Genomic DNA, 115,343 nt, shown 5'->3' with positions numbered 1-115,343 from the left:
GATGCAACAATCAAGCGCTCATTTATCTACTATGAGGATGTAAAACGAGAAGCAACAAGACAACAGATTCCACTTGCTTTGGTTTTTGCCATTATACATTCAGAGAGTAGTTTCAATCCGATGGCACGCTCTTACGTACCTGCATACGGGTTGATGCAAATCGTACCCCGTACTGCCGGAATTGACGCTTACTATCATCTTTATAAAAAGAAACGTCTTGTAGGGAGTTCCTATCTCTACAACTCCAAGAACAACATAAAAATGGGCTCTGCATATTTGCATGTTCTTTATTATAAATATCTTCATCACATCAAAAACCCGACAAGCCGTCTCTACTGTACTATAGCAGCGTATAATACCGGTGCAGGAAACGTAGCTCGTGCATTTGTAGGGACAAATGATACCTACAGAGCAGCACAAATGATAAACAGACTTACACCTGAGGAAGTCTATACAAGACTACTGAAGGATTTACGTTACAGTGAAGCGAAAAGATATTTGATGAAAGTAAGAAAAAGAATGAAGCTCTATAAGAAGATTTATGAGAGTTAGAGAGTTATCTCTCTAACTACAACAAGCATCGATCTCACCAAGATCGATATTACTGCCACCGCCACTGATAACTTTCTCATTTTCGCGAATCATCTTACCATTGTGTTTTACAGAGTAACTGATTTCTGTTGTATCACGAATAGTATTGATAGTTGAACAGTATGTCTCAATTGAAGCCGCAACCCAACGAGCTGCCTGAACATCATCACCATCAGAGTTAAATGAATAATCAAGATGGAGTTTCACGAACTTTCTTGGATGATCTTCTGCACGTGTTGCATCACCCTCTACTACCAAATCAGTTACACTGAAACCTTGATTTTTTGGAAGTAGTACAATATCTGTAGCACTACAGGTAATGATTCCTGAGAGAAAATACTCTACCGGTGAAATGGTAGGACAGTCAATAATAAAACTTGACTTTTCCGTCTTTGCCTCAAATTTCATCGCATCTTTATGTGTAATCGTTACTTTCATATCACTTACTCCTTGTTTTGTAGATAATTTTTAAAATATTGTAGCTGTTCTTTTGTTCTCTCTTGTGCCGTTCCACCCTGTGATGTTCTTGCATTCATAGAGTGGCGAAGTCCAAGATACTCCATAACATCTTCATTGATACGTTCATCTATCTCTTTTAAATATTTAAATTCTATTTTTGAGAGATCCACACCAAGCTCTTCACCTTTTGCTACTGCACGACCTGTAATAAAGTGTGCCTCACGGAAAGGAATGTTGCATTTCTCAACCAGATAATCAGCCAGGTCTGTAGCACTCAAATGCCCTATTGCACAGGCATTTTCCATATTATCTGCTTTTACCTGCATGGTCTTGATTGCTTCTTTTAAAATCTCCAAGGAAATCTCAGCAGTCTCCACTGCATCAAAGACACCCTCTTTATCCTCTTGCGTATCTTTATTGTATGCCAGTGGCAGACCTTTCATAACCGTTAAAAGCCCTACAAGTGCGCCATAGACACGACCAGTTTTCCCACGTAAAAGTTCCGGTACATCCGGGTTTTTCTTTTGTGGCATGATTGAGCTTCCTGTTGAGTACTCATCTGAGAGCTCAATAAAACCAAACTCATAACTGCTCCACATTACAAGCTCTTCTGATAATCGTGAGATATGCATCATCATTGTAGAGATGTTAAAGAGAATTTCCAGAGCGAAATCTCTGTCACTAACCGTATCCAAACAGTTCACACTGACACTATCAAAACCTAAAAGCTCTGCAGTATACTCACGGTCAACATTATGCGGTGTTCCTGCAAGTGCTGCACATCCAAGCGGAGAGACATTATTTCTCTCACGTGAGCTCTCAAATCGCTCGATATCACGTTTGAACATTGACAGATATGCACCTAAATGGAAACCAAAGTTAATCGGTTGCGCATGTTGGAGATGTGTCATTCCAGGGATGAGAGTATCTGTATGTTTCTCTGCCACAACCAATATCTCTTGCATAAGTGCTTTGATAGCCTCTGCAATTTCACTGTTTTTTCTGAGAACATAACGGCGAAAATCAACTGCTACCTGATCATTTCTACTTCTTGCAGTATGGAGCTTTTTACCTGTGTCACCAATGATCTGCGTGAGACGTTTCTCAATACCCATATGCAGATCTTCATCAGATATCTTCCACTCAAACTCCCCTGACTCTATCTCTTTTTTTACTTGAGCGAGACCATCTTGAATCTGTTTAAGCTCCTCTTGCGTGAGGATACCCTGTTTTGCGAGCATCTGTGCATGTGCTAGTGAACCTTCGATATCTTCACGATAGAGTTTTCTATCATACATGATTGAAGCATTAAACTCATCTAAAAGATTTGAAGCACCCGCACTAAAACGGCCTGACCACATTTTTTCCATTATTATATCCTTAGGATTAAAAAGTTTGATATTTTATCGAAAAAGAGAGATTTTACAAAGGAGAAGAGAGCGTGAAGTAAAAAACTTCACTCTTTTTAATTACATGCAGGTACGTTTCCGCTATCTTTTGCATATTCAATTAAAAATTGTTTTAAATGTTTGGATTTTTTAACATATTTTCTACTTTTAAAATATTTCCAAGATTTTTTTGCTTTTTTGTTTTTCAGATGAAGTTCAGCAAGCGGTTTCCCTTTTTTCTTCATCCACTTTTTCCACTGTTTCATCTTGTATTTTGCAACAAAATTCTGTCCTGATTCATGACACTTGAGACATTTTTTGATAAAGACTCTTTGACCTTTATAAATTGCTGCATCTGCGGTACTTAACGATAAAACCGTAAGTGAAATCAGTATAAGTAAAAATTTAACCATCGCTATTGTATCCCCTAAAAATTTAACTTCATATTACATTAGAAATAATTATATTTTCCTTATATCACGATAATTTGATTTCAAAATAAAAAAAAGTTCTATAATTGAAACTTCTTAAAAAGTGTATCATCAAAGTCCCAAACACCTTTTGTCTTTAAATTATCTACAACTTCCTGCGTACAGTCAACATCATCCGGCCATTCTCTTGTAAAACCGTCAAGCGCATTTTTGTTCGTACCATCCACGCCTACAAGCAAACCTGAGACAAAAATATCACGCCCAGCATCAATGTTGTTTGTAACACGCCACACAAGCATATATGCATTACGAACATCATTTTTCTTTGCATCCACAAAAACAACGATACGCATATGTGGAGAGAGCGAAAGGAGTGCATCAAAATACTCTCTAACATTCTTACTCTTCTCTACAGCTATAACAGTGATAGGATTTTTTGTTCGACGCATAAACTGATGCAGATCAACTACATCAGGAATCAGTTCTTTTACTTTTTCTAAAAGCTCAGCATCACCTAAAAGCTGTGGAGCTTCTACACTGTTTGCTGCGGTCGCATCAATTCCAAGTTTACCTCCAACTAATGTCTCTGGAGAAGAGTGGTCAAGTGCATCGAGTATTCCTTCAGTGATAAACATAGATTTTGGGGTAAATCTATCAAGTACATAAGTCGCAAATACTTCATAGTTCTCCAGCTTTGGAGCATTCTCATCAACGAAGATGGCATGCTTTACAAAACTCATCTGTCCAGCACCCCAAAAGGCGTGCATGAACTGTTTTGCATGCCCTTTATAGAGTGGCTGCATCTTAGCAAGAATTAGATTATGAAAACCTGCATTTTCCGGCATATGATAATCAAGCAGATCCGGTGTAGTAGTCTTTAAAAGCGGAAAAAAAATCTTTCCTGTTGCCCAACCCATATATTTGTCTTCCAAAGGTGGTTTTCCTACAACAGTTGCCAAAAATGTACGCTCTTTTTTCATTGTAATAGCAGATACTTTCATCACAGGGTATGGCTCTTCCAAAGTATAATACCCAGTATGATCACCAAAAGGACCTTCAATTTTGAGTTCACTCGGATCAACCCAGCCCTCTATGACATAATCAACATCTTTAGGAATATAAAGTGGTGTAGTGAGTGACTTTACAAGTTGTGCAGGAGTTTTTGTGATAAGTCCATACATAAGCAGTTCATTAACACCATAAGGAAGTGGTGCAGTTGCACACCATGTATAAAGCGGGTTACCACCGATAGCGATAGATACAGGCATCTTCTTACCTGCTTTTTGGTACTGATCAAAAAAGTGCGAAGAGTCTTTATGAATCTGCCAGTGCATTCCCAAATGATTTTTATCATAAACCTGCAGTCTGTACATTCCAAGATTTACCATTGCACCATCAAGACTCTGTGTATAGACCTGTCCCATAGTGATAAATGGTCCGCCATCTTGTTCCCATGTTGTCAGAACAGGCATTTTGTAAAGGTCAACTTCATCATCAAGATATTTTATCTGTTGGCACTCTCCCTCACCCTTAAGACGTTTAGGGAAAATATTTTTAAGTGAAAAAAGTTCACTTGCCATCGAAATTTTTTCCATTATTCCTGCAGGCGGTTTCATATGAAGCAGTTTTGTAATCTCATCAGCAACAAATTCTATCGTTCTGCCAAAAAGAAGTTCACAACGCTTGTAGGAACCAAACACATTCATCAACACCGGCTCTTCAAACTTTGTCCCCGTTTTTTTATCAATGACATTTGTAAAAAGAATTGCCTTACCGCCATCCTCTTTTTTTACTTCTGCATAGGCAATATGTGGAATCTCAAGATAGATATCAAGCTCTTCGTCTATAGTTCTGAGTTCATTATGCTTTTTTAAAAGATTGATCGTTTTTTTCACTGTTATAACCTTTGTGGCATTTCATCTTTAAAGGCTGTTTTTTCAGCCTCTGCAAGCAGTTCAAGTGCACCGTTTGCTATCATCAGCTCTGCCATCTCTACACCAAGATTTGCACTCTCATTTACAGGAACAACTGCTCGCTCTTGCATAATCTTTGAAGCATCAGGAAAGCCGAGCATTGTACGAAAGACAATATTCTCTCCATCTCTTACAGCGTTACAGGCAACGGGTGCAGAACATCCTGCTCCTATCTTGGCGATAAAATCACGTTCAATCTGTGTACAGAGATGTGTGGTTTCATCATTGAGCATCATGGCTATCTCATGCAGTTTCTCATTACCCTGCACTATCTCAATACCAAGTGCAGCCTGTCCCATAGGTGGTATCATCATATCAAGAGAAAGCTTTTGAACATGTGGAATGTCTTTAAGCAGATCAAGACGATTCAAACCGATAAAAGCCAAAATGATTGCATCATACTGCCCTTCAGAGAGCTTTCTTAAACGTGTATTGACATTGCCACGCAAATCTTTTAACTTCAGATCAGGACGAACTTGTAAGAGTTGCATTCTTCTTCGAAGTGAAGTTGTACCAACTACTGCACCTTGTGGCAACTCATCCAAAGATGCATATTTATGGGAGAGAAAAACGTCACTTTGGTCTTGACGCTGGGTTACAGCTACAAGCTCCAAACCTTCCGGAATATATGTAGGTACATCTTTAAGAGAGTGTACAGCCATATCAGCCTCTCCTCTTAGCATCGCATCTTCAAGCTCTTTTGTAAAGTGACCTTTACCTCCAATGAGAGCGAGTGGTTTATCTAAGACTTTATCACCGTTACTGACAATTTTGTTCAGCTCTACTTCTATCTCAGGATAAGCTTTTTCTACTCTTGCTTTGATATGATATGCCTGCCAAAGAGCAAGGTCTGATACACGTGTTGCAATTCTTAGTTTTTTCATCTATTGTACTTTCAAATATTTTTTCTTTGTATTGTCTACTTTTCCATCAAGATAGATCGTAGGTGTGCCTCCTACCATTACAGCATTAGCAATATCCAGATCACGATTAACCTGTTTGATAACAACTGAAGTATTGAGGTCTTTTGGCGTAAGCTTTGTTCCTACTGCTTTGTTAAAAGCTTTCAAAATCTTTTTCACATCTCTCTCTTGCGGATTGATTTGCACATGGTAGAGCTTTTCAATGACATTTTTATGCCCTTGAAATTCTGCTGCAGCTGCGGCTTTTACCAAATGGACAGAAGCCGGGTGGAGACGCTCTAGTGGGAAGTGATAGTAGTAGACTGCAAATTTTTTCGGATCTTTTTTCATATAATCGAGTGCACCCGGTACAAAGCCTTTACAAAAAGGACAAAGCGGATCTGAAAAGATTGCAACTTTGTGTTTTGCATCAGGATTTCCAAAGAGCAGATTCTCTTTTTTATAGTATTCATCTTTAAATGGTGGTTTGACCAAGTCTGTCAAACTCCCTCCACCTTGCATATCTGTTAGCTCTTTTGTAATGATGCGACCATCAGAGAACCATATCATTCTCTGTTTAATGAGTCTCTTGGGCTGTGCCTTGAGATAGGCCTCAACATCTACTATATAAGCATTCCAGCCTTCTAACTGCTTAAGAGGCACTACATCAGAGACTGTTACATCAACAGATTTCAGTCTCGGGTTTTCCATAAATTTATCGTCTAAAAAGTCTTCTATCTTCTCACTTACATTGTTTGCATAGATAAAACTACTTAAGAGTAGTGTCGTGCTCAATAATTTCAACATCAATGACATCAGAATCCTTTTTTATATTTATATTTTCATCCTCAAAAGAGGTATTGCATCTGTTTGATTTTACATTATAACGGTTAACAATCATACTCGTAAAAGCACTGAACTGCAGCAAGATACCTACAATATCTGTCAAAAATCCAGGGATAATAAGTAAAATCGCACCAAAGAGTGTAAAAAGATTTAAGCGTTGAAACTGCTCAAGGTCAATGCAGTTATATGATACTGCCGTCATATTTTCAACAAGTGTATTTCTAAAGTTTACTAAAATAGAGATACCTATAAATGCAGTGAAAAGTATCTCAAAAAATGTAGCAAGGCCCCCAATCGCTGATGAAATATTAACAGAGACCAGAACCTCTAAAAAAAGATAAATGATAAAATAGATCATCTAAAGAAGTTCCATAATTTGTGCATAGATATCATCTGACGGCACTAATGTTTTCTCAGTCGTTTGGCGATCATAAATCTGTACCGCACCATTTGCAAGCTCTTTGCCAATAATTACAGTGTATGGAAAACCTATCAGCTCTGCATCTTTCATTTTAAAACCAAAGCGCTCTTTTCTATCATCGAGCATCACTTCTACACCCGATTCTTGAAGTTGTCCATAAAGCTTTTCACCCAACTCTACCTGAGCTTCATCTTTAATATTACTGATCATAATGTTTACCATATATGGTGCTGTTGCTTTCGTCCATTTACAACCCTGTTCATCATGATGCTGTTCGATTACAGCAGCAACCAAACGACTCACTCCCATACCGTACGTCCCCATGATAAAAGGCTGAGACTTTCCATTTTCATCTAAGAACTCAGCTTTGAGTGCCTCTGAGTATGTAGTACCCAGTTTAAAGATATGCCCTACTTCAATTCCCTTTGTAAAAGAGAGCACTCCATCACAATGTGGACAGATATCACCCTCATTTACCTCTGCTATCTCAGCAAAATAAGCAACATCACTCAATATACCCAAGTCAACACCGACAAAGTGATAATCTTGCTCATTTGCACCACAGATCATATTTGCAGCATCTTTGAGGTCAGCATCAATAACATGTTTTGCCTTGTCTTGGTCAAGTGGCCCAATAAAACCAGGGACCAAACCAATCTCACGCAGTTCCTCTTCATCTACATCAACAATATCGAGTGCATCTGTAGCATTCAGTGCTTTTACCTCTTGAAGGTTGTCACATCCTCGTACAAAGAAAAGAACAATCTCACTCTCATCTTCATAGACAACACGCTTTGCAATACATTTGATAGTATAGTATGGGTCAATCTTGAAAAACTCTGCAAGTTCATCGATTGTTTTTACATCCGGCGTTAAAAATTTATTGAAATTTGCTTCAGGTGCTTCAGGAATAACTGCTCTTGCACTTCTTTTTGCCGCTTCAATATTTGCACCATATTCACATTTTGAACAAACAGCTATTGTATCTTCACCACTATCCGCTAAAACCATCAGCTCTTTTGAACCAGACCCGCCAATAGCACCACTGTCAGCCTCAACGACTCTAAAATCGAGTCCTAAACGCGTAAGAATCTTTTTATATGCCGCTTCCATTGCATCAAATTCACGGTCCAAATCTTCTGTCGTTGCATGAAAACTGTAGCCATCTTTCATAATAAACTCACGTCCACGCATAAGACCAAATCTTGGACGTGCTTCATCACGGAACTTTGTCTTGATCTGGTAAAGATTTAATGGCAGATTTTTATACGAAGTTACACGGTTACGTACCAAATCTACCATCATCTCTTCATGTGTTGGTCCTAAAACAAAAAGATTCTCTTTTCTGTCTTTAAAACGTAAAAGTTCTTTTCCAAATTTCTCAATTCTTCCACTCTCTGCCCAAAGTGATGCAGGTGTTACAAAAGAGAGTTCAACCTCTTGTGCTCCTGCAGCTGCCATCTCTTCGTTTATGATATTTTCTATCTTTTTTATAACACGTTTTGTCAAAGGCATATAGTTATAAAGTCCGGCTGCAACTTGAGAGATAAAACCAGCACGTGCTAAAAAGATGTGACTTGAAAGTGAGGCATCATTCGGTGCCTCTTTCGTTGTGGGAATAAATGCTCTGCTTCTTCTCAAAATCTAATCCTTTTTTAAATGGTGTTTGTATTGGTCTGGGATATTGTCATGTTCATCATTTAAGATGTACTGCATCGCACCCGTTACCGTATCACTCTTTGCTTCATGGGAAGCTTCACGCATCTTTTTTGTCATATCATGCAAAAATCTCTTGATTGCCTGTTGAGCCATCTTTTTAGCTTGCATTTCATACTCTTTTGGAATAAATCCTTTTTTAAGAGCACGTTGTGTCTCCGTCTCTACCGCTTTGTCTGCCTTTTTGTAAATCTCTTTGATAATCGGCTCAACATTGAGTGCATCAAGCCATTCAAAGAACTCAACAACACTACGTCCTACAATTCCGTGTGCCTGACGTACATACTGCTCTCTCTCAGCTCTATTTGCTTCAACAATATCTTGAATATCATCAACTACAAAAAGATAGATATCATCTCTTTGGTTTATATCGATATCTCTTGGAATCGCCAAATCAAACCAAAATCTTTGAAAGTCTACATTTTCAATGAGTTCATTGGTAATGATAGGATATGAAGCACTCGTAGCGGTAAAGATAATATCAAATTCATTTACAGCCTTATGCAGATCTCCAAAATCATACACTTTTGCACTGCACTCTTGCGCAAGTGTTTCAGCCTTTTGTTTTGTTCTGTTTGTAATGTATGTCTCTACTCCATCCGAAACTAAATGTTTTGCACATATCTCACTCATCTCACCTACACCGATAACAAGTGCTTTTTTTGTATGCAGTTCACTTACCTGTTCTTTTATCTGTGTGATTGCAACAGAAGCAACGGAGACAGGTTTGGAAGAGATATCTGTATGGTTTCTTACTTTTGCAGCACATTTAAAAGCGTGTGAGAGTGCCCGTGACATCTTCTTACCGGCATAACCTTTTTCATGTGCAAAACGAAAAGCATCTTTAAGCTGCCCTGCTATCTGTGTCTCGCCGACAACCATAGAGTCAATAGAACTTGCCACTGCAAAAAGGTGATGAATTGCACTACTGTCATCAACGATCTCTGCCGTCTCTTTTAAGTACTCGGCTGAGAGCCCACCTTTAAAGGTAAGCAGTGTCATAATATGGTTCAATGCATCATCAATATCACTACAACAAACACTGATCTCCATTCTGTTACACGTTGCAAGCAGCATCGCTTCACTAATAGAAGGTGACTGCACCAAACGTTTAAGGCAGCCCTCTTTCTCATCATCTGTATATGTAAACTTTTCTCGTAACTCAATATCGCTGTTTTTATGTGATAGACTGACTGTTAAATAGTGCATTAGTAACTTCTTTGTATCATGGTATCTAAGATGCCGACAAGTTCTGCATCCTCACGCAGAGCCTCTTTTGCTTCATTTGAGAGTGCAACTGCAAGTCCAAATGACTTCTCAATCGTTTTATGTTCATCCATTTTAGATTTTATCCATGCATTTTCATCTGCATCAAGCTTCTTTGCATGAGCAGCTTTAAGACGCTCTTTTTCATTACCCTCAAGTGTTTCATAAAGATAGATATACGGCAGTGTACATTTACCTTCAACATAGTCATTCATCGCAGGTTTTCCAAGTGTGGCCTCATCCGAAGTGATGTCTAAAATATCATCGATGATCTGGAATGAAAGACCTAAGTTTCTTCCATAGAGTGCGTGAGACTCAGCATCTTTTCCTGCAAGGAGTGCTGCGGCTTTGGCTGCAGCTTCAATAAGTGTAGCAGTTTTAAGATAGAGCATATCGAGATATGCAGCTTCATCAGAGTTAAATGCCTCTGCCATCTTCACATCCATCATCTCACCTTTAGAGAGTGCTGTAACGGATGCTGCGATAGTACGAGCTACCTCTTTGTCAAAGTTAACTAGCTCTGTAAAAGCTTTCGAATAGAGAATATCACCAAGCATTACAGCCGTTTTACTGCCATCAGTTGCATTTACGGAAGCTACACCACGACGTGTATCTGCATCATCAATTACATCATCATGCAAGAGTGAAGCAGCATGAATAAGCTCTACGATAGCTGCTAAAAGTGGTGCTTCCTTTACATCTTTTGCAATTTTTAGTATTAGTTTCGCACGCAATCTTTTTCCGCCACTTAGTTTATTAAAAAGGCGCGTTACCTCATCATAGTCTATCTCTTCAATCAATCTTGCTAATTCTGCTTCTACTCTTTGCATATATCTCTTCTAATTTTTATTTTTTAAAAATTTCAACTCAATCTGCATTGCACTGTCATACAGATAAAGCTCAAATTTCGCTTCATTTTTCTTGGCATCAAACTCATTAAACTTTAAAAGAAAATAGGGAGAGTTGTAAAAACTCTTCCCATCATTTCTTAAAACAATCCGAATCGATTGATTTTTATGATTTAGATACAACACATTTTGAGCAACGGATTTATCATACGAATGCAGTACGACAAGTCCGTCATTTACATAAAGTGTCCATCTAAATGCAAAAATTTTCTCTTTGTTTCCGTATTTTACAAGAATTTTCTTTTGCTCATCCTTTTTTAGAGTAATTTTAAAATCTTCTCTAAAATCATTGGCAAAAATGACACTGTTCAAGAGAAAAAAAAGTGCCACTAAAACTTGTAAAATCAACCTCACTTTACACTATTCGCTTTGTGAAAGTACTGCGCCCATAAGTTCAACATACAAACTTTTTGCTTTTGTATCACACGCATCTTGATGCTTGATATAGTACTGTTGTATAGCTCTCTCTATATCTTCACCAACATGCTCTTCTAGCATCAACTCCATCGTTGCTACCTTTTCTATAAAGTTTGCAAGTTCTTGTCTTACAATGTCATTGTTTGCATTAAAAACAACATCCATGAATTTTGACTTTGGAGAACCTCCAAAGATATCATCTTCATCTTCAAATAGTGCTTCGTACATCTACGTATCCTTTAATTTAATATTTATGCTGCGATTATAGCAACAATTACTTAACTATTTGGGTTCCTACACCCTCTGATGTAAAAAGTTCAAGTAACATTGAATGTTCTACACGTCCGTCAATGATGTGTGCCTTTGCAACACCCCCGTCAATCGCCTCAAGACAGGCATCTACCTTTGGTACCATACCGCCGTGAATAGTCCCATTGTCTTTAAGCTTTTCAACCTCTTCTTTTGTTAAAGATGAGAGTAGGTTCTTTTCATTATCTAACACACCCGGAGTATCTGTTAAGAAGATAATCTTGTTTGCTCCGATTGATTTTGCCACATAAGAAGCACACAAATCTGCATTGATGTTAAATCCGGGATGTCCCATCTCCTCACCCGCAGCAATTGGTGCAATAACAGGGATAAAGCCATCTTTTACAAGGTTTAGCACTACATCAGATTTTACCTTGTTTATATTACCGGTAAGCCCCCACTTCTCAAAATCTTTTGCTTGAGCCGTAATAAAGTGTGCATCTTTTCCACTGATACCTATCGCTTTTGCATCATGAGAATTGAGAAGGGAAACGATCTCTTTGTTTATCTCACCACTGAGTATCATCTCAACAATTCGCATCGTCTCTTTTGTTGTGACACGCTGTCCATCGATAAACTTCGTATCGATTTTCAAAGCTTCTAACATATCGGTGATCTTTTTACCACCACCATGAATGATAACAGGTTTAATACCTACAAGGTGCATCAATAAAATGTCTTCGGCAAACTTCTCTTTTAGTTGTGGTGATGTCTGTGCTGAACCACCATATTTTATAACTACTATCTCTTTTCTAAATTCACGTATAAACGGAAGTGCCTCAAGGAGTGTTTTTACAGTCTCTATTTTTGCTTGCAATGCTTTATCCTTCTTGCAATATAATGGAGAATTTTATCTAATTTTATATTATTTACTGATAAATGCTACATAAATAACATTGTGATTGTCTTAATAGTATTATACTTTTGGAAGTTAGATTAAAAAAGGATTTATGATGTGGAAATATCCCATAGAAGAAGATTTATTTGAAAAATTCAGTAAATACTCAAAGATTACAGGTATTATTTTTATTATTTTAGGAATTGTGGGCATTGTTGAACCTGTCTTTATGACCTATGCAACAGTTACTTTTGTAGCATGGTTGATGATGTTTGCAGGATTTATGGCAGGCTATTTTACCTACGTTAGTAACAAAAGTGATATTTTTGGATGGTTGAAGAGCTTCATTCTCATTGCTATTTCACTCTTTATAATCTTTTATCCAATGAGTGGTGTGGGGACGGTAGGGCTGCTTCTTGCAATATACTTCTTTATGGACTCCTTTACAGGTTTTTCTCTGGCACTTTCTATGCGTCCTGCAAAAGGCTGGATATGGTGGATGATCAATGCAATATTCTCTATGCTCATTGGTATTTTATTTATCGTTGGTTGGCCGTTTAGCTCGCTCTATCTTATCGGATTACTTGTAGGATTTAGCCTCTTTTTTGATGGTATCTCACTCCTGATTACAGGTTCCATCTTTAAAAAAATGTCTAAATAATATCTGCTTTGACTTTTACTTCCAGATCAAGAAGTGAAAGTTTCAGGCCAAAATGCTCTATCTTTACATAATCTTTATATGTTACAAGAAGTGACGTTGCACCATCCTGGGCTAATATCTTCTTAAGTTCCTTTTTTGAAAAACTATAATGATCAGGAAAATAGTGTTTTGCCACAATATTATCCGGCAGATATCTGTCTAGTCGTTGTGGTCTTGCTATGGCAGTCACAAGTGACATCTTTGCTGTTGCATCAACAAGAGTAACCTCACGGGAGAAATCAACATCCTCACGCAGGACCTTTACCTCTTTAGAACTCCATAAACGCTCACGATACGGTCCGCTTGGCAGGCAGAAACCATTCTTTGTAGCAACATCAATGATAATATCTCTCTTTTTAATATCATGTTTTGAATACGCATCATCAAGAAAAACGATATCACAACCTAGCTCTTTTGCTTTTATGATGGCCGGTTTTCTATCTTCACTGACAATGACCGTTGCGTGAGGCAGCTTTTTTGCATATATCATCGCTTCATCACCACTTGTTGCAACATCACACAGTATCTCTGTTTTATCTTTGACAATGACCAAACCTCGCGATGCTCTTCCATATCCACGTAAAATGATGGCAGGGTTCTTCTCTTTCTTTGCCAAAGCAGTTACAAGAGGAGTTTTTCCACTGCCACCGACTGTCAAGTTACCGACACTGATGATTTTAACACCGAAATCTTGTGGCGTTTTGAGTTTATATCGCAAATACATGATAAAGCAATAGAGCCATGAGAGTGGCAGAAGGAAATATGAGAGAATTTTTTGCAGCAGTGAAGGGTTGTAGAAGTACTTCTCAACCCACAAAACTACTGCTTTTTTCAAAGATATACTATACTCTTGTTTTTGCTATCTTTTTAATAGTAGAAATCACTTTTTCCACATCCTCATCACTCATATTTGCATAGATTGGTAAAGAGAGTACCTGCTGAAATGAACGAAGTGCTACTGGAAAATCATTGACACGCAGTGCATATTTTGATTTATAGTATGTTAAAAGATGCAGAGGAATATAATGTAATCCTGTACCTATTCCCTCCTCACGCAGAGCAACTGCAAAAGAGTCGCGGTTTTTATCTATTTTGATGATATATAAAGAGAAAGAATTCTCTTCGTTAATCATCTGTGGAACAGTAACATGCTCTACACCATCAAGACCTTCTGTATACATCTTTGCAATCTCTTTTTGGCGCTTGATGTTTTCATCTTGTTCTGTAATCTGTGCACGAATATAAGCAGCATTGAGCTCACTTAAAAGGTAATCATTTCCAATATCTACAACATCATAGATATATTCGAGTGCATCCTCATCACGTACCATTGCATGATTTGCAAGCAGTCTTGCACGCTCAATTATCTCATCATCATCTGTTACCAGTATACCACCGTTACAGATGTTTTTCTTCAGATGCGGAGAGAAGTTAAAGCATACTATGTCCGCTCCCGTTGAGCCAATTTTCTTACCCTTATAGGTTGCACCAAGAGCATCACTCGCATCTTCAACAATTTTTACACCATAACTTCTACCCATAGCATAGAGACGTTCCAAGTCCACAGTCACACCACCAAGATGTGTTACTATGACAGCCTTGAGCTTTTTTGAGCTGTTCGCATCGAGATAAGCTTCAAGTTTGTCAAGATTGATATTGTATGTATCTTCTTCAATATCAATAAACACAGGTTCTGCATCAAAATGGCGTACAACTTCAGGAATACTCGGATGTGCATTTACCGAACAGACCACTTTGTCACCCCGCTTTAAATCAAGTGCCAACATCGCTAAATGCAGTGCCGCTGTTCCATGTGAAGTTGCCAGTGCATATGACGCTCCAACATAAGCTGCAAATTCAGCTTCAAGCTCTTCTACCTGCTTGATATCTTCACCATCGAGTGCATCACTCACATTGGAGTGTGCCTCACGTGAGCTTTCATATCTGCTAAATGGTATTGTTATCGTTTTTTTCATACTTTTTCCTTTTTTATAGGGTTATGTCCCGTGGATAATTAAAATCATGTCCCAATGTTCGTGATGTAAGCTTTGCAATCACTGGCATCTTTCGCTTAAAATGGTTACGAAAGATTCTCTGTATAATCATATCTAGCATCTTCGCATCAACCCCTTTTGCAATGACATCCTTACGTGAGAGTCTCTCATCTACATAAAGCTTCATTGCCCCGTCAAGCTGAGCATAAGTGTAGCCCAAATCCGCTTCATCACTCTGACCACTCCATAAATCTGCTGACGGTGGCTTTTTGATAATAGCCTCTGTTACTCCCAGATATCTTGCTAATTCAAAAACTTCACTCTTATAGAGATCTCCTATGGGATTGACGGCCGATGCCAGATCACCATAGAGTGTTCCATACCCCAGCATCAGCTCACTCTTGTTACTCGTACCCAGCACAAGTGCATTTTCACGTGCCGAGATATCAAAAAGTGTCGCCATCCGCATTCGTGCTGAAAAGTTTCCTTTGCGAAGATTGTCTAACTCAGGATGCATCGCTTCATAGGCTTCTAGCATCGGTGCGATGGAGCAGGTAATATTTCTTAGACCAAAGTCATTACACAGAGCATCGGCATCATCCAAAGAACTTTGTGAAGAGTATTGTGATGGCATCTTCACACACAATAAGTCATCTCCAAAGGCTTTTTGTGCCAAAACTGCAACAACTGCAGAATCGAGCCCGCCACTTAAACCGACCACAACTTTTTGAATTCCTGTTTTTTTTACTTCATTTTCTAAAAAACGTACAAGATAGTCAGTTATCTGAGAATATTTACTCATTTTTTCTACAAAACCTTTAAAAATTATTAACAAAATAAATTATATCGAAGTTTTGTAACAAAACTCTATGAAAGTATAGCTTTTATTTTTATTCAATGAGAATTTTCTCTAAAGAGATATAGTTTTTTTTAACATAAATGTAACATATATAAAGTATTATTACAAAAAAGATACAAAGGAGATCTTATAAAGTCACAAAATGTTATCAAAAAATTAAAATTTTCGACCTTTATTCCTCTCATTATTATTACTATTGGTTTTGTATTTTTTATTATCAACTCATACAATAAGCTTACAGAACTGCATACTTTAAAAGCGAATGTCACACATATTACAGAGATATCAAAACTTATCAATCATCTGCAGCAAGAAAGAGGTTTGAGCAGTGGCTATCTTGGAAGCGATGGTGAAAAGTTCAAACAAAAACTTCTTCAAATACGCAAGGCTGTAGATACAGCATTTGAAAATTCTTTGCAGATTTATAGCAAAGATAAAGAAAGTTATCTTGCGAAAAAAAGAATTGTGACACAAATACGCAAAAAGATTGATACTAAAGAGATTGCAACAAGCAATGCATTTGATTTTTTTACAAAAAGAATTAAGCATATACAGTTTATCTATCTTAAAAGTGCCATTCATGTTGATGACACCTTTTTAAACAACAAGCTCCAATGCTACACAAACCTCTCTTTTATGAAAGAGGCTCTTGGACAGATACGAGGTACCTTTAATGGTATTTTGACCCAAAACAAAATTGATAAAGAACTCATTCACAGAGCAATTCATGCAAAAGGGATGTACGATACATCCATGCATCGTTATGAATCTGTAGCCTCCAAAGATTTCTTAGAACTTTTAGACAACGTAAAATCAAGCAGTGATTATCAATACATTGAAACAGTAACAACTGCATACTTTTCACATACTCCTCAAAAGAGTTTGGAAAATCCGGAAGTATGGTTTCAAAAAACGACACATGTTATCAATCAATTCTATCAAATTGAAAAAAAATACCTCTCTAATATTGACATATATATAACACATAAAATCAACAACACTATGATAGAACTTTATATCGATATTTTACTCTTTTTACTTATACTCTTTTTCACCTTTTGGATTAGTTTAAAACTAAAAAATGAGATCATTAAAAATATTCGTCTTTTAAATGAGTATAAAAATGCAGTTGACAGAAGCGGCATCGTATCAAAAACAGATATCACAGGAAAAATCATCTATGCCAATGACAGGTTTTGTTCCATATCCGGATATACAAGAGAAGAGCTTTTAGGAAAGCCACATAACATAGTAAGACATCCTGACATGCCAAAATCCGCATTTAAAAATATGTGGGAAACCATACTGGCTAAAAAACCCTGGTACGGTATTGTAAAAAACAAGAAAAAAAATGGAGGTTCTTATATTGTAGAAGTAACGATAAATCCTATCTTGAACCATGATGGGGAGATTGAGGAGTTCATCGCCATTCGTAACGATATCACCAAAGTGGTAAAACTTCATGAAGATTTAGAACATACTCAAGAAGATCTGATCTATCGAATGGGTGAGATCGGTGAAACACGCTCTCAAGAAACAGGTTTTCATGTGAAAAGAGTTGCAAAATATTCTGAACTGCTCGCTCATTATTATGGTCTCTCTATTCAAGAAATCACCTATCTAAAAACAGCATCCCCTATGCATGATATTGGGAAAGTCGGTATCCCCGACTCAATCTTGAACAAGCCGGGAAAACTGACACAAGAAGAGTGGAGAACGATGAAAACACATGCTAACATTGGCTATGAGCTCTTTAGAGATTCAGACAAACCACTTCTAAAAACAGCTGCTATCATTGCTTATGAGCATCATGAAAAATATGATGGCAGTGGATATCCAAGAGGCTTAAAAGGTGAAAAAATCCATATCTATGGTCGTATCACTGCACTTGCCGATGTCTTTGATGCACTTGGTTCTGATAGATGTTATAAAAAAGCATGGGATGATGAACGCATTTTTAAATTTTTAAAAGAAGAGAGAGGAAAACATTTTGACCCGCAACTCGTCGATATTTTCTTTGAACATCTTGATGAGTTTCTACAAATTCGTGATTATTATAGAGATACGAGCTCTTTTATGCAAGAATAATCCTCCCTTAACACTAATGTAACAATTATTTACTAAAATACAGGTACTTTTTTAAAGGATCTCAATGAAAGCAATCAAAATACTTTTAGCAGGACTGATTATTGCCAGTTCACTTGTTATTCTCAACGCAGATAAGATAATGGAGCTCTTTCAATCAGTTTCACCGCAAGAAGCAACTATTGTTCAAAAAGGTAAGGAATCTTGTCCTGTTTGTGGCATGAATCTTCCAATGTTTTATAAAACGAACCATGCTGCAAATGTTGATGGTAAAGAGAAACAGTACTGTTCACTGCACTGCCTTGTAGATGATAAAGAGCATAACCATGCAGATACGAAAGATATCAAAGTAGTAGATGTGACATCTCTAAAGTTCATCGATGCTACAAAAGCATACTATGTTGTAGGTTCAAAGAAAAAAGGAACTATGAGTATGATAAGTAAATATGCATTTAAAAATCTCGAAGATGCCGCAAAGTTTGCCAAAGAAAACGGTGGAACTGTTATGGACTTTAATGCAGCTTACAATGAAGCAAAAAAAGATTTTTAATTTAACAAACCTCTCTTTTTGCCATCACTTTTAATTCAGAGCAGGAAAATCCTGCTTCTTTACGTGCATCGATATTCAGATCATTTGGCCGTAAAAAACCGCGAGGGTAATATTTTGCAATAATGTCAAAATAGACATCCTCACTTACACTTTCTCTCTCACAGGCATACTTAAACCAGACATCTCCTTTTTTGACATGATCAACCTCTTCATCTAAAATAATCTCCAGGTTCTCTATGATCTTCTCTATCATTTGGCTCTTTGGAAGTTTTTTGAGCTTTTTGAGTATCATCGGTGTTGCATCAAGCCCATTTGCTTCCAAGTAACGTGGAACTACCACCATTCTCTCCAAAAGTGTCTGTGTCTTTTGGCTCGCTTCAAAGAGTGCATCATGGACAGCAACAGCACCATACTGACTGCCAAGCTCATGCAGCAGAGATTCAAGCATGACAAAGTGGCGTATCTCATCCTCTGCAACAGCCAACCAATCTGCATAATACTCACGTGGAAGTCCACCAAACCTGTAAGCTGCATCAAGGGCTAAATCAATTGCCGAGTACTCTATGTGTGCTACAGCATGAAGAAGCTTAACCTGTCCCTCTTCAGTTGTGAGATTCGAGCGTTTTGGCACCTGTTGTGGAGGAACTGTCGTACATATCTCTGCATAGGATGGAGCATCAAATTTTTTTGGAATGAAATCTTCTTCAAAGTGACATTCATTTGCTTGAAATTTCTTATAAAAATCCTCAAAAAGTCTAAACTTCTCTTGTGGATTTTTGGATTGTAAAATTAACTCTAATTCTTTATAAAAACTCATACTGTTATCATGCTATAATTTCACTAAAAAAGAGATGAATATGACGATAAAAGTCCAGCCGATGGGGCCCTATCAGACAAACTGCTACATCGTTACAAAAGATGGCAAAGATATCATCATCGACCCGGGTGTTGATGCCACTTCATGGGTAACAGTAAATGTCACCAATCCCATAGCCATTTTAAACACACACGGACACTTTGACCACGTCTGGAGCAATGCAGAGTTACAGCGTGAGCTTGGTGTCAAACTCTACACACCAAAAGAGGATGATATGCTCCTGCGTCAAAGCAGTTGGATGCCGGATTTTCCACCTTCTACGCCGGATGTTTTGGTTGAAGATGATGCAGAGTTAGACATTGATGGCATCAAAGTCAAATTTCGTCATTTTCCGGGACATACTCCGGGAAGCTCAACAATAGAGATAGATGATGCGATGTTTAGCGGTGATTTTATCTTTGAACGAAGCATTGGACGAACTGATTTTCCCTACTCCAATCCAGAAGATATGAAAAAATCATTAGAGAAATTCCAAAAACTAGACTTTGACAAAACAATCTACCCCGGTCACGGTGGCACAACAACAATAAAACAGGAGCAGCAATATGCTCCATACTGGATAAAACAGCTCTAAAGGAGAGACTATGCAAGATAATTTTAAAGAAAAAGCAAAAAACTGGGATCAAGGTGACATTCGTGTCAATAATGCAAAAGTTATAGCAGATGCAATCCAAAAAAGAGTTCATCTCACGCAGGATATGGAGATAATTGACTTTGGTGTAGGTACCGGTCTGCTTGGATTTGAGATAGCAAAAAAAGTAAAACAGGTTTACGGTGTCGATACATCAATAGGAATGCTTGAGAAGCTCAAAGAGAAAAACTGTGATACGCTGCATATCATTCCAATACAGCAAGATATCATAAAACAACCGCTCAAACAAAAGTTCGATGGACTGGTGAGCTCTATGACACTGCATCATGTAGAAAATCTAGAGGCTTTTTTTAAAACCATACACAATAATCTCAAAGAAGACGGGTTTATAGCCATCGCTGACCTAGAGAGTGAAGATGGCACATTTCATTCGGACAATACCGGAGTACACCACTTTGGCTTCAATGAAAAAGAGTTGCGTGAGATAGTAGAGAAAAGCGGTTTTACAGATGTTGTGATAGAGAACATTAATACGATAAACAAACCACATCGTGATTTTGGAGTCTTTTTACTGACAGCTAAAAAATAGCTCTCTTAGGACTCCTCTTCTACGGGTGTACCACTTTCACTCTCTTCTTTATCTAGAAGTTTCAACTTGAGGACGTGTCTCTCAGTAATAACCGTTTTAAACTCACCTTCAAAGACTTTAATGTCTAAAACAAATGCTTCCACATGAACATTACGCTTGCGTCCCTCTTTATGACGAACACGTGCTACAAAATGAACCTCATCATGAAACTTTACAGGTGAAAGGAATTGGCAATCAGAAGCGACAAGAACGACATTTCGTTCATTTACGGCGAGCATTGCTGCATAATCAGCCGCAGAGAAGATAAACCCTCCGTGAATAAGTCCTATATCATCAGCAACCATCTCAGATAAAGTTGTTAGTCGCAACTCTACACAGCCCTGTTCAAATTTAATAACTTCTCCACACAGATCTTGATTTATTCTCTCATGCGTTTGAATAATAATCTGCTCTTCATCTTCTCGATAATCTTCGAGCTCTAACTCTTCTTCATTTACTTCATTCTCTGCCATTATTTCTTATCCTTAATCAGTCGTACATATACTCTTTGTGGTGCGGGGTAACCCTCAACAGTTTTTGAACTGTCATTAGTGTCTAAAAAATCTTCTAAGGATTGTCCCTCTATCCACTCTGTCTTTCGCTGTTCATCTGCATCCGTCTTAGAAGTTTCTAAAACCTCAAACGCACTAAAACCAGCACGCTTACACCAATTTTCTAATGCTTTTATCGTCGGGACAAAGTAGATATTTGGGATTTTTGAATAACTAGACTCCGGACATAATGCCATCTCTTCATCACCATCAATATAGAAAGTATCTAAGATAACTTCACCCTCTTTGTCAAGTCCTCTGTAGAGAGACTTTAACATTGCTACAGGGTCACTTCTGTGATAAAGTACTCCCAAGCAGAAGATAGTATCAAACTTCTCTTCATAAAATTCCAAATGCTCTACACCCAAGAGCTCATATACAATGTCACTTTTTGCAAAATGATTGATAAAATCAAACTGTGTCTTATACAGTGGCGAAGGGTCAAATCCGACAAGAAGTTTCGGCTCATCTTCCTGCATACGAAACATATAGTAACCATTGTTACACCCTATATCGGCAACACGCTTGTTTTTTAAATCAAAATGCTTGCGTAGCAGATTATATTTTATATTGCTTTTCCATTCGCTGTCTATATATGTCTCACCGATTAAGAACGGTCCTTTTCGCCATGGCATCAACAGTTTTGCAGTATCGTAAATCTTCTTATCATCGAATTCACCACTGATTTTTACAACATCATCATAACTCACTTCACATTGCACATCTTCTAAATTCTCCAAAGCCTCACGCAAGGGTGCAATATTTTTCCAAGTCATCCATTTTTTTCGTTCTTCTCTTAAACTCTTTATATCCATTTTAATCACTGTTATATCTAAATTTTATTATAATTGTACCCAAAAAGGATACTTTTTGAGATTAGAGAAAAAAGCGACCGTTGCATCGAGCAGTGTTGCAGCACTTCTGGTTTTTTTAAAACTTGCAGTTGGAATATTGAGTGGTTCTATTGCCATACTTGCCTCTGCTATAGACAGTTTACTTGATTTGATCGTTTCTCTCTTTAACTATTTTGCCCTGCACAATGCAGAGAAAAACCCTGATGAAAAGTTTCATTTTGGTCGCAGTAAGCTTGAGCCCCTTGCAGCAGTAATAGAGGGAACGATTATCTCCCTTTCAGCACTCTTTATCCTCTATGAGGCGACCTCTAAAATCCTGCACCCTGTTACTATGCGCCATATGAGTGAAGGTATTATGGTCATGATAGCTTCCTTTGTTATAACAGCTCTGCTTGTTCTTTTTTTAAACTATGTTGCTGAAAAAACAAAGAACATGGTTATCAAGGCAGATGCCCTACACTACAAAACTGACCTCTTCTCAAACGGTGCCGTACTCCTAGCCCTGCTTATCATTCACTACACAGGCCAAGAGCTGATTGACCCCATTTTAGGTATTGGAATTGCCATCTATATGATCTATTCTACCCTTCCTATCATCAAAGAGGGTGTGCTGATGCTGCTTGATGTTGCTCTTGATAAAGAAGATGTTGACAAAATCATACAAGTTTTAAAAGAAGAGCCTGAAATTACAAACTATCACTATCTTCGAACACGTGTTTCAGGAAGTCACATCTTTATCTCATTTCATGCAGTTTTCAATAACGAGATATCGCTCTATAATGCTCACACTATCGCAGATAAAGTAGAAGCAAAAATCAAACAGCTTTTTGATGACGATAAAAAAGTACATATATTAGTACATATGGACCCTTATGATGATGCAGAGATAAATGAAGAAGAGGAAGAGTGGTAAAGATACATTATAAATGGTAATATTGATGTAACATAATTTTGCTATAATTTCCTTATGGCTATACAAGATATAAACATTGATGAATTTAGAACATTGTTTGACATGGCAACAGATGTTGCACATGTTGGTTACTGGGAATGGGACATTCAGACAAATGATGTCCTTTGGAGTAGACAAAAAATAGAAATATATGGCGAAGACTCTGAAAATTTTAAACCGGCATTTGAAAAGTTTTTAGCTGTTATTGATGACGAGACAAAAGAGAGAGTCCTCAAAGAGATTGATGATGTTTTGAGTCAAAAGAAAAAATATTATGACCTGCAACATAAAATCAAGCTCAAAAACGGTAAAGTTGCATGGGTACATGAAAAAGCCTTTGTCATCTACTCTGATGAAGGTCAGCCTCTACGCATGATAGGTATCGTTTATGACATTACCGACAAGATTCTTACACTTGAAAAATTAAAAATATCGCAAGAGCATACATCATTTCTCAAATCACATGACCAGCTGACATCACTGCTAAACAAGAACTCACTCTTAAAAAATCTAGAGGCGATGAGTAGTGAGAGTGAAAGATTTTCTATCCTCTTTTTAGATATAGATAATTTTAGAATTATCAACAACACCTATGGACATCTTTTTGGCGATATCGTACTGCAAAAAGTGGGTCATATGCTTCAAAATACAACCTGTAATAACCACTGCTACAGATACAGTGCTGATGAGTTTGTCATTATCGTAAACAGTGAATGTGACCTTCAAAAAACTCTTAAAAATATAAAAACGACATTTTCAAAACCGGTCTCCATTTCAGGTAATCTTTTACGCATCGGTTTTTGTATAGGTATATCATCCTATCCGAAAAATTCCACAGATATTCAAGAGCTCATAAAAGATGCAAATACAGCACTTTTACTTGCAAAAACACAAGGAAAGGAGCAGATACTCTTTTATGAAAGCTATATGAGCGATGAGATCTCAAAACAGCATCTTCTTTTAGAAGCGCTCAAAGACTCCATCAAAGAAGAGCTTTTTCTCCCTTACTATCAGCCAAAAGTAAACTCACTTACAAAAGAGGTCGTCAGTTTCGAATCTTTAGTACGATGGGAGAGTCACGGAAAAGTCATTCCACCAAGTTTTTTTCTGCATCTTGCAAGGGAAAACAACCTTATAAACGAAATCGATCTTATCATGCTCAAAAAATCTTTGGCACAACTAAAAATTTGGCATGAGAATGGGTATAAAATCTCTATCTCTGTAAACTTTACAAACGATGACTTTAACAGTATTGCAATCTATAAAGTACTTCAGGAGTATCAAGAGCATCTTGAATATCTAACGATAGAAGTAACAGAGAGTGAACTGATGAATCTCAGTGATGAGGATTTACAACATCTTAATGAACTCAAAAAACTTGGAGTGAAGCTCTCTTTGGATGACTTTGGTACTGGATACTCATCACTGCAGTACATCCACAAACTGCCACTCGATGAACTAAAAATCGATAAAGCCTTTGTCGATAGAATTCCAGGTTCATCAAAAGATGAAGACCTGGTAAAAATCATCAAGTCAATTGCAGATACATTCAAACTCAGCTGTATTGTAGAGGGTGTAGAAAATGAAGAACAAAAAGAGTTTTTCAAAAAGCTTAACCTCACTACAATTCAAGGATACTTTTACTCAAAACCTCTCACACAAGAAGAAGCTACAAGAGTCTTGGAAAAAGGACTCTAAACTTTTCTTTTTTTAGCCGGATGTTTTCCCATCTGTGCACTAAAGTTTTTATTTGCTATTGCTTCTAAAAAAACAGTTGCATAAGAGCCTTTTGGCAGAGTAAAGCTAATATTTAAGATATCAAAATTGTTTTTATAGTCAAGTTTGATATCAGTTGGGAATATCAATGCTTCTCTGCGTGAGCCCTTGTCATATAAAAACTCATCATCATATTTTTCTTCTATCTCACGTGCCGCATCTCTTGCACGGTAGACATCACGACCACAAAGAAGCCCAGTTGGAATAACCTTATGTGCTTCAAAATCACGCTGAGGCATCTTTTTAGGAGTAAAGAGTTTCCCTTCATCTGACAGATAGACATCACCCTCTAAAAGCAGAAACTTCCCACTGTTTTTCTCACGTGAGAGTAGTACACGCTTACGCAACCATTGGTTAAAGTAAAAAGATTGATAGACAGAGATAAGAAACTTTTTGAGCTTCGCATCTTCTATGTGCAACTCTCCTGCTATCATCTGGCGTGCTTGATTGATGGAGTCTTCATCACGTCCAAAACGCTGATATCCGAAGTAATTTGGCAGTCCATCCTTTGCAAGTTTTCTCGCTCTTTTTTCTATCTGTCCCGCCTCGATGGGTGAAACACCAAAAAGGTTAATACTAAAACGGTTCCCAACTAAATCACCCATACGAATGGAGTACTTGTCCCGTGTAGTCTTTAAAATCTTAATACCGGGATGTTTGAACTTCCCCAGTGCTTTTTCATACTTGGCTTCTATACTTATGTACTGCGTTGTTGTTGCATGCTTGTCTTTAAGTCCCCCGTATCCAATCTTCTCAGCCGGTAGATTCAAAAACTGTGCAAAAGCCGCTATCATATCCCATGTTGTCATCTCAATCTTTTGCACACGTAGAATTATATAATTCCCTTTTTCACTGAACTTTCTCGGATTTTCATCAACGATAAAATCCTCTTTTGTCTGTTCAAACTTGAAGTTTATCTTCTCTCTGTCTTCTAAATATTCTCTTTGCAATTTTTTCCTTATAGTGCTAAACGATGTAGCACTTTGTTTGCTTGTGCTATATCTTTTTTGATTGCCTCTTTGAGTTTCTCAATAGAGTCAAATTTCTCATTGTTTCGTATAAAATTCACAAAACTTATCTCTGCTTTTTTCTCGCATACTACTGCACCATCCAATATATGACTCTCAACTGCAAAGCTTCCGTCAGTGCTCACTCGGTGTCCTATAAAACTCACAGAGGGATGAAAATGTTCTTCATCATCAATACGTGTCAATGTTGCATAAACTCCCTCTTTTGGTAGTAAAAAATCCTCTACTTTGAGATTAATGGTTGCCACAAGCTCACGTGAGCCTATCCCCTGCCCCTCAATTCGCTCACCTATGATACTATAGTTATGTCCCAAAAACTCATTGGCACCTTTTATATCACCAATTTGCAGTTTTGCACGAATCTTATGCGAATGTACCGAGTCATTATTATGTTTTACTTCATCAACCACGACCACTTCTCCATCAAAAAGTTTTTTTAAATCATTAAAAGAGTATTTTCTATCTTTTCCAAAATGAAAATCATACCCCACCACTATTTTTTGAAGTTTTGGAAATTTCTCTTGAAGCAGTTTGATAAAACCCTCTCCATCTAAATGTCGGATATCCTCAAGTTTGAGATACTCTATCTTATGGTCATTGTAATGTTCTCTATACTTCTGGGGTGTTAAATTCGCATAACCTGTCTCGATTACAACGATAACACCATTAGCATCCAGTTCATTAAAAAGTGCCTGATGACCAATATGCATACCGTCAAATCCACCGATTGCAATAGATCTACTATTTTCTAAAGTAATAGCAGTACTCAAGATTTCCATCCTTTCCAGCAAGTTTTGCTGGAGCTTTTTTTACAAGCTCCCATGATTTTAACTTACATGCATCTTCAAAACGTATCATAGCATTACTTACAGCTTTTTTATCTAAGACCACACCATTCTTATCACGTTTTGCCTCACGTCCTACTTCAAACTGTGGTTTAAAGAGTAAAATAATATCTTGGCTTACAAGCCTCTCTACATCATCTAAAATATGCAGCAATGAGATAAAGGCCACATCACTTACGATCAGCTCATATGGCTTATCACTCTCAAACTTGCGAATATCACACCCCTCATAGACCCTCACACGACTATCCTCACGCAAAGAGTGATGCAGTTGGTCATGCCCGACATCAACACAACTCACCTCACCCACTCCACGTTCTAAAAGCACCTGTGTAAATCCACCTGTAGAGGAGCCGATGTCCAAAGCTCTCTTATTTGTGACATCAAGTTCAATCTCATCTAAAAAATAGAGTAGTTTATAGGCCGCACGTGAGACATAGCTTTTATGCTCTGCAATTTCTACTTTACTCTCTTCTTCTACTTTAAATGATGGCTTCTTCACTACTTTACCATCAACACTTACAAGAGCTTCTTTAATAATTTGCTGTGCTTTGTTGCGGCTCTCACACACTCCTTTTTCTACAAGGTAGTTATCAAGACGCATCATTTAACTCCAAATTTTTGTAAAAACTTATTGAACTGATTTGCAAAATGCTCTGCATCTTTTACTCCAAAAGGCTTTGGTCCTTTTGTTACTTCCCCCATCTCACGTATGTTCTCCATCAAGTTACGCATCGCAAGATACTGTTTTATATTGTCTTTACTATAGAGCTCACCACGGTGATCAATCGCATGCGCATTTTCACTGATGACTCTATCAGCGAGTGGAATATCTGCCGTAATGACCAGATCACCTTCTTCTACCATCTCTACGATTTTATGATCCGCTTCATCTGCTCCAGCATCTACAATCATATATGTTATACAATCAGATTTTCCGATATTTATCTTTTTATTTGCAACTACACAGGTAGGGATTTGCAGTTTTTCAATTTGACGTAAAATGATTGCTTTTAAGAGATTTGGAAATGCATCTCCGTCAATATATATTTTCAATGCATTTTCTCTCACGCAAGCATCCCACGCATCTCATCTTCTGTAAGTGTTGCAATCCCAAGACTTACTGCCTTGTCATACTTGCTTCCTGCATCTTCACCATAAATTACGTAGTCTGTCTTTTTACTGACACTCCCACTTACTTTTGCACCCAAAGACTCTAACATCTCTTTTATCTTTGGTCGTGGCTCGCTCATCGTTCCTGTGAGCACAACCCTTTTACCTTTAAAAGGGTTCTCATCTGCTTCTTCTCTTTGCTCTGGTGCAACAGGTTGCAGGATAGCTTCAAGTTTTGTAACGGTTTGTAGATTTACCCGCATAAACTCCAAGTAGCTCTCCGCCATCTCATCACCAATGCCATCAATAGCTATAAGAGCTTCTTTACTTGCCTCTTTATACTCAAGTCCAAAAGTCTCTGCTATCATCTTTGAAGCCACTTCACCGATATGCTCAATACCTAAAGCATTGATAAATCGCCACAACTCAGCACCCTTTACACCTTCTATGGCCTTTAAAAGGTTTTGTGCTTTTTTCTCTTTGAACCCTTCTAATGTTAAGAGCTGTTCCATTGTCAAGCTAAAGAGATCTACTACACTTTGTACAAGTCCAGCATTAAAAAGCTGTTCAACAATTTTAATTCCAAGTCCGTCAATATTAAGACACTGCTTGGAAGCAAAATAGATGATGGAGTTCACTACACGTGCCTCACACTCTAAATTTTGACACTTTATAAGCACCTCTTCTTGCAGCAATTCACTGCCACATACAGGGCACTCTTTTGGTCTCTCAACTTTCACCTCATCACCATTACGCTCCTGCGTGAGGACTTTGACAATTTTTGGAATCACATCCCCACTTCGTAAAATGATGACCTTATCGCCGATGCGAATATCCATACGCTCTATCTCATCAAAGTTATGCAAGGTTGCACGTTCAACGACCACGCCGTCAATGTCCGTAGGTTCTACAATAGCTACAGGTGTAACAACTCCTGTTCGACCAACTTGGAGTATAATATCTTTAAGTGTCGTTATCTTCTCAACAGCCGGAAATTTATAGGCAACTGCCCAGCGAGGTACCTTTACTGTGTAACCCATATCGATTTGCGCTGCAATTTCATTGACTTTTACGACCATACCATCAAGCATCATAGAATAGCTCTCACGCTCCTCTTTCATCTGCTCATAGATAGCCTCTATCTCATCATACCCTTGCGCGAGAGCACGAAGTGGCGGTCTACGAAACCCAAGATTATAGATATATTCCATACGCTCACTTAGCAGTTTTTGTTTTAGGTCATTTACACCAATGCCGTAAGGAAGAAAAACCAAGTTGCGTGAGGCTGTTATCTTTGGATCCAGCTGTCGAAGACTTCCTGCTGCTGCATTACGAGGATTTGCAAAAGGTGGCTCACCCTGTTTGAGACGCTCTTGATTTATCTTTTCAAACTCATCTTTAAAGATAACAACCTCACCACGTATCTCAATTAATCCCTGATACTCAATTGTAAGTGGAATAGAGCGAATGGTTTTAACATTTTGCGTAATAAGTTCACCCTCTACTCCATCACCACGAGTAATTCCCTCACGCAGCTCTCCATTTTCATAGATAAGATTCAGACTTGCTCCATCATACTTTGGTTCACAGTAAAATGTTACATTAGAGTCTAATCTGTAAGTCTTCTCAAGCCACTTCTTCAGTCCTTTAGCATCAAAAATATCTTCTAATGACCACATACGTGAGAGATGTTTGGCTTTTACAAACCCATCACTCACCTCGTCCCCGATTCTTTGTGTTGGAGAGTCCTTTAAAATTGCATCCGGATGTGCCTCTTCATACGCTACTACCTCATGATAAAGCTTGTCATATCCTTCGTCTGTCATAATCGGATTATCCAAGACATAGTAGTGATATGCCCAGAGATTAAGTTTTTCTACTGCTTCTTTATACTCATTAAAATTCATAAATATATTTTACCTTTTTTAAACTTTTGTATGCAACCAATTTCGTTTGGAATAGATATACCAGTAGATGATTCCTTTTATCAAAGTCTCCAAATTCATTATTGCAAAGATTACGATAATTCCATATCCCATTTTATATGCTATATAGGATGGAATAAGTCGAAATATCCAAAGTGATACAAGATTGACTTTGAGTGTTGTTTTTGTTGCCCCTGCCCCACGTAGAGATGCAGAATAGACAAACATAATAGCAAGTGGAATCTGAGCAAGACCTACCAAGATGAGATACTTAGAAGCTACTGCAATTGTAAGTTCATCTTTTGTAAAGAAGTGTACCAGATATTCTGGAAAAAGTATCATAATAAATCCGACACTTCCCATAAACATATAAGCAATACGACCACTAATAATTCCCATATTATAGGCTTTATCTAAATCTTTAGCCCCTATATTTTGACCGACTAGTGCCATTGCCGCTATGGCAAAACCAAAGCCCGGCATAAAAGCAATGCCCTCTACTCGAAGTCCTACTTGATAACCGGCAAGTTCAGCCGTTCCATAGGCAGTAATGATAGAGACAAAGAAAAGAAAACTAAGGCTTGAGACTCCTCTGTCAATGGCTGCGGCATAACCGACTTTCAATACTCGCTTTATGTCTTTAAAACGAATGAGTGGCAGGAAATCAAGTTTAGAATTTGCTTTCTTTTTAATCAGCAGATAATAGGTAAGATTATTAAAACTGTAGGCAATCACTGTTGCAATTGCAGCACCTTCAATACCCATTGCTTCAAATCCAAAGTGTCCAAAGATAAAAACATAATTTAAAAAGGCATTGATTCCCGATGAAACCAGCTTGATATAGAGCGAACTTTTTGTATCGCCTGCGGCTGAGAGTGCATTATAGAGGAGTGTATCTAAAAAGATAACAATAATACCCAAAGAGATGATGCGAAAATAACTCCCACCCTCTTGGACAACTTCAGGAGTTGCGCCCATCCATGCATAAAAATGATAGGCTCCAAAATAACCACTGACAGTGACAACTATACCCAAAGATATAGCAAGCAAAACAAGTGAGAAAAGCAATGCTGAAGCTCTCTTTTTTCGTCTTTGCCCGATAAAACGCGAAATGAGTGTATTTCCACCAACAACAAAAAGTGTCATCAGGACATTGACTATCATCATAAACTGCATACTCATACCAACAGCAGCTAAGGCTGCAACACTGAGTGTTCCTACCATCAACATATCGATAAGAACCTGCAAAATATCTACAAGATGTTTTAGTGCTGCCGGAAAAGCTAAAGAGAGAACTTTTTTTGTATCACGTGAGATCATTTTTGAAAAAATTGTGCTACCTCTTGCATTGTTGCTATAAGTTCTTCTTGTGTTGCAAATTCTAAAACTTTCTTATCTCGCACATTTTCACCCGGTGGTGTATAATCAAAAACAAGAACATAATTTAAAAGCTTTACTTTATCACCGTAAAGCTCATACCACTCCAAGCTCATCTCTGCTACTTCACCCTGCATATCAATAACAACCGCCCCATAGAGGCGTGTTAATTTTTCTAAACTGATTACTTCACCGTTATATTCGTAATTCACTCTTTTTCATCCTCACTCAAACTTTTACTCATTAGCCCATCTTTCATTTTCAAATCTCATCGATTTTCTCTTTTTTTAGTATGAAATTATAATACACTGCACCTATAATAAAGCCAAGGCCCATGAAAAAAGCTATATTTTCAAAACTATAATCAACCGTTGTCAGATATCCAATCATATAAGATGTAAAGGCAGCTGCACTTAAAAAGAGCATATCGTTATAGGCAACGATACGTCCATAGTATTTTTGTTCTATATTTTTCTGTAGAAGTGTATAGCTGTAAGACCAAAGTGTTGTTGTAAAAAAACCGACTATTATGCTTGCAAGTAGTGAAAGATAAAAACTGTGCATTACATATGCCCAAATCCAGATAGCTAAACCCTGTCCTATAAAAACATAGATAAGACGTCTATTATTTATCCACTTTCCTAACACTACAGGACCGATCACTAAACCAACAGCCCGTGCAGAGTGTAGTAGTCCCAAAGCCAAAGATGTGGCAATTATGGAAGCATAGTATTTGTCTACCATTAAAGCTACAAGTGCATCAAAGGCAGTAAGCCCTACAAAAGAGTGAATCAACATTAGATGTAATGCTTTAGGATTTACTTTAAGATAAGAAAATGTATCTTTCATCATAGCAAAGAGATTCTCTTTAATATGCAATATCTCATCTTTAAAATCTAAATTATACAAAAGAAAAAAAGCAAGAACAAACATAAAAGCATCCAATAAAAAAGCGGTCTTTATGCCAAGCCAGTAAACTACAAAGCCACTAATTGCCATACCTAAAGTGTACGAAAGTGACCAGATTATAGAGTGCAGTTCATTCGCTTTTTGCAGCTTATCTCCATGCAAAATTTTTGGTAACAGAGACATCTCTGTTGTAAAATAGAATGAAGCCGCTGCCATCTTTACAAAGATTAAAAAATAGAGCAGATGTAAGTCTGAAAGCTCAATTACAAAGACCAAAGCGGCCGTTGCTATAATCTCGACAAATATCAGAAAAAGCATCAGTTCACGTGCTCGAATCCTATCAATAATCGGTCCAGAAAACGGTGCTTGAATAACACCTGCTAAAAAGTTTAGCATTGCTACAAATGCCACTACTTCAGCTGAAACCTGCAGTTGAATCAAAAGAGTATAAATGGCAACATTAGAGAACCAGGCACCAAAATAAGATATAAGTTGAATAATGGAAAGTCTTCGTAAAACAATCTCAAAAAGTAATAAATCTATATATATTTTCATAGATGCAAGAGTAGCATAAAATAGAGGAAAAAAAAGAAATTTGAAATTTTTTATTTTTTTTCTAAAGTTATTTATTAGCTTGTCGATATTGTCATTAATAATTATATTCTGTAATAGAGGAGTAGGTCATGGATGGCATAGCAAATGTTGCAAGACAGCAACAATCCCAAGTAAGTCCGCAAGAAGCTCAAGGAAGAGTTGCTGAGCAAATGCAGACAACACAACAAGTTGCACAAAGCAGAATGAAAGAAGATAATGTTGTCAAAGAGATGCAAGAAGCTTCTTCAACTTCAAATGAAAAAATCAATTCAAAGAGAGATGTAGAGGATTTAGTAAAAAAACTAAATGAAGCGATGACACCGCTTAATCCTGATATCAAATTTGGTGTCGATCAAAATGACATCTTTTATGTAGCAGCAATTGATGCGAAAACGCATAAAATGATTCGAAGATTTCCGGCAGAACAGGCACAGGACTTCTTACCAAAGATGCAAGAAGTGACAGGGATATTGTTTGATTCAAAGGGGTAAATCTATGCTCAAATGAGCATATACCTACTCCTAACCTTCTCTCATTTACTTGAAATTTTCTTATTTACTCTTTTTAACTACTTTACTATAAGTAAAATCTCACCTATTTTTCGATATAATCGCGGTAATTATTTTACAATCAAAAGGTTTTTTACATGAAAAAAAGTGTTAAAAAAGTAGTATTAGCCTATTCTGGAGGGCTAGATACTAGTGTTATCTTAAAATGGCTCCAAGATGAATACAAATGTGAAGTTGTAACTTTTACAGCAGATTTAGGGCAAGGTGAAGAGTTGGAACCTGCTCGAAAAAAAGCACTTGAACTTGGTATTAAACCTGAAAATATTTTTATTGATGATTTGCGTGAAGAGTTTGTAAAAGATTTTGTTTACCCTATGTTTCGTGCAAACGCAATCTATGAGGGGGAGTATCTTCTAGGTACTTCTATTGCTCGTCCACTTATTGCAAAACGTCAAGCTGAGATTGCAAAGATTACCGGAGCTGATGGTGTAAGCCACGGTGCAACTGGTAAAGGAAACGACCAAGTACGTTTTGAGATGGGTTATCTTTCTCAAGACTCAACACTTACTATCATTGCTCCGTGGCGTGAGTGGGATCTAAACTCACGTGAGAAGCTTTTAGCGTATGCGGCAGATCATGGCATTGCTATCGAGAAAAAAGGAAAGAAATCTCCTTACTCTATGGATGCAAACCTCCTACACATCTCTTATGAAGGTGGAATCTTAGAAGACCCTGCAGCTGAACCTGAAGAGTCTATGTGGTTATGGTCAAACTCTCCAGAGAATGCTCCTGATACTCCAGAGTATATTGAGATTGGCTACAAGAAAGGGGATCCTGTAACACTTAATGGTGAGGAGTTAACTCCTGCTACAATGCTAAAAACGCTCAATGAGCTTGGCGGAAAGCATGGAATCGGACGTGTAGATATTGTTGAAAACCGCTTTGTTGGAATGAAAGCACGTGGTTGTTACGAGACGCCGGGTGGAACTATTATGTTAAAAGCACACCGTGCTATCGAGTCTATCACACTTGACCGTGAGGCTGCACACTTAAAAGATGAAATGATGCCAAGATATGCAAAACTCATCTATAATGGTTTCTGGTTCTCTCCGGAGCGCGAAATGCTTCAAGCTGCTATTGACAAAACACAGGAGTGGGTAGAAGGAACTGTAAGACTAAAACTTTACAAAGGCAATGTAACTGTAGTTGGAAGAAGTTCAGACGTATCTCTCTTTAATGCGGAATACTCAACTTTTGAAGAAGATGAAGTTTATAACCAAAAAGATGCTGAAGGTTTCATCAAACTCAATGCATTACGTTTTATCATTGAAGGTAAAGCAAGAAGAGAAAAAAAATAAAAGGACAAAATATGAGTATAATTAAAATAGATATGAACTCACCTGAATTTCAGGCAGAGTTAGAAAAGACTATCAAGTTTACAGATAAAGTAAATGCTCAGTTTGGTTGGGTATACAACCCGCAAGAGGAAGTAAACGAAGGCGTACAGATGGGTCTTGCTCGTAACAAGATGATGTACAAAAAACGTTTCTGCCCTTGTTTTATGGTTATCGAAGAAGATGGTAAACCAAAATCAGCAGATGATAGAATCTGTCCTTGTAAACCGGCTATCGAGAGAGAAATTCCCCAAAACGGAGTTTGCCATTGTGGAATCTTCTGTACACCAGAATTTGCTGCGAACAAAAGAGTAGAACTTGGAATGGAAGAAGCGGCACATACACACTCACGCGGTCTTACAAAAGAAGAGTGTGAGATGCTTGTGAACAAAGATGAACTTGATGGTGATGAGCTTGTTTCACTTCTCGAAGCACGTGAGATTGGTATGGTTAAATTCACACTTGTTGATGTACGTGAGTATATGGAGTGGCAAATGGGTCATATCAAAGGTGCAGACAAATTAGTACCAACAAGCTCATTTTTCCAAACTTGGGAAGAAGCAAACTTAGCAAAAGATGAAAATATCATTGTTTATTGTCATGTAGGAAGCCGTTCGGCACATGTTGCAAGAATCTTAATGGATAACGGATATAGTAAAATTGGAAACCTGACAAACGGAATCGTTGCATATCCAGGTGAAATAGAAAGATAAAAAATTTAGGATACAAAAATGAAAGTACTTTTAATACAAGATGTAAAAAGTTTAGGAAAAGCTGGTGAAGTCAAAGAAGTAAAACCAGGATATGGCCAAAACTTTTTAATCAAAAAAGGATTTGCAAAACCAGCAACTCCTGAAATCATTGCAGAACATGAAGCGGAACTTAAAAGAAAAGCCGAAGAAGAAGCAGCAGAGATTGCAAGACTAAACGAACTAGCACAAAAACTTGACAAACTAGAGATTATCATCACAAAAAAACTTGGTCAAAACGGTCATCTTTTTGGTGCTGTTACAAAAGATGAGATTGCACATGCACTCCAAGAGCAGCACAGTATTGAGATAGATAAAAAACATATTACAGAAAAAACTGCAATTAAAACTGTAGGTGAGCATGATGTTGACTTGAAACTCGGTCATGGAATTCATGCAACACTTCACGTAGACGTACAAGGCGAGTAATTTTAGATGTTTGATGCTACAACGATATTAGCCTACAAAGGAAAAGACAAAGCCGTCATCGGTGGTGATGGTCAAGTTACTTTTGGCGACAGTGTTTTAAAAGGCAATGCAACAAAAATACGTACACTCTACCACGGTAAAATCTTAGCAGGTTTTGCCGGAAGTACTGCGGATGCCTTTAATCTATTTGATATGTTTGAAGAGTTTTTAGAGAATAAAAAAGGGGATCTTTTAAAGTCCGTTCTTGAGTTCTCTAAAGCTTGGAGAAAAGACAAGGTACTCCGTCGCTTAGAAGCTATGATGATAGTACTCAACCAAGAGCATATTTTTATACTTACAGGAAACGGCGATGTTGTAGAGCCTGAAGATGGAGAGGTTGCTTCCATTGGTAGCGGAGGTAACTTTGCTATCTCAGCTGCACGTGCACTGAAAAAACATGCATCTTTAGATGAAGAAGAGCTTGTAAAAGAATCTCTCCATATCGCTGCAGATCTGTGTATCTATACAAACCATAATATCAAAACTCTCATTTTAGAGGATAAAAACTAATGAATATGACGCCCAAAGAGATAGTTTCTTATCTTGACAAATATGTTATCAGCCAAAAAAATGCTAAAAAAACAATAGCTCTGGCACTTCGTACACGTTACAGACGTATGCAGTTAGATGATGAGATGCGTCAAGAAATAAAACCGAAAAACATCCTTATGATAGGCTCAACAGGTGTTGGTAAAACAGAGATCTCACGCAGACTTGCAAAAATGATGAAAGTCCCTTTTATTAAAGTAGAAGCATCTAAATATACAGAGGTCGGTTTTGTAGGACGTGATGTCGAATCTATGATTCGTGATTTGGTCGTTAACTCTATCTCTATTGTTAAAGCAGAACAAGAGGAAAAAAACCGTGAAAAGATAGAGAACTACATCATCAATCGTATCACGGAAAAACTTGTTCCCCCTCTTCCTGCTGGGGCTAGTGAGAGTAAAAAAGATGATTATCAAAGACTCCTTGAAGCAACAGAAAGACGTGTAGAATCAGGTGAAATGGATGATAAGATTATTGAAATTGAACTAGAGTCAAATATGACCATAGAGTTCAATGATACAAATCTTCCTCCAGAGATGGCTAAAGTTCAGGAGAGTTTTTCAAAAGTTTTCTCTACTCTAAATAAAGAAGAAAATAAAAAAGAGGTGACAGTCAAAGATGCAAAAGTATTACTTCGCCAAGAAGCAAGTGCCAAACTTTTAGATATGAACTCCGTTACTGCCGAAGCACTTCGCCGTGCTGAGAATGGTGGTATAATTTTCCTTGATGAAATAGACAAAATTGCACTCAGTGAAAAATCACAAGCTAGAAATGACCCTTCCAAAGAAGGAGTACAACGTGATCTGCTTCCTATAGTGGAGGGTTCAAGCGTCTCTACAAAATATGGAACGATTAATACGGACCATATCCTCTTTATTGCAGCTGGAGCTTTTCATGTAAGTAAGCCAAGTGACTTAATTCCTGAACTGCAAGGTCGTTTTCCACTCAGAGTTGAACTTGAAGCACTGACAGAAGAGACACTCTATGCCATCCTCACGCAGACTGAAAACTCACTGCTTAAACAGTATGAGGCACTCCTTGGTGTTGAAGGTATGAAGCTTACTTTTGAAGACGAGGCTGTTCGTGCTATCGCAAAACTCTCACACCGTGCGAATGAAACAGCAGAAGATATCGGTGCAAGACGTCTGCATACTGTGTTAGAACGCATACTAGAAGATATCAGTTTTAATGCTGATGAGTACAAAGACCAAGAGTTTGTAGTAACAAAAGAGCTTGTACATGAAAAACTTGATGAAGTTGTCGAAGATGATGACCTCGCTCGCTACATTTTATAAAGGTAAACTATGACAAAAGCTGGTTTCGTCTCTTTGATTGGACGCCCTAATGCTGGAAAAAGTACACTAATGAACTCACTTTTAGGTGAGAAGATAGCGATGGTAAGCCAAAAAGCAAATGCTACAAGGAAACGTTCCAATGCTATTGTTATGCATGACAATGCTCAAATCATCTTTGTAGACACACCCGGTTTGCATGAAAAAGAGAAAGTTCTTAACAAGTTTATGCTTGATGAAGCACTCAAAGCAATGGGGGACTGTGACTTAATCGTTTACTTAGCACCAGTTACAGACTCAACCGAACACTATGAAAAATTTTTAAAACTTAATAAAAAAAATATTCCACATATTATAGTACTCTCTAAAATCGATCAGGTATCACAAGAGAAGCTCTTTAAAAAAATTGCCTCATATAATCAATACGCAGATAATTTTGAAGCGCTCATTCCAGTAGCAATCCCTAGAAAAGTCGGTCATAAAGACCTACTTGACACCATTGCAAAACTACTTCCAGAGTCTCCATTTCTTTATGACCCTGAAGATTTAACAAGTGAACTTGTACGTGATATCTATGCTGGTTTTATCCGAGAGGCTATCTTTGAGAATATCAGTGATGAAGTCCCTTATGAATCAGATGTTATCATCGACTCAATTGAAGAAGATCATGGCATTGATAGAATCTATGCAACTATCATCATTGAAAAAGAATCCCAAAAAGGTATTATCATTGGGAAAAAAGGTGAAGCGATTAAAAGAATCGGAAAAGCAGCACGTCAGAAGATAGAAGAGCTCAGCGGGAAAAAAGCCTACCTTAACCTGCAAGTCGTAGTAAAAAAAGGCTGGACAAAAGATAAACACTTTTTAAAAGAGATAGGATATGACAATGCACAATAATTTTTATAAAACAGTTTTTTTAATACTTTTTCTTTCATCTTCACTCTTCGGAGTTGACCTCCATCTTTTAACCCACTATAGAAACAATGGCATCAATGATATAGAAAAAGAACTTGATAAAAAACTTGCACAAGAGTCCTATTGGAATGATTATCTTAAAAATATTGATACCTCTTTTGGTTACTTTGAATCCTATACAAATATTCTTACATGTGATAAATCAAAATCTCGACTCTCTATCTACAAAAAAGATGACAACAACACCTATCAATTAAAAAAAGAGTATAGTGCTTATACAGGAAAGATGAAAGGTGACAAGCATAAAGAGGGAGATCTTCGCACACCTGTCGGTGTTTACAATATTGTCAAAAAGATAACAAAAGTTGACTCTTTTTACGGGCCGATGGCATTTGTCACCTCTTATCCTAATATATATGATAAGTATCAAGGTAAAACAGGACAAGGCATCTGGATTCACGGTCTTCCTATTAAACAAGAGAGGGATGAGTTTACAAAAGGATGCATCGCTATCAACAATCAAAGTATAGAGTGTCTCGATAGAAATATAGATATATCAAAGACTATTTTGATTATTGATGAAGAGAGTGTGAAAAAAGAGGCATCAAAAGAGCGACTCTCAAAAGTCCTTGCAAGTCTCTTTGCATGGAGATACTCTTGGATATATAATGATATAGATACCTATCTCAGTTTTTATACTCCGGAATTTAAACGTTTTGACGGTATGAATTTTGAACAGTTTAAAAAGTATAAAACTAGAATTTTCAATAAAAACGAAAAAAAGACCATTATATTCAGACAGATCAATGTTATCCCCTACCCTGATACAAAAGATATCTTCAAAATTGCTTTTTTAGAAAAATATAAATCAAACAGCTTCTCCTTTACAGGGAACAAAGTTCTTATAGTAAAACTTACAGAAAATAAGTTCAATATTATTACAGAAAGGTAATTATGAAACTTTTCGTAATTATCTCTCTGTTTTTCTTTACACACTTATCTGCAAAGATAAATCTTATCAAAAAAGAAAATTCTGATTCTAACACAACACTTTTGGTTATCGGTGGTATCCACGGTAATGAACCAGGAGGCTATTTTTCAGCTGCAGTCCTTGCTACACACTATAAAATTCTCTCAAAAAATCTCTGGATCATTCCAAATCTCAACCAAAAAAGTATTATTGCAAACAGACGCGGTATACATGGAGATATGAACAGAAAATTTGCAACAATTAATGAAAATGACAAAGACAAACCAACTGTTGATGCCATTAAAAAAATCATACTTGAAAAAAAAGTCTCTCTTGTTCTTAATTTACATGATGGACACGGTTTTTACAGAGAAAAAGAACAAAGCAGTATTTTCAATCCAAATGCCTGGGGACAGACCTGTGTCATTGACCAGTGTTCACTCAATAAGAGTCAACCTTTTAGTAACTTAAATGACATAGCACGTAATGTCAAAGAAAATATCAATAAACAACTCTTACAAAAACATCATATTTTTAATGTCAAAAATACAAAAACAAAATTTAAAGATGAACAAATGCGTTTATCTTTAACATATTTTGCAGTAAAAAACAACAAACCGGCCTTTGCAATTGAGACCAGTAAAAGCCTCTCTTCCATTTCTCAAAAAGTCTTCTATCAGCTCCTTGCAATTGAAGAATTTATGAAAATAATGCATATAAAATACGCTAGAGACTTTGAATTAAGCGAAAAAAATGTCGAACAGATAATAAAAAATTATGGAACTTTGGAAATAAATCACAATATTTTGTTAGATTTATGTAATATCAAAAAATCTTTAAGCTTTATTCCGCTAAAATCAAAGGGTAACGACTTTAACTGTTCCAATCCGTTGGGAGCGGTTAAAAAGAATAAGTATGGCGCATACGATGTATTTATAGGTAATAAAAAAATTACCTCGCTAAGGCCTCAATATTTTAAAATGTCAAAAAATTGTCCACGAATTTATAAAATTGAGGCGGATGGAAAGTTGATTTCTTTGCCAAAAGCTTCAAACTTTTATATAAGTGACGATTTTAAGATTATTAAAGGTAAAAACTTTCGTGTAAACGTTATTGGTTACCACTCAAAAAACAGCAAAGATGAGAGTGCTATCACGATCTCTTTAAAAGATCTCAGTAAAAGGTATGCTGTTGATAGAGCCAATAAAACTTACAGAATCGAGTTTTACAGTAACGATGGATTTTGTTCCATGTTAATGGTTAAATTTAAATAGGATTATAATTAATGAGTACGTCAGCACAACACTCTTTTTCAAGTGTACTATCTGTTAATCCCTACAAAGATGCCTACTTTAGTAGTGTTTCTAGTTTTATTAGTGAATCAAAAACTCCTGAATTTTCAAAAGAACAATTTGTTATCTCGTATTTAAATACAAAAGAGTTTATAACAGCACAGATTGAAATCAGTAAGAATATTCCCGAAGAAGATCTCTATGACGCTATTAATAGTAAAGCATACGATGAATTAGCACTTGACCAAGCAGTTGAATATCAAATTCAATATATAGAAAATTTTCACAATTTAGATGAAGAGAACAGGCATTTTCATCTCTTTATAGTTGATCCGCTTGATTTAACAACAACATTTGAAAGAGTGGTTGAAAAAGTAAAATATATTGATGTTATCATCCCTGCTCCTTTACTTATTAAATCACTCTATGCAAAAGAGATTATTGACAGTAGTAATACACACTGTTTTATCTATTTTCAGGAAAATGATGCGTCTCTAACAATTTACAGCAACAAAGAGTTTATTTACACAAAATCTATCAAATACTCTTTTTTAGATATGCATGAAAGGTTTTGTGAACTGTACGGTGAAAGAATTCCATATGATGACTTTATGGAATTCTTGACAGAAGCAAATCTTAAAGATACAGAGAGTGAATATAAAGAGTATTTCATTCGACTCTATAAAGAGCTCATTGCAAATATCAATGATATTTTAACGTATGCAAAACGGGCTTTTGAGATTGATAAGTTTGAACATGTATATATAGGTACACAAGTTAAAACTGAGACAAAACTTCATGAGATGCTAGAAGTTGAGCTCAATATTTATGCAAGTGAATTTGATTTTGACTACGGTTTTGAGACAAGTGATGAAGTTTATCTTGATCAAATGCACTCACTTATGCAGCTCTACACTCTTGTTCCTCCAATGGATAGATATGAATGTAACTTTACAACTTATAGACGTCCACCAAAATTTATTCGAAGAGAGAGTGGTAAGCTTATAATACTTACAGCAGCCGCTTTTGCACTTGCTTTTGCCTATCCTATTACATACTGGATTTTAACATATGCACAGGAACTTCAAGAAGACCTTTTAAAAGAGGACTATAAAGAAGTGCACAATATAAAAATCACAAGAGAAGCCACTATTAAAAATAGATTGGCAGATAAAGAAAAAGCATTAACACTATTAGAACAAGAGAAAAAAGAGTATAACGATAAGAAAAATACACTTATCAAGATTCATGAAGTAAAAGTCGATTATCCAATGAAAGCGAAACTTATATCAGAGTTTGCAAATGACATCAATAAATTTAAAGTTAAGGTTTCATCAATAGGATACAGCGAAGATGAAAAAGTAGGTAAAGTTCTAACATTGAATCTTGTTTCTTTGAAAGATAGAGAGATTACAAAACTTGTTGAATATCTTACAAAAACTTATGAAACGAAATATGATTTTGACTTAGAAGAGATTAAAATCAATGACAAGTCAGACTTATATACCAGTGAGTTGAAAGTGAAGTTATTATGAAAATAAATATAGAAGATTACTTACATAAGATAGATAGGGCATTTCAAGGGAAAGAACAAAAAGAGATATATATGACATACGTCATGATAGTTGCCGGTATATTTGCTTTTGCTTACCTTTTCTTTTGGGATAGTTCTTTTGAGAGTTTTGAGCAGACAAGAGAAAATGTTAAACGATTTGAGAAACAGATTGCAAATGACAAACAGTATCTGCAGAGAAATCCAGAAACAAAAATCACTCAGCTTGATAGAGAGATTAAAAAAATCAATGATGAAATGATGATGCATAAAAATAACAATGCTTATATTAAGCATAAAATTGAAGCTATCTCATCTCTTATCTATGATGAAAGTGCATGGGGTGAATACCTTGACTCTATTACAACCAATGCTCAAAAATACCATGTGAAAATAAATTATATAACAAACAAGTATGCTGATACAGGAAGTTCATTTGGACATATTTTAAATATCACTGTATCTTCTGAAGGAAACTTTAGAAATACTGTTAAGTTCATCAATTCTATGGAGCAAAGTGATCTTGTTGTAGATATACATGATTTTAATATCACAGCCGAAAATATTTTAAATTCGGATTTTAGAATCTCAGTATGGGGGATTAAATACTAATGAAAAAACTAACTATAATCTTACTATTACTCCTATCTACACAGCTTTTTTCAAATGAACTTGCTTGGGTAGATGAGCAGATAGAAGCTATCAAACCACCGAGAAAAGGTATAGATAATAAAAAAATTTCAAAATTGAAAGATCCATTTATCTATTTAAAAACCAAAAAAGGTAAAAAAAGGAAGAAAAGTACATATAGAAGTAGAAAATCCTCAACATCAGGTTCTAAAAAAGTTCGTACTTACTCTTCAAAAATTTCATTAGAAGCGATCTTAAACAAATCTGCCCTTATTAATGGAAAATGGTATAGAGAAGGTGAAAAAATCTATGAATACAAACTTGAAAAAGTGAATCTTAAAACAGTACTCTTAACAAAGGGTAAGAAACAATTACTTCTCTCCACTGTGAGTAAAAGTAAAAACCTTAAATTTAATAATAAGTAGGAACGAAAAATGAAATTTATTAAAACATCGCTATGTGCAGCAATACTAACAGCAATGGTATCAACAAGTAGTTTTGCAGATTGTTCATATGAACTCTTTAGCATAAGTTCATCAAAAAACACGAAGATAATGGACTTTATAGAACAGCTCAGTGATGAGTGTGGTTTTAGTATCATCATTACTGATCCTAATGCAGAAGAGTTTCTTCAGACAAAGTTAAACAAAACGAACTTGAAGAACCTAACAATAGATGAAGTACTTAATATTATTTTATCAGAGAACAATCTCTCATACACTTTAGAGAACAACCTACTTAAAATCTCTTACTTACAAACAAAAGTCTTCAATATTGACTATATTCTTTCACAAAGAAAAAGTACCGGAAGCACTGATGTCACACTTAGTTCTTCATCTAATGGAGGTCAAGGAGGCACTTCAATACCTGGAGGCATGGGTGGTGGTGTCGGAGGAGGCACAGGTGGAACTACTGGAGGAAGTACTTCTACAGCTGATAGTGGTATAAAGATAGAAAGCAGTGATGAAGTAAAATTCTGGGAACAACTCGATACTGAATTTCAAAGTGTGCTCAACCGTCCACATGATGCATACCATGCACCAGCTCCGCTTATTAACAAAAATGCCGGGCTTATTACTGTCACAGCAACAACAAAACAGTTGAAAAGATTTGAAAAGTATCTTAAAAAGCTTCAAGACAAAGTACAACTACAGGTACTTATAGATGTACAGCTTTTAGCAGTAACAATGAGTGAAGGTAAAACGACAGGGATTGACTGGAAACAGCTTTATGCACTTCAGAACTTCCAAGTTGGTATTAACACACTCGAACTTAAAAATGTTGATACATTTGATACTACAGATGCAACTTCTCCAAATATTACTACAGCAGCTCTAAATGGTGCGGCTGGAATGGCAAAAATCGTAACACTTAAAGGTGGTGCTTCACTCAATGAAGTTATTAAGTTTCTAAAAACGCAAGGTGATGTTAATTCTATTTCAAATCCAAAAGTTCTAACACTTAATAATCAACCAGCACTTATTACTGCGGGTACAGAGTACTTTTATAAAATCAAATCAGAAACGAACCAACAAGGTACCGGTGGTGGCGTTGCTGCAACAACACAAAATGAAAATGTCCAATCAGTCTTTGCAGGTGTTCTTTTAACAATTACACCTGAGATCTCTGATGATAAAACAATTACACTGAGAATCAATCCGTCACTCTCTGAGACAACGACAAATATGGCAGACGTACCAAATACAGGTAGAGATATGCCACCCGATTTAGCTCGTCGTCAACTCTCATCTGTTGTAACAGTAAAAGATGGTAACAGAATTATTCTTGGTGGTCTTATCAATACCAAAAATACAAATAATACAAGTAAAGTTCCAATCTTAGGTGATATTCCTATTATAAGCTATCTATTTAAATATGAAGAAATGATAAAAGAGACGCAAGAGTTGGTAATTATTATTGAACCACATATTATACATAAATCAAAAAACAGTGTTTCACTTTCTGATTTAGGTTATGAAGGTTTAAGTAATGACTTAATTGACCTTGAACGTGCTTCAAAAAATGCTAAAAAAGCTGAAACAAGCGAAGCAAACACTACAAATAATGAAAAATAGGAGGCATAATATATGAACAGTATCTTTGTAAATTCTAAAAATGTTTTCTTAGATACTGTAAATCCCAAAGATTATGTCCAGCTAGACAGAGTCTCAACAATCTACCAATCATTGAAAGACTCTATTAAAAAACCTTTGAAGATGATACTTCTTTATGGAAAACCAGGGACAGGAAAGAGCATGTTTTTAACAAAGCTCTCTCTTGACTTAGCAGATACACAAAATGTTTTTCTATATGATACCCCTATTTTGGATGAAAGTGAGTTTTATAAGACACTTGCACAAGATGTATTTGAAACCAAATATGCAGGAGAGTTGAACTTTACACAATTTATGAAAATTGTAAAAGATAAAAACCTGAATCAAGTTCCTGTTATTTTACTTGATGAAGCACAACTCTACTCTGAAGAACTGATGGAGAAAATTCGACTTTTATCAGATACAAGAACACTTAAATTTGTTATCGCTTTGCATAAGACAGAGAAAGAAGATCTTATTGCAAAAGAACATTTCCAAACAAGAATTTGGGAAACTATTGAGCTTGAAAACTCTTTGCCGACAGAACTAAAGATATATATACAAAAAAAACTGATGAAAGCAAACTGTTTTGATACAGCCAGCATGTTTAATTCAAAAGCTGTAAACAAAATTTATAAATTAACTCATGGAAACTATAGAGATACAAATAAACTCCTATACGGGCTTTTTGAAATCTATAGTACTTATGAAAAAAACAATCAGCTCTATTCTATAAAGACAAATCAAATTTCAACAAAACTTATAGAGATGGCAGCTATACATACAGGTTTGATAGATGCTTAATACACGAGAGTTAGAAAAACGTTGGCTAAAATATAAAATTAAAACATATATTCCACATGCCATTATTTTTGTCAGTATCATTGTTATTATGACGATTATATCAATCTTTGCCACCTCCAATACAGAAAAAACTCCAGTGATAGCGACAAAAACAGAAAAGCATGAAAAGAGAAAGATTGTAGCAATACAAAGTCTTCAAAAAGAACAAAATGTTTCTACGCAAAAAGAGATCGTCACAGCTCCAGTCCAAACAAACATACAACAAAATACTCAAGTACAAACAACGACTTTAACAGAAGATACAAAATTAACCCTCTCACCATCAATGAACTTTATGAGACGTATACAAAATGAAGAACAGCAACCGTACTATAAAGTCACATCTTCTGTAAAAAAGAGTACTAAAAAAAGAAAAAAAGTTGTTCAACAAGCTACTGTAGAAGAAGAGTATATGGATATAGAACAGAAAAGTCAAGTAAAGAAGAAAACAACAAACAAAGCACCTATTACAATAGTAAAAAAAGAACCAACTTCAAAACCTTATAAAAAACAAATCATCACGATTGAGAGAAGAGATTCACAAAACGACATCAAAGAAATCATTACGAGATTTAAGAAGAACAATAACCCTGCTTTAAGTCTTTTTGTTGCAAAAAAATATTATGAGCTTGGTAATTATGAACAAGCTTATAATTATGCACTTATAACAAATGCAATCAATAATGATATAGAAGACAGTTGGCTTATTTTCGCAAAATCTTTAGTCAAACTCAATAAAAGAGATATGGCTATTAAAACATTAAAAGAATATATTAAATATTCCCACTCCGGTAATGCAAAAATCTTACTTAATGATATACAATCAGGAAAATTCAAATGAGACTTTTTATAATTTTACTTTTTTTAGCAAACAGCTATGCAGGTGATGTTAAACAGGAGATGTTTGGACTCTATCAAAATAAAAAATATGCACAAGTCTGTAGCATGGGATTTGACAACTTTGGAAAATATAAACGTGATGAAGAGTTTGTCTCACTCTATGCTTTTGCATGTTTACATTCGGACTATATTGACAGACTTGCCGTACCAACAGCAGTTTTAAAATTTTCAGAAGAAGCACGTGCAAACTCAGCTTACTTTTCAGTAATTTTGATGCAAAAAAAACTACTCTACCACTCTTTAGTTGATGGTTATGAGCTCTCAAAGTTAAAGTTACCAACAACAGACTATGTTCTTTCAAAAGTGTTTGATCTTTACGCAAAACTAGGTAAACATGAAAAACGTACATTTTATCTTTTTGAAGATCCCAATGATAAAAAGCTTTCATACAAGCTTTATCTGGCAAAAGATTATAAAATTTCAAAAATGGTTATTGAAGAGTTTTATGATACAATGCTTTTAAAGAGACATATATACTGGTAAGGGAAAAAAGTGGATAGGATTACGACAGATTTACTTGCCAATGGTTCTATAATGAAAGGACAAGTAGACAGACTACTTGCAAAAGGAATCAGCGAAAATCTTATCTTACGTGATATAACCCTCTCTGGTTTTATGACAATGGACAGACTCATCCGTTATATTGTCCAACAGGTACGTAATGGTGTCTATAAACTCTCTATCATAGATGATTATGACTACATACCAGAAAGTGCAGTTCTGCAAAAACTAGCACAAGAGCTAGATTTGATGTTTGTAGACCTAGACTCCATTGATATGGACTACAATCTTACAGCAAATGTCCCTTTTGCACAGTTTCAGAAACATCATGCTATCCCAATCTCGCAAGATGAAATGAGTATCACTGTTGCATTTAATGACCCGCTTGATATTGATGCACAAGAAGCGATTCAAAGACTCTTTCCAAGAAAAATTCTTAAAATTGCTCTTGCTACAAGAAAACAGATTGAGACCTATCTTTATAAAATAAGTCTTAAAGACAGTGTAAAAGATTTGGTTCGTAAAATTCGTGAAGAGTTAAATTCTATCTCAACACTCGAAGAGCAACAGGAAGCTTCCTCTATTTTATTACTAATTGATGTAGTACTCAAAACCTGTATTAACGGGCGTGCAAGTGATATCCACATCGAACCGACTGAAAAAAACTGTGTAGTTCGTGGACGTGTTGATGGAAAGTTAACGGAGATGTTTATCTTTGAAAAAGATATCTACCCTCCTCTGGCATCACGATTGAAACTTTTAGCAAATCTTGATATCGCAGAAAAAAGAAAACCACAGGATGGACGTTTCTCTACTACAGTAGGATCACGTGAATATGATTTTCGTATCTCAACGCTGCCAATTCTTTATGGTGAATCAATTGTTATGCGTGTGCTCGATAAACAAAAAGCACTTGTAAGACTTGAAGATGCCGGTATGGATAGTGTCAGTTATCATAAACTGCTCAAAGGCCTGCAAGCTCCTTATGGTATCATACTGGTAACAGGACCTACCGGTTCTGGTAAAACAACAACGCTCTATGGTGCTCTCAATGAGCTGAGAAATGTAGAAGATAAAGTCATTACAGTTGAAGACCCTGTTGAGTATAGAATGAATCTTATCCAGCAGGTTCAGGTAAATGCAAAAGTAGGTCTCTCTTTTGCTGATGCACTTCGCTCTATTTTACGTCAAGACCCTGATAAGATCATGATCGGGGAGATTCGTGACCAGGAAACTTTAGAGATTGCGATCAAAGCAGCACTAACGGGTCACTTGGTTATTTCAACACTGCATACAAATGACTCAATATCAGCTATTCCTCGTATGGCCGATATGGGTATAGAACATTATTTAATTAGTGGTGCGCTTGTTGCTATACAGGCACAGAGACTTGTAAGAAAAATTTGTGTTCACTGTAAAGTAGAAGATGCCCTTTCAGCTTCTGTTTTGGAAGAGATAGAGGGTGTTGTACCAGAAGGTACAACCTTTTACAAAGGAAAAGGCTGTAAAGAGTGTGGTGGAACAGGTTATATGGGACGTGAAATGATTTGTGAGGTTTTAAATATCTCAGAAGAGCTTTCATCTTTGATAGCAAAAGGTGCATCAAAAGAAGCTATGCTTGTTCAAGCTATGAAAGAAGGCTTTATACCTATTTTCCAAAATGGTTTACAAAAAGCCATTGATGGTATTACAAGTATTGAAGAAATATTAAAGGTGGCAAAAGGATGAAGTATTTTTTAGTAACGGTTTTAACAAAAGGGAAAAAAGAGAAAATTGGCTTATATGCTGAAGATAAAAAAGAAGCTAATGGTTATGCAAAACTCAAACTTTCTGGAATTATCATTAAAGTAGAAGAAGCAGCTGAACCACTTGAAGACAAATTTCGAAGAATTAAAGCAGATCTTTTAAAGAATGTCAAAAAAAGAAAGATCAAACCAGATGCACTCATTGCTGCCATACGACAGTTAGCCGTTATGACAAATGCCGGTATATCCATCCATGATTCACTCAATGAAATAGCCAATGCCACAACTGATGATGCTTTAAAGACTGTTTTTTCCAAAATCGCAGATGATATCAACTCCGGACACTCCTTTTCATCAGCAATGGAAAATTTCCGATTTGAAGTTGGAAACTTAACAATTGCTATGATTCAACTTGGAGAAAAAACCGGTAACCTTGATGAAGCTCTCTATTCTCTTGCAGATATGCTCGAAGAGATTCGTGCCAATGTTATCAAGTTCAAAAAAGCGATGGCATATCCAAGAAATGTTATGATAGCAATGGCTATCGCATTTACAATTCTTATCTCTTATGTTGTACCACAGTTTAAATCAATCTTTGAAGAGCTCCATGCTGAACTACCACTGCCAACTATTATCCTTCTAAAACTAGAATATCTCTTTAATAACTTTGGACCGTATCTCTTAGCTGGACTTGCGGTCTTTTATGTTGTATTTAATTATCTCATTACCAACTATGAAGATATCCGATATAAATGGCATCAGTTCCTTTTACGAACCTATTTGATTAAAAACATTATCAAGTTCTCAACACTGAGCCGTTTTACACTTGTATTTTCCGAGTTGATTCGTGCCGGTATTCCAATTGCAGAAGCATTAGATACTGCTATTGATATGATCGACTCTCTTCCTTTAAAGAAAAAACTCCAATCTGTAATCATTACAGTTGAAAAAGGTGGCGCACTTAACAAAGGGCTTGAAGAGACTGGACTTTTTGAAAATATGATTATTCAAATGGTGCGTGCCGGTGAAGATAGTGGTACGCTAGATACAATGATAAAAAAAGTGGCTGAATATTATAAAATGCGTTTTGATGCCATCATCGATGGTCTTAGTGAAGCGATTGAACCAATTATGCTTCTTATCATTGCATCGATGGTTATCTTACTTGCTCTTGGTATCTTCTTACCAATGTGGGATATGGGGAATGCTGTTCAAGGAAGAAGATAAAGCAAAAAGCTTATCTAAGAGTTACGATCCTTGCAACTTTTGCAAGGAAAGTCTCTAGAGACTCCTTCACCCCTTTAATGGTATACACTACGTTTGTATCAAACTTTTTTTCAACTACAGTAATATTATTTGCTTCAATCTCATAATCTACTAAGCGGACGTCTCCATACTTAATCTCTATAATTTGAGTATTTTCTTCTCTATACTCAATCAGGTCCGCTTCACTTACAACAAGATTCACTGCATCACTATAGGCTCGAACTAATCCACCGGTACCGAGTTTTGTACCACCGAAATAGCGTACAATTATTACAGCTACATTAATTAACTCCTGCCCTTGCAGCACCATTAAAGATGGTTTACCCGAAGTTCCCTTTGGCTCTCCATCATCACTAGAGTGTTCTACGATTTGAGAATATTCATTCAAATATCTGTAAGCAGTTACAAAATGTCTTGCTTTTGGATGTTGTATTTTTAGTTGTTCAAGCGTTGTTTCATATATTTCGTAGGGAATAAGGTGAGCAATAAACTTCGATTGCTTCACCTCTAAAGTAGTGGTAAAATGTCCTTTGAGTGTTTGCATTATGCCAAGTTTGTATAAACTTTTTGCACATCCTCATCATCTTCAAGTCGCTCTAAAATCTTATCTACATCGGCTTGATCCTCTTCACTGATCTCTATTGGAGTATTTGCAATTCTCTCCAGTGTTGCTTTTGTGATCTCAACACCCAAGTTCTCTAAAGCTTCATTCATTGTACCAAATGCAGTATAATCAGCAGTTGCAAGAACAAGGCCCTCTTCTTCCTCAATCTCTTCCAGACCGGCATCAATGAGTTCAAGCTCTAACTCTTCTAAATCCATATCATCTTTTAAATTAAACTCAAAAATAGCCTTGCGTGAGAACATAAACTCGAGTGAGCCATTTGTCAGCATCTCACCACCATTTTTATTTAAAATACTTTTTACATTTGCAACGGTACGTGTGTTGTTATCTGTCGCACATTCGATAAAAAGAAGCACTCCGTGAGGAGCTTTGCCTTCAAAATTCACCTCTTTCATATCTGCACTATCTTTTGCAGCAGCTCTTTTTATCGCAGCATCAATATTGTCTTTTGGCATATTTTCCGCTTTTGCATTTAAAATCGCCGTACGGAGTTTAGGGTTTAGATCAGGGTCCATTCCACCCTCTTTTGCCGCCATTGTAATGACTTTTCCAAGTTTAGGAAACAGTTTAGACATTGCTCCCCATCTTTTTAATTTTGATGCTTTTCTATATTCAAACGCTCTACCCATAAAAATTCCTAGTTAATTTTTTTGCAATTATACCATTTTCAAAACTATAAGTGTATAATACAGCATGAGGAATACAGATGAAACTCTCTTTTAGAATCAAACACCATTTTTTCAGTGCATTTCGTGAAATATTTGTTCATCATCATGGCTCATTAGAGTTTCGTGCCAAAATATTTGCACTTGTAATTGCTGCAAATGAAAAACCAAAAGTTGAAAATTTTATTCTTGTAAAAGAGCTCGCTACAAAAATTTATGAGGGGGATGAGGACAGAGCAAATCTGCTACTCTTAACGACAAAAGAGCTTGTTGAAAAAGTAAAAAAACAGAACGCTTTAGATTTGGACCTACTCGTTGCTACTATACAAAAAGAGTTAAAGATTGTCCCACGATATGCAAAAAAGATAGATATTGAATCTCTTAAAAATTTTTTACTCTACAGTAATGATGAGGATACACTTGCATACCAAAAAAATATCTTAGAGTTTCTAGAAAAATTAAAAGAAGAGACACTTCACAGCAATAAATCAATAACGAAGGAATAAATGAATGGATTTACAAACACTGGCACTTCACGCAGGTTATGAAAAAGATACGCAAGGGACTATGGCAGTTCCAATTTACCAAACCACAGCTTATGAGTTTCGGGATGTAGAACACGCTGCAAATCTCTTTGCAATCAAAGAGCTTGGCAATATATATACACGTCTGAACAATCCGACAACTGATGTTTTTGAAAAACGTTTTGCCTCACTAGAAGGTGGAGAAGCAGCACTTGCAACTTCATCTGGAATGAGTGCAATATTTTATGCCTTCGTTAATGCTGCCCAAACCGGTGATAATATCATCTGTGCAAAACAACTCTATGGAGGAAGCCTTACGCAAGTAGCCCATACACTGAAACGTTTTGGCATAGAAGCACGTTTTTTTGATGTTCATAATCCTGAGGAAATTGAAGAGCTCATTGATGAAAAATCTAAAGTTATTTTCTTTGAAAGTTTGACAAACCCTAGTATCGATGTTGCAGACATTGAAGCACTTACTGCCATTGCCAACAAACATAATATCTTAACAGTAGTGGACAACACAGTAGCAACACCTGTACTTTGCCGTCCTTTTGAATATGGTGCGGACATCACTGTGCATAGCACATCAAAATACACAACAGGTCAAGGTCTTGCTCTCGGTGGTATTTTGGTTGAGAAAAAAGGTTTAAATGAGAAACTCAAAAACAATCCACGCTATGCACATTTCAATGAGCCAGATGCTTCCTACCATGGTCTTATCTATACAGAGACAGGACTACCTGCATTTACACTTCGAGCAAGACTCTCACTCCTGCGTGATTTAGGAGCAGTGGTCTCTCCATTTAATGCATGGCTCTTTATCCAAGGTATGGAGCATCTTTCCCTAAGAATGAGAGAACACTCACGTAACGCTTTGATGCTTGCAGAGTTTTTAGAATCACATCCAAAAGTTAAAAAAGTCAACTATCCTGGTCTTAAAAGTAATGCAAACTTCGAAAATGCCCAAAAATATTTTACAGATGGACTCTGTAGTGGGTTACTGAGTTTTGAAGTGGAAAGTTTAGAAGAAGCAGAAAAAATTGTCAATGCTACAAAACTTTACTCTCTTGTTGTAAACATTGGTGATTCAAAATCAATCATCACACACCCAGCATCAACAACACATCAGCAACTATCTCATGAAGAGCTAGTTGCGTGTGGTGTTCCTGAAGGGCTTATCCGTCTTTCTGTTGGCTTAGAGAGTGCCAAAGATTTGATAGATGACATTGCTCAGGCACTTGACGCCTAATATAGAGGTGGGCTTAAGCCATTTTTGCTAAAATGTCACTAATTATTTTAAGAGAGCAACCAATTTGTCATTAAACCTGCAAACATATACTGAACATTTTACCAATCCTCTCTATTTAGAGAGTGGACGTATCTTAGAGCCTTATGATATTAGCTATGAAACATATGGAGAGCTCAATGAAGATAAAAGTAATGTAGTAGTCGTTTGTCACGCTCTCACAGGAAGTCATCATGCTGCAGGTTTTTATGAAGGTGAAAATAAACCTGGCTGGTGGGATGGGCTTATCGGTCCAGGTAAAGCGATAGATACAGACAAATATTTTGTCATATGTTCCAATGTCATTGGAAGCTGTTTTGGTTCAACCGGACCTATGAGCCCTCAGTATCCACACCATGAACCATATCGTTACAGATTTCCTGTTGTCAGTATCAAAGATATGGTAAAAGCACAACGAATTTTATTTGACAGACTTGACATTCACAGAGTTCACGCAATTATTGGTGGAAGTATGGGCGGTATGCAAGCACTCCAATTTGCCATCCACTATCCGAACTTTTCAAATAAAATCATTGCAATGGCAGCAACACACGCAACACAACCTTGGGCTATCGCCTTTAATAAAGTAGCTCAAGAGGCTATTTTAAAAGATCCTGATTTCAAGCAAGGCTACTATGACCCTGACATTATAAAAGAACAGGGACTTGCCGGTATGGCAATTGGACGTATGGCAGGACATATCAGTTTTTTATCTCCTGAATCTATGCGTGAGAAGTTTGGAAGAGATTATAAACTGACAGATGGATTGTATGAACTTTTTGGTAAGTTTCAAGTAGAGTCATACTTAGAGTATAATGGCTACAACTTTACAAAATGGTTTGATCCGCTTACCTATCTCTACATTACAAAAGCCATTAATATCTATGATCTTTCACGCGGATTTGATTCTTTACATGAGGCACTCAAACGCATCACAGCAAAACTGCACCTCATTAGTTTTAAAAATGATATACTTTTTAAAAATTTTGAGATGCAAGAGATAGCAGATGAGCTCCAAGCAATCGGAAATGCGAACTATGACTACATCGATATTGAGAGTGACTACGGACATGATGCCTTTCTTGTTGAACTCGATAAGTTTGAAAACTATGTAAAGGAAGCACTCGATGGCTAAAGAGAACTTTGAAAAAAAACTGGAAAATGCCAAAAAAATTCTAGAGACTTTGATGAAACCGGAGATTACACTCCAAGAGAGTGTAAAAGCATATGAACAAGGTATGAAAGAGTTAAATGAAGCGCAAAAAATGCTTGAAGATGCAGTTATCAAAATCCAAGAGATAAAAGCCTCTTAAAATGCGTGCAGCTGTCTTACAACTTAGCTCTCAAGGTATGAGTTCAACAAAGCTCTACAACTATATCCGAATTGCAAATAAAAAAGGTGTCAAACTCCTACTTCTTGGAGAATATATTCTCAATCCTTTTTTTAAAGAGTTGCAAAATATGTCTTTAAGTATGATTAAAGAACAAGCCTCGCATCAGATAAAAATCCTCAAAGAACTCTCAGCAAACTACAGTATGACAATAGTAGCTCCTATTGTCATAGTTAAGAAGAAAAAAGTCTATAAAACCATTGCAAAGTTTGCACCTGCTTCTACCTCTTATTATGAACAACAGATTCTTATCAACTACTCTCACTGGAATGAAGAAAAGTTCTTTGCCAATGAGATAAAATCCTTACAGACACCTCTTGTCTTTAAGATTGATGGTTTCAAATTTGGCGTTATCAGTGGATTTGAACTCCACTTCGATGAAATCTTCCAAAAACTAAAGAACAAGAATATTGACTGTCTATTAGTTCCAAGTGTCTCTACTTTTGAATCATACGAACGCTGGAAAGCACTTGTCTCAACACGAGCTTTTACGCAAAACTACTATATTTTAAGAGCTAATAGAATTGGCGAGTATCAAGATAAAGAGTTGACATGGAACTTTTATGGAGACTCTATTTTGGTCTCTCCAAACGGAGAACTTCTCACACACTTAGGAAACAAAGAAGAGCTTATGATTGTCGATATGAACCACTCCGATGTTATAGCCTCACGCAGAACATGGGGATTTAAAGAAGCGATTAATAAAAGAGTGTTATAATCACTAAAATTTGATAAAACTCGATTAAAGGCTTCATCATGATGCAATATTTTCACCGTCAAGTCCAGCTCTGGGGAGAAGAGACACAACAATCACTGCAAGATAAAAAAATAGCTATCATTGGTTCAGGGGGACTTGGTTCTTCCCTTGCCTTTGCACTTGGAGCAACAGGAATCGGTGAAATTCATATGGTTGATTTTGATGAAGTCAGCCTGCATAACATCCACAGACAGATCGCTTTTAAAAGTGGTGATGAAGGAAAAAACAAAGCCCAAATAAACGCAAAAATCATTGAAGAACGCTGTCCCTATGCAAAAGCTATTGCTCATGAAATGAACTTTGAAGAGTGGAGCAAAAAAAATATAGAAGTCGACCTCATCATTGATGCGACAGATAATCTACCAACACGTGCAGAGATAAATGCTTATGCAAAAAAGAGACATCTCCCTTGGGTCTATGGCAGTGTTGAAGCTTTTCATGGCCAAGTAGCTTTTATCGAGGAGTCTTCATTCTCAGACTCTTTTAAAATCATCCAAAAAACACCAGCAGGAATTGCCGCTCCAATTGTTATGCATATTGCTTCACTACAAGCAAATTTGGCACTTCGCTATCTTGCTGGACTTAGTGTCAAAAAAGACCTGCTTTACTATCTCTTTTTCAATGATGAAGGTGAGCTAATTACACAAAAATTTGGACTTCCAAAAGCTGACTGATTTGTAAAATAATTAAAGGATTTTGAAGTGGTGGGTTCGCCGTGACTCGAACACGGGACCACTCCGTTATGAGCGGAGGGCTCTAACCAACTGAGCTACGAACCCACTTCTAAGAATAGGTCGAAATTATACATATCAGTTGCTTAGAAGTTGCTTTATTTCTGGGCTTTATTTGGTATTTACCATCCATAGAGAAAAGATATCCAAATATCCCCAAAATGATTGCAAAGAGGTCTCTGTAACACCCTCGTTCTGTAACTCTATTAAAAGAGGTTTATAGAGTGCAAGCCATATCTCTCTTGCTTTTGCATCAATAGCAAAAGGCGCATGACGACCAACCATTCGTGGAGCACCTCTATTGGTATTAAAATATGCCGGACCTCCACAAATCTGAATAAAAAAGTCTGCAGAATTTACTTTTGCCTGTTCAAACTCCGCATCATCCTGTGGAAATAGATGATAGATATCACTCTTTTTAATTGCATCATAATGTTTTGAAATCAGTTGCCTCAATCCATCTTCACCCACTTCAAGTAAAAATTCCGGTATTGGTTTTACAACAGGAGGTCTTACACCAAAAGCTGCATAACTTATCTCTAACTTCATATCTATTCCTAAAATTTTATTTTGGTGCTTTTATTTTATAGACAACTGCATAAAGCAGTGGTACATATAAAAGATTCAACACTGTTGCCCACGCAATTCCGTATCCTAGAGATACTGCCATCGGTTGAAGTATCTTTGCCTGACCTGAAGCAAAAAAGATAAGTGTCAAGAGTCCAAGCACTGTTGTAAGTGATGTTAACAAAATCGGTCTGAGTCTTGTTTGTGCACGACGCATCAACTCTTCTGTATCTTTTGCTCTTTTTATAAAGTCAACCATAATAAGTCCATCATTGACAACAACTCCGGCAAGTCCTACTATTCCGATAAGTCCCGGCATTGTAAGGTTCAGTCCCATAACCCAATGACCAACAAATACACCAAGAAGAACAAGTGGTATTGTACTGATTACAATTAAAGATTTCTTGATAGAATCAAACAACCACACAAGTGTAATAAAAATTAAAAAAATGGCAATAATTGCTGATTGCATCATCTCTTTTTTATTTTTATTATTCTCCTTCTCTTCTCCTTTTATCTCAACTAAAAGCCCCTCTTTTTTAAATTCCTGAAGCATTGGCTCTATTTTTTGCATAAGCTCTGAAGATGTAATAATTTTTTTATCAATCGAAGCATAAAGACTTCGAATGCGTTTTCCATCCTCTTTTTTCAGTGTTACATAACTCTGCTTATACTCAAAATCACATATATCTTTCAGTCGGACATACTGCTTTGATGATGGTACTTGCAACTCCAAAGCATTGAGTGAATGGATATTATTGTCTAAATCACTCTCAATACGAATACGAATAAGTCCGGAGTTGTTAAAGAGTTTTCCATACTCTCCTTTAAGATAATAAGCACGCAGTATATTTGATACGACTCCCTCATTAAATCCTAGCTCCTGACCATATCTGTTTACACGCAGTTTCAACTCTTTTTCCCCAAGGGTTGCATCATCTGAAATGTTAAATACACCCTCGATTGAACCTAGTTTCTCTTCTAAAGACTTCAGATACCCAACTACATTTTTTCCATCTTTGGAACTGAGACCTATCTCCACATCATGTGCAATTACACCGGCACCAGGAACTTTAACAACTAGCTCTTCAAAAAGTTTCTCTCCTTTTTCATCCTTGGCCGCACGCAGACTGACAAGTGCTTTTTTTATTCCTTTGGCTATCTCTTTTGCATCAACTGTTCTTGTTTTTATCTTTGCATCATATTCAATGGAGAGATAGGGACTGATATATTTGTCAAAAAAGTTCTCCGGTGCTCTTTCATGTAGATCAACAAAGATATGAAACATATTTTCACCCAACTCCGCTCTGTTTTTAGCATCCATTTTAAAGCCAATAACAGAGGTAACGGATGAAACATTTTCATTATCAATCTGCTTCATAATGATATTTTCTAATTTTGTAACAACTTTTTCGGTATCTTTTAACTCATTGTTGATATTGACTTTTCCATAGACATAGACCTGGGTATTATCAAAATCAGGAAAAAGTTGAAACTTCGCATGTTTTATCATGATAAACTCAAATCCAAGTATAAAAAAGCTTATCAGCAGTAGTGAGACAAGTTTTCTTTTAAAGAAAAAATGGAGCCCCTTACTGTACCATACATACATTTTATCCCAGAAAACTTTTGTAAAACTCCCTTTTTTGGAAACCTTTAAAAAGTCATGTGCGTGCAGCGGTAAAAAGTAAAACGCTTCAAAAAGAGATGAGAGCAGTAAAACCGTAATCATAATGGGAATAATTTTAATGAACATTCCCATCTCTCCAGTCATTAAAAGCATCGGCAAGAAGGCAAAAACAGTTGTCAGTGTTGCAGTGAGCACTGCAGGAAACATCTCTGCCGCACCGTTAATAACAGCCTCTTTTCTCTCCATACCCTCTTCTAAGTGCCTGTAGATATTTTCTGCAACAACGATGGCTTCATCCACGAGCATTCCAAGTGCAATAAGTGCGCCTAAAAGTGAGAGCATATTAAGAGAATCTCCCAAAATCTCTGTTACGATGAGTCCTATCATAAAACTCACAGGAATTCCAAGAGCTACAACAAAAGCAATCCCACGGTTGATAAAAATCAACATCGCCAAAAAGACAAGCATCAATCCAAAAGCGATGTTTGAAAAGACCACATTCAAACGATTTTTAATCCATACAGATGTATCTGTATAGATATTAAAATTTAATTTTGGATGCTTCTGTTTTTGTTCTTTTAAAAGTTCACGTATCTCTTTTACCAGTGCGATTGCATTCCCGTTTTTACTTTTTGTAACATTGATGGAAACATTTCTTACACCATTATAGTGAGAAAGCTCTACCTCATCGCTCAGTTTAAAGGCTACATCTGCGATATCGCCTATTCGCAGTTTAATATTGCCTACATGAATGATAGTATCTGCAATCTTCTCTTTGGTCTTTTCACCGTTATAGGTTGAAATATAGAGATGGTGTGCTTTTTGTTTGATTGTCCCTATTGGAAAAATTGAGCTGATATTGCTGATAGCTGAAACCACTTGTGTAGTACTGAGTCCATAAGCCTGCATCTTTTGATAATTTAGTGAGATATCAAGCTCTTCATCCGCATCACCACGAATCGTTATATCACTCAAATCTTTAAATTTTGCAAGCTCACTCTTTAGCTCATCTGCACGTTCTAAGAGTTCCTCTTTTGAAACATCTCCTGAGAGTGCTATGAGAACCAAAGGAAAAGCATGTGTCTTTATCTTGGCAACCGGTTCATTCATATCTGCCGGTAGATCTTTTTTTACACTGCTTACAACATCTTTTACATCATTGAGTACAAGTATATTGTCTGAGCCGTTTTTGATCTCCGCACTGATGATAAATGAACCATTTTTAATGCTACTTTTTATCTCTTCAAGTTCATCAATGTTTTGCAGATCATCTTCAATGCTCTGCACTACCATCTTATCCAAAATATCTGCAGATGTTCCCGCATAACCACCTTTAATAGTGATTTTATCCATATTCATCGGCGGAAAGATCTCTTTTGGAATATTGATATATGCAAATATGGAAAGCATAAAAATGAAGATCAAAAGTATGTGGTTTAAAAGTGGTTTTTCAATGGCAAACTCTATAAACTTACGAATCAATATTTTTCCTTAAAATTTAAAAAAGTGTATCTAGTATCTGATTTTTGAACTTGATGGACTCTACAGAAGCACTAATCAGCCTGTTTTCTTCTTTGAGTGTTTCATACTCGATTTTTAGTTTCGCTATCTCTCTACTTTTATAGTATATCTGCTGTGTGATATATATCTTTGGAAAAGCGAACATTGCAACAAACAAAAGTGAAAAGACAATGTACAAAAAGTAGTTAAAATCAAGGCTTTTTTTATTTGTTATTACTGAATCTACTTCATCTAAAAGTTCATGCTTCTCACTCACCTGCTCCTCCTTTATAAATTTGTCTCAAATACTCGCATTTTTGCACTTCTGCTTCGTGCATTTGCTTTGAGTTCATCATCTTGCGCCATAATCGGCTTCTTTGTAAGAATACGTCCTAACTGATGGTTGCTTCCACAGGTACATCGAATAGCTTCCGGTGGACATATACAAGACTTTGCCCACTTCGAAAACTCTTTTTTAACAATTCTATCCTCTAAAGAGTGAAAAGAGATAATTGCAATCTTTGCATTTGGCAACTTTGCCTCTTCTATGCTTTGCAGAAGTGATTTTAGCTCTCCTAGTTCATCATTGACTTCGATGCGAATAGCCTGCATCAAAAGTGTTGCAGGATGAATCTTTTTACCTCGAGGCATAAAAGGTTTGAGTTTTTCACTGAGCTCTTTTGCAGAGTTAAAAGGACGGTTATTAACTATCTCAGATGCAATCTTTTTAAAGTTACGCAGCTCTCCATACTCTAAAAGTATTCTCTCCAACTCTGATTTTGCATATCTATTGACAACATCTGCAGCACTTAAAGCTGCTTCTTTATCCATACGCATATCAAGATTCTCACTCTCATAAGAAAATCCTCGATCTTTTTGATCAAGCTGCAGAGATGAAACACCTATATCTGCTAACAGACCTTTTATCTCTCCTGCATCAACCTCACGCAGAATATCTTTGATGACATTCGAAAATCGTCCTTTGCGTATCGCGACTCTGTCACCATACTTCTCTAAACGCTTGCGTGAGAACTCTATGGCTGTCTGGTCCTGATCGATTGCAATGAGCTTGATATTTGGGTTTGCATCAAGAATCATTGAAGAGTGACCGCCATATCCCATTGTGCAATCAATGACTATTCCCTCATTTATATCTTTAAAAGTTTCAACTACTTCTCTGTATAAAACCGGAATATGTGGAATATTTTGCAAAAGTCACCCTAAACATAAAATTTAAAGTGATTATACAGCAAAATTGATTTAGGTTTAATTTTTTATACTGTATGATTGAGCAATATTTTATAAAAAGAGGGAATATGGACCTTATAGTTGCCTATCAAAACGAGCTTTTAGCTCTTGTAGCCATCTTAGTTGTAATTTTTATCTATCTTATAATAAAGAGAAAAACAACAAGTTCGTCAACTCAAAAACGTACTGAAGAAATTGTTACAGTAGAGACAACAAAACCAGTAGTTGAAGAGGTAGTTGCACAACAAGAGGAAGAAGTAGAAGCTCACGAGAAAGCAGTAGAAACAGAAGATACATCAGCTACTCTTCTTGATGGAAAAGAAGAAGGGGATTTTGGAGTAGTTGAAGAAAAAGATGCTGAGAAAGTTCAAGTAAAACAAAAGGTCATCAAAAAAAGAGAAGTACCACCGCATGCAAAAATTACAAAAGATGACTTTAAAGAGTTTTCCGGTCAGCGTATCTTGCTTGCTGAAGACAACATCATTAACCAGAAAGTTATTTTAGGGCTTTTGGCTGAGAGTGGTATTGATGTTGTTGTAGCAAATGATGGAGTTGAAGCTTTAGAGATTTTAGAAAAAGATGACAACTTTATTCTTATTCTTATGGATGCGCATATGCCTCGTATGGATGGTTTTGAAGCTACACGTAAAATAAGAAAAAATCCGGCACTTAACCATATTGTAGTTGTGGCTCTCAGTGGAGATACTGCAGCTGATGATATTAGAAAAATGACAGAAGCGGGAATGAGTGAGCATTTGGAGAAACCATTGAAAATGGATGCACTCTATGATGTTATATATGCATATACTCCAGATGAAAATGCAAGTAGTAGTCTAAACTATACTGAACTTGATATAGAAGAGGGAATGGAAATTTCAGGAAATGATACTGCTTTCTATCATGAAATTTTAAATGAATTTATAAACAGTTATAATAATGCCCATGAAGTTATTGAGTCCCTTATCAAACAGAACAACACAGAAAATGCGGATAGACTACTGTTGGATATTATCGGAGTATCGGCAAACATTGGAGCGCAAAAACTCACTGCAACTGCACGAGAATTCAAAACATCCTTAAATAGTGATGACAATGAAAAATCAAGACTTCTTTTTAAATTCAAAGAAGATTTGGAAAATTTAGTCAAAGAGATCAAAAGCTATCTTCTTACAAACAACTAGAACCTTTCTTGTTGTTTGTAGCGCTATTTCCTTAATGCTAAAATTGAGGAAAAAACTTCTATAGAAATCATCTATAAAGTAACACTTAAAATAAAATTTAACTAAATTTTATTACTTAACCATAATAATTGACTTAAATCAACCCTATTTCATCTAAAACTTTATACACTACATATGATTCTAAAATCTAACCTAAGTTTAAGGAAACAAAATGATTGATCCATCAATTGTTAGACCGGAGATAGCATTGGATGATTTCTTACCTATCTTTATTTCATCTGCACTTGTGTTAGTTTTTGGAGGAATTTATGTTGGTATATATACTGCAGTAAAAGTTAAACTGCTTAAACCATGGACTATGACTATAGCCTATAGTTTTTGGATGCTAACTGCCTATTGTTTGTATTTAATGGGAAGTTTGATGCATGTAGGTGATTTTACTGCAAAAGCTTTAGTTGTCGCTGCTATTGGATTGTTATTACTTCCATACGCAGTTTATTATATGCAAAATCAAGTTCATGAAGAGAATGAACATTGATAACTATATATTTTGGCAATAATTTATAGGAGGATACAGTGGCTAATAAATCTGTATGGAGTGACAATCGTTTCTGGCAACGTTCAGCAACGTGGGTTACAGGTTTTGCATCAATACTACTTATTTGGCTAACGTTTGATACGTCAGCTCAAATTGCAATGGGTAATGATGAAGACCTTAAAAACGGTGTAACAAAAAGGGTTCCAGGACCTACAGTTATTAACTATAAGATTACATATGAAATGGACGCAAAACGTGGTCATGAAGTTCCAGTAATTGGGGAAAAAGAGAAGTTTTTTGGTCGTGATGACTGGTCAGAAGAAGAAGCGAGAGCTCTGCTTCACTTAGGTAAACTAGGTTCACAGGCTAAAAACTGTATGGATTGTCATACACTTCTTGGAAATGGAGCTTATTATGCACCAGATTTAACAAAAGCATGGTTAGATCCGGCATGGGGACCAGATGGAGCTATGCAAGCATTAACTGGAAAAAATACAAAAGAAGAGGCAATGGCTGAATTCTTACAACATCCAGACCAATTCCCAACTCATGCTCGTATGATGCCTGATTTAGGAATCACAGCTGAGGAAGCAAAAGGTTTGGTTGCATTTTTAAAACATATGTCGTCTATAGATACAAATGGTTTCCCAAGAAACTTTGGACGTATGCAAGGAGCAATCAATGGCAAATAATCATTTAACATCAGAGTCAAAACAGTTAGCAACATGGTATTTTACTTTTGCTGCTATTCTTTTTGGTGCTCAATTACTTTTTGGTTTAGTAGCAGCGATTCAATATGTAATGCCTGGTTTTCTTTATGGAATTCTAGACTTCTCTATTGCAAGAATCTTACACATTAATGCACTCGTTGTATGGATGGTCTTTGCAATGTTTGGTTCAGTTTACTGGTTGTTACCGGATGAGACTGGTATTGAGACAGTAGGTATCAAGATCGGTAAACTCCTTTTCTGGATTTTTGCAGCTGCAATCGTTGTTGTTGTTCTTGTATATCTTTTTATTCAAGTCGGTCCTGCAGATGCAACTACTATTTGGTTTATTACTGAAGGTCGTGAATATATTGAAGCTCCACGTTGGGCTGACTGGGGAATCGTAGTTGTTGCTCTTGGATTTGTTGCAAACTTATTCCTTACTGGTATTAAAGGAAGACAATCTGGAATCGTAACAGTTTTAATGGCTGACATGATTGCATTTGCTGGTCTTTATTTAGCTGGTATGTTCTTTACTGACAACATTACAATTGATCAATACTGGTGGTGGTGGGTAATCCACTTATGGGTTGAAGCTACTTGGGAAGTATTTGTTGGTGCAATTGCTGCTTATGGTCTTATCACTATGATCGGTGCACACCGTAAAGTTGTTGAGATGTGGTTATGGATTGAAGTTGCAATGCTCTTTGGTTCAGGTATTTTAGGTCTAGGTCACCACTATTTCTGGATTGGTACACCTGAGTACTGGTGGGAAATCGGTGCATTATTCTCAGCACTAGAACCATTACCACTTGTTGCAATGTTTATCCACGTTCTTTATGATTGGGGTAAAACGCAAGGTGCAGAGATGGCAGATGAGCATACAGATGAAGCTCATGTTAAATCTGTTATTACAAACAAACCGGCATTTACATGGTTCGTACTTAATGCATTTGGTAACTTCTTAGGTGCAGGTATCTGGGGATTCTTCCATACATTACCTCAAGTAAACCTATATACTCACGGTACACAGTTTACATCAGCACACGGTCACTTGGCATTCTTTGGTGCATATGCGACTATTCTTGTTGGTATGATGTACATTGCAGTTCAAGGTACAAACGGCATCAAAGTAATGAAACATACAAAAGCTTCTCTATGGGGTGTTAGTTTAATTACTGGTGGTGTTGTAGGTATGACTGTAGCACTTACAATCGCTGGTTATGTTCAAGTATTGGTATCTCGTGCACAAATGGGTGCTACATGGGCTGCATACTTTGATGGTCAAAGTGGTTTATGGTTTGCACAGGCAATGGATTGGAGACTTATTATGGGTACTGTTACATTCTTAGGTTTCTTATTCTTAGCAAAAGATTTACTTACAACTGGGAAAAACCCAGTTCACGAAAGATAAGGAGATAAAATGTTTGAACCATTTACAGACGTTGTGCCAAGCTTTTTCGGTTGGCTCAACCAAGGTCCTTTAACACTAACAATTTTTCTTCACACTGTGATTGTACTTCCAATGATTTGGATCTACTTCCAAGAGAAAAAACGTTTAGAAAACGAAAATTAGGTTGCCCTGGCTCCTTTGGGGCCATGCTTAATCTTCAATTTTAGAAGGAGAAATAAAATGAGATTAAATAAATTAGTTATGTCAGTTGCGGCTTTAGCAGTTGTAAGTTCAGGTCTTTTTGCGGGTACATCACATATGAATGTGGAAAAAGTATTTGAAAAAGAGTGTCAGGGATGTCACGGTCCAAACCATGAAGGTGGTGTTGGTTCTGACTTACGTCCAAAAGTTATCTCTAAGAAAAACTCTTATATGTTAGCAGAGACTATCCTTAACGGACGTCCGGGTACAGCTATGCCTCAATTTAAAGAGAAGTTTTCAAAAGCTGATGCAGATAAGATGGTTGACTATCTACAACATTTTAAAGGTAAGAAAATTGAAGTTCTTACTTTAGAGAATGTAAAAAAAGGATGGAAAAAACTTAACGACAGAATGAAATTCCTCAAAAAATATCCTCACGCAGCAGATGTTAAGAAAAATACAGATATTTGTTTCGTAACAGAGCGTGATGCTGCTCGTGTTGTTTTTATAGACGGTACAAGTGGTAAAGTATTATCGAAACACCCTGCAGGGTTTGCTGTTCACGTAACAGTAACGAACAAGCGTCAACCTCGTTATGCATATTCAATCTCTCGTTCAGGTTTAGTAACAATGTTCGATCTTAACACTCCGGGTCAACAAAAAATTGCTGAATGTCAAGTTGGTTCTGAATCACGTGGTCTTGCAGTTTCACCAGATGGTAAATACCTAATGGCTGGTAACTACGTTCCAGGTGGTGCTGTACTTATGGATGCTATGACATTAGAACCACTTAAAGTATATCCAACATCAAGTGTAATCGATACGGAAGGTAACATTGGTTCATCTCGTGTTGCTGGTATTTTTGACACTCCATATGGTCCATACATTGCATTTGCACTTAAAGATGCAGGGCATGTTTACATTGTTGACTATTCAAAAGAAGGTTTCCCAATCGTAGGTGATATTCCAAACATTGGTAAAATCCTCCATGATGGTCTTTTAAATGAAGGTGATGAGTTTGGTCGCTATCTCTTTATTGCATCACAAGGTTCTGATGTAATGGGTGTTGTTGACTTTAAAACGAAATCTTTAGTTGCTAAAGTATACACTGGTCCTGGTTCTAAGCCACACCCAGGTCAAGGTTCATCTTGGTATAACGACAAATACGGTCAACTTTTTGCTACAGACAGTATGAATGTTGGTAATGTAGTTATCTGGGATAAAAACTGGAATGTTGTTAAGAACGTAAGAACTGCTGGTGGTGGTCTTTTTGTCGGTACAAGTGAGCATACTCCATTTATCTGGGCAGATAATGTTCTTGGTGGACCTGCTAATTGGAATAAAGTACACTTAATCAACAAACAAACTTTAGAAGTTGATAGAATCATTACAGTAGGTACAAAACGTGGTACTGTAACCGATCCGGTTACTCATAAAGTACTTTACAGCTGGAAAGTACCAACTGTTAAAGATAAAAAAGGTAAAGTTGTAATTCCTAGAATCTTACATGCTGAACCTGCAAACCATGGTCACTGGACTATGATTTCTGAATGGAATGCTGGTCGTATCGGTATCTATGAAGCAAAAACTGGAAAATTTGTTAAATATATTAAAGGTTTAACAACTCCAACATTTACTTACTCTATCGAGCATAGACAAACTATTCCAGGTGCATAAGCACCCTCTTCTCCCCTTTTTGGGGAGAATTCTTCACTCCTTTATTCTGTCTATCAAAAACATTTCATTTTATAATTTTTTTTTATAAAATATTCAAATTTGTATAATTTAAAAAATTCCTATTTTAGAGCCTATTTAAGGCATATTTCAAGCTTAGTTTTGCTAGAATATTACTTATATCAAAGAAAGAAAAACGATGAAAACTATTTTAATTTCACTACTGCTTTTTTCAAATTTACTCTTTGCTGATTCGCTAACAGGAAAAAAAGTTTTCCAAACTTACTGTTGGGGATGCCATCATCAAACAGCCATGGCTTTTGGACCTCCTTTTAGTGAGATAGCAACCAAAAGAACAAAAGCAGAGATAGAAGCTTACATCGCTTCTCCAAAGTCTATGTATAAAGCATTTGGATATAAAAGAACTGTTATGACACAACTGCATCTCAGTGCAAAAGAGTTAGATCTCATCAGTGACTACATACTCTCTTTTAAAGGAAAAAAATAATGTTTCGACTCTCCAACCTCATAGCTTCTGTTGTAGAAGATAAAAAAGAGAGAATACTAGACGGAAGTATCGCTATTTGGAACTTTACAAACCGTTGTAACCTTTCATGCTTGCACTGTTACTCAAAATCAACCTTGGATGAAGTTGATACACTGACAACTCAGCAGATTAAAAAAACCATTCTAGAGATGAAAGAAAACGGTGTCAAGTTCATTATCTTCTCCGGTGGTGAGCCGCTTACAAGAAAAGACCTGTTTGAAATTGCCAAGTTTTGTAGACAAAACGGTATCATCACCTATCTCTCAAGTAACGGTCTTTACTTTACAAAAAGCAATATCAAAAAGATCACCGAAACATTTAACTATGTCGGTGTCAGTATCGATGGTGATGAAGCAACACATGACTATTTTCGGGGACTCAAAGGAGCCTTTAAAGAGACACTCAAAGCAGTTCTGCTTGCGAATGATACAGGTTCAAAAGTAGGTATCCGCTTTACTATGACAAAAGATACTATTGACTCCTTAGAGTATATTTTTGATTTGGCAGAAAAACACAATATTCCTAAAATCTATGTCTCGCATCTTGTTTATTCAGGACGAGGTCTTGATAACTTGAAAATGGATTTGACAAAAGAACAACGCCGCAGGGCTGTAGAGTTCATTTTAGATAAAGCCTTTGAGTATTATGAGACAGGTCGCGATATTGAAATAGTTACCGGGAATATGGAGATGGATGCCATTTTACTTTTAGAGAAATTTGGCAAAAAATATCCAGAACTGAAAGAGAAAATGAGAGACAGACTTGTTAAATGGAGTGGAAACTCTGCAGGACGTAAACTTCTTAACATAAACTCTGAAGGTGATGTTCGTCCCGACCCGTTCTTCCCGCTTATTGTCGGTAATATCATCAACCAAGACTTTGGTGATATCTGGCAGGGAGGAGAACTTTTAGACCAGTTAAGAGTCCACCCTAGAAAACAGATAAGTGGAATCTGTGCAACTTGTAAACAGATCGATATCTGTAACGGAGGCAGTCGTGCGCGTGCATATGCAATCAGTGGAGACCTATGGGCTGAAGACCCGTCATGCTATTTAACAAAAGAAGAAAGAGAGACTATTTAAAATGATACAAAAACTTTTTACCACAATCCTATTATTGCTCTTAGCTAATAACTATCTGAATGCAAAAGAGAAAATCTTTGTTGTAGAGCGAGAAAGCAATTCTGTTGCTGTTGTTATCAATGACCTGCCAAAATCACATATGACAGGTATGCACAATATGAACCATGGAGTTATCAAATTTTATGGGAATGATGGCTATCTTATCTCTCGTGATGGTTATGTTGTGCGATTTGATCCTCGCAGTGAGAAAAAACTTGATGAGTACAAAACAAGTAAAAGTGCTATCGGTTTTGTCATAGCAAAAAACTATGTAGCGGTTGCAAACTATGATGACAAGAGTGTAGATATTCTCTCACGTGATTTAAAGCCACTACAAAAGATCAAAACCGGCTCTCGTAACGTGGGTATAAAAATCTATAAAAACTATCTGATTTTTTCAGAGATGGACAATGATGCCATTGCTATCTATAAAGATGAAAATGAAAAAAAGGGACAACCAAAGTTCAAACTCTATAAAGAGTTCAAAGATGTCGGTGTTATGCCTTTTGATGCAATGATAAAAGGGGATAAATATATCAATGGTTTTTTCCAAAGTCCTTGGTTTGGTGTTGTTGATTTAGACAGCATGCAATTTGAAAAGATTCAACTTAAACTCGATGATAGAAAACCGGTACTGAAAGTCCCTCATTTTGGTTTTTGGTCCATCAGCGATTCAAAAGTTTTCATTCCTGCAGTTGGAGATAACAAAGTCTTTGTTTATACACCTGATTTTAAATTTTTAAAAGCGATAAAAACAGAAGGTTTACCAGTATTTACTGCGCTATCTCCTGATAAAAAATATTTAGCTGTTACCTTTTCCGGGAACAAATTTCCGGTCATTCAAATTATTGACACAAAAACGCTAAAAGTCATCAAAAGATTTGCATTTGATGGTAAGATACTTCATGTCAGATGGTCGAATGAAGCACCGAAACTCTATGTTTCTGTAAACGATACAAATAAATTAGCGATAATCAATACAAAAGGCTGGTGGTTACAAAAAGAGATATTTACAATTAAAAAACCATCAGGGATTTTCATCTATGAGGAGAAGAGATAATGGGCAAAGTATATTTAACAGGCGCTGGTCCAGGAGATGTTGAGCTTTTAACGATCAAAGCACACAGAGTTATTACCCAAGCCGATGTTATCATTTATGACCGTCTTGCCAATCCTGAGATTTTAGATATGGCAAAAGATGGATGTGAGTTTGTTTATGTCGGAAAAGAGGATGGGAAACACACATTACCACAAGATGAGATAAATGAAGTTATCTATCAAAATGCTCTCAAGCACAATGTTGTAGTACGTCTCAAAGGTGGTGACCCTTTTGTCTTTGGTCGTGGTGGTGAAGAAGGAGCATATCTTCATGAGCGAGATATAAAGTTCGAGATTATTCCAGGTATCACCTCAGCTGTAAGTGTGCCTGCCTATGCAGGCATTCCTGTAACTCATCGTGGAGTAGCTGTTAGTTTTCGCGTAGTAACAGGACATGAATCCCCAAATAAAAAAGAGTCACAGATCCCATGGGAAAACTTTAAAACAGATGATACGATTGTCTTTTTAATGGGACTTCATAATCTAGAAAAAATCTCTTCAAAACTCCAAGAAGTAGGAAAACCGAAAGATTATCCGTGTGCCGTTATCTCACGTGGTACTACAAAAGACCAGAGTGTTGTGATTGGGACATTGGAGAATATTGTCCAAAAAGCAAAAGGTGTCCCTACTCCTGCACTTATTATTGTCGGACATGTTGTTGAGTTGCGTGAGCAACTGAAATGGTTTGAGAAAAACTAAACTACTCTTTTTTAGCAGCCTCTATCTCTTTTAAGAGATCAGCTGCCTGAATATCTCCATCTTTTACATTTTCACTCAGCCACTGTTTTGCCTTTTTAAAATTTAATGCTTGCATATAAACTCTTCCAACATTATGTTGTGCAGCGATATGTCCTGATTCGGCCGCTTTTTCTAAAAGTGATGCTGCATAATTTAGGTCCTGTTTTACTCCATCACCGTTATAGTACATGAGTGCCAGATTGTATGTAGCGTCACTATTACCTTTCTCAGAAGCGATTTGCAGATATTTTGCCGCTTTTTGTAAATCTTTTTCGACATTTATACCTGAGAGATACATCATTCCCAAATCAAAGCAGGCTCTTTTATCACTACTATCAGCAGCCGTTTGTAACCATTTGAGTCCTTTTTGCTGACTTTTTTGTATGCCGATACCATTAAAGTAAAGGTAACTCACTGCATTTTGTGCAGTTATATCACCTTTCTCAGCAGCCTCTTTATAAAGTCTAAATGCTTTTTTATATTCTTGATTTTTATATGCCTGCAATGCTTCTTGTGTTGAAGCATAAAGAGAAACTACCATTAAAAACACTAATAGAATTTTCATATACAAACTCCTAAACATAATAAAGCAGCAGTGACAGTGTCAAAGCAAACAGAAACGTCACTGAAACCATTACAGCTCTTTTTTTCGACTCTTCGATATTATATTTTTTTTCCAAATATTCACTTGCTTTTATTCCCGGATAGATACTAAATAACAACATTGGAAATGTCATAACTAAAATAATGACTATGTCTTGTGAACCCATTAAAATCCATTCAATTCAAAGTTTTTTTATAATTATTATTATATCATATTAAGGATACCTAACTTGTTTATGGGTTGAAAAATATAAAAGGAAAACAAAATGAAAAAAATTATTATCTTAAGCGTAACTGTTCTACTCTCTTCATTACTTTTTGTATCATGTAGTGCCACAACAGGAGCTCATGTTGATGCAAAAACTGCAGATTATACATACTTTAAAGAGATGCCATTGCAAAAAGTTCATAAGCTCATTGTAGAAGCGGGTGAAGATGATGGTTGGAGAATGACAGAATTTAAAGAAAATGAACTTATAGCAGAAAAAACAGAAAATGGTGAAACAAAAGCTGTAACAGTTGAGTTTTCAAAAGATTATTTTCATGTGACACCACATAATGGTGATTTAGAGGATGCAATCGAAGATAAACTTGGATTATAAACTCCTATTTATATAATTTTGCTACACTTTATCTATCAATAGATAAGGGTAGTAAAATCATGGATTTTTTCAAATATATACACGCTGTCGGCACAGGTCTAAAAGGGAATCGAGATCTTAGTTTCGATGAAGCAAAAGATATGATGCAACAGGTTCTAAACCAAAGTGTTCCAAGTGAGCAAATTGCGGCTTTTTTACTTGGATGGAGACTCAAACCGGAAACGACAGAAGAGTTTCGTGGTGCGATTGCTGCTTGCGATGAACATATTACAAAATCTGAAATAAAAAACTCTCTTGAACTTGGTTATCCTTTTGACGGGAAAGCCAAAAATCCTTATATTTTTCCACTAGTGGCCAAAGCACTTGAGAAACAAAATCTAAAGCTTGTCATTATCGGCGATGAAAAACAACCTGCTAAAGATGGTATAACGATTAAAGAGATAGTCTCACAAATCAAATTACATCCTAATATACACTATTTTGACAGAAAAGAGTTTTTTAACAAACTTCATAAACTTACAGAGATAAGGAACAGGCTTGGTCTACGAAGTGGATTTAACACAATTGAGAAGCTCCCCGGAGTTGCAAAAAGTGAATATGCAATTATAGGAGTTTTTCATAAACCTTATGTAAAAAAATATGCACAGATTTTTTCTGACAGATATAAAAAATTTGCACTCATCCAAGGGAATGAGGGAACACCTGAACTCTTTTCAAAAGGTCGTCTATGGATGGTAGAGAATGAAGATGTTCAAGAGTACATTATTGACCCTGAATATTTTGGTATACACTATAAAAAATCATGGGATAAAATATCTCTAGAAGAGTCATCCCAGCAGTTACACAGTCCATCCGATGAGTTCTTAAAACTAGCACGCTTAAATGCTGCTGTTTATCTTTTTGTAACACAAAATGCGCCAACTATTGAGGATGCGTATGATATGCTCTCTTAATGGCACTCTGAGAGTTTCTCTACTATTTTTCTAGGAGTTATGATACCTTCAAGAGGGTCACATAAAAAAAGCTCCTCAGAGCTTAAAAAAAAGAGTGCCGGATATGTTGTCGTGTAAAGTAACTCTATCGGATAACTCTTTTTAGCATGACTACGTACAATAACAGCTATAAAATCTTTATTGATATCTTTTATATATTTTTGATTTAAAAAGCTCTCTTTGATAATCGCATTACTTTCTTTTGTGTCCTCTTCTATCAAAAACACTAAGATATTTTTATACTCTTGATTTGCTTGTTTCCTTACAGATTCATAATCACTCTGCCAAGCAACATGACTTGCGTGAGAAAGTACACTGCAAAGTAAAAAAACTACTATTAGATGAAGAGAGAAGCACTTTTTACTTTGTAATTCCATAATCGACTATCTCACCATCAAGAGACTTTAAAAAAGCTTCAAGTCCATCTAGCTGCTTTTTCGTCAGATCAATTCCAAGTTGATACTTTGCCATGATTTTTATTGCTTCGGGAAGTGTTTTAACTACACCGTTATGAAAGTATGGAGCAGTTTTGGAAACATTTCGTAGTATTGGCACACGAAAATAACGAGTCTGGTCTTTTCCTAAAAAATCACCAATGTTTTCAAATGGGTATGGATGGTACTTTTTAAAATTAAAACTCATCTGTGAAAAATGTCGCTTATGTGTTTTGTCATCAAAAGTCGTTGTCAAATCTATGATGCTGTTATAGTCTCGCAGTGGAAACTTTTGAATTTTCTGACCACCGACAGCCGGACCAAAATGGCAAGCCTTACACCCCATGTCTATAAAAAGATTGAGTCCATACTGCTCTTTTTGCGTAAGGACCTTTTCATTTCCCTCTAAAAAATCATCATAACGGCTTCGTGTAACTAAAGTTTTCTCATATGCAGCGATTGCTTTTGTAATATTGTCAAATGTAATCTCATCTTCGCCGTCAATATCTTCAAAAGCATTGACATACTCTGGATTTTCTTTGACTCTCTGCTCTATTAGTTCTGGAGTAGATGCCATCTCGAATGTTGCCTGAGACGGGCCTTTTGCCTGCTCACGCAGAGACTTAGCTCTACCATCCCAAAAAAGATGTTTTGAATATGCGGTATTGAGTACTGTTGGAGAGTTAAGATGAGAGGGATTTGGACGCTGTTTGTAACCTATGGCAGTTGGTTTTCCATCAACACCACCCTTTTTAAGGTCATGACATGTTGCACAGGCAATCGTTCTGTCACGTGAGAGATTTTTATCGAAAAAGAGCTTTTTACCCAAGATGATTTTCTCTTTACGAAGAGGATTGTACTTGTCATCAACTTCACTTTTTAAAGTCTCATAATCTTTAGGAATAGGCTTTAAACCTTTATCCAATGCTTTTTGACGTAAGTCATCATATCCACTTACTACCATTACAAAGGCAAGTAACAAACCTATTCCTCTCATCATAAAACTCCCTTCCCTCTTTTTTAAGAGCTATATACCAAAAAAGTTATGTAACCATTCTCTCTCTTTTTGTGTTTGAATAAAGATTTTCGTAATCGTTTGATTGTTATCTCCTATTACAACTACTTCGTTCCCTTCGACTCTTAAATGCTTTTTACCCCATTGTTGGTCCAGATCATCCATTCTATAAAGAGCATCTGCAGCATTTGGCTTCTCTTTTTCACCTGTCTTTACATTTAAAATTGTAAGTCCTCCCATTCTTTTTTCAAACTTATAGGGACTGTATACTTTGATTTCTTTATAAATTCTTGCCTCTTTCTCATTTGGTGTCGCTTTTTGTATAGCAATAAATCCAAGTATGAAAAATGCGAACATAACACCTAGAAAAATACCTTTTTTAACATTCATTATTTACTCCAATTTTGTATATATTTTTTTGCTTTTTCATCAAGCATCTTCATTCTCTCTTTGCCTTTTGGCAAGCTCTCACGCAGACTTCGCATCTCACGTAAAAATGTACCGATATTCTCAGGAATCAAATTCTGCAGATATCGTCTTAGATGTTTTGCCATTGCAGGTGAAGCACCTGAAGTGGAAACGGCAATGGTCAAATCATCTTTTTTTATGTAAGATGGAAAGATAAAATCACAATAATCTACTGAATCCACTGCATTACACAAGCATTTATATTTTTTTGACTCCTCAAAAATTGCAGCTTGTAGAGGAATATCATCTACTGCGATGATAACAACGGCATATGCTGCGATATCACCTTCCTTATATGCTCTTTTTTCAAAGTGTAGATTATTTTCTTTTACCTTTTCTAACATCTCATCTGAAAACTCCTGTGCTATCAGATCGATATCATCTGTAAAGTCTAAAAGATGCACTAACTTCTCATAGGCAATATTACCACCGCCTACAATTAAAATCTTTTTATCATCTAGTTTTAAAAAAGCTGGAAAATAGCTCATTTATACCTTTCTTTTTAGCTAATTGTAAAATCATATCATATTATTACAATACTTTATTGACAAACATCAATTTAAATTTATATAAAGATAGATACAATCATCAAATACAAATAAATAATAAAGAAAACAATAGATGAAACAAGAGATATTATCAAGAATACAAAAGAAGTTTCCTTTAGTACCAAAACCTTTTGCTGTTATAGCAGATGAACTTGGTATCAGTGAGGATGAAGTTTTAAAAATTTTGCAAGAAGAGAAAAAAGCAAATATTATTCGTCAAACTTCTGCTATCTTTGATACAAAGAGATTAGGCTATAAATCATCGCTCGTAGCTTTTAAAATTCCAAAAGAGAAGATAATTGCTGCTGTAAAAGTTATTAATGCCCACCCTGGCGTTTCACACAATTATGAAAGAAACCATGATTTTAACATCTGGTTTACAATGGCTGTTGCACCTGACTCTGCTTTAGGACTTGAGAGAACCATAGAGATTCTAGCGAAATTGACAGAGGCTGAAGATTATATCATGCTTCCAACACTCAAACTCTTTAAAATCAATGTAAAGCTCAACACTACAGGAAAAGATGAGAAAAAGGAGACGGTCAAAAAAGTCGTTCACAAAGAGATAGAGCTCACACCACTGCATCATAATATTATCATGAAGGCTCAATATGACATCGAATTTATCAGTGAGCCTTTTAAAAAGATTGTAGATGAGCTAAATATTGACTATGATACATTCTTCTCTATTTTACAGGAATTGCAAGATGCAGGAATCATGCGACGTTTTGCATCGATTCTCAATCATCGTAAAGCCGGTTTCAATGCAAATGCGATGGTTGTCTGGGATGTTGATGAAGAAAATGGAGAGAGTATCGGAGAAAAAGCTGCTGCATTTTCTGCAGTATCACACTGTTATCTGCGTCCAAAATATCCAAACTGGCCATACAATCTTTTTACAATGGTCCATGGAAAAACTACAGAAGAGACAAATGCTATTATCGAAGAGATGGCAAGTGAGATAGAGTCCAAGTCTCATATGCCGCTCTACTCTTCACGTGAGTTTAAAAAAGTTCGTATAGAGTACTTCACACCAGCATTTAAAGAATGGGAGGAAAACAATGGATAGATTTTTTGAACTGGAAATTCCATACATAGTGATAATGCTATTTTTCTTGGCAGTCACTGCTTTTGTTACAACAAGAGACTTTATGCCTCGTGTTGCTTTTAAACGTGGTATGCTAGGTGTTTTTGGCATCTTTGCCATAATGATCGGTATTCACTACTATGTTACAAGTGCACGAATGGAAGGTGTCAAAGAGATTTTCAACAAAGGTGAGACCATCATCTGTGAAAATAAAATGAGAAGAACAATATCGCAGTCGGTACTTATTTCAAAAGAGCTTGGATGGCATATTGATGGGGATTATTTTAAAAATCCTGACTATGTAAGAGATTTTCATACAGCTCGCTGTGTTGATTATGCACCCATAGCTGCAAAAGCAAAAGAAGACAACAAACAATGATGCAAATATTCAAAAGATACTCTATGGCACTTCTTTTTTTGCTCTTGGTCATTATTTTAATGCTTGCAGGCACACTTGGTGTCAAAAGTTTTGGTGACCATCTCTTTAAAGATGCAAACATTACAATCAAACCTGAAGGAGAAAGGATAGCGTTATGAGTCTTGCACTACTACTTGGTATTGGAATTGTAATCACTGTAATTTTTCACTTTATTGGTGTCTATGCAGGTGCGAAAAAGATTGTATGGACAGCTATTATACTCATCTGGGCAGGAGTTATCTCAGTTGCTACAAGTGAGGTAAAACCAAAAGCATACGATGAGATCAAAAAGATGCAGGGAAAATATGAAGAGACAGATAAACTCATAGAAGAGGCAATGCCTGAAGTATCACTCTATGAGCTTATCAAAATTAAAAATAGCTATTTAGAACATAAAAATAAAAAGTAAAGTACTCCTTTACTTTTTATAAAGCTCCCAATGCTTTTTTGACATTATCATCAGCCATTGAGATATTCCACTCAGGCTCCCAAACCACTTTAACATCTACATCTTTGACATTTGGCAGTTTTTCTACGGCCTCTTTTACCCACTGCAGTATCATCTGATGAAGGGGACACGCTTTTGTTGAGAGTGTCATAGTTACTTTGACATTTCCTTCATCATCACTGCTTGCATCATAGATAAGTCCCATCTCAACAAGGTTAAATCCCACCTCTGGGTCAATCACTGTTGATATTGCTTTAAAGAGTTCCTCTTTAGTATACATTGCCATAAATATATCCTTTTATTTAAAATTTATCATATAAAAAACACTTCGTACAAAGGCTAGTGAACCAATGACTAAAAATGAAGCGCCTGCACCCATAAGTAGATTGGAGCCTAGTAGTATTGCAGCAGTTACAAGCAAGACTCCAGTCGCAGAATAGATAAGCTGAGCCTGAGAGCTTTTATAAGGCACCATATCTGCGAGCATTGGAACTTTTTGCTTTCCTACAAGTGGAGAGAACTTTTCAAACCATACTAAAAAAGGAATGATTTTATAGATATGCCCAGTAATGAGAAAAGCAAAAAATCCAAAAAAGAGCAGCCATGCAGCAGCAAGCAGATAACTCTCCTTGCCAACTAAAAAATAGAGTGCTCCAATCACTAAAGCAAAAAGCATCGCACTGTATGAAAACATCAGTGAAAGTGCATAAACATCATTCTCTTTTCTTGGCCTTGTTTTATAGATGACATAAATCAGATAAAAATAGGAAATCATTGCAACAAATGCCATAGCATACGCCAAATATGCAAGCCATGAAATATTAAACAATGAAGAAATTATCACAAAGACAACAGCTACACTCATCAGTGTCATACCTATCTCCAAGGGCTTTAAAGAGAAACTGTGTGAAAGTGTAAACATAGGGACCAGTACAATTGAGAGTCCCATAATCGTAATAACAATATATCCACCAATGACAGAGTAGACATGTGCCTTTAAAAGTACATTGATATCAAAAGAGAGTGTCCCTGCATATGCAAGAGCCATTAAAAGACCAAAGATAATCCCAAAAAATAAAAAAGTATTGGATATCAGAACACTGCTCATAACCAGTGTCAGCTTCTCTACTTTAAACATTGTCAGAAAAATTTCACCCACAAATATCATCATTGAGATTAGAACAACAACTCCCCCATAGGGAAGCAGTGCAGGAGAGTACAAAAAGCCAAATACCATTAACAGACTACCAATTAACAGTAGTGGCCATATGGCATAAAAAAGTTCTACTCCAAAATGTCCAACTTCCAATACAACAGGAACAAGTTGTGCCATCGCACCAAAAATAATCATCATTACAAAACCAAGCAGAAAAAGATGCACAAAAGCAAGCATTTTTGGCTCTGCAAAACTAAGCATTGTAGCATCAAAGAAAAAAAGATAAAATGATGAAAAAAAGTAAAAAAGACTCCCCACAATAAAAAAGGGAGCTATTAGTTTAAAAGGCGGGGCAAAATCTTGCGATATTTTAACCATTAGTTTTTATCACCCTCCACAGCTGGTCTGCGTGAGGTCTGATTCTGAAGCAGCATCAGGATTATAGGAAAAAACCACCTTTACAAGCCCATCAGGCAAATCTTGGACAACATAACGGACATCATCTTCAAGTTTTCCAAAAAGTCCTCCTGGAGTTTTGTGGTTAATCATTACAAGTGTGTCATTTGTTCCTTTAATCAGTCCAAGCCCACTCATTGCATTGACCATTGGATGTGGAGGGCCCTCCTTTGATGTGTCAAAATAGTATGTGCTCTGCCCATCTTTTTCGAGTTTATAAAAATCTACAGTTGCACCTTCTACAGTTATCTTTTGTGCGTCTTGGGGAATATGTGACATCAAAAATCCTTTATCTATTAAATATATATAAGATTGTAATTTAATAAGATAAAGTATGCGTTGATATATATCAACAAATAACTAAATTATTCAAAAAGTATCGTTAATGCTTCATGATTTTTAATAGTATAGCTGCTGCCCTCTTTCTCAATAAAGCCTAGCTTAGCAAACTTTTTAAACACTCGTGAGAGTGTTTCAGGTGTCATATGAAGATATTGCGCAAGTTGATTGTGTTTCATCTGCAGTGCATCTTCATTTTCACAGATATATTTTGCTACTCTTGCAGTTGAATCGAGAACAATGTTGAGTGCTATGACATCCTCAAGATATTTGATCTTCTGTGTGAGAGATTTAAAAAAGGCAAAAGCGATATCAGGAGAACATAAAAAATTCTCTTTAAACTTTATAAAATCTATCTCTATAACTGTACCGTCTGTCTCAAAGGCAGCAGATGCAGGATAGGGAACTCCTTCAAAAACTGCCATCTCAGCTATCAATGACTTAGGATTAAAACGATGCAGGACTATCTCATTGTTTTTTGGGTCTGTTTTATAGACTTTTAAAATACCATCAGTTAAAAGTGTCAAAAAACGAGGTTCATCCTTCTCATAAAAAAGCACCTCTCCTTTGGAAAATCTTCTTTTACGTGAGATAGTCGCAAGCTGGTCTAACTCCTCTTGAGAAAGATTTTCAAAAAACTTAATATCCCTTAATTCATTTACACTTTGCATTATCTAATCTGTCCATTTCCATAAATTTTATACTTATATGTTGTCAGTCCTTCAATCCCCATTGGACCTCTCGCATGCAGCTTATTTGTTGATATACCAACTTCTGCACCAAAACCAAAAGCACCCCCATCAGTAAAACGTGTTGAAGCATTTACATAAACTGCTGCGGCATCTATGGCATTTAAAAATGTCTCTGCTGCTTTGATGTTCTCCGTAATGATAGACTCAGAGTGTCCTGATCCAAAGCGTACAATATGCTCAATTGCCCCTTCAACACCCTCCACTACTTTTATATTTAAGATATTTGCCAAATATTCAGTATCAAAATCAGCATCTGTTGCGTGAGCTACTGTAATAATTTCCTGTGTAGAAGCACACCCTTTTAACTCAGTATGAGCCTCATCAAACGCCTCTTTGAGTTTTGGTAGTGCCTCTTTTGCGATTGCTCTGTCAACAAGCAGTGTTTCCATAGCATTACAAACACCTGGACGCTGTACTTTTGCATTGATGGCAATTTTAATGGCATCTTCCATATTTGCATCTCTATCTATGTAAGTATGACACTGTCCTTTGTCATGCTTAACAACACTTACAGTAGCATTTTGACTTACATACTTGATAAGCCCTTCCCCACCACGAGGAATAATTAAATCAACATATTTATCCATCTTGATTAGTTGCGCCACACCCTCACGTGAGGAGTCTGGGATTAAAGAGATAAGCTCTTTTGGCAAACCGTTTTTCTCTAAAGTAGCCTGCAATACTTTAGCAATCGTCTTATTTGAGTTCTCTGCCTCTTTTCCACCTTTAAGTACACAGACATTTGAGCTTTTAAAGCAGAGTGCTGCTGTATCACTTGTTACATTTGGACGTGATTCATAGATAATACCAATCACACCGATAGGAATGGAGACTTTCTCAATTTTTAGCCCATCTTCTGTTACCCAACCATCTAAAATTCTTCCAACAGGATCTTTTAATCCTGCTATCTCTTCGATAGCCACAGCCATGGCATCTATACGACTTTCATCTAAAAAAAGTCTATCCATAAGTGCTGATGAGAGCTGATTTTTCTCACCATCAGCCATATCTTTTGCATTGGCTTCAAGAAGCTCCATTGTATTGGCACGCAGTGCTTCTGCCATCTCTTTTAATATTCTGTTTATCTCTGCACCACTGAGTGTATTAAAAACTCTGCTTGCAGCTTTTGCCTCTTGTAAAAATTTTTTCATTGTTCTTCACCTAAATTTATTAAATTAATTAAATGGTATAATACTACCATAAAATATTTAGGACTTTTATGAAAACGTTAACATTTATTGGAAATGGCAATATGGCGCTTAGCATTGCCAAAGGTCTCAAAGAAGAGTATAAGATAGAGGTAGTGGGAAGAGATATCCAGAAACTCAAACAATTTGAAAAGAGTCTTGGTATACAAATAGACAAACATCTTCTTGATAATTTTGATATATCTAACAAAACTGTGATGCTCTGTATAAAACCTGCAAATGTCGAAGAGGTCGGTCAAAAACTAAAGGGTGAAGCAGCAGTACTCTACTCTGTTTTAGCAGGGACAAGTTTAGAAAAGCTCTCTACTAATTTTCAAGCAAAAGCAGTTGTCAGAGCTATGCCAAATCTTGCAGCTTCTGTGGGTGCATCCATGACAACATTAACTGGTGAAAAAGCCTACAAAGAAGAAGCAGAAAAACTCTTCAATGCTATTGGTTCATCACAATGGCTCTCTAGTGAAAAAGAGATAGATATCGCAACTGCACTTGCAGGAAGCGGTCCGGCATATTTGGCACTTGTTGCCGAATCTTTGGCAGATGGTGCAGTAAAACAGGGACTCAAACGTGATGATGCATTAATTATTATGCGCGGTCTTTTTGATGGTTTTTCAAAACTGATTCAAGATATACATCCAGCTCTCTTAAAAGATGGTGTCATGAGTCCAGGCGGTACAACTGCTGCAGGTTATGGTGCGCTTGAAGATGGAAATGTACGAAGTGCTTGTATCAATGCGATTGAGAAAGCCTATAAAAAAGCAACTGAGCTATAAAAAAAAGCTCAGTTTATTAGTACTCCTCTTCTGCATCATACTGTAAGTAAAGGATGAGTATCCAAATAAGTGAAAAAATTGCAACAATCTCATATCCAATCAACCAAATGATCAAAAATGCATTCATATTGAGCAGTTTGAAGTTCTCATAGCTTCCACCAGCTACAAAGAAAAAGAGAAATATTGCACCTGCAAGATATGGAACCCCTACTCCATACAATACATAAAATGCAGCCTCCCAGTTCTCTGGAATATAAAGGAAATCTTTAAAGTTTACCTCTTGAGACCCAAAACTTGCCGATTTTTTCTTTTTTTTATGTTTATGATGACCAGCTTTCGCTTTTCTTTCATTCATCACAAGCTGGTTATAATAGAGCATATTTCTTTTTTTAGTTAATTCGTCTTCTATTGTTTCATTCATAACATATCCTATACTCTAATTCTACAATCAAATAAATTAACTATGCCTTAATATGTTATTTTCTATGATTAAACAGTCAAATGTAATAAAAATATGTTATCATATTTTTTTATATAAGGAGCTATATTATGCAACAAAAAATTATATCTTTATCATTAATTTATCTTATTCTTGAAGTAAACTCTTTAAATGCCGAGTTACTCTGTCGTAATCCACAGACCTATGTAGTACGGGACAAGGCACAATCTTCAACATATAAAGAGTGTAAACGAAATGGTATGACATATTGGTATAACGACAATGGAGATATAAAATCAAAAGTCAACTTTAGCAATGACAAAGAGAATGGTCTCTATACTTCCTACTATGCAAACGGTCAAGAAAAGTTGGTAGTGCATTATAAAAATGGTCAAAAAGTAGGTATACAAAAAATATATTATGACAACGGACAGTTAGGTTCACAAGTCAATTATGTCAATGGTAAGCGAGAGGGTGTTTTAACAGAGTGGGATTTCACTGGTTATAAAAGTTCAGAAGTTTTTTATAAGAACAACTACAAAGTCGGTGTCAAAAAATATTTTGATAAAAATGGTCAGGTAATTAAAACCGAGCACTATAAAATGGATAGAAATCCCGTTATCCAAAAAATACTCGAAGATAAACGAAAAGAGATTTTTGTAGATCTTGCCAAGTATGGTCTTATGCCAAAAGAGGCCCCTAAAGAGGAGCGTATACGTTAACTACTAAAGTTTATAAAAACTTCAGTATCTCCGCCTCGATCTCCTCTTTCTCAATAACAGTTTTTTGAGCTATCTCTTTTGTAAAAAGCTCTTGTATCATTGCAGGAATTTCAAGGTTTGCTACTTTTGAAATCGATTCAAGAGCATCAATGTCTTTCATATCAACTTCACCGGTGAGTGCATTAGCTATGACAGGTGAAAATTTCGTCCACTCTGCAGTTGAATAGATAATACTTGTAATCTCAGGTTTTGAGACACTCTCATATGACTTCATACATGTAGCAGTATGTGGGTCCATCAGATAGTTGTATTGCTCAAAAGTCTCTTTGATGTACTTTTTCCCTTCATCACCACTACACCAGTCAGCATCAAAACACTCTCGCAGTTTTGCAAGCTCATCCTCACGCAGCTCATAGAAGTTTTTGGCTTCAAGGTCCATCATCAACTCTTTTGTACGTACTTCACCCAACAGGTCAAACAGAACTCTCTCAACATTGGAAGATTTTAAGATATCCATTGCAGGAGACGTCGTACTTACAACCTCACATTCACGCAGATCATATTTACCATCACGAATAAGACGCGTTAGAACATTGTTCTCATTAGAAGAGATGATGATCTTCTCGACTGGAAGACCCATTTTCCAAGCATAGTATCCACCAAGAGCATTTCCAAAATTTCCTGATGGAACATTGAGGTAAACTTTCTCACCCATAGTAATGGCATTCTGACGGACTAGCTCTAAATAAGAGTGAATATGATAGATAATCTGAAAGATGATACGACCAAAGTTCACAGAGTTTGCAGCTGAGAGTTTTGTCTCTTTTTCTTGAAGTGCCTCTTTAAAGTTCTCACTTGCCAAAAGACGTTTCAAAGCGCTCTGCGCATCATCAAACACACCATGAATGCCAATCACTTTTAAGTTAGCAGCATCTTCTGTAACCATTTGCAGGCGCTGAACATCACTTGTTCCGCCATCAGGATACAAACATGCCACTTTTACATTTGCACGATTTTTAAATGTCTCTAATGCTGCCGGACCGGTATCTCCGCTCGTAGCTGCTAAAATAAGATAATTTTCATTGAGTCTTTGTGCAATTGATGAAAGTACAACACCAAAAGGCTGCAGTGCCATATCTTTAAATGCACGTGTTGGTCCGTGATAAAGCTCACTGACGTAGAGATTTTCTTTTACTTTTACTACCGGTACAGGATTTTTTGCATCATCAAATTTGTCATACAAAGATAATGCCTCATCGATAACATCTCCATCGATGTCAATTGCAAAAGCATCAAGCATATCCTTTGCAAGTTCTTTATAAGAAGAATCTCTATGCTTTTGTAAAAACTCTTCTCCTAAATCAGGTAGTTTTTGGGGAACATACAGACCGCCAAAAGAAGCAATAGGACTAAGAATCGCTTCTGAAAATGTCACTGTCTCTGGCTTTGTGCTATCTACACCACGTGTTTGAATAAATTTCATTCTTTTATCTCTACTCTTAAATTTTTGCGCAATTATATCTAAAACTATCTAAGTAAGAGCTAATATATAGTTCTTACCTAAACAATCGTATAGGATTGATGTGTGCACTTTTTTGTGTCACTTCAAAGACCAGTTCCTCTTTGACACGCCCTACAACAGCACCTCTTTTTACTTTTTTACCCTTTTTTATACCAGGAGCGATTTGTGAAAGGTTTGCATAGATGGTATGCAGACCATTTCTGTGTTCAACGATAACTATATTGTTCAACACTGCCGTTTTATCAGCATAAATCACTTTCCCGTTAAATACAGTCTTTACTTTGGCATCTTGCTCTCTTGGTTTGAGTGAAATCGACTCATTGAAAATTTTGATTCCGTAAATCGGATCTGTATATGTTCCATACTTCTTCGTAATTGAATAAGAAGTAAGCGGAGCTATCGTTTTTGGTCCACGGTAACGAATTGTCTTGACACTCTGGTAAGAGCTTCCATGTTTTTTAACCTTTGGAAGATTTTCATTAAGTGCAATCTTCTGTCTTTGAAAGGCCTCTTTTCTTGCTTGTTCCTCTTTTGCTTTTTTTATCTTATCTATTTTAATGAGGTTTAATTGTGAGAGTGTCTTTTTAAGTGCATTTTGCCTTTTGAGGAGTTTTTTGAGCTCTTTTTTATAAGAGGCTTTTGCGATTTTTAGTTTTTTGAGTGCTCTTTTGTTTTCTGCTTTTTTCTTCAGTAGCTCTTTTCTTTTGGCATCTATACTTGCGATGGACTTCTCAAGTGCATCTGTTTTGTTATTTAAAAGCTTGATAACTTTTGCATTCTCAAAAAAGAGTCTACTTAAACGATTTGCTTTTTCTTTAGAGTCTTTGAGCATTGATTTGAGTACTTCTAACTCTATCAAAGCATTCTCATTCGTCGGATACTCCTCATCAAGTATGACAGAGAGTGAAACACTTTGCGCTATAACAAAAACAAGCTCTTCTTCGATTCTGTTTTGTCTTTTTTTCAGCTGCAGTTGTCTCTGTTTTAAGAGTGACAGCTCTTGTGAATTAAGCTTGTAACTGCTCTCTTTTTCCTTGAGTTCTTCTTGAAGTTTCTTTAAGTAGGCATCCTGCTTAAGTATCTCTTGTTTCTGTCGTAAAATGGCTTTTGCAGTACGCGCCATTTTTCTGTTGAGATTAGAGTAGTTCTTACTGTAAGAAGAGAGTTTCGAACTGGTCTTTTTTATCTTCTTGTCTATCTCTCCTTGAGCATATAAAAGCGAAGCAAAAAGAAAAAAGAGAACTACTAAGCGATGATACATCATACCTCTTCTTTATGTCCTAGAACAATAAAAGTCGCAAGTAGCATTGAAACCACTATTGATACTCCAAGCATAATTAAAAAATCGTATATTTTATCAAACAGCACTATGGAAATGCCAATGTTACTGAACTGTTCTTCTATCCATGAGAGTGATGAAAGATAGGAAAATATCACAAATGAGAGAATCGATGCGATTACTGCATCAACAATCGCTAGTCGAAACAGTACAGCCGAACGCAGCCAAACAGGAGCACCAAAGAGTCCCATGATACTCATTCGCTCATTATGTTTGAACTGCCAGATACGAAGCTCTTTAAAGATAAGCAAGATTGTAACGATGATGACTGTAAAAGCAAAAACAGAGATAACTGTTTTAAAAAGCAGGAGCAGTTTATATGTTGTATCATGTGTTTTACTAAAGGCTTCTACTTTTTCTATAGACTGTGAACGAAGCAGTAGTTTTGTCAGTTTTTCAAGCTCATTTGGTGATGGATAACGTTTGAGTTTTACTTTATAAAACTTTGGCAGTGTCACTTTTAGAAGTGCTATATTTTGCTTGCTGATACCACTGTTGAGTTTTGTAATGATACTATCTGGAGAGATTTCATTGATACTTGCTATCAGTTCGCTCTTCTCTAGGAGTTTATCAACATCTACTCTTTTTTGTGCGACAACAACCAAAGCATAGTTTTTTGCCAAATTCTCTTTATAAGCATCAATTGCTCTCTCCACAATGGTAAAAACCTGTAGAGAAAAGAGTATGCTTAAAAGTGCAATAACCAAAGAGAGATGATTTTTAAATGACTTCACGAATATCTCCAAACTCTATATGGTAATGCTTATAGTCAACCTTCATCGTCTCTGGAATATGGTGTGTAACAACGATAATTGTAGTCTTTAGCTGCTCGTTTGCACCCTCTAAAAGGTTCCAAATCAGTTGCGAAGAGTAATCATCAAGGTTACCCGTGGGCTCATCGGCTAAAATCAAGATAGGATTATGTGCAAGTGCACGTGCCATTGCAACACGCTGCTGCTCACCACCACTGAGTTCTAGTGGATATTTTCCTGCCTGATGACGTAGTTTTACATGCTTAAGAAGAGAATCAACCTGATTTTGCGTTACAGTTTTTTCATAGCCATTTATGATAAGAGGAAGCATTATGTTTTTTTCTATTGTCCACTCTTTTACCAGCTTATAATCCTGAAAAACAATACCTAAATGTTTCCGTAAGAAGTTCAGTTTGGAACTTGATACCCCACGCAGCTCAACACCACCGACAACGAGACTTCCCTCAATGGGTTTGAGTGCTCCGTAGAGTGACTTTAAGAGTGTTGATTTTCCACTACCGCTCGCTCCGGTAATAAATACAAAACTACCAGAATCTATAGAGAAGTTTGCTTTATTTATAATTGTTTCATCATTAGAATATGCAAGCGATAAATTCTCAGCAATGATTACTTTATCCATCTAAAGCCTTCAGTAAATGTTTGTGTGCTTCTAAGTTGCTTGGTGAACGAAGAGGCAATTCTGGATAGAATGATAGTCTATTATCTGTTATGATAAGATAAAGATGTTCCGGTCTGTCAAAACTCCCCATAGATATGCGTAACATCACACCATTATCAAGCTTGTAAACTCTTTCAAAATGGATAAATCCACCCTCAAAGCGAATCGTTTTATTATGCAGTCCAATGAGCTCTTCATTGGATAAATTTATTTTTTTTGGAAATGAGAAATCACCTTCAATCTCCAATGCAGGAGACTCTTCATCATTTGTCATAATGACATCATAGATGTTCTTTTCCATCCTTTTCCATCTCTCTTCATATTTGGAACTCACTGCAATATCTCTGTTTTTATGTATCTGCAAAGAGATTTTAGGAAATGCTATAAAAGTCTCATAGGAGTAGGCATAATAATTCTCACTATCTGTACGAAGCTCCAAAGTACCACCTACCTTTAAGATACGACGAGCCTCTTTGATGAAGTTTGTCGAGATTACACGGCGGTGTGGTTTTTTGTCCCAAGGAACCGGAAAATGCACATAAATTGCCCCAACAAGATTGGAAGGTACCAGTTCCATAAAGAGTCTGGCATCATAGTCAAGCACCATAACATTGTCCAGTTTTTGGATAACTATCTGCTTTAAAACCTGCTCGATTGACGGACGATGAATCTCGATGCCTATGAAAAGCACATCCGGATTTTGTGCGGCCTGGTGCAGTAGATGACGCCCGGAGCCAAATCCGACCTCTATACGTACCTCTTTCTCTTTTGGAAAATTCTCTGCAAAGTACTCTATCTTTTTGAGTGCTGTTGCTTCTTGGAGATGCACATTTTTTTGTGTATCTGGTACATTAGAAGCCAACACTTCAAGACCTGCGGCTTTCGCATAGGCAAGCAGTGCACGGTGAACATTATAGATAGAAGCAGGACGTGTCAGCTTATCTGTTTTTAAAAGCGTTCTTTTTTCATCCTCTTTGAGAAGCAAAAAGAAATCTTCTCCTTCATATTTTACAGCAATGAGCTTTTCATCCGGATGGTGTACATTTGATGCTATAAAATCAAATGCAACCCCATCAACAGACGCGGGAAGTGAAATATCTTTAAACTCTTTTATATGAAGATGTGGCATTAAAGTCCATTCAAGTCAAGTTCTTCAGCAGGTGCGACTGTTGTCTCACTGCTACTACTTTTTGTACTCACAGCTTTCACTGACTCTTCTTGTGTAGCTTTTGCTTTAGATGCAGAGATAATCTCTTGTGATTCCGGTGTTTTGATTTGTACCTCAATACTTGGCTCAGAAACTATACCATTTTTATCAACACTGTAAACTGTGTATGTATAGAGTGTATCAGGTTCTATGGCTGCATCGATAAAGAGACTCTTTGTAAGCCCTTTATACTCTTTTGAGATCTTATCAAACCATCTTTTTTTAGATTTTTTGACAACGATATATGAGACTGTTCTTGGGTCACTTTTCCCCCATTTCAGTTCTATTTTATTGCCTTGTAGTTTTGCTTCAACAATTGCTGGTGCATTTGGTTTTGTCAAGGTCATACCCATAACTTTGTTTTTATCATGCTCACTCTCAAGACCGTCTTTATCAAGAACACTGACTTTATAAAAGTAAGTTTTACCATCTTCATCGATTTTATCAGTGAAATGGTTGTTGTAAAGTTTTGCTATAAGTTCATATGAGCCATCAATATCATCTGCTCTATAGAGATAGTATCTCTCAAAATCTTTCTGTTTTGAAGGACTCCATGTGATTTTTATCGCTTTTGGAAGATTTTTACTCGCTTCTATTTTTGTTACACTTACAGGCAATGGTTTTGTAATAGATTTTACGATTTGAGATGGTGTAGAGATGATGCCATCATACGTTTTTACTCTGATTCTATACATATAGACATGATTATCTTCAAGTCCTGTATCAATATACTCTGCATTGAGTCTTCCACTTAACTCATCGATTTGATGCCACTCTTTATCTTCAAAAGTCTTTCTCTCGATAATATAAGTAGAAACTCTTTCACTCACGTGAGGTCTCCAGATTATCTTAGCAATTCTTGGAAGTCCTGTGATAGAGTGAATCCATGAAACAGACTGCAGAACAGGAAGTGTATTGACTACAAATACTTTAGAATTTACACCTTGAGACTCTTTTGTAAAGACTCGAAAAGCATATGAGTATTTTGTATCAGGTTCAACCGTTCTATCGACATAATGTGTAGAGTATCGTGTATCTATCGTGTCATAATATTCAAGTTCATTCGCTGCTTTGTCTTGAGGAGATTTTTTATATACATAAATCCCTTCTACACGTGGGTCTGTTATACTCTTCCACTCAAAAGCCACTGTTTTCATATCTGTGATAATGCCGTTTTTCGTCAGTGATATAGTAGGCAGTGTAGAATCAACGACAACCTTCTCTTTTGGTTTCGGTGTTATCTCAGCACAACCGCTAAGAAGCAGCAGTGAAGCTGCGCATAATGTAGTCAGAAGTGATAACTTCATTTAAAATCTCCCTCTCAAATTTTTTATTTATTGTCTCTTCCATAACAGTATCAAATCCTGCTGTGAAAAATAGTTTCTCTTTTGTCTTTGGATGAATAAAATATATCAGATATGCATGCAGCAAAATTCGTTCCGCCTTCTCTATTTTAGGGCTCAATCCATAGATATGGTCTCCCAAAATATGACGGTTCAAACTCTCCAAATGTACACGTATCTGATGCGTTCTTCCTGTAAAGAGTTTACATGCAAGAAGCTCTGTCTTTTCATCATCGCTTAAAGCCAAATGTTTAAACATAGTCTTGGCATATTTACCGTGTTCGAGTCCGCAAGCCATCTTGAGACGGTTATGAGGACTTCTTCCTATGTTTGATTCTATTATTGTAACATCATCTTTTAAAGGAGGGGTAACAAGAGCTAAATAATATCGTCCCATGCTCTTATCTTGGAGCTGTTTGGAGAGAAATTCATGTGCTTCATTGTTCTTTGCCACGACCATTGCACCACTTGTTCCCTTATCGAGACGGTGCACAATACCGTGACGTTCTTCTCCACTGATTGTAGAGAGTCTGATGCCTTTGTGCTTTAGCCAGTCAACCAAAGTCGGCTCTTTTACACTTGGTGCTGGGTGGACTGTCACACCACTTGGTTTATTAATGACCAACACATCCTCATCTTCATATAAAATCTCTACATCTGTTGCCCAAGCAACCTCTTTGAGAAAATCAACCTCTTGCGGCTGAGACTCTGTAACTTCTGGAAACTCTACTTTTATATTTTGTCCGCTTTTGAGTTTAATACCGGGACGAGAAACTTTTTTCCCATCAATATAAACCGCTTCTTGCTTGATAAGCTGTGCTACCTGTGAGCGAGTTTGGCCTATTTCTTGAGCTAAAAATGTGTCTAAACGCTGCGGCACATCACATCTGTACTCTTGTGTGTTTCTCACTGTTATTCCCTTTATGATACAATCATGTAATTTTATTTTGGAGTTACAAACTTGTGGAGATTTGATAAGAGTATTTTATCACAATTTGACTTTCTTTCCATCATTCTTATCATTCCTCTCATCATTATGTCCAATTGGCTCATAGGAGAAGCGGTCCCTGCTCTGGCAGAGAAACAGATAGCCTATGTCGGTGTAGCGTTTTTAGCCTTTATAGCCGTGTTTTTTCTCCCTATTCGACGTATGAGCTGGCTTATTCCTTTTATCTACTGGGGAAACATCCTGCTACTTTTGGCAGTTGAGTTTTTTGGACACTCACGTCTTGGAGCACAGCGCTGGATAGACATCCCTTTTATCAATGCAACGATTCAGCCTTCAGAGTTCGTAAAACCGGCACTTATCTTGATGCTGGCATACCTCATCAACAAAAATCCTCCACCAATTGGCGGCTATAGGATCAAAGACTTTTTAAAGATCAGTTTTTATATTTTACTGCCTTTTATTCTCATCGCAAAAGAGCCTGATTTGGGAACTGCTCTTGTACTCTTACTTATCGGTTACGGTGTTTTGTTTTTTGTCGGCATCTACTGGAAAATAGTAGCAACTATTGTCGCTTCCATTTTGCTCATCTCTCCACTTGTTTACAAATACGGCCTACATGATTATCAAAAGACACGTATCAAAGACTTTTTAAGTGAAAAACCCTCTTACCACGTTCAGCAATCCATCATCGCTATCGGCTCAGGAGGATGGACTGGAAAAGACAAAGAAAATGCCACGCAGACACAAATGAAATTCCTTCCAATTGCGACAAGTGACTTTATCTTTGCCTTTGTAGTTGAGCGTACAGGATTTTTAGGGGCACTTGGGCTGATTCTTATCTATGTGATGCTTATCTTACATCTTTTAAGTCTTGCAGTCTTTAACAAAGACTACTACATCAAGGTAGTAACGGTATCTATCTCTTTTATGATTTTCATATATATGGGAGTCAATATCTCAATGACCATAGGCTACGCACCCGTTGTAGGAGTCCCTCTACCGATGTTTAGCTATGGAGGAAGTAGTTTTTTAAACTTTATGATTTTGTTTGCGATTATGCAAAACCTTATCACCTTTCGCTATAAAGATCTGTATGATAAAAGTGGTACGAAAAGTTTCTTGTAGAAGTGGTGCCGACACGAGGATTTGAACCCCGGGCCTGCTGATTACAAATCAGCTGCTCTAGCCAACTGAGCTATGTCGGCAAATATCTGCTTTTTATAATATATCTAAAGGGAGAAATTTTATGTCTGGTGGAGAAGGAGGGATTCGAACCCTCGGTACAGTTACCCATACGCATCCTTAGCAGGGATGTGGTTTCAGCCACTCACCCACTTCTCCATTTGCAGGTCAGAATTATATTGATATAATTCTGATATATCGCTTAAAGTTCTTGGAGTATTTTCTCTACTACTTCTGCAGGATTATGAGCCTGATAGATTGGACGCCCAACTACGATAAAATCAACTCTCTGCTCTTTTGCAAATGCAACATCAGCAACACGTTTTTGATCCCCTGCATCTTCACCAAAAGGACGAATTCCTGGAGTGAGTGTCATAAAACGCTCATCTGTGATGTTTTTGATTGAGAGTGATTCAAAAGCAGAACAAACAACACCGTCAAGTCCACTCTCTTGTGCATCTTTTGCAAACTGATCTGCTTTACTTGCAATGTCCTTTTCATAGACAGCACGAAACTCATCTTCGCTAAATGAAGTAAGTGCCGTTACCGCTAAAACGATAGGACGGTTTTCATACTTCTGCAGTCGCTGCATGACCGTACTCATAGCACGACGCCCTGCACTTGCATGAACATTGAACATATCAACACCGAGTCCCATTATCGACTCTGCAGCATCAGCCATAGTATTTGGGATATCATAAAGTTTGAGGTCTAAAAAGATTTTAAAATCAGGATTGATTGCTTTGATGGCTTTTAAAAACGCTTCACCGTCACGAATGTAAGAACGAAGTCCGACTTTTAGCCAAACATTATAGTTTTTGATTTTTTCGATTAAAGCGAGATTCTCTTCTTGTGTTGGGAGGTCAAGGGCTACACATAATTCCATAAATACTCTTTGTTGTTTATTTATGGAATTATAGCATTTTTGTTTTGGTTAAGCCTTATTTTGACTTAACCATATTTTCGATTTTCTCAACTACTGATGGGTCCTCAAGTGTTGAGATGTCTTGCGTGATTGCCTCACCTTTTGCAATTGAACGCAAGATACGACGCATAATTTTTCCTGAACGTGTTTTTGGAAGTCCCGGAGCAAATACAATATCATCACAAAGTGCAATATTTCCTATCTCTTTTTTGATAACATTGTTGATAGCTTTTACCTCTTCTACCTCATCAGCTATACCATCATCAGATTTTAAAACGATGTAAGCAAAAATACCCTCACCTTTGATATCATGTGGTTTACCAACTACGGCAACCTCAGCTACATTTGGATGTTTTTTGATGGCCGCTTCAATTTCAGCAGTACCCATTCTATGTCCACTTACATTGATAACATCATCTGTACGTCCCGTGATTGTGATGTAACCATCTTCATCATAAACAGCGCCGTCACCTGTAAAGTAAACCGGTTTGCCATCTTTTTTCACATCACCGAAGTATGATTTTACAAAACGCTCCGCGTCGCCCCAAACACCACGAATCATTGATGGCCAAGGACGTGTTACACACATATAACCAGTCTCACCTGCTTCTACTCTCTCACCTGTTGCAGGGTCCAAGATCTCAGCCATAATTCCCGGAAGTGGGAATGTTGCACATGCAGGTTTAATTGGAGTAGCACCTGGCAGTGGTGATACTATATGCCCGCCAGTTTCAGTCTGCCAATATGTATCAACGATAGCACATTTACTTGCACCAACTTCCTCATAGTACCATTTCCATGCCGGTGGATCGATCGGCTCACCAACAGTTCCAAGGACTTTCAAGCTGCTAAGGTCATACTTCTTCGGCTCATCTTCACCCATTTTATGCAGAACTCTGATGGCAGTAGGCGCTGTATAGAACTGATTGATCTTATACTCTTCAACCATTTTCCAAGGACGTCCGGCATCTGGGTATGTTGGAACCCCTTCAAACATTACCGTTGTAGCACCCATTGCAAGTGGACCATAAACGATGTATGTATGTCCCGTAATCCAACCAATATCAGCTGTACACCAGTAAGTGTCATTCTCTTTTACATCAAATACCCACTCCATAGTCATCTGTGCCCAAAGGATATATCCTGCAGAGTTATGCTGAACACCTTTTGGTTTCCCTGTTGAACCTGATGTATAGAGTAAGAAAAGTGGATCTTCACTATCCATCACTTCTGACTCACAATGAACATCCTGAGTCTCAATGAGTTCATTATAAGAGTAGTCACGTCCTGCAACCCACTCAATATCTTCACCGTTTCTCTCAACAACAAGTACTTTTTCAACCGTTGTATCACCTTCTAGTGCAGTATCAACAACAGGTTTTAGCATATATGGTTTGTCTTTTCTATATGCACCATCTGCCGTAAGAACTACTTTTGCCTCCGCATCTTCGATTCTATCACGAAGTGCCTCCGCTGAGAATCCACCAAATACGATAGAGTGGATAGCACCGATTCTTGCACACGCAAGCATTGCATACGCAGCTTCAGGAATCATCGGCATATAGATAACAACTCTGTCACCTTTTTTTACACCAAATTCTTTCTTTAAAAGGTTTGCAAATCTGTTTACATTGTAGTAAAGCTCTAAATATGTAATGATTTGCTTATCACCTCTGTCACCCTCAAAGATAATCGCTGCTTTATTTTTACGCGTATCTAAATGACGGTCGATACACTGCGCAGCAACATTGAGTTTTCCACCTTCAAACCATTTTACAAACGGGAAATTAGACTCATCCATTACATTTGTAAATGGCTCAATCCAATCTAATTTTTCATTAGCATAGTGTCCCCAAAAACCTTCATAGTCCTCTGAAGCCCACTCTTGAAGGTCATTATACTCACACATATTTTTTATTCTTGCATTTTTTGCAAACTCTTTGTTTGGTTTATATACCGGTTTTGACATTACTATCTCTCCTGTGTTAATTTCAGATATATCATTGCTGTCATTATTGCATCATTAACAGCATTATGTGCTCCTATGTTTGGAATCCCACATTTTTTTAAGATTGTATCGAATCGTAAATCAATATTTCCTTGAGGAATTAGTGGCATCATTTTATCAAAGTAAATTTCAGAAACTTCTATAATCTCATTTGGTAATTGTATGCCCAAACTCTCTTTTATATATTTGTTTACCATCGCTACATCAAACTCTAAATAGTACCCTACCAATGTTCGTGAACCTATAAAGTGTAAAAATTTTTCAATTCCCTCCTTCGCATTAATTGCATTTTCTAAATCACATGGCCTTATATGATGTATCTCGATACTCTTAGAACTTATCTCTGCTGAATTTTTGAGATAAATTTCAAAAGTCTGTGACGTTAAAATCTTATTATCCTTAATCTTTACAGCCCCTATTGAGAGTATCTCATCTTTTTTTGGATCCAGTCCTGTTGTTTCTGTATCAAAGACAACATACTCTCCACTTGTGTCCTCCTCAAATAAAAATCGAAATCGCTCATCTTTTAGTTTTGCAAGGTTTCGTTTTTTTACAAAGTTTGAAAAAAGCTTTTTAAACATTAGACAACCATATTGAGATGAAAATGAAAGTTCATAAACTTTTTAAACTTATTGACCACTTTAAAACTGTCTTTGAGCAGATCTCTTTGATTTTTTGAGAGATTTTTCGGGTTGATGTAGTTCTCTTCTTCCAACTCTTTTGCCTCTAAAAGAGTAATAAGACGTATGGAAGATATCGTATCAAAGCTCTCAATCAACTCTTCTGCAAAATTTTTATCTATAATGCCTTTGTTGTTGAGTGCTTTGATACGCTCTACTGTATTTGTCTCATCTATTTCATACTGTAATGCAAGCACTCTTACACCATGAACTATGGCAAAAAGACCTCCTTTTTTTAGATCAAGTTTATTGTTATGCTCTTTTTCTAAAACAAAACCACTAAAGAGTGAAAGCGGTGTCTCAAAGTTTAAAACGGCCTTTGCTAAATGGGCCAATACATCCTCACGCTGAGAAAAATTCTCATAAAGATAATTTCGTAATGTTTGCAGATACGTTTCATCTCCGGCAACTGATTTTGCATCTAAGAAAATGCTCAGGTTTTGCAGCTCTTTTTCGTCCAAAGAGTTAGACCACTCTTCAATCTGGCCTTTAAAATCATGAAGGCTTTTTCTCCAAAACGGATTGCTAACCATGACATTACCCTTACACGTCGGAAAGCCTAACTCTAAAAGATAAGCATTTAACTGTTCCATCGGTGCAACAAAAAGCTCTTCATTCACATTATCATCAATAACAAGTGCATTGTCTTGGTCAGTTTTTATGGTTTGTTCTGCCCTGCCTTCACTTCCCATAACTATCAATGAACATTTCTCTAGCAACTCTTTTGATACACTCATCTCAAAGACTTTTTTATATATCTTTTCATTGAGTGCTGAGACAAGTTTTGTTATGTAGCGAACTTTAACACCTTTTGCACGGAGCATCACTATAAGATTTTTGATATCCTCACTAACAGATTTCAACTCATCTATGGATTTTGCTTTTTGGATTTGTACAGCTACTAGATGAGAATGACTTGCAAAGTAGCTAAGCAGGTCAAGTTGTTCTAAAACACCTATGATTTTTTCATCTTCTGTCACAACAAGACGTTTGATCCCTTTGTGTGTCATAATCAAAAGTGCATTAAATAAAAAGTCACTACTCTCAATCGTGATGATTTTATTGCTTGCAATTTTTATGATTTTCTCGTCCGTAGACAAACTCTCAAGAAGAACTTTCTCACGCAGATCTGTATCTGTTACTATGTAGTACTCGTCTTCTTCTTGGACAATTATAACTTTTGCTTGCAGTTTTGTTTGTTCTTGCAGGGCTTCATATATAGAGACATCAGCATCTACAATGCAGGCTTTATGAAGAAAAATTTCTGAAACCTTTGCCATAAGAAACGGTGTTAAGTCACTCTGACTATCAAACTCTTTGAGATGTTTATGACGTGAGATGAAGTCTTGTAGAAAATAACTTTGAATCTTTTTGTTCTGCATCAAATCAAGAAAATCTTCTTTCTTAATCTCATAACAAATCAAATCTTCATCAACAACAAATCTACTTTCAGTTTTACCGTAGATAAGAGCATCTGCATCAAAACTATCACCATGGGAATAGACATTATGCAGCTGTTCATCGATGTATTCATGAACCGTACCTTTTATAACAATATAAAAGGCAATCGATTCAATATCTTTGGAGATCAAAAGAGTATCTTTTGTATAGTAAGCAATATCTATCTTCTTCATCAAAGCATCAAGCTCACGTGAGCTTAACTGCCCAAATGGATGAATAGAAGCTATCAGCTCTCTTTGGTCTAAAATACTCATTTCCTACTCCATCTTTTTATAAGTTCTTAATGCTCACTTGCACCCTCAGCACCAATACCTGTTTGACTTCTAATGTATTGTGCCTCAAATTTTTCTCTCTCCTCTTTTGCATTCTCAGAGTTATCTGTAATACTCAAGAAGTAAATCGCTATAAATGATACCGTTACAGAGAAAAGTGCCGGATATTTATATGGGAAAATTGCTTCTGCATTTCCTAAGATTTGAACCCATACAATAGGACCTAATATAACAAGGATAACAGCTGTTGCAAGTCCAAGACTTCCACCAATTACAGCACCACGCGTTGTAAGTTTTTTCCAGTACATTGAAAGAAGCAGTACTGGGAAGTTTGCAGATGCTGCAATAGCAAAAGCAAGACCAACAACGAAAGCAATATTTTGTTTCTCAAATGCAATACCCATAATGATAGCAACGATTCCAAGACCAACTGTAGCTATTTTACTTACTCGCATCTCTTTAAGACCATCAACTTGACCTTTTTTAAATACTGAAGCATAAAGGTCATGACTGATTGCAGAAGCACCTGCAAGTGTCAGACCAGATACAACTGCTAAAATTGTAGCAAATGCAACTGCTGAAATAAATCCTAAGAAGAAGTCACCACCAACTGCGTGAGAGAGGTGAATCGCTGCCATATTGTTTCCACCTAAGATTGGAAAACCTCCACTAACTGCTTGCTTTGCAAGATCTAAATAGTGTGGATTTTTATAAACCATAACGATAGCACCAAAACCGATGATAAATGTCAAAATATAAAAATACCCGATAAATCCAGTTGCAAAAAATACTGATTTACGAGCCTCTTTTGCATCACTTACAGTAAAAAATCTCATCAAAATATGTGGCAGACCAGCTGTACCAAACATCAGTGCAACTGCCAGTGAAATAGCTGAAACCGGATCACTTACCAATCCACCAGGATTCATGATCTCTACACCTTTAAGTTCTGTTGCGTGAGCAAAGAGTGAACCAAAACTAAAGTCATAATGTGCCATAACAGCTATCGCCATAAATGTCGCACCTGAAAGGAGTAAAAACGCCTTGATAATCTGTACCCATGTAGTAGCTAGCATACCACCAAATGTTACATATAAAATCATCAACACACCAACTAAGATGACCGCTACTTCATACTGTAGACCAAAGAGAAGTTGAATAAGTTTACCAGACCCAACCATCTGTGCGATAAGATATAAAATTACAGTAGCAATAGAACCAGATGCCGCTAAAGTACGAATAGGCGTTTGACGCAGTCGATATGAAGCAACATCAGCAAACGTATATTTTCCTAAATTTCTTAAAGGCTCAGCGATAATGAAAAGAATAATTGGCCAACCAACCAAGAAACCAATAGAGTAGATAAGCCCATCATATCCTTTTAAATATACAAGTCCGGAAATACCCAAGAATGACGCCGCAGACATATAGTCACCCGCGATTGCCATACCATTTTGAAAACCTGTAATTCCTCCACCTGCTGTGTAGAAGTCCTTAGCACTCTTTGTACGTTTTGCTGCCCAGTATGTAATACCTAAAGTCGCCCCTACAAAGATAATGAACATTACAATTGCAGGAATGTTAAGCGCTTGTTTTTGTATCTCACCTTCGATCGTTCCAGATGCAAAAACAGCAATAGAACCCAGTATTAAAAATAAAAATACTCTGTTAAACATCTAATTATCCTTTATCGATTCTTTAATTTTGTTTGCCAAGTCGTCAAACTCACCGTTTGCTCTTTTTGTATAGATGCCTGTTAAAATAAAAGCAAATGCTATAACAGCCATACCAATTGGAATACCAATAGTAGTAACCGAACCCTCAGAGAGTGGAACAGCCAATGCAGACGGGTTAAATGCGATAGTTAATATGAATGCAAAATAAACTACCAGCATTGCAATTGTAAGTTTTATAGAAAAACTTGTTCTTTTAGAAACCAACTCCTGATAATCAGGATTGGCCTTAATTTTTTCAACAATATCTTTTTCCATTTTCTTCTCCTTTTAGAAGTTATAATTTGCGATAAATCTGTACTCATTCCAGCCTAAATCTCCGCTTGTACTTTCATAAAACTTTCTAGGAAAGTTTCCACGAAAACGAAGCTGCAGTTTGTTTTTTAGTGCTTTAGGATAGTACTTGATATCAAAACCTGGTTCAGTCGCTGTTCTAGCTATACCATAACCACTATTTTTATCCATACCAAATGATGTATAATATGCTGCTGCTGAAAGATTTACACCAAGATTTTTAAATGAGTAAACTGCAGCAACTTTTGTTGCTTTTGTTCCCGCTAAAAATTGATGACGTGTCACCATACCTTGTGTATATGCTGGCATACCACCAAATTGAGAAATGATTGCATTTTTATATTGATTATTTACTATATCTGTATCACTATTCTCACTTGTTTGTGAATAGGCTATATAAGCAGCAAATCCTGCATATTTTGCTCCAAACTTAGCAGCCCAATATAGAGAATCTATCTCCCCATTATCACTCTCTGCTAAATTTTTCATATATTTAGCACCAACACTATTTTGTTTAATTATTTGTGCCTGTAAAAATGGATGAATATCACTATTTAATAAACAATCCCATGAAGTTCCAGCATCTGCATAAAGTGTATTATACATATCCCATGCATAATCATTAGATACCTTTACATGAAAATGTTTTGTAGTATATTTAACAAGAACATTTGTTACCCCATCGGTTTTTTTACCAACTGTAGCCATTCCTAAATTATAGTATTTTCCAGCTTCTATTTCTCCATTTGCTGGATAACCTGATGTTGTAGCCAACATAGCTTTTGCTGCATTTGTTCCTGTAAAACTATATACGTTTCTAAATGTACCATAAGCAATTCTATCAACATGTGCAATTTGTAATGTTGTATTTGTTATATCATGACTTACAAGTTTATATGCTCTAAATGTATTTGGAAGCATACGTGCATCATCAGAACCCATCATAGGTACATCATAACGTTGGTACCCAAGTTTTGCATCTGTTTTATAACCTAAATCCGCAAAACTGTACCCTATATAACCTTCTCCTAAAATAGAATATGATTCAAGTCCTGTACCTAACAGTGATGGATCTTGTACATCATATGGATTTAATCCTGTATCTTGTGTTGTATAAAAAGCAGCTGCCATATTAAAACCATTGAATTTAGCAGTTTCAAATTTCAAATGTCCCCCAAGCGCTGTTGTAGCTCTATGAGTATTAACTCCCAAACTACCTTGATATTTTCTATCAACATAGAACATACGGATTTGTCCACTAACTGTACCTTCACTAAACATTGAACTCAAATCATCTACAGACTCTGAACTTGCAGATACTTTTGCTGCATCTTTCCCATGTTGCAACTTGGTGTTTACACCATCGGTACCTGCACTTAAAGCTGTCACTGCCATTAATGACACTACACTAAATGCTATCTTTCTCATTTATAAACTCCTTATAGTGATGGAGCAATAATAAGATATAAATATAGCATGAATATAGCAATTGACTATTTTCGATGATAAATCATATCTTTTATACAGCAGTTGTGCAGAGTTGCAACAACTTTACGAGTATTTCTCTATCATATATCCCATACCACGTACATTAACTATGATATCTTCATGAAGGATTTTTTTGAGCCGGTTGACCTCTGCACGAATTGTGGCATTATCAACAAGATAATCATCCCAAACATATTCACTGAATTGTTCAAAGTTGACAACCATGCCTCTATTTCGAGCCAAAATATCTATGATTTGTGATTGACGTTTTGTCAAAGTCTGTGGCTCTTGCTTAAAAAGTAGTCTGTTGTGCTCTTGGTCATATGAATAATTTTTTGAAAGACGCAAATGCAGTTGTGGTGTGTCATCTGCAAGTTTTATTCTATCTATCTTTAAAGAGAGCTCTTTTAGATGAAAAGGTTTTTTCAGGTAATCATTACAGCCTAAATCATAGGCACGTGAGATATCTTCAATATCTACTAATGCACTGATATAAATTGTCGGTATATGAATTTTAAGCGTGTGAATCTTCTCTAATACACTCAGCCCATCAATCCCAGGTACATTGATATCTAAGACAAGCAAATCATAGGCATTTTTTTGTATCACATCAAAAGCCTGCATACCGTCAAAAAATGCATCTACAATATGACCATCAGATTCTAGATATTCTCTGATCGATTCATTGAGCATAACCTCATCTTCTAGTAAAAGTATCTTCATTATTCACCCATCATTTTAAATCTGTATGCAAATGTTGTTCTCTCTTCATTGGAGTCTAAAAGTATATCTATATCTTCTTCTTCACATATTTTTTGCACCAACTTGAGCCCAAGTCCAAAACCATCTCGCTCTTTGATAACATTTCCCTCTCTATAAAAAGGTTCAAATATCTTCTCTTGATTTTCAATGGCTTTTGATTTACTACCGACCGCAAACTCCACATTTGAACCGACACGTTTAAGTGTTACAAAAATCGTCTCTTTTGGCAATGTATATTTAATCGCATTTGTAAGCGTATTGTCCACTACTCTTTGTAGTTTGGTTTCATTAAAATAGATATGCGCATCCAAAACCTTTGTTGTATAATCAAAATGTAGCAAAGATTGTTCTGCAACCTCACTAAAGAACTCTATTCGACTCTGTATGTATTTTTCTAAATTTATTACGCTTTTTGGATACTCAAGCTGATCTTTTTTAACAAGATAGCTCAAATCATCATAAATACTAAATATATTCTTTACAGCAGCTTCTATCTTTGAGAGATGTTTATCTCTACCATGCTTCATCGTATGGAGCTCAATATTTGTCAAGATTACACTTAGAGGCGTGTTTGTTTCATGAACTGTGTAACGTAAAAACTCTTTTTGTGCTTTTAAAATCTCTTCTGAAAACTGTTTTTCTTTTCCTAAATTCTCGTTAATGATTTCTAAAGAACGAGTTTTTTCTTTTACTCTATCTTCTAGGTGTAGATTAAGCTCACGCAGGGAATGCTTTTGCTCGGCTATCGTTCTTACCATCTCATTTGCATACGTAACCATATATTTAAAATCTTGAAAAAATATCTCTTTGGGGTCTATCAGTTTCTCTTCATGAGCAGCTTTTTCAAAGAACTCTAAAAACTTCTCTATATCACTCTGTAAAATCATATTTAAAATTTTGTAAAACCCAAGAGCTATGGCAAAGATGATAAAAGAGAGTGTTACGATGGCAAGAACTGTTTTTATGAGAAGAGTTTTGAGCTTTTGTTTATTTTCTTTTATAAGCTCGGTATTTACTTTTCCATCAACCTGCATCATGACACTCTGGTGTAGTGCCAATTCATAATCTTTATACATCTCATTGACAAGCAAAGAGACAAAAATCAGACTAAAAATAAATATAACAATAATCGTTAAGATATTGGCTTTTTTTATCGTCATATTTCCAAAGAGTGAGTGCGTTTTCATAGGGTGATTATACTAAGATTTAAAAAATTTAACTATAATTTCACAAATTTAAAAAATAAAAGGTTTCAAAAAATGTTTGGAAGAAGCACACAATTAAAAGAGTATAATTTAAGCGAAGATGAGTTGGCAAAACTCCAATATGCAAAAATCGTAACAAACAAGGGTGATATCTGGATCAAGCTCTATCCAGAAGAAACACCAAACACGGTAGCAAACTTTGCTCACCTGGCACAAAGCGGTTTTTATGACAACCTTAACTTTCATCGCGTAATCCCGGGCTTTATGGCTCAAGGTGGTTGTCCGCATGGAACTGGTACTGGTGGTCCGGATTGGGCGATCGCATGTGAGACGGATAAAAACACACACAGACACGTAAAAGGTACACTTTCAATGGCTCACGCAGGTCCTAACACTGGTGGAAGCCAGTTCTTTATCTGTTTTGTTCCATGTCCTCACCTTGACGGTGTTCACACTGTTTTTGGCGGAATCGAAGAAGATGATACAGAGAGTTTTGCGGTACTTGATTCAATTGAGGGACAAGATGACATCAAAACTATCGAGATTCACGAAACAAAAGCGTAAGGACATCTTATTTTAGTCCATATCTGTTGCAGTGTTGATTCACATTTTTTTCTAGAGAAGCTCAAAGAGGATTTTCCTGATGAAAAGCTCACGGGCTTTTTTTATGACCCCAACATCCATCCCTATTCCGAGTATAAACTCCGACTTTTGGATGTTGAGAGAAGTTGTAAAAAACTTGGTATTGAACTGATTGAAGGCGAATATGATTATGAGTCATGGCTCAATGCTGTACGAGGTCTTGAACAAGAGCCTGAAAAAGGTGCACGCTGTGAAGTCTGTTTTGACAAGCGTTTTTTAACAAGCGCACAAAAAGCCCTTGAACTTGGTGAAGATAAAATCACTACAACACTTTTGGTTTCTCCTTTAAAGTCCCAAGAGCAGCTCAAACGTGTCGGTGATGATTTTCATGCAAAACATGGTGTTGAGTTTATTGCCGTAGACTATCGAAGCGGTGGCGGGACACAAGACCAAAGCAGAGTGACAAAAGAAGAACAACTTTATCACCAAGATTATTGTGGCTGTATCTATGGGCTTACCATGCAGCGTGAACAGCAGGACAAACTGATGGATGAGATGTTCTCACCAATTTCAGGACAGATTATGCCCGCTTCCATTGAAGAGAGACTCGCACTTTACAGCTCACGCAACAAACTTGAAGATGAGAAAAAAGAGTACAAAATCATCAGACAAAAGTTCTTAAACTACCGACAGTTTTTTTGTAAGCTGATTTCTGGGAAAAAAGAGCTCATTGATGCCTATGCTCTCTCCTACTCGACACTGCCAAGGAAACGTGCGCAAGGGCGTATAGAATTTGCCATAGACAATGTGCATTATATGAACCGCCAAGAGGTAAAATTTATCACACTTGCGTTTTGTAATGACTTTTTTTCAACTTCTTACAAAGATATAAAAGAGCTTATCTATAATCCTCCAAGTATAGATGAAGAGTTAGACTTAAGAGAAAAAATCTCCGGATTTGCTTATGATCTAAGCCCAATTATCGTTGTTTCAAAAATTCCTAATACCAAGCTCACACTTACACTCGATACAAAAACCTACGAAGACACTAGAGAAAAGCTAATCGTTTTATAATAAAAATTTTGCTAAAATATCCAAAATTATTATTATAAGGTTTTTCAATATGCTTATGGATGTTATGGACATACAAAAAATTCTTCCGCACCGTTACCCTTTCTTACTCGTAGACCGCGTTACAGAACTCAACCCAAAAGAGTCTATCATCGCTTATAAAAACGTCTCAATCTCTGAGCCTGTTTTTGAAGGGCACTTCCCAGGTCACCCAATCTACCCGGGTGTTATGATACTTGAAGGTATGGCACAAGCCGGTGGAATCCTTGCTTTTAAAAGCATGGACGATGTTACAGAAGAAGAGATTCAAAACAAAGTTGTTTATTTTATGAGCATTGACAAGGCTAAGTTTCGTTCTCCTGTAAAACCAGGTGACAAACTTGAGTACAAGATTTCTGTTATTAAGAACAAAGGTGCTATCTGGCTGCTTAAAGGGGAAGCTTATGTTGATGGAAAATTAACAAGTGAAGCTGAACTTAAAGCTATGATAGTGGACAAATAGGCAAAGTTTTGAGTATCAGAACTAAAGTTCAATGCAGGGAGGCACTAAATGCCGAGTCGTAAGATATCTGAATTAGCCATTATTGAAGATGGTGCAGTCATTGGAGAAAATGTTGAAATAGCTCCCTTTTGTTTTATCTCTAAAGATGCGACGATTGGTGATGGTACAACGATTGCGCAAAACACATGTATCTATGGAAAGACAACGATTGGAAAGAACAACCGTATCTTCTCTCACGCAGTCATTGGTTCCATCCCTCAAGATTTGAAATACAACGGTGAAGATGTAGAACTTATTATCGGTGATGACAATACTATCCGGGAGTTTACACTCTTTAATCCCGGAACAAAAGGCGGTGGTGGAAAAACTATCATCGGAAATCATAATCTTTTTATGGGTTATGTGCACTTGGGACATGATGTTATTATTGGTAACCACTGTATTTTGGCGAATGCCGCAACCTTAGCCGGTCATGTAGAACTTGGTGACTATGTTGTTATCGGTGGAATGACACCGGTACATCAGTTTGTGCACATTGGAGATTATGCGATGGTTGGCGGTGCTTCAGCACTCGCGCAAGACATTCCTCCATTTTGTATGGCTGAAGGTAACCGTGCAACGCTTCGTGGACTGAACCTCACGGGACTTCGCCGTAATATTGAAAGAGAAGACATCAACGCGCTCAAATCTGCTTACCGTGAGCTTTTTGAGTCTGGAAAACCGCTCAAAGATACAGCAAGTGAGCTACTGGAAAATACGAAAAATCACTATGTGATTGATTTATGTAATTTCGTTATTAAAACAAAACGCGGAATTCCATTTGAGAGAAAAGGGTTAGAAAAATGATACACAGACATTGTAGTTTTTGTGATGCAAGCGAGAGTGAAGAAAATCCACTCATCGCTGGAAATGGTGTTTACATCTGTAAAAATTGTGTTTTCTCTGCTTATAAAATCATGTTTGGTGATGAAAAAGAGCTAGCAAGCCAAAATAATGCTAAACTCACGGAACATGTAGAAAAACTGATGACGCCTAAAGAACTTGACAAATTTTTAGGAGATTATGTCATTGGTCAAGAGAGAGCTAGAAAACTTATCAGTGTAGCTGTTTATAACCATTACAAAAGAATCTTTAAAATGCATAATGCAGTTGACGATGATACAGAGATTGCAAAATCAAATGTTCTTCTCATTGGTCCGACAGGATCTGGTAAAACATTGATGGCACAGACGATTGCACGAGTGCTGAATGTTCCTATTGCCATTGCTGATGCGACAAGTCTGACAGAAGCCGGATACGTTGGTGAAGATGTTGAAAATATCTTGACAAAACTCATCCAGGCAGCAGACGGTGATGTAGAGCGTGCACAAAAAGGGATCATCTTTCTCGATGAGATAGACAAAGTCTCACGTATGAGCGAAAACCGTTCTATCACTCGTGATGTAAGTGGTGAGGGAGTGCAACAGGCACTGCTTAAAATTATTGAAGGCTCATCTGTAAATATCCCGCCAAAAGGTGGAAGAAAGCATCCAAACCAGGAGTTCACTGCAATTGACACAACAAATATCCTCTTTATCTGTGGCGGAGCATTTGATGGTTTAGAAGAGATTCTCAAGCGTAAACAGGGTGAAAATGTTCTTGGTTTTGGGCATGAGAAGAAGACAAAAGATGAAGCAAAACCTACTTTTGATATGGTAGAGCCTGATGATTTAGTACATTATGGACTTATTCCTGAACTTGTCGGTCGTCTCCCAATCATCGCATCTCTCAATGAAATCACAGAAGATGATATGGTGCGCATCCTCACAGAGCCTAAAAACTCTCTTGTAAAACAGTACAAAAAACTTTTTGCAATCGATGATGTAGAGCTCAACTTTGAAGAAGATGCACTTCGTGCCATTGCACAAAAAGCAATCAAACGTAAAACCGGAGCACGTGGTCTTCGTGCAATTATGGAAGAGAGTATGATAGAGATCATGTATGAACTTCCAGAGTATGCAGGATATGAGCTTCTTATTACGAAAGAGGTTATCGAAGATGGTGAAAAGCCGGTATATATTAAAAAATCAACACAAAAAACAGCATAAGGCGAGATAGATGATATTTAACAAAATAGTAGGACTTTTTTCAAACGACTTGTCAATTGACCTTGGTACTGCAAATACGATTGTAATTGCCAAAGGTCGCGGTATTATAATCAACGAACCATCTGTAGTTGCAGTAAAAACAGAAAAATACGGGCAGACAAGAGTTTTGGCTGTCGGACATGAAGCAAAAGAGATGGTAGGTAAAACTCCAGGAAATATCAAAGCTATTCGTCCTATGCGTGACGGTGTCATTGCTGACTTTGATATGACAGAGAAGATGATTCGAAAGTTCATAGAAAAAGCACATGGAAGAAGCTCTTTAATCTCTCCTCGTATCATTATCTGTGTTCCTTACGGTCTCACGCAAGTTGAGCGTAAAGCTGTTCGGGAGTCAGCTCTTAGTGCCGGTGCACGTGAGGTATTTCTTATCGAAGAGCCAATGGCAGCAGCAATCGGTGCTGGTGTAGACATCCGCGAACCACAGGGAAATCTTGTTGTTGATATCGGTGGCGGTACAACAGAAATCGGTGTAGTTTCTCTTGGTGGACTTGTACTTTCAAAGTCAATCCGTACAGCGGGTGATAAGATTGATCAAGGGATTGTGAACTACGTAAGAAAAAAATACAATCTTCTTATCGGTGAACGTGTTGCAGAAGAGATTAAAATCAACATCGGTACAGCTGTGAGTCTTGACCAGGAACTCTCTATGGTTATCAACGGACGTGATCAGGTCGAAGGACTTTTAAGTTCAGTAGAACTGACTTCAGATGATGCCAAAGATGCTATGCGTGAGCCTCTCAAAGAGATCGCAGAAGCACTTCGTGATGTGCTAGAGCAGATGCCACCTGACTTGGCAGGAGATATTGTCAATCACGGTATTATCTTAACAGGTGGTGGAGCACTTATTCGCCAGCTTGACAAATATCTCTCAGATATTGTAAAAATTCCTGTTTTTGTAGCTGATGAGCCACTGCTTGCTGTTGCACGCGGAACTGGTCGTGCACTTGAAGAGATAGACCTCTTACAAGAACTTTTTGAGAATGAATAAGAAGTTATTTACATACTTACTTATCTTACTAGCACTCTTTATGGGTGCTCTTTACTATACAAATACAATACAATCTCCCCTGCTCTCCTTTTTAAACAGTATTAAAATCTCATATCACAACACTACTCGGAGTATTGAGAACACAATTAACAAGCACTTTTTCCAAGTACAAAAAATTACAGACTTAAAAGAAAAACTCCAAAAATATGAGAACAATCATCTTGTTATGCAACAACTTGCTTCCGAAATCGATGATATGTATAAAGAGAACAACTCTTCATTAGCTACAGATCCAAGAACGGAACTTGTACGTGCCATCTCTTATGAAAAGTTTGGAAATCTCAACCGAGTTTGGCTTGAAATTCCCGACTACAATGCTTCAAAAATTTATGGCCTTATTTATAAAGAAATGGTAGCCGGCATTGTTATCCCAAAAGATGCAAAAGCTCTTGCACTACTCAACTCAGATATAAAAAGTACCTATGCCGTCTACATCGGTGATGTCAAAGCACCCGGCATTGCTCACGGGAACAATGATAAAAATCTTGTCGTAAACTTTATACCTGCATGGTTTGATATAAAAGTAGGTGATGAAGTGACAACTTCCGGACTTGACAATATCTTTTTTAAGGGTCTTAAAGTTGGACGTGTTATCTCCATTTCAAAATCGCAAGGCTATCAAAATGCCATTATTGAACAGTATTACAACTCAAATGAGCCAAGTTATTTTCATATTATCAGGAGTGTTCGATGAAATTTCTCTTAGTTCTCTTACTCTTTTTTAGCACACATCTTTTTGCAGATGAGAAGCAAAAACTTACTCTTGGATTTGGTCCTTACATCCAGTCTGAACCATATAAAGGTGCAGATGACTTGATTCTTCCATCACCTGTCATCTTCTTTGACAATGGCATCGTTTATGCACGATGGAGTCGTTTTGGGCTCTATTTTCTAGGTGAGAGAGAAGAAGATTATGCATGGGGGTTTTCACTTACTGCCCAGCCTCGTACACTTGGATATAAAGCATCCGACTCTACTTATTTAGAAGGTATGGATGAGAGAAAGTCAACCTTGGAAGGTGGTTTGGCATTTTCTGCAAGTTATCAAAAATCGACCTATATTGAGATTATGCTCTTAGCTGATATGCTCAAGACCTATAATTCATGGGTCACAAGAATGGAAATTGGCAACAAATATGAAGCTGGAAAATTCACTTTTTATCCAAGTATTATTTTGCTCTATCAATCAAGAAAATTTATAGATTATTATTATGGTGTTAAAACAACAGAAGTAAGAACAGACCGACCTGCTTACTCACCTGGTAATGGTTTAGAATATGGAGCACAGACGTACATTAAATACCCTTTTACAAAAGAACTTTCTGCACTTATCAATCTTCGTTATGACATAATTCCAAAAAGTGCAAAAAACTCTCCACTTACCAATAAAAACTACATTTATTCAGGACTTTTTTCTCTGATTTACACATTTGAGTATTAATCCTCATCAAATATTAAGTGCTTCTTAGCTATAATCTCTAAATTTTATAGAGATTATTTAAGAGGTAACAAATGCCAAAACGCACCGACATTAAAACTATTTTACTTATAGGTTCTGGTCCGATTGTAATCGGTCAGGCATGTGAATTTGACTACTCAGGAACACAAGCAGTAAAGACACTAAAAGAGCTTGGATACCGTGTTGTTCTTATCAACTCAAATCCTGCTACGATTATGACAGACCCTGAATTTGCAGACAGAACCTACATTGAACCAATCAAAGAAGATATCATTGAAAAAATCATCAAAGATGAAAATGTAGATGCCATCTTGCCTACAATGGGTGGACAAACTGCACTTAATGTTGCAATGAGCATGTATGAAAAAGGAATGCTTGAGGGTGTAGAGTTTCTAGGTGCAGACCCACAGGCTATCAAAAAAGGGGAAGATAGACACCTTTTTAATGAAGCGATGATTAAAATCGGTATGGACCTGCCAAAGAGTAAAAATGCATACAGCGTTGAAGAGGCTATAGAAGTAGCAAAAGAGATTGGTTTTCCGGTAATTTCTCGTGCTTCTTTTACACTTGCCGGTGGTGGTAGTGGAGTAGCCTACAATATGGAGGAGTTTGAAAAACTCGCAGCAGAAGGTATCAGTGCATCTCCTATCAATGAGATAGAGATAATGGAGTCTATGCTTGGTTGGAAAGAGTATGAGATGGAAGTTATCCGTGATAAAGCGGACAACTGTATCATCGTCTGTTCTATTGAAAACTTTGACCCTATGGGTGTTCACACAGGTGATAGTATCACAGTAGCACCTGCTCTTACACTAACAGACAAAGAGTACCAAAGAATGCGTGATGCATCTTTTGCAATCCTGCGTGAGATTGGTGTCGATACTGGTGGCTCTAACGTTCAGTTCTCGATAGATCCAAAAACCGGACGTATGATTGTTATCGAGATGAATCCTCGTGTATCTCGTTCATCTGCACTGGCATCTAAAGCAACTGGATACCCTATCGCAAAAGTAGCAACTCTTTTAGCAGTTGGATTTACACTTGATGAGATTACGAACGACATCACAGGTACTCCTGCGGCATTTGAACCTGTCATTGACTATATTGTTACAAAAGTACCGCGTTTTACATTTGAAAAATTCCCAGAAGCAGTAAGCACACTCTCTACTTCTATGAAGTCAGTCGGTGAAGTTATGGCAATCGGTCGTACTTTTAAAGAGTCTGTTCAAAAAGCACTCTGTTCTTTAGAGACAGGTCTATGTGGATTTGATGAAATCGATGCGGATGATGAGTTTGTTCGTCATGAGATCCGTCGCCCTAATGCAGACAGAATTTTATATGTTGCAGAAGGTTTTAGACGTAGTATGAGCATCAAAGAGATGTTTGATACATGCCAGATCGATCCATGGTTTTTATACCAGCTTCAAGAGTTAATGGAAAAAGAGAAGACAATCACAGATAAAATCCTCTTTGATGCTGATTTGATGAGAGAAGTAAAAGTTGATGGATTCTCTGATAAACGCATTGCACAACTTATCAAGAAAAACTCGGGGGAGAGTGTCAGTGAAGAGCTTGTCTATGAAGCAAGAAAAAAACTTGGAATCAGCCTAGAGTACAATGAAGTAGATACATGTGCGGCAGAGTTTGAAGCGCTTACACCGTATCTTTATTCCACAACAAACATTACAAAACTTCCTAAAACTGCACCACGTCAAAGTGACAAGAAAAAAGTACTCATCCTTGGTGGTGGACCAAATAGAATCGGTCAGGGAATCGAGTTTGATTACTGTTGTGTTCATGCTGCATTTGCACTTAAAGAGATGGGTATAGAGACTATTATGTACAACTGTAACCCTGAAACAGTCTCAACGGACTACGATACTTCTGATGTACTTTATTTTGAGCCGATTGATTTTGAACATGTGCGTGAGGTAATCGAAGCGGAAAATCCAGACGGTATCATCGTTCATTTTGGTGGACAAACACCACTCAAACTCGCAGATGGTCTGACAAAAATCGGTGCAAAGATATCTGGAACTCCATCAGCGGTCATTGATCTTGCAGAAGACAGAGAGCAGTTCTCTGACTTTGTAAACCGTCATAGACTCAAACAACCTGCAAATGGTCTGGCTCGTACAAAAGAGGAGTCGTACGTAATCGCTGAAAAACTCGGATATCCTGTACTTGTTCGTCCTTCATTTGTTCTTGGTGGACGTGGCATGCGTATCGTTTACTCAGAGGCAGAGCTTAAAGAGTATATGGACCTTGCAATCTCTGTAAGTAATGAAGCACCGGTACTAATTGACAAGTTCCTTGACCAGGCCATTGAGCTTGATGTGGATTGTATCTCTGATGGAGAAGATGTCTACATCGGAAGTGTTATGCAGCATATCGAAGAGGCTGGAATTCACTCAGGTGACTCTGCGTGTTCACTGCCTCCGGTAAATCTAAGCCAAGAGATGATAGAAAAAGTAGAACTCCAAACTAAAACGATCGCACTTGGTCTTGGTGTTCGAGGACTTATGAATGTTCAGTATGCTATCTATGAGGGTGAAATTTATCTTATAGAAGTAAATCCTCGTGCAAGCCGTACTGTACCGTTTGTAAGCAAAGCAACAGGTATGCCTTTGGCAAAAGTGGCAACACGTGTTATGATGGGAGAGAATCTTCGTGATTCTCTTGCATACTATGACAAGTATGATATCGTTGAAGAGACAAACGGTCTGCTTCGTCCTCGTCTTAAAGGGCATGTTTCAGTAAAAGAGGCAGTATTTCCTTTCCATAAACTCTATGGTGCAGACTTGGTTCTCAGCCCTGAGATGAAATCAACTGGTGAAGTTATGGGAATCAGTAAAAACTTCGGTGTATCTTTTGCAAAATCACAACTGAGTGCCGGTAACAAGATTCCAACGGGTGGCACATGTTTCCTCTCTTTTGTAGATTCTGATAAACAGCACGCTGCTGAGATCGCAGCAGGACTTGTTAAACATGGATTCAAACTCGTTGCGACAAAAGGAACACAAGAGGCAATCGTAGCTGCAGGTATAGAGTGTGAAAGAGTGCTTAAAATTTCAGAGGGTCGTCCAAATATTGAAGACAGTATGAAAAATGATGAGATTGCAATGGCAATCAATACTTCAGATAACAATACAAGTAAAAAAGATGCGGTTGTCATTCGTCAAGAGGTACTCAAACGCAGCATCCCATACTTTACTACACTCAGTGCTGCACGTGCACTCATCTTGGCACTTGATGAGATGAAAGATGACAAATGGTCCAAAGCAACAGCACTTCAAGACTTTCTCGTATAAAAAAGAGTATCATCCTCGCGCAAACCGACACAACTGTCGGTTTTTTATCTCAAGATGCAGCCAAGCTGCGTGAGATAAAATCACGTCAATCAAACAAACCCTTTATCAAAGTATTTCAAAATTTTAAAACATTGCAAAAAACAAATATTCGCATACCAAAAAGTAGAAAAAAGATGCTCAGACGAGCAAAAAAAACCACCTTTATAGTAAAAAATCAAGCCTTTCGGATTGCGCCATACTCTTTAGACTCTGAAGTGTTAAGAAAACTAGAGTGGAGTTATTCGACATCAGCAAATGAGAGCGGTAGAAACTATGAGAGAAGTTTTTGTGAGCAAAAAGCTGATATAATAGTAGAAGATAAACAGGGACTCTTTGAAGGAAGAGCTTCAAGACTCTATAAAATAAACAATACGAAAATAAAGAGGTTACGATGAGCAAAGTTATACAGATGATACTCAGTGGAATGTTTTTTACCTTTTTTTGTGATTTTTTTCTCTTTTTGGGAATAAAAGAGAACTATATCGATGCACATAATATTCAAGTCTATTACAATATTTTATTTGCAGACCATCAATCCCTTATTATCTACCTGTTCTTTACTCTCATTACCGGTTACATTGTTATGTATCTCAGTAACAAACTTGCCATAATCGTTATCGGAACACTTTTCTTGCTTTCTGCATCTACGCTAATTCCTCCTGTTGGAGCTGCTGTGGGCGAGTTGTTATTGATGCAAAAAAACACTGTTTTACAAACAGATAGATTTAGCTATCATGGAGATATACTTTATAATGGAAGAAAAGAGATTACATTTTACGATTATGAACTAAAAAAAGTTATAATTCTTCCAAAAAATAAACTTCAAGGTAGTTATTAGTAATGAAACATATATCTTCGATTGCAAGCGGTGTCGTTCTTGGCACTGCCGGTATCATGATGATGAGTACACTCACGGGATGTGAGCAGAGACAGCAAGAGGCACAAAACAAGTTTTTGGTCATTGAGCAACTTCCAAACGGAAAATATAAAGTGGTAGAAGAGATGCCTACAGAAGGTCCAACTCGTGCAATTATCCGTGAACGTGATAAATTTGGCAATATTCGTGAGCGTTTTATGAATGAAGAAGAGATGAAAGCACTCGCTGCACAAGAGTATGAAAAAGTACAAAACGGTACAAGTGAGACCATTCAAGAAAACAGCAGCAGTGCAGGAATGGGACTAGCAGGAACCATCCTCGCCGTTGCAGCGGGGAGTCTGCTTGGAAATATGATAGCAAACTCACTTATGAACAACAAAGCCTTCTCTCGAAACACCCGAAGTGCCTACACAGCTTCAGCATATAAGAAAAAAACAGCTCGTGCATCTTCTAAAAAAAGTTTTTTTGGAAGTTCAAAAAGCTCCTCTTATAAAAAAAGCAGTGGTGGTTTTTTTGGTGGTTAATATATGATACAAACACTTAAAGTCAAACCCATTGATGATACAACGCTTGATGAGATAGGTTTTACATGGCATACAGACAGTGATGGCAGTAAATATGTAAGTGATGAACTTGTAGTCATCGCACAAGATGAGGCAGAAGCCTACTACGAAGCTGCAAATACGATATATGACATGTATGTTGAAGCTGCTGAGTATGTCATAGAGAACAATCTCTTTTTTGAACTTGGCATTCCCTTTAATCTGATAGATATAATAAAAAAATCATGGGAAAATGATGTTCACTGGCATATTTACGGACGTTTTGATTTTGCAGGTGGCATTAATGGAGAGCCTATTAAACTCATAGAATTCAATGCTGATACACCAACAGCACTCTTTGAAACAGCACTTCTACAGTGGGCAATATTAAAACATAATGAGATGGATGAGGCAAAACAATTTAACAATGTCTATGAAGCTATTTCTGATAATTTCAAACGGCTCATTACACTTTTTGATGATACAGAAAAGTTTAATGAACTCTATGGTGGATGGAAGATACTTTTTTCTTCTGTTGCAGGTAATGATGAAGAAGAAGCTACAGTCAAACTGCTGCAGCAGATGGCAAGTGATGCCGGATTTGTTACAGGATTTGAATTTTTACAGAATGTCGGTTTTGATGATGAGGGCATCTATGATAAAGAGGAAAACCCTTATGAGTACTGGTTCAAGCTCTATCCTTGGGAGGATATCGCTACGGATGAACCAGAGCTTGCTACAACACTGACACATATCATGGAGAATCAAAAAGCCATTATTTTAAACCCAGCCTATACCCTCCTTTTTCAATCAAAAGGAATGCTGGCGATCTTGTCAAAACTCTTTCCAGACTCTCCATACCTGCTAAAAACATCTTTTGAACCTTTTCAAGGAATAAAACAGGTTGAAAAATCCCTTTTTGGTAGAGAAGGGGCAAATACAAAAATCATAGATGCCGATGGAAAGATACTCACTCAGACAGATGGTCCTTATGATAATTACAACAAAGTTTACCAACAATATGTAGAGTTTCCAAACGATAAAC

General features: G+C 36.7%; 125 protein-coding genes and 3 tRNA genes (1 of these 128 running past the window's edge). 64 read left to right on the top strand and 64 right to left on the bottom strand.

Features of this window, described 5'->3' with window-relative positions:
* Window positions 1-552: the final stretch of a murein transglycosylase domain-containing protein gene (locus tag MNY27_RS00640; protein WP_346391747.1), read on the top strand. 606 nt of this gene lie to the left of the window's left edge; only the last 552 of its 1,158 coding nucleotides appear in the window; its start codon lies off the left edge, out of view; it ends in the stop codon at window positions 550-552.
* A 12-nt stretch (window positions 553-564) separates the two neighbouring features.
* On the opposite strand, the gene MNY27_RS00635 is transcribed toward MNY27_RS00640, so the two are convergent.
* From MNY27_RS00635 to argB, 13 genes are all read right to left on the bottom strand, one after another.
* Window positions 565-1,029, bottom strand: a complete 465-nt coding sequence (locus tag MNY27_RS00635) for an OsmC family protein (RefSeq protein WP_152183564.1) — start codon at window positions 1,027-1,029, stop codon at window positions 565-567.
* Between the two features lie 5 nt (window positions 1,030-1,034).
* Window positions 1,035-2,420: an argininosuccinate lyase gene (argH, locus tag MNY27_RS00630; protein ID WP_346391746.1), complete on the bottom strand. Its 1,386-nt coding sequence runs from the start codon at window positions 2,418-2,420 to the stop codon at window positions 1,035-1,037.
* Window positions 2,421-2,515: 95 nt separating this feature from the next.
* Window positions 2,516-2,851, bottom strand: a complete 336-nt coding sequence (locus tag MNY27_RS00625) for a cytochrome C (protein WP_346391745.1) — start codon at window positions 2,849-2,851, stop codon at window positions 2,516-2,518.
* A 98-nt stretch (window positions 2,852-2,949) separates the two neighbouring features.
* On the bottom strand, window positions 2,950-4,764 hold the full coding sequence (locus tag MNY27_RS00620; protein WP_346391744.1) for a menaquinone biosynthesis decarboxylase: 1,815 nt from the start codon (window positions 4,762-4,764) through the stop codon (window positions 2,950-2,952).
* A 2-nt stretch (window positions 4,765-4,766) separates the two neighbouring features.
* Entirely contained in the window at window positions 4,767-5,726 is a 960-nt protein-coding gene (gene hemC / locus MNY27_RS00615; RefSeq protein ID WP_346391743.1) for a hydroxymethylbilane synthase, read from the bottom strand.
* Window positions 5,727-6,551: a thioredoxin domain-containing protein gene (locus tag MNY27_RS00610; RefSeq protein ID WP_346391742.1), complete on the bottom strand. Its 825-nt coding sequence runs from the start codon at window positions 6,549-6,551 to the stop codon at window positions 5,727-5,729.
* On the bottom strand, window positions 6,514-6,948 hold the full coding sequence (locus MNY27_RS00605; protein ID WP_152183558.1) for an FxsA family protein: 435 nt from the start codon (window positions 6,946-6,948) through the stop codon (window positions 6,514-6,516). The genes MNY27_RS00610 and MNY27_RS00605 overlap by 38 nt, the downstream gene beginning before the upstream one ends.
* Entirely contained in the window at window positions 6,949-8,652 is a 1,704-nt protein-coding gene (locus tag MNY27_RS00600; RefSeq protein WP_346391741.1) for a proline--tRNA ligase, read from the bottom strand.
* Between the two features lie 3 nt (window positions 8,653-8,655).
* A complete protein-coding gene (gene hemA, locus MNY27_RS00595) occupies window positions 8,656-9,936 on the bottom strand; it encodes a glutamyl-tRNA reductase (protein ID WP_346391740.1) in 1,281 nt (426 codons plus the stop codon).
* Window positions 9,936-10,823: a polyprenyl synthetase family protein gene (locus tag MNY27_RS00590; RefSeq protein ID WP_152183555.1), complete on the bottom strand. Its 888-nt coding sequence runs from the start codon at window positions 10,821-10,823 to the stop codon at window positions 9,936-9,938. The genes hemA and MNY27_RS00590 overlap by 1 nt, the downstream gene beginning before the upstream one ends.
* A 9-nt stretch (window positions 10,824-10,832) precedes the next feature.
* Window positions 10,833-11,231, bottom strand: coding sequence for a hypothetical protein (locus tag MNY27_RS00585; RefSeq protein ID WP_188109442.1), 399 nt, complete (start codon window positions 11,229-11,231; stop codon window positions 10,833-10,835).
* A 30-nt stretch (window positions 11,232-11,261) separates the two neighbouring features.
* Window positions 11,262-11,546 (bottom strand): DUF2018 family protein, encoded by a 285-nt coding sequence (locus MNY27_RS00580; RefSeq protein WP_152183553.1) that lies wholly within the window; start codon window positions 11,544-11,546, stop codon window positions 11,262-11,264.
* A gap of 46 nt (window positions 11,547-11,592) precedes the next feature.
* Window positions 11,593-12,444 carry an acetylglutamate kinase gene (gene argB / locus MNY27_RS00575; protein WP_152183552.1) on the bottom strand — a complete coding sequence of 284 codons (852 nt, stop codon included), beginning with the start codon at window positions 12,442-12,444 and terminating at the stop codon, window positions 11,593-11,595.
* 133 nt (window positions 12,445-12,577) lie between these two features.
* Between argB and MNY27_RS00570 the strand changes: the two genes are divergently transcribed.
* Entirely contained in the window at window positions 12,578-13,126 is a 549-nt protein-coding gene (locus MNY27_RS00570) for a DUF308 domain-containing protein (RefSeq protein ID WP_346391739.1), read from the top strand.
* On the opposite strand, the gene MNY27_RS00565 is transcribed toward MNY27_RS00570, so the two are convergent.
* Genes MNY27_RS00565 through MNY27_RS00555 form a run of 3 tightly spaced genes read right to left on the bottom strand, consistent with a single transcriptional unit; the run spans window position 13,119 to window position 15,961 of the window.
* Window positions 13,119-14,000, bottom strand: coding sequence for a tetraacyldisaccharide 4'-kinase (locus MNY27_RS00565; protein WP_346391738.1), 882 nt, complete (start codon window positions 13,998-14,000; stop codon window positions 13,119-13,121). The two genes, MNY27_RS00570 and MNY27_RS00565, sit on opposite strands and share 8 nt — an antisense overlap.
* Before the next feature lie 7 nt (window positions 14,001-14,007).
* Complete coding sequence (locus MNY27_RS00560; protein WP_346391737.1) at window positions 14,008-15,141, bottom strand: DegT/DnrJ/EryC1/StrS aminotransferase family protein; 1,134 nt, start codon at window positions 15,139-15,141, stop codon at window positions 14,008-14,010.
* A gap of 13 nt (window positions 15,142-15,154) precedes the next feature.
* Window positions 15,155-15,961 (bottom strand): NAD+ synthase, encoded by an 807-nt coding sequence (locus tag MNY27_RS00555; RefSeq protein WP_346391736.1) that lies wholly within the window; start codon window positions 15,959-15,961, stop codon window positions 15,155-15,157.
* A gap of 144 nt (window positions 15,962-16,105) precedes the next feature.
* Between MNY27_RS00555 and MNY27_RS00550 the strand changes: the two genes are divergently transcribed.
* Window positions 16,106-18,106, top strand: a complete 2,001-nt coding sequence (locus MNY27_RS00550) for a nitrate- and nitrite sensing domain-containing protein (RefSeq protein ID WP_346391771.1) — start codon at window positions 16,106-16,108, stop codon at window positions 18,104-18,106.
* Window positions 18,107-18,170: 64 nt separating this feature from the next.
* Window positions 18,171-18,653, top strand: coding sequence for a nitrous oxide reductase accessory protein NosL (locus tag MNY27_RS00545; protein ID WP_152183548.1), 483 nt, complete (start codon window positions 18,171-18,173; stop codon window positions 18,651-18,653).
* 1 nt (window position 18,654) lies between these two features.
* On the opposite strand, the gene MNY27_RS00540 is transcribed toward MNY27_RS00545, so the two are convergent.
* Entirely contained in the window at window positions 18,655-19,470 is an 816-nt protein-coding gene (locus MNY27_RS00540) for a ferritin-like domain-containing protein (RefSeq protein WP_152183547.1), read from the bottom strand.
* Window positions 19,471-19,510: 40 nt separating this feature from the next.
* On the opposite strand from MNY27_RS00540, the gene MNY27_RS00535 reads away from it, so the two are divergent.
* Window positions 19,511-20,104: an MBL fold metallo-hydrolase gene (locus MNY27_RS00535; protein ID WP_346391735.1), complete on the top strand. Its 594-nt coding sequence runs from the start codon at window positions 19,511-19,513 to the stop codon at window positions 20,102-20,104.
* A gap of 10 nt (window positions 20,105-20,114) precedes the next feature.
* Window positions 20,115-20,711 carry a class I SAM-dependent methyltransferase gene (locus tag MNY27_RS00530; protein WP_346391734.1) on the top strand — a complete coding sequence of 199 codons (597 nt, stop codon included), beginning with the start codon at window positions 20,115-20,117 and terminating at the stop codon, window positions 20,709-20,711.
* Between the two features lie 5 nt (window positions 20,712-20,716).
* On the opposite strand, the gene MNY27_RS00525 is transcribed toward MNY27_RS00530, so the two are convergent.
* Both MNY27_RS00525 and cmoB read right to left on the bottom strand, forming a co-directional pair.
* Window positions 20,717-21,223 carry a PaaI family thioesterase gene (locus tag MNY27_RS00525; protein ID WP_346391733.1) on the bottom strand — a complete coding sequence of 169 codons (507 nt, stop codon included), beginning with the start codon at window positions 21,221-21,223 and terminating at the stop codon, window positions 20,717-20,719.
* The gene (gene cmoB / locus MNY27_RS00520; protein ID WP_346391732.1) at window positions 21,223-22,116 is read right to left on the bottom strand and encodes a tRNA 5-methoxyuridine(34)/uridine 5-oxyacetic acid(34) synthase CmoB; all 894 of its coding nucleotides are present in this window, start codon (window positions 22,114-22,116) and stop codon (window positions 21,223-21,225) included. The genes MNY27_RS00525 and cmoB overlap by 1 nt, the downstream gene beginning before the upstream one ends.
* Window positions 22,117-22,171: 55 nt before the next feature.
* Here cmoB and MNY27_RS00515 point away from each other — a divergent pair, with 55 nt between their 5' ends.
* Together MNY27_RS00515 and MNY27_RS00510 are read left to right on the top strand one after the other, a co-directional pair.
* On the top strand, window positions 22,172-23,068 hold the full coding sequence (locus tag MNY27_RS00515; protein ID WP_346391731.1) for a cation diffusion facilitator family transporter: 897 nt from the start codon (window positions 22,172-22,174) through the stop codon (window positions 23,066-23,068).
* A gap of 54 nt (window positions 23,069-23,122) precedes the next feature.
* Window positions 23,123-24,805, top strand: a complete 1,683-nt coding sequence (locus MNY27_RS00510; RefSeq protein ID WP_346391730.1) for an EAL domain-containing protein — start codon at window positions 23,123-23,125, stop codon at window positions 24,803-24,805.
* Here MNY27_RS00510 and MNY27_RS00505 read toward each other — a convergent pair.
* From MNY27_RS00505 to MNY27_RS00470, 8 genes are read right to left on the bottom strand one after another with little or no spacing between them, the layout of a single operon-like run.
* Complete coding sequence (locus tag MNY27_RS00505; RefSeq protein WP_346391729.1) at window positions 24,802-25,833, bottom strand: tRNA pseudouridine(13) synthase TruD; 1,032 nt, start codon at window positions 25,831-25,833, stop codon at window positions 24,802-24,804. The two genes, MNY27_RS00510 and MNY27_RS00505, sit on opposite strands and share 4 nt — an antisense overlap.
* Before the next feature lie 8 nt (window positions 25,834-25,841).
* Complete coding sequence (locus tag MNY27_RS00500) at window positions 25,842-26,690, bottom strand: bifunctional riboflavin kinase/FAD synthetase (RefSeq protein WP_346391728.1); 849 nt, start codon at window positions 26,688-26,690, stop codon at window positions 25,842-25,844.
* Window positions 26,653-27,360, bottom strand: coding sequence for a TlyA family RNA methyltransferase (locus tag MNY27_RS00495; protein WP_346391770.1), 708 nt, complete (start codon window positions 27,358-27,360; stop codon window positions 26,653-26,655). Before MNY27_RS00495 ends, MNY27_RS00500 begins: the two co-directional genes overlap by 38 nt.
* Complete coding sequence (locus tag MNY27_RS00490) at window positions 27,360-27,812, bottom strand: YaiI/YqxD family protein (RefSeq protein ID WP_152183604.1); 453 nt, start codon at window positions 27,810-27,812, stop codon at window positions 27,360-27,362. Before MNY27_RS00490 ends, MNY27_RS00495 begins: the two co-directional genes overlap by 1 nt.
* Before the next feature lie 11 nt (window positions 27,813-27,823).
* Entirely contained in the window at window positions 27,824-29,776 is a 1,953-nt protein-coding gene (gene ligA / locus MNY27_RS00485) for an NAD-dependent DNA ligase LigA (protein WP_346391727.1), read from the bottom strand.
* Window positions 29,777-29,794: 18 nt separating this feature from the next.
* Complete coding sequence (locus tag MNY27_RS00480) at window positions 29,795-31,114, bottom strand: MATE family efflux transporter (RefSeq protein ID WP_346391726.1); 1,320 nt, start codon at window positions 31,112-31,114, stop codon at window positions 29,795-29,797.
* Window positions 31,111-31,383, bottom strand: coding sequence for a hypothetical protein (locus MNY27_RS00475; RefSeq protein WP_346391725.1), 273 nt, complete (start codon window positions 31,381-31,383; stop codon window positions 31,111-31,113). The genes MNY27_RS00480 and MNY27_RS00475 overlap by 4 nt, the downstream gene beginning before the upstream one ends.
* Before the next feature lie 49 nt (window positions 31,384-31,432).
* Complete coding sequence (locus MNY27_RS00470) at window positions 31,433-32,635, bottom strand: MFS transporter (RefSeq protein WP_346391724.1); 1,203 nt, start codon at window positions 32,633-32,635, stop codon at window positions 31,433-31,435.
* Window positions 32,636-32,763: 128 nt separating this feature from the next.
* Here MNY27_RS00470 and MNY27_RS00465 point away from each other — a divergent pair, with 128 nt between their 5' ends.
* The 18 genes from MNY27_RS00465 to MNY27_RS00380 all read left to right on the top strand — a co-directional run bounded on the left by MNY27_RS00465 (window position 32,764) and on the right by MNY27_RS00380 (window position 50,300).
* Window positions 32,764-33,165, top strand: a complete 402-nt coding sequence (locus MNY27_RS00465; protein WP_152183534.1) for a flagellar protein FlaG — start codon at window positions 32,764-32,766, stop codon at window positions 33,163-33,165.
* Window positions 33,166-33,320: 155 nt separating this feature from the next.
* Complete coding sequence (locus MNY27_RS00460; protein ID WP_346391723.1) at window positions 33,321-34,541, top strand: argininosuccinate synthase; 1,221 nt, start codon at window positions 33,321-33,323, stop codon at window positions 34,539-34,541.
* Window positions 34,542-34,552: 11 nt separating this feature from the next.
* Entirely contained in the window at window positions 34,553-35,290 is a 738-nt protein-coding gene (locus MNY27_RS00455; RefSeq protein WP_152183532.1) for a ferredoxin-thioredoxin reductase catalytic domain-containing protein, read from the top strand.
* A gap of 18 nt (window positions 35,291-35,308) precedes the next feature.
* Window positions 35,309-35,755, top strand: coding sequence for a 50S ribosomal protein L9 (rplI, locus tag MNY27_RS00450; RefSeq protein ID WP_346391722.1), 447 nt, complete (start codon window positions 35,309-35,311; stop codon window positions 35,753-35,755).
* Window positions 35,756-35,761: 6 nt separating this feature from the next.
* Window positions 35,762-36,304, top strand: coding sequence for an ATP-dependent protease subunit HslV (gene hslV, locus MNY27_RS00445; RefSeq protein ID WP_346391721.1), 543 nt, complete (start codon window positions 35,762-35,764; stop codon window positions 36,302-36,304).
* Window positions 36,304-37,635, top strand: coding sequence for an HslU--HslV peptidase ATPase subunit (hslU, locus tag MNY27_RS00440; RefSeq protein WP_346391720.1), 1,332 nt, complete (start codon window positions 36,304-36,306; stop codon window positions 37,633-37,635). The genes hslV and hslU overlap by 1 nt, the downstream gene beginning before the upstream one ends.
* A 9-nt stretch (window positions 37,636-37,644) precedes the next feature.
* Window positions 37,645-38,529, top strand: a complete 885-nt coding sequence (era, locus tag MNY27_RS00435) for a GTPase Era (RefSeq protein WP_346391719.1) — start codon at window positions 37,645-37,647, stop codon at window positions 38,527-38,529.
* Complete coding sequence (locus MNY27_RS00430) at window positions 38,519-39,499, top strand: L,D-transpeptidase family protein (RefSeq protein ID WP_346391718.1); 981 nt, start codon at window positions 38,519-38,521, stop codon at window positions 39,497-39,499. Before era ends, MNY27_RS00430 begins: the two co-directional genes overlap by 11 nt.
* A gap of 2 nt (window positions 39,500-39,501) precedes the next feature.
* Window positions 39,502-40,791 (top strand): M99 family carboxypeptidase catalytic domain-containing protein, encoded by a 1,290-nt coding sequence (locus tag MNY27_RS00425; RefSeq protein ID WP_152183526.1) that lies wholly within the window; start codon window positions 39,502-39,504, stop codon window positions 40,789-40,791.
* Window positions 40,792-40,802: 11 nt separating this feature from the next.
* Complete coding sequence (locus tag MNY27_RS00420; protein WP_152183525.1) at window positions 40,803-42,344, top strand: hypothetical protein; 1,542 nt, start codon at window positions 40,803-40,805, stop codon at window positions 42,342-42,344.
* Window positions 42,341-42,973 (top strand): hypothetical protein, encoded by a 633-nt coding sequence (locus MNY27_RS00415; RefSeq protein ID WP_152183524.1) that lies wholly within the window; start codon window positions 42,341-42,343, stop codon window positions 42,971-42,973. Before MNY27_RS00420 ends, MNY27_RS00415 begins: the two co-directional genes overlap by 4 nt.
* A complete protein-coding gene (locus MNY27_RS00410; RefSeq protein ID WP_152183523.1) occupies window positions 42,973-43,416 on the top strand; it encodes a hypothetical protein in 444 nt (147 codons plus the stop codon). Before MNY27_RS00415 ends, MNY27_RS00410 begins: the two co-directional genes overlap by 1 nt.
* Window positions 43,417-43,425: 9 nt before the next feature.
* Window positions 43,426-45,066 (top strand): pilus (MSHA type) biogenesis protein MshL, encoded by a 1,641-nt coding sequence (mshL, locus tag MNY27_RS00405; RefSeq protein WP_152183522.1) that lies wholly within the window; start codon window positions 43,426-43,428, stop codon window positions 45,064-45,066.
* A gap of 12 nt (window positions 45,067-45,078) precedes the next feature.
* Entirely contained in the window at window positions 45,079-45,888 is an 810-nt protein-coding gene (locus MNY27_RS00400) for an ATP-binding protein (protein ID WP_152183521.1), read from the top strand.
* A complete protein-coding gene (locus MNY27_RS00395; protein WP_152183520.1) occupies window positions 45,881-46,768 on the top strand; it encodes a hypothetical protein in 888 nt (295 codons plus the stop codon). The genes MNY27_RS00400 and MNY27_RS00395 overlap by 8 nt, the downstream gene beginning before the upstream one ends.
* Window positions 46,765-47,310, top strand: a complete 546-nt coding sequence (locus MNY27_RS00390) for a hypothetical protein (protein ID WP_152183519.1) — start codon at window positions 46,765-46,767, stop codon at window positions 47,308-47,310. The genes MNY27_RS00395 and MNY27_RS00390 overlap by 4 nt, the downstream gene beginning before the upstream one ends.
* 51 nt (window positions 47,311-47,361) lie before the next feature.
* Window positions 47,362-49,056, top strand: coding sequence for a GspE/PulE family protein (locus tag MNY27_RS00385; protein ID WP_246153812.1), 1,695 nt, complete (start codon window positions 47,362-47,364; stop codon window positions 49,054-49,056).
* Window positions 49,053-50,300 (top strand): type II secretion system F family protein, encoded by a 1,248-nt coding sequence (locus MNY27_RS00380; protein ID WP_152183517.1) that lies wholly within the window; start codon window positions 49,053-49,055, stop codon window positions 50,298-50,300. Before MNY27_RS00385 ends, MNY27_RS00380 begins: the two co-directional genes overlap by 4 nt.
* A 10-nt stretch (window positions 50,301-50,310) precedes the next feature.
* On the opposite strand, the gene MNY27_RS00375 is transcribed toward MNY27_RS00380, so the two are convergent.
* Both MNY27_RS00375 and MNY27_RS00370 read right to left on the bottom strand, forming a co-directional pair.
* Window positions 50,311-50,883 (bottom strand): YigZ family protein, encoded by a 573-nt coding sequence (locus tag MNY27_RS00375; protein WP_152183516.1) that lies wholly within the window; start codon window positions 50,881-50,883, stop codon window positions 50,311-50,313.
* On the bottom strand, window positions 50,883-51,593 hold the full coding sequence (locus MNY27_RS00370; protein WP_152183515.1) for a YebC/PmpR family DNA-binding transcriptional regulator: 711 nt from the start codon (window positions 51,591-51,593) through the stop codon (window positions 50,883-50,885). Before MNY27_RS00370 ends, MNY27_RS00375 begins: the two co-directional genes overlap by 1 nt.
* A 77-nt stretch (window positions 51,594-51,670) precedes the next feature.
* Between MNY27_RS00370 and MNY27_RS00365 the strand changes: the two genes are divergently transcribed.
* The 6 genes from MNY27_RS00365 to MNY27_RS00340 all read left to right on the top strand — a co-directional run bounded on the left by MNY27_RS00365 (window position 51,671) and on the right by MNY27_RS00340 (window position 56,263).
* A complete protein-coding gene (locus MNY27_RS00365; RefSeq protein ID WP_152183514.1) occupies window positions 51,671-52,135 on the top strand; it encodes a hypothetical protein in 465 nt (154 codons plus the stop codon).
* A gap of 4 nt (window positions 52,136-52,139) precedes the next feature.
* A complete protein-coding gene (locus MNY27_RS00360) occupies window positions 52,140-53,405 on the top strand; it encodes an O-acetylhomoserine aminocarboxypropyltransferase/cysteine synthase family protein (protein WP_152183513.1) in 1,266 nt (421 codons plus the stop codon).
* Between the two features lie 64 nt (window positions 53,406-53,469).
* Window positions 53,470-54,576, top strand: coding sequence for a homoserine O-acetyltransferase (locus MNY27_RS00355; protein WP_152183512.1), 1,107 nt, complete (start codon window positions 53,470-53,472; stop codon window positions 54,574-54,576).
* The gene (xseB, locus tag MNY27_RS00350; RefSeq protein WP_152183511.1) at window positions 54,569-54,754 is read left to right on the top strand and encodes an exodeoxyribonuclease VII small subunit; all 186 of its coding nucleotides are present in this window, start codon (window positions 54,569-54,571) and stop codon (window positions 54,752-54,754) included. The genes MNY27_RS00355 and xseB overlap by 8 nt, the downstream gene beginning before the upstream one ends.
* A 1-nt stretch (window position 54,755) precedes the next feature.
* On the top strand, window positions 54,756-55,550 hold the full coding sequence (locus tag MNY27_RS00345; RefSeq protein ID WP_152183510.1) for a carbon-nitrogen hydrolase family protein: 795 nt from the start codon (window positions 54,756-54,758) through the stop codon (window positions 55,548-55,550).
* A 38-nt stretch (window positions 55,551-55,588) separates the two neighbouring features.
* Entirely contained in the window at window positions 55,589-56,263 is a 675-nt protein-coding gene (locus MNY27_RS00340; protein ID WP_152183509.1) for a ThiF family adenylyltransferase, read from the top strand.
* Between the two features lie 28 nt (window positions 56,264-56,291).
* On the opposite strand, the gene MNY27_RS00335 is transcribed toward MNY27_RS00340, so the two are convergent.
* The 5 genes from MNY27_RS00335 to rsmH form a co-directional block, all read right to left on the bottom strand.
* Window positions 56,292-56,368 (bottom strand) — tRNA-Ile (locus tag MNY27_RS00335).
* 63 nt (window positions 56,369-56,431) lie between these two features.
* On the bottom strand, window positions 56,432-56,869 hold the full coding sequence (locus MNY27_RS00330) for a globin (protein WP_152183508.1): 438 nt from the start codon (window positions 56,867-56,869) through the stop codon (window positions 56,432-56,434).
* A gap of 16 nt (window positions 56,870-56,885) precedes the next feature.
* Window positions 56,886-59,999: an efflux RND transporter permease subunit gene (locus tag MNY27_RS00325; RefSeq protein WP_152183507.1), complete on the bottom strand. Its 3,114-nt coding sequence runs from the start codon at window positions 59,997-59,999 to the stop codon at window positions 56,886-56,888.
* Between the two features lie 16 nt (window positions 60,000-60,015).
* A complete protein-coding gene (locus tag MNY27_RS00320; protein WP_152183506.1) occupies window positions 60,016-60,294 on the bottom strand; it encodes a hypothetical protein in 279 nt (92 codons plus the stop codon).
* Window positions 60,295-60,305: 11 nt separating this feature from the next.
* Window positions 60,306-61,229, bottom strand: a complete 924-nt coding sequence (gene rsmH / locus MNY27_RS00315) for a 16S rRNA (cytosine(1402)-N(4))-methyltransferase RsmH (RefSeq protein ID WP_152183505.1) — start codon at window positions 61,227-61,229, stop codon at window positions 60,306-60,308.
* Window positions 61,230-61,333: 104 nt separating this feature from the next.
* On the opposite strand from rsmH, the gene MNY27_RS00310 reads away from it, so the two are divergent.
* From MNY27_RS00310 to cobA, 10 genes are all read left to right on the top strand, one after another.
* A complete protein-coding gene (locus tag MNY27_RS00310; RefSeq protein ID WP_346391717.1) occupies window positions 61,334-62,446 on the top strand; it encodes a response regulator in 1,113 nt (370 codons plus the stop codon).
* Between the two features lie 211 nt (window positions 62,447-62,657).
* Window positions 62,658-62,984 carry a hypothetical protein gene (locus MNY27_RS00305; protein ID WP_152183503.1) on the top strand — a complete coding sequence of 109 codons (327 nt, stop codon included), beginning with the start codon at window positions 62,658-62,660 and terminating at the stop codon, window positions 62,982-62,984.
* 38 nt (window positions 62,985-63,022) lie between these two features.
* Window positions 63,023-63,676, top strand: a complete 654-nt coding sequence (locus MNY27_RS00300) for a cytochrome c (protein ID WP_346391716.1) — start codon at window positions 63,023-63,025, stop codon at window positions 63,674-63,676.
* Window positions 63,666-65,105, top strand: coding sequence for a cbb3-type cytochrome c oxidase subunit I (locus MNY27_RS00295; protein WP_152183501.1), 1,440 nt, complete (start codon window positions 63,666-63,668; stop codon window positions 65,103-65,105). Before MNY27_RS00300 ends, MNY27_RS00295 begins: the two co-directional genes overlap by 11 nt.
* A 9-nt stretch (window positions 65,106-65,114) precedes the next feature.
* Entirely contained in the window at window positions 65,115-65,267 is a 153-nt protein-coding gene (locus tag MNY27_RS00290; protein WP_188109436.1) for a hypothetical protein, read from the top strand.
* Window positions 65,268-65,324: 57 nt separating this feature from the next.
* Window positions 65,325-66,962, top strand: coding sequence for a nitrite reductase (locus MNY27_RS00285; protein ID WP_152183500.1), 1,638 nt, complete (start codon window positions 65,325-65,327; stop codon window positions 66,960-66,962).
* Between the two features lie 196 nt (window positions 66,963-67,158).
* Entirely contained in the window at window positions 67,159-67,467 is a 309-nt protein-coding gene (locus MNY27_RS00280; RefSeq protein WP_152183499.1) for a cytochrome c, read from the top strand.
* Entirely contained in the window at window positions 67,467-68,588 is a 1,122-nt protein-coding gene (locus MNY27_RS00275) for a radical SAM protein (RefSeq protein ID WP_346391715.1), read from the top strand. The genes MNY27_RS00280 and MNY27_RS00275 overlap by 1 nt, the downstream gene beginning before the upstream one ends.
* A 34-nt stretch (window positions 68,589-68,622) precedes the next feature.
* On the top strand, window positions 68,623-69,687 hold the full coding sequence (locus MNY27_RS00270; RefSeq protein ID WP_346391714.1) for a cytochrome D1 domain-containing protein: 1,065 nt from the start codon (window positions 68,623-68,625) through the stop codon (window positions 69,685-69,687).
* Window positions 69,687-70,424, top strand: a complete 738-nt coding sequence (cobA, locus tag MNY27_RS00265; protein WP_152183496.1) for a uroporphyrinogen-III C-methyltransferase — start codon at window positions 69,687-69,689, stop codon at window positions 70,422-70,424. Before MNY27_RS00270 ends, cobA begins: the two co-directional genes overlap by 1 nt.
* A gap of 1 nt (window position 70,425) precedes the next feature.
* Here the strand turns inward: cobA and MNY27_RS00260 are convergent, their stop codons facing one another.
* Entirely contained in the window at window positions 70,426-71,028 is a 603-nt protein-coding gene (locus MNY27_RS00260; RefSeq protein ID WP_188109435.1) for a tetratricopeptide repeat protein, read from the bottom strand.
* A gap of 10 nt (window positions 71,029-71,038) precedes the next feature.
* Window positions 71,039-71,233, bottom strand: a complete 195-nt coding sequence (locus tag MNY27_RS00255; protein WP_152183494.1) for a hypothetical protein — start codon at window positions 71,231-71,233, stop codon at window positions 71,039-71,041.
* Between the two features lie 99 nt (window positions 71,234-71,332).
* Between MNY27_RS00255 and MNY27_RS00250 the strand changes: the two genes are divergently transcribed.
* Both MNY27_RS00250 and MNY27_RS00245 read left to right on the top strand, forming a co-directional pair.
* A complete protein-coding gene (locus MNY27_RS00250; protein WP_152183493.1) occupies window positions 71,333-71,668 on the top strand; it encodes a hypothetical protein in 336 nt (111 codons plus the stop codon).
* A 59-nt stretch (window positions 71,669-71,727) separates the two neighbouring features.
* Window positions 71,728-72,621 (top strand): glycosyl transferase, encoded by an 894-nt coding sequence (locus tag MNY27_RS00245; RefSeq protein ID WP_152183492.1) that lies wholly within the window; start codon window positions 71,728-71,730, stop codon window positions 72,619-72,621.
* On the opposite strand, the gene MNY27_RS00240 is transcribed toward MNY27_RS00245, so the two are convergent.
* From MNY27_RS00240 to MNY27_RS00225, 4 genes are read right to left on the bottom strand one after another with little or no spacing between them, the layout of a single operon-like run.
* Window positions 72,618-73,037 (bottom strand): thioredoxin family protein, encoded by a 420-nt coding sequence (locus MNY27_RS00240; RefSeq protein WP_152183491.1) that lies wholly within the window; start codon window positions 73,035-73,037, stop codon window positions 72,618-72,620. The two genes, MNY27_RS00245 and MNY27_RS00240, sit on opposite strands and share 4 nt — an antisense overlap.
* Window positions 73,021-74,094 carry a cytochrome c peroxidase gene (locus MNY27_RS00235; protein ID WP_223176037.1) on the bottom strand — a complete coding sequence of 358 codons (1,074 nt, stop codon included), beginning with the start codon at window positions 74,092-74,094 and terminating at the stop codon, window positions 73,021-73,023. The genes MNY27_RS00240 and MNY27_RS00235 overlap by 17 nt, the downstream gene beginning before the upstream one ends.
* A gap of 27 nt (window positions 74,095-74,121) precedes the next feature.
* Window positions 74,122-74,499, bottom strand: coding sequence for a hypothetical protein (locus MNY27_RS00230; protein WP_152183490.1), 378 nt, complete (start codon window positions 74,497-74,499; stop codon window positions 74,122-74,124).
* Entirely contained in the window at window positions 74,499-75,065 is a 567-nt protein-coding gene (locus tag MNY27_RS00225; RefSeq protein ID WP_152183489.1) for a bifunctional precorrin-2 dehydrogenase/sirohydrochlorin ferrochelatase, read from the bottom strand. The genes MNY27_RS00230 and MNY27_RS00225 overlap by 1 nt, the downstream gene beginning before the upstream one ends.
* A gap of 133 nt (window positions 75,066-75,198) precedes the next feature.
* Between MNY27_RS00225 and MNY27_RS00220 the strand changes: the two genes are divergently transcribed.
* The 4 genes from MNY27_RS00220 to MNY27_RS00205 are packed head-to-tail and all read left to right on the top strand — an operon-like array spanning window position 75,199 to window position 77,039.
* Window positions 75,199-76,194, top strand: coding sequence for an Lrp/AsnC family transcriptional regulator (locus MNY27_RS00220; protein ID WP_152183488.1), 996 nt, complete (start codon window positions 75,199-75,201; stop codon window positions 76,192-76,194).
* The gene (locus tag MNY27_RS00215) at window positions 76,187-76,591 is read left to right on the top strand and encodes a hypothetical protein (protein ID WP_152183487.1); all 405 of its coding nucleotides are present in this window, start codon (window positions 76,187-76,189) and stop codon (window positions 76,589-76,591) included. The genes MNY27_RS00220 and MNY27_RS00215 overlap by 8 nt, the downstream gene beginning before the upstream one ends.
* Window positions 76,588-76,749: a hypothetical protein gene (locus MNY27_RS00210; RefSeq protein WP_188109434.1), complete on the top strand. Its 162-nt coding sequence runs from the start codon at window positions 76,588-76,590 to the stop codon at window positions 76,747-76,749. The genes MNY27_RS00215 and MNY27_RS00210 overlap by 4 nt, the downstream gene beginning before the upstream one ends.
* Window positions 76,746-77,039 (top strand): hypothetical protein, encoded by a 294-nt coding sequence (locus tag MNY27_RS00205; RefSeq protein ID WP_152183486.1) that lies wholly within the window; start codon window positions 76,746-76,748, stop codon window positions 77,037-77,039. Before MNY27_RS00210 ends, MNY27_RS00205 begins: the two co-directional genes overlap by 4 nt.
* Window positions 77,040-77,055: 16 nt before the next feature.
* Here MNY27_RS00205 and MNY27_RS00200 read toward each other — a convergent pair whose 3' ends face one another.
* The 5 genes from MNY27_RS00200 to MNY27_RS00180 all read right to left on the bottom strand — a co-directional run bounded on the left by MNY27_RS00200 (window position 77,056) and on the right by MNY27_RS00180 (window position 80,932).
* A complete protein-coding gene (locus tag MNY27_RS00200; protein ID WP_346391713.1) occupies window positions 77,056-77,364 on the bottom strand; it encodes a metal-sulfur cluster assembly factor in 309 nt (102 codons plus the stop codon).
* Between the two features lie 12 nt (window positions 77,365-77,376).
* On the bottom strand, window positions 77,377-78,612 hold the full coding sequence (locus MNY27_RS00195; RefSeq protein WP_346391712.1) for a hypothetical protein: 1,236 nt from the start codon (window positions 78,610-78,612) through the stop codon (window positions 77,377-77,379).
* A 9-nt stretch (window positions 78,613-78,621) separates the two neighbouring features.
* The gene (locus tag MNY27_RS00190) at window positions 78,622-78,969 is read right to left on the bottom strand and encodes a hypothetical protein (protein ID WP_152183484.1); all 348 of its coding nucleotides are present in this window, start codon (window positions 78,967-78,969) and stop codon (window positions 78,622-78,624) included.
* Window positions 78,970-79,055: 86 nt separating this feature from the next.
* Complete coding sequence (locus tag MNY27_RS00185; protein WP_152183483.1) at window positions 79,056-79,700, bottom strand: Crp/Fnr family transcriptional regulator; 645 nt, start codon at window positions 79,698-79,700, stop codon at window positions 79,056-79,058.
* A complete protein-coding gene (locus MNY27_RS00180) occupies window positions 79,700-80,932 on the bottom strand; it encodes a glutamate-5-semialdehyde dehydrogenase (protein WP_152183482.1) in 1,233 nt (410 codons plus the stop codon). Before MNY27_RS00180 ends, MNY27_RS00185 begins: the two co-directional genes overlap by 1 nt.
* A 68-nt stretch (window positions 80,933-81,000) precedes the next feature.
* Here MNY27_RS00180 and MNY27_RS00175 point away from each other — a divergent pair, with 68 nt between their 5' ends.
* Entirely contained in the window at window positions 81,001-81,759 is a 759-nt protein-coding gene (locus MNY27_RS00175) for a pyrroline-5-carboxylate reductase (protein ID WP_152183481.1), read from the top strand.
* 16 nt (window positions 81,760-81,775) lie between these two features.
* On the opposite strand, the gene MNY27_RS00170 is transcribed toward MNY27_RS00175, so the two are convergent.
* A complete protein-coding gene (locus MNY27_RS00170) occupies window positions 81,776-82,180 on the bottom strand; it encodes a hypothetical protein (protein WP_152183480.1) in 405 nt (134 codons plus the stop codon).
* Between the two features lie 128 nt (window positions 82,181-82,308).
* On the opposite strand from MNY27_RS00170, the gene MNY27_RS00165 reads away from it, so the two are divergent.
* On the top strand, window positions 82,309-82,920 hold the full coding sequence (locus tag MNY27_RS00165; protein WP_152183479.1) for a toxin-antitoxin system YwqK family antitoxin: 612 nt from the start codon (window positions 82,309-82,311) through the stop codon (window positions 82,918-82,920).
* Between the two features lie 10 nt (window positions 82,921-82,930).
* Here the strand turns inward: MNY27_RS00165 and thrC are convergent, their stop codons facing one another.
* The 7 genes from thrC to MNY27_RS00130 all read right to left on the bottom strand — a co-directional run bounded on the left by thrC (window position 82,931) and on the right by MNY27_RS00130 (window position 90,672).
* On the bottom strand, window positions 82,931-84,403 hold the full coding sequence (gene thrC / locus MNY27_RS00160; protein ID WP_152183478.1) for a threonine synthase: 1,473 nt from the start codon (window positions 84,401-84,403) through the stop codon (window positions 82,931-82,933).
* Window positions 84,404-84,476: 73 nt separating this feature from the next.
* Window positions 84,477-85,706, bottom strand: a complete 1,230-nt coding sequence (locus tag MNY27_RS00155) for a M23 family metallopeptidase (protein ID WP_246153811.1) — start codon at window positions 85,704-85,706, stop codon at window positions 84,477-84,479.
* Entirely contained in the window at window positions 85,703-86,515 is an 813-nt protein-coding gene (locus tag MNY27_RS00150) for an FtsX-like permease family protein (RefSeq protein ID WP_152183477.1), read from the bottom strand. Before MNY27_RS00150 ends, MNY27_RS00155 begins: the two co-directional genes overlap by 4 nt.
* Window positions 86,502-87,173 (bottom strand): ABC transporter ATP-binding protein, encoded by a 672-nt coding sequence (locus MNY27_RS00145; RefSeq protein ID WP_152183476.1) that lies wholly within the window; start codon window positions 87,171-87,173, stop codon window positions 86,502-86,504. The genes MNY27_RS00150 and MNY27_RS00145 overlap by 14 nt, the downstream gene beginning before the upstream one ends.
* On the bottom strand, window positions 87,166-88,341 hold the full coding sequence (trmB, locus tag MNY27_RS00140; protein ID WP_152183475.1) for a tRNA (guanosine(46)-N7)-methyltransferase TrmB: 1,176 nt from the start codon (window positions 88,339-88,341) through the stop codon (window positions 87,166-87,168). Before trmB ends, MNY27_RS00145 begins: the two co-directional genes overlap by 8 nt.
* Window positions 88,341-89,726, bottom strand: a complete 1,386-nt coding sequence (locus MNY27_RS00135) for a hypothetical protein (RefSeq protein WP_346391711.1) — start codon at window positions 89,724-89,726, stop codon at window positions 88,341-88,343. The genes trmB and MNY27_RS00135 overlap by 1 nt, the downstream gene beginning before the upstream one ends.
* The gene (locus tag MNY27_RS00130) at window positions 89,674-90,672 is read right to left on the bottom strand and encodes an RluA family pseudouridine synthase (RefSeq protein ID WP_152183474.1); all 999 of its coding nucleotides are present in this window, start codon (window positions 90,670-90,672) and stop codon (window positions 89,674-89,676) included. Before MNY27_RS00130 ends, MNY27_RS00135 begins: the two co-directional genes overlap by 53 nt.
* Window positions 90,673-90,723: 51 nt before the next feature.
* Between MNY27_RS00130 and MNY27_RS00125 the strand changes: the two genes are divergently transcribed.
* The gene (locus MNY27_RS00125) at window positions 90,724-91,836 is read left to right on the top strand and encodes an FtsW/RodA/SpoVE family cell cycle protein (RefSeq protein WP_152183473.1); all 1,113 of its coding nucleotides are present in this window, start codon (window positions 90,724-90,726) and stop codon (window positions 91,834-91,836) included.
* 3 nt (window positions 91,837-91,839) lie between these two features.
* On the opposite strand, the gene MNY27_RS00120 is transcribed toward MNY27_RS00125, so the two are convergent.
* From MNY27_RS00120 to MNY27_RS00070, 11 genes are all read right to left on the bottom strand, one after another.
* A tRNA-Thr gene (locus tag MNY27_RS00120) sits at window positions 91,840-91,916 on the bottom strand.
* A 46-nt stretch (window positions 91,917-91,962) separates the two neighbouring features.
* Window positions 91,963-92,052, bottom strand: a tRNA-Ser gene (locus MNY27_RS00115).
* A gap of 43 nt (window positions 92,053-92,095) precedes the next feature.
* Window positions 92,096-92,779, bottom strand: coding sequence for an orotidine-5'-phosphate decarboxylase (gene pyrF, locus MNY27_RS00110; RefSeq protein ID WP_152183472.1), 684 nt, complete (start codon window positions 92,777-92,779; stop codon window positions 92,096-92,098).
* 55 nt (window positions 92,780-92,834) lie between these two features.
* The gene (gene acs, locus MNY27_RS00105; protein ID WP_346391710.1) at window positions 92,835-94,787 is read right to left on the bottom strand and encodes an acetate--CoA ligase; all 1,953 of its coding nucleotides are present in this window, start codon (window positions 94,785-94,787) and stop codon (window positions 92,835-92,837) included.
* 2 nt (window positions 94,788-94,789) lie between these two features.
* Entirely contained in the window at window positions 94,790-95,407 is a 618-nt protein-coding gene (locus MNY27_RS00100; RefSeq protein ID WP_152183470.1) for a 3'-5' exonuclease, read from the bottom strand.
* Window positions 95,407-97,221: a putative nucleotidyltransferase substrate binding domain-containing protein gene (locus MNY27_RS00095; RefSeq protein WP_152183469.1), complete on the bottom strand. Its 1,815-nt coding sequence runs from the start codon at window positions 97,219-97,221 to the stop codon at window positions 95,407-95,409. Before MNY27_RS00095 ends, MNY27_RS00100 begins: the two co-directional genes overlap by 1 nt.
* Before the next feature lie 26 nt (window positions 97,222-97,247).
* Window positions 97,248-98,915 (bottom strand): cation acetate symporter, encoded by a 1,668-nt coding sequence (locus MNY27_RS00090; protein WP_152183468.1) that lies wholly within the window; start codon window positions 98,913-98,915, stop codon window positions 97,248-97,250.
* The gene (locus MNY27_RS00085) at window positions 98,916-99,230 is read right to left on the bottom strand and encodes a DUF485 domain-containing protein (RefSeq protein ID WP_152183467.1); all 315 of its coding nucleotides are present in this window, start codon (window positions 99,228-99,230) and stop codon (window positions 98,916-98,918) included. It lies immediately after the preceding gene.
* A gap of 12 nt (window positions 99,231-99,242) precedes the next feature.
* Window positions 99,243-100,694 carry an OprD family outer membrane porin gene (locus MNY27_RS00080; RefSeq protein WP_346391709.1) on the bottom strand — a complete coding sequence of 484 codons (1,452 nt, stop codon included), beginning with the start codon at window positions 100,692-100,694 and terminating at the stop codon, window positions 99,243-99,245.
* Between the two features lie 123 nt (window positions 100,695-100,817).
* Window positions 100,818-101,477, bottom strand: a complete 660-nt coding sequence (locus tag MNY27_RS00075) for a response regulator transcription factor (protein WP_152183466.1) — start codon at window positions 101,475-101,477, stop codon at window positions 100,818-100,820.
* Entirely contained in the window at window positions 101,477-102,703 is a 1,227-nt protein-coding gene (locus tag MNY27_RS00070) for a HAMP domain-containing sensor histidine kinase (protein ID WP_152183465.1), read from the bottom strand. Before MNY27_RS00070 ends, MNY27_RS00075 begins: the two co-directional genes overlap by 1 nt.
* A 72-nt stretch (window positions 102,704-102,775) precedes the next feature.
* Here MNY27_RS00070 and MNY27_RS00065 point away from each other — a divergent pair, with 72 nt between their 5' ends.
* The 13 genes from MNY27_RS00065 to MNY27_RS00005 all read left to right on the top strand — a co-directional run.
* Window positions 102,776-103,285: a peptidylprolyl isomerase gene (locus MNY27_RS00065; protein ID WP_152183464.1), complete on the top strand. Its 510-nt coding sequence runs from the start codon at window positions 102,776-102,778 to the stop codon at window positions 103,283-103,285.
* Window positions 103,286-103,294: 9 nt separating this feature from the next.
* Window positions 103,295-104,377, top strand: coding sequence for an epoxyqueuosine reductase QueH (locus tag MNY27_RS00060; protein ID WP_346391769.1), 1,083 nt, complete (start codon window positions 103,295-103,297; stop codon window positions 104,375-104,377).
* A gap of 49 nt (window positions 104,378-104,426) precedes the next feature.
* Window positions 104,427-104,876, top strand: a complete 450-nt coding sequence (gene fabZ, locus MNY27_RS00055) for a 3-hydroxyacyl-ACP dehydratase FabZ (protein WP_152183462.1) — start codon at window positions 104,427-104,429, stop codon at window positions 104,874-104,876.
* A 48-nt stretch (window positions 104,877-104,924) separates the two neighbouring features.
* Window positions 104,925-105,722 (top strand): acyl-ACP--UDP-N-acetylglucosamine O-acyltransferase, encoded by a 798-nt coding sequence (lpxA, locus tag MNY27_RS00050; protein WP_152183461.1) that lies wholly within the window; start codon window positions 104,925-104,927, stop codon window positions 105,720-105,722.
* Window positions 105,719-106,963, top strand: a complete 1,245-nt coding sequence (gene clpX / locus MNY27_RS00045) for an ATP-dependent Clp protease ATP-binding subunit ClpX (protein ID WP_152183460.1) — start codon at window positions 105,719-105,721, stop codon at window positions 106,961-106,963. Before lpxA ends, clpX begins: the two co-directional genes overlap by 4 nt.
* A 10-nt stretch (window positions 106,964-106,973) precedes the next feature.
* Window positions 106,974-108,011, top strand: coding sequence for a rod shape-determining protein (locus MNY27_RS00040; RefSeq protein WP_152183459.1), 1,038 nt, complete (start codon window positions 106,974-106,976; stop codon window positions 108,009-108,011).
* Window positions 108,004-108,765: a rod shape-determining protein MreC gene (mreC, locus tag MNY27_RS00035; protein ID WP_152183458.1), complete on the top strand. Its 762-nt coding sequence runs from the start codon at window positions 108,004-108,006 to the stop codon at window positions 108,763-108,765. Before MNY27_RS00040 ends, mreC begins: the two co-directional genes overlap by 8 nt.
* Window positions 108,762-109,511: a MipA/OmpV family protein gene (locus MNY27_RS00030; protein ID WP_152183457.1), complete on the top strand. Its 750-nt coding sequence runs from the start codon at window positions 108,762-108,764 to the stop codon at window positions 109,509-109,511. The genes mreC and MNY27_RS00030 overlap by 4 nt, the downstream gene beginning before the upstream one ends.
* Window positions 109,512-109,582: 71 nt before the next feature.
* The gene (carB, locus tag MNY27_RS00025; RefSeq protein ID WP_152183456.1) at window positions 109,583-112,840 is read left to right on the top strand and encodes a carbamoyl-phosphate synthase large subunit; all 3,258 of its coding nucleotides are present in this window, start codon (window positions 109,583-109,585) and stop codon (window positions 112,838-112,840) included.
* Window positions 112,801-113,274 (top strand): Sua5/YciO/YrdC/YwlC family protein, encoded by a 474-nt coding sequence (locus MNY27_RS00020; protein ID WP_152183455.1) that lies wholly within the window; start codon window positions 112,801-112,803, stop codon window positions 113,272-113,274. Before carB ends, MNY27_RS00020 begins: the two co-directional genes overlap by 40 nt.
* Window positions 113,271-113,717: a hypothetical protein gene (locus tag MNY27_RS00015; RefSeq protein WP_152183454.1), complete on the top strand. Its 447-nt coding sequence runs from the start codon at window positions 113,271-113,273 to the stop codon at window positions 113,715-113,717. The genes MNY27_RS00020 and MNY27_RS00015 overlap by 4 nt, the downstream gene beginning before the upstream one ends.
* A gap of 2 nt (window positions 113,718-113,719) precedes the next feature.
* Window positions 113,720-114,280, top strand: a complete 561-nt coding sequence (locus tag MNY27_RS00010) for a hypothetical protein (RefSeq protein WP_152183453.1) — start codon at window positions 113,720-113,722, stop codon at window positions 114,278-114,280.
* Between the two features lie 3 nt (window positions 114,281-114,283).
* Window positions 114,284-115,343, top strand: a 1,060-nt coding sequence (locus tag MNY27_RS00005) for a glutathionylspermidine synthase family protein (protein ID WP_346391708.1), incomplete at its 3' end; no start/stop codon positions are given.

It is taken from the genome of Sulfurimonas sp. NWX79 (genome assembly GCF_039667035.1).
GTDB classification, from domain to species: domain Bacteria; phylum Campylobacterota; class Campylobacteria; order Campylobacterales; family Sulfurimonadaceae; genus Sulfurimonas; species Sulfurimonas indica.
The sequence above is the reverse complement of the archived record's forward strand: the minus strand, read 5'-3'. Positions and strand labels throughout refer to the sequence as shown.

Coding starts and splice junctions, on each gene's coding strand:
- MNY27_RS00555 (WP_346391736.1), bottom strand. CDS start 15,961: ATGAGTAAATATTCTCAGATAACTGACTATCTTGTACGTTTTTTAGAA.
- MNY27_RS00525 (WP_346391733.1), bottom strand. CDS start 21,223: ATGGCAGAGAATGAAGTAAATGAAGAAGAGTTAGAGCTCGAAGATTAT.
- MNY27_RS00145 (WP_152183476.1), bottom strand. CDS start 87,173: ATGGATAAAGTAATCATTGCTGAGAATTTATCGCTTGCATATTCTAAT.
- MNY27_RS00095 (WP_152183469.1), bottom strand. CDS start 97,221: ATGAGTATTTTAGACCAAAGAGAGCTGATAGCTTCTATTCATCCATTT.
- MNY27_RS00510 (WP_346391730.1), top strand. CDS start 23,123: ATGGCTATACAAGATATAAACATTGATGAATTTAGAACATTGTTTGAC.
- MNY27_RS00275 (WP_346391715.1), top strand. CDS start 67,467: ATGTTTCGACTCTCCAACCTCATAGCTTCTGTTGTAGAAGATAAAAAA.
- MNY27_RS00415 (WP_152183524.1), top strand. CDS start 42,341: ATGAAAATAAATATAGAAGATTACTTACATAAGATAGATAGGGCATTT.
- hemA (WP_346391740.1), bottom strand. CDS start 9,936: ATGCACTATTTAACAGTCAGTCTATCACATAAAAACAGCGATATTGAG.
- era (WP_346391719.1), top strand. CDS start 37,645: ATGACAAAAGCTGGTTTCGTCTCTTTGATTGGACGCCCTAATGCTGGA.
- MNY27_RS00180 (WP_152183482.1), bottom strand. CDS start 80,932: ATGAAAAAATTTTTACAAGAGGCAAAAGCTGCAAGCAGAGTTTTTAAT.
- rplI (WP_346391722.1), top strand. CDS start 35,309: ATGAAAGTACTTTTAATACAAGATGTAAAAAGTTTAGGAAAAGCTGGT.
- carB (WP_152183456.1), top strand. CDS start 109,583: ATGCCAAAACGCACCGACATTAAAACTATTTTACTTATAGGTTCTGGT.
- MNY27_RS00015 (WP_152183454.1), top strand. CDS start 113,271: ATGAGCAAAGTTATACAGATGATACTCAGTGGAATGTTTTTTACCTTT.
- MNY27_RS00030 (WP_152183457.1), top strand. CDS start 108,762: ATGAAATTTCTCTTAGTTCTCTTACTCTTTTTTAGCACACATCTTTTT.
- MNY27_RS00420 (WP_152183525.1), top strand. CDS start 40,803: ATGAGTACGTCAGCACAACACTCTTTTTCAAGTGTACTATCTGTTAAT.
- MNY27_RS00190 (WP_152183484.1), bottom strand. CDS start 78,969: ATGTCACATATTCCCCAAGACGCACAAAAGATAACTGTAGAAGGTGCA.
- clpX (WP_152183460.1), top strand. CDS start 105,719: ATGATACACAGACATTGTAGTTTTTGTGATGCAAGCGAGAGTGAAGAA.
- MNY27_RS00040 (WP_152183459.1), top strand. CDS start 106,974: ATGATATTTAACAAAATAGTAGGACTTTTTTCAAACGACTTGTCAATT.
- MNY27_RS00290 (WP_188109436.1), top strand. CDS start 65,115: ATGTTTGAACCATTTACAGACGTTGTGCCAAGCTTTTTCGGTTGGCTC.
- MNY27_RS00540 (WP_152183547.1), bottom strand. CDS start 19,470: ATGAGTTTTTATAAAGAATTAGAGTTAATTTTACAATCCAAAAATCCA.
- MNY27_RS00340 (WP_152183509.1), top strand. CDS start 55,589: ATGATGCAATATTTTCACCGTCAAGTCCAGCTCTGGGGAGAAGAGACA.
- cobA (WP_152183496.1), top strand. CDS start 69,687: ATGGGCAAAGTATATTTAACAGGCGCTGGTCCAGGAGATGTTGAGCTT.
- MNY27_RS00250 (WP_152183493.1), top strand. CDS start 71,333: ATGAAAAAAATTATTATCTTAAGCGTAACTGTTCTACTCTCTTCATTA.
- MNY27_RS00455 (WP_152183532.1), top strand. CDS start 34,553: ATGAGTATAATTAAAATAGATATGAACTCACCTGAATTTCAGGCAGAG.
- MNY27_RS00635 (WP_152183564.1), bottom strand. CDS start 1,029: ATGAAAGTAACGATTACACATAAAGATGCGATGAAATTTGAGGCAAAG.
- MNY27_RS00610 (WP_346391742.1), bottom strand. CDS start 6,551: ATGTTGAAATTATTGAGCACGACACTACTCTTAAGTAGTTTTATCTAT.
- MNY27_RS00605 (WP_152183558.1), bottom strand. CDS start 6,948: ATGATCTATTTTATCATTTATCTTTTTTTAGAGGTTCTGGTCTCTGTT.
- MNY27_RS00545 (WP_152183548.1), top strand. CDS start 18,171: ATGAAAGCAATCAAAATACTTTTAGCAGGACTGATTATTGCCAGTTCA.
- argH (WP_346391746.1), bottom strand. CDS start 2,420: ATGGAAAAAATGTGGTCAGGCCGTTTTAGTGCGGGTGCTTCAAATCTT.
- MNY27_RS00570 (WP_346391739.1), top strand. CDS start 12,578: ATGATGTGGAAATATCCCATAGAAGAAGATTTATTTGAAAAATTCAGT.
- MNY27_RS00080 (WP_346391709.1), bottom strand. CDS start 100,694: ATGAGAAAGATAGCATTTAGTGTAGTGTCATTAATGGCAGTGACAGCT.
- acs (WP_346391710.1), bottom strand. CDS start 94,787: ATGTCAAAACCGGTATATAAACCAAACAAAGAGTTTGCAAAAAATGCA.
- MNY27_RS00400 (WP_152183521.1), top strand. CDS start 45,079: ATGAACAGTATCTTTGTAAATTCTAAAAATGTTTTCTTAGATACTGTA.
- MNY27_RS00465 (WP_152183534.1), top strand. CDS start 32,764: ATGGATGGCATAGCAAATGTTGCAAGACAGCAACAATCCCAAGTAAGT.
- MNY27_RS00590 (WP_152183555.1), bottom strand. CDS start 10,823: ATGCAAAGAGTAGAAGCAGAATTAGCAAGATTGATTGAAGAGATAGAC.
- lpxA (WP_152183461.1), top strand. CDS start 104,925: ATGCCGAGTCGTAAGATATCTGAATTAGCCATTATTGAAGATGGTGCA.
- MNY27_RS00245 (WP_152183492.1), top strand. CDS start 71,728: ATGGATTTTTTCAAATATATACACGCTGTCGGCACAGGTCTAAAAGGG.
- trmB (WP_152183475.1), bottom strand. CDS start 88,341: ATGCCACATCTTCATATAAAAGAGTTTAAAGATATTTCACTTCCCGCG.
- MNY27_RS00255 (WP_152183494.1), bottom strand. CDS start 71,233: ATGGGTTCACAAGACATAGTCATTATTTTAGTTATGACATTTCCAATG.
- MNY27_RS00430 (WP_346391718.1), top strand. CDS start 38,519: ATGCACAATAATTTTTATAAAACAGTTTTTTTAATACTTTTTCTTTCA.
- hslV (WP_346391721.1), top strand. CDS start 35,762: ATGTTTGATGCTACAACGATATTAGCCTACAAAGGAAAAGACAAAGCC.
- cmoB (WP_346391732.1), bottom strand. CDS start 22,116: ATGGATATAAAGAGTTTAAGAGAAGAACGAAAAAAATGGATGACTTGG.
- MNY27_RS00460 (WP_346391723.1), top strand. CDS start 33,321: ATGAAAAAAAGTGTTAAAAAAGTAGTATTAGCCTATTCTGGAGGGCTA.
- thrC (WP_152183478.1), bottom strand. CDS start 84,403: ATGAAATTTATTCAAACACGTGGTGTAGATAGCACAAAGCCAGAGACA.
- MNY27_RS00345 (WP_152183510.1), top strand. CDS start 54,756: ATGCGTGCAGCTGTCTTACAACTTAGCTCTCAAGGTATGAGTTCAACA.
- MNY27_RS00260 (WP_188109435.1), bottom strand. CDS start 71,028: ATGAAAATTCTATTAGTGTTTTTAATGGTAGTTTCTCTTTATGCTTCA.
- MNY27_RS00090 (WP_152183468.1), bottom strand. CDS start 98,915: ATGTTTAACAGAGTATTTTTATTTTTAATACTGGGTTCTATTGCTGTT.
- MNY27_RS00395 (WP_152183520.1), top strand. CDS start 45,881: ATGCTTAATACACGAGAGTTAGAAAAACGTTGGCTAAAATATAAAATT.
- MNY27_RS00220 (WP_152183488.1), top strand. CDS start 75,199: ATGAAACAAGAGATATTATCAAGAATACAAAAGAAGTTTCCTTTAGTA.
- MNY27_RS00175 (WP_152183481.1), top strand. CDS start 81,001: ATGAAAACGTTAACATTTATTGGAAATGGCAATATGGCGCTTAGCATT.
- MNY27_RS00425 (WP_152183526.1), top strand. CDS start 39,502: ATGAAACTTTTCGTAATTATCTCTCTGTTTTTCTTTACACACTTATCT.
- MNY27_RS00085 (WP_152183467.1), bottom strand. CDS start 99,230: ATGGAAAAAGATATTGTTGAAAAAATTAAGGCCAATCCTGATTATCAG.
- MNY27_RS00560 (WP_346391737.1), bottom strand. CDS start 15,141: ATGAAAAAAACGATAACAATACCATTTAGCAGATATGAAAGCTCACGT.
- MNY27_RS00195 (WP_346391712.1), bottom strand. CDS start 78,612: ATGGTTAAAATATCGCAAGATTTTGCCCCGCCTTTTAAACTAATAGCT.
- MNY27_RS00295 (WP_152183501.1), top strand. CDS start 63,666: ATGGCAAATAATCATTTAACATCAGAGTCAAAACAGTTAGCAACATGG.
- xseB (WP_152183511.1), top strand. CDS start 54,569: ATGGCTAAAGAGAACTTTGAAAAAAAACTGGAAAATGCCAAAAAAATT.
- MNY27_RS00410 (WP_152183523.1), top strand. CDS start 42,973: ATGAAAAAACTAACTATAATCTTACTATTACTCCTATCTACACAGCTT.
- MNY27_RS00280 (WP_152183499.1), top strand. CDS start 67,159: ATGAAAACTATTTTAATTTCACTACTGCTTTTTTCAAATTTACTCTTT.
- MNY27_RS00535 (WP_346391735.1), top strand. CDS start 19,511: ATGACGATAAAAGTCCAGCCGATGGGGCCCTATCAGACAAACTGCTAC.
- MNY27_RS00375 (WP_152183516.1), bottom strand. CDS start 50,883: ATGCAAACACTCAAAGGACATTTTACCACTACTTTAGAGGTGAAGCAA.
- MNY27_RS00165 (WP_152183479.1), top strand. CDS start 82,309: ATGCAACAAAAAATTATATCTTTATCATTAATTTATCTTATTCTTGAA.
- MNY27_RS00380 (WP_152183517.1), top strand. CDS start 49,053: ATGAAGTATTTTTTAGTAACGGTTTTAACAAAAGGGAAAAAAGAGAAA.
- MNY27_RS00625 (WP_346391745.1), bottom strand. CDS start 2,851: ATGGTTAAATTTTTACTTATACTGATTTCACTTACGGTTTTATCGTTA.
- MNY27_RS00500 (WP_346391728.1), bottom strand. CDS start 26,690: ATGGAAATCTTGAGTACTGCTATTACTTTAGAAAATAGTAGATCTATT.
- MNY27_RS00075 (WP_152183466.1), bottom strand. CDS start 101,477: ATGAAGATACTTTTACTAGAAGATGAGGTTATGCTCAATGAATCGATC.
- MNY27_RS00370 (WP_152183515.1), bottom strand. CDS start 51,593: ATGGGTAGAGCGTTTGAATATAGAAAAGCATCAAAATTAAAAAGATGG.
- ligA (WP_346391727.1), bottom strand. CDS start 29,776: ATGAATTTTAATGAGTATAAAGAAGCAGTAGAAAAACTTAATCTCTGG.
- MNY27_RS00580 (WP_152183553.1), bottom strand. CDS start 11,546: ATGTACGAAGCACTATTTGAAGATGAAGATGATATCTTTGGAGGTTCT.
- MNY27_RS00240 (WP_152183491.1), bottom strand. CDS start 73,037: ATGGAATTACAAAGTAAAAAGTGCTTCTCTCTTCATCTAATAGTAGTT.
- MNY27_RS00200 (WP_346391713.1), bottom strand. CDS start 77,364: ATGGCAATGTATACTAAAGAGGAACTCTTTAAAGCAATATCAACAGTG.
- MNY27_RS00225 (WP_152183489.1), bottom strand. CDS start 75,065: ATGAGCTATTTTCCAGCTTTTTTAAAACTAGATGATAAAAAGATTTTA.
- MNY27_RS00210 (WP_188109434.1), top strand. CDS start 76,588: ATGATGCAAATATTCAAAAGATACTCTATGGCACTTCTTTTTTTGCTC.
- MNY27_RS00070 (WP_152183465.1), bottom strand. CDS start 102,703: ATGAAAACGCACTCACTCTTTGGAAATATGACGATAAAAAAAGCCAAT.
- mreC (WP_152183458.1), top strand. CDS start 108,004: ATGAATAAGAAGTTATTTACATACTTACTTATCTTACTAGCACTCTTT.
- MNY27_RS00530 (WP_346391734.1), top strand. CDS start 20,115: ATGCAAGATAATTTTAAAGAAAAAGCAAAAAACTGGGATCAAGGTGAC.
- MNY27_RS00495 (WP_346391770.1), bottom strand. CDS start 27,360: ATGCGTCTTGATAACTACCTTGTAGAAAAAGGAGTGTGTGAGAGCCGC.
- MNY27_RS00020 (WP_152183455.1), top strand. CDS start 112,801: ATGGTCCAAAGCAACAGCACTTCAAGACTTTCTCGTATAAAAAAGAGT.
- MNY27_RS00310 (WP_346391717.1), top strand. CDS start 61,334: ATGGACCTTATAGTTGCCTATCAAAACGAGCTTTTAGCTCTTGTAGCC.
- MNY27_RS00390 (WP_152183519.1), top strand. CDS start 46,765: ATGAGACTTTTTATAATTTTACTTTTTTTAGCAAACAGCTATGCAGGT.
- MNY27_RS00185 (WP_152183483.1), bottom strand. CDS start 79,700: ATGCAAAGTGTAAATGAATTAAGGGATATTAAGTTTTTTGAAAATCTT.
- hslU (WP_346391720.1), top strand. CDS start 36,304: ATGAATATGACGCCCAAAGAGATAGTTTCTTATCTTGACAAATATGTT.
- MNY27_RS00215 (WP_152183487.1), top strand. CDS start 76,187: ATGGATAGATTTTTTGAACTGGAAATTCCATACATAGTGATAATGCTA.
- hemC (WP_346391743.1), bottom strand. CDS start 5,726: ATGAAAAAACTAAGAATTGCAACACGTGTATCAGACCTTGCTCTTTGG.
- MNY27_RS00305 (WP_152183503.1), top strand. CDS start 62,658: ATGATTGATCCATCAATTGTTAGACCGGAGATAGCATTGGATGATTTC.
- mshL (WP_152183522.1), top strand. CDS start 43,426: ATGAAATTTATTAAAACATCGCTATGTGCAGCAATACTAACAGCAATG.
- MNY27_RS00480 (WP_346391726.1), bottom strand. CDS start 31,114: ATGATCTCACGTGATACAAAAAAAGTTCTCTCTTTAGCTTTTCCGGCA.
- MNY27_RS00065 (WP_152183464.1), top strand. CDS start 102,776: ATGTTTGGAAGAAGCACACAATTAAAAGAGTATAATTTAAGCGAAGAT.
- pyrF (WP_152183472.1), bottom strand. CDS start 92,779: ATGGAATTATGTGTAGCCCTTGACCTCCCAACACAAGAAGAGAATCTC.
- MNY27_RS00170 (WP_152183480.1), bottom strand. CDS start 82,180: ATGAATGAAACAATAGAAGACGAATTAACTAAAAAAAGAAATATGCTC.
- MNY27_RS00470 (WP_346391724.1), bottom strand. CDS start 32,635: ATGAAAATATATATAGATTTATTACTTTTTGAGATTGTTTTACGAAGA.
- MNY27_RS00330 (WP_152183508.1), bottom strand. CDS start 56,869: ATGAAGTTAGAGATAAGTTATGCAGCTTTTGGTGTAAGACCTCCTGTT.
- MNY27_RS00360 (WP_152183513.1), top strand. CDS start 52,140: ATGGATTTACAAACACTGGCACTTCACGCAGGTTATGAAAAAGATACG.
- MNY27_RS00235 (WP_223176037.1), bottom strand. CDS start 74,094: ATGATGAGAGGAATAGGTTTGTTACTTGCCTTTGTAATGGTAGTAAGT.
- MNY27_RS00285 (WP_152183500.1), top strand. CDS start 65,325: ATGAGATTAAATAAATTAGTTATGTCAGTTGCGGCTTTAGCAGTTGTA.
- MNY27_RS00135 (WP_346391711.1), bottom strand. CDS start 89,726: ATGAAGTTATCACTTCTGACTACATTATGCGCAGCTTCACTGCTGCTT.
- MNY27_RS00100 (WP_152183470.1), bottom strand. CDS start 95,407: ATGTTTAAAAAGCTTTTTTCAAACTTTGTAAAAAAACGAAACCTTGCA.
- MNY27_RS00365 (WP_152183514.1), top strand. CDS start 51,671: ATGAAACTCTCTTTTAGAATCAAACACCATTTTTTCAGTGCATTTCGT.
- MNY27_RS00155 (WP_246153811.1), bottom strand. CDS start 85,706: ATGATGTATCATCGCTTAGTAGTTCTCTTTTTTCTTTTTGCTTCGCTT.
- MNY27_RS00205 (WP_152183486.1), top strand. CDS start 76,746: ATGAGTCTTGCACTACTACTTGGTATTGGAATTGTAATCACTGTAATT.
- fabZ (WP_152183462.1), top strand. CDS start 104,427: ATGCTTATGGATGTTATGGACATACAAAAAATTCTTCCGCACCGTTAC.
- MNY27_RS00010 (WP_152183453.1), top strand. CDS start 113,720: ATGAAACATATATCTTCGATTGCAAGCGGTGTCGTTCTTGGCACTGCC.
- MNY27_RS00385 (WP_246153812.1), top strand. CDS start 47,362: ATGAAAGGACAAGTAGACAGACTACTTGCAAAAGGAATCAGCGAAAAT.
- MNY27_RS00230 (WP_152183490.1), bottom strand. CDS start 74,499: ATGAATGTTAAAAAAGGTATTTTTCTAGGTGTTATGTTCGCATTTTTC.